Source organism: Streptomyces sp. NPDC001493 (assembly GCF_053597235.1).
Genome location: NZ_JBSFHV010000004.1, coordinates 55,659 through 170,352, shown reverse-complemented (window position 1 = coordinate 170,352; position 114,694 = coordinate 55,659). Strand labels below are relative to the sequence as shown.

The following is a 114,694-nucleotide window of genomic DNA, read 5'->3' as shown; positions in this document are numbered from 1 at the left end:
AACCGCGACTCCGAGGCCGACCTCGTCTCCACGGCGATACGGCCGGCCGTGTTCGTCCCCGACACGAAGAACGCCGGCGACCTGCTGCGCGAGATGCAGCAGGACCGCAACCACGTCGCCGTCGTCATCGACGAGTACGGCGGCACGGCCGGCATCGTCACCATCGAGGACATCCTGGAGGAGATCGTCGGCGAGATCACCGACGAGTACGACCGCGAGCTGCCGCCCGTCCAGGAGCTGGAGAACGGCTGCTACCGGGTGACCGCCCGCCTCGACATCGGCGACCTCGGGCAGCTCTTCGGCTTCGACGAGTACGACGACGAGGACGTCGAGACCGTCGGCGGCCTCCTCGCCAAGGCCCTGGGCCGTGTCCCGATCGCCGGAGCCACGGCGGTCATCAGCCTCCCGGACGGCCGCGGGCTGCGGCTGACGGCCGAGGCCACGGCGGGGCGCCGCAACAAGATCGTCACGGTGCTGGTGGAGCCGGAACCTCTGGATTCGGATGCGGAGCCGGACACGGAGGCGAAGGCGGAGTAGCGGACGCCTGGCCTGAGTGGCCGTAGTCGGAGTGGTCCACGTCGGAGCAGGGGAAACGGAGTCGGAATGAACGGCGCACAACTGCGGGCCTTCTGCCTGGACTTCAACGAGGCCGTGGAGGAGTTCCCCTTCACGCCGGAGACCTCGGTCTTCAAGGTGCTCGGCAAGGTGTTCGCGCTCAGCGCCTTGGACGCCCGCCCGCTCACCGTCAACCTCAAGTGCGACCCGGACGAAGCGGTACGGCTCCGCGAGGAGTACCCGGCCATCGTCCCCGGCTGGCACATGAACAAGCGCCACTGGAACACCGTCACGGTCGGCGACCTGCCCGCCAAGCTGGTCCGCGAGCTGGTCGAGGACTCATACGACCTGGTGGTCGCGGGGCTGCCCCGGGCGGAGAGGCTCCGGCTGGACCGGGCTTGAGCGTGGGTGGTCCTCGGCGCCCCCGGTGAACGTACCGGGGGCGCCGAGCCGTTCTCAGCCCAGTGCCTTCTCGATGGCTTCAAAGATGTCGGCGTCGGTCTCCTGCTGCCAGGACGGAAGGTCGGGCCAGTCGGCCACGTACCCCGGCTTCGGGTCCTCGAAGTGCTTGAACATCTGGGCCGTCCAGCACACCGCGACGAAACGGCCCTTCTGCTCGCGGGACAGCCGCGCCGCCGATCCGCCGCTGACCTCGACGAACTGGCGGACCTGCGCGTACACGGAGCCTGCGGCCTCGCGCTCCCACTGCGGGGTGCCGTCCCACGGCGTGACGTAGCCCGGTTTCGGCTCGCCGGGGAAGTGCCGGTGCACTCCCGCGATCCAGGCATCCCGGAACACACGTGCACCCTCGGTCTGCGACATGCCCGTCTCCCTCGTCCTCGTCACGGCGTACTCAGAGCGGCTATCTCGGCCCCCAGCTCCGCTGCACGGGGGTCGCGGCTCAAGGAGCCGAAGCCGAACTCATCGGCAGACGAGCATGCCACCCAGGCAAGTGACGCGAAACGCGCCCTCTGCCCGAATGACCTCGTTGACCCGCTCCCGCGCGCGCTCGATCGTCTCCCGAAACGGAACGCCCATCTTGTCCGCCCAGGCTTCGTACGAGGCCAAGTGTGCGACGACCGGATCGGCGTCGGTCACCTCGATCACCCCGGGAAGGAGGATCGTGCGGATCTCGCCGAAGACCGTACCGAGGATCGCCGGCGCGTCCTCCAGAGTGAAGCGGGCGGACAACTGCACCCGGGCTGGGCCCTCCTGGATGCCCAGCACATCGCCTGCGGCCTGGCGCCAGAGGTGCTCCAGCTCCCGCTTGTCGGTGTGGCTGTTCGTGGAGACGATCGCGATGCCGCCGGGTGCCAAGGCGCGTCCCAACTCCCTCACGGCCTGGGCCTGATCCTCGACGTGGTACAGCATGTGCAGCGCGAGAACCGCCCCGAGGGATCCATCCGCAATGGGCAACTGCTGGACGTCCGCGACGACCGCTCCGGGGATGGCGTCGAGGATGCCGTGAGAGACGTCCATGGGCAGCACGTTCAGGTCGGGCCGGTCGTCCCGCACCCGGGCGACGAACTTCCCGTTACCGCAACCCACGTCAGCGACCACTCCGCGTACGTCGGCCAGTTCGTCGACGACGATGCCGGGAAGGTCGTGGCTCGGGGTCTGCCATTGGTAGAGGGACTGACGAGCGGCCAAATGCTGACCCGTGCCGTACGCCTTGGTGGAAAGAAGGCTGCGATCGGTCACCAGATGATCATGCGTGGGCCGGGCGGTCATCGGGTCTCCGTAGGATTGCCGGCGAGAGCGGGCCGGACGGTCACCTCGTGGATGTGCGCGCGGAGATCGACTGCTGCTTGTTCGCCGGACACGCTGATCGGCATACCTGGGAAGAGGCGCCGAGCAAACCGCTTACACAGTGAGGACGGCGGCGCCCCGGAGTGTGAATCCAGTTCGGGGCGCGGCCGCGAGCTTGAGCGCCGACTCACGAATGACGGTCCGGGCGGTAAAACGGGATCGTCGGCCGGTACGGTTCCGGCGCCGTAGGGAGCCTCCCGAATGTCGGAAGATCAACCCGTTCTGCCCGGGATGAGATCTCCTCGGCGGTCTCCCGGCCTGTGGCGGAGTAGTGCTCGGCGACACCTTCCGGAACCCACTGATGCCCGTCCCACACTTGAACAGCGCGTGGTGCGTCAGGATCGACGTGCGCCCCGCGCCCTACGTCGTTTCCGAGCGGAACCGTCCGCCGCTCACCGACCTCGGGCCTTCGCCGTTCTCGCCGATCGGCCCACTCCTCCAAGGGTTCGTCGTCCACCGGGAACCTCCTCCTCGTCGGTCCGATCCAGTCTGCCGGACATGGCGCCGGGTCACAGGGTGATGCCCCACCCCCCGCGGGTGAACGTGGTCTCGCCGTCAGGTGTGATGGTGACCTTCGCTCCGTAGACCGGGAGTTCGCCTTGCTCGATCCACCGCCACCGGATGCTGTCCAGCAGGTCGTACAGGCGTCGAGGGCCACCCTGGTGAACGGTGGCGGTGCGCTCTCCCTTCGCCGTACGCGCGCGTGCCCAGGAACCGTCGGGGTGGAGCATCCACGTCATGCGACTGCCGTCCTCCGCCGTTCCGGTGCGGTGCTCGATGCCGGGCGTGGTCAGAGTGAGCATCGACCACACCTCCCACGCCTGCACGACGTCGAGCACGGGGAGCGGGGACACGGCAACATCTCCGTGCTCCGTACTGGCCGTGATGAACAGATCGTCGAGCGCGGGCGGGTAGTCGGTCCCGCTGCGGGCCTTCATGAACGCCGCCCGGTCCCATTCGACGCGCCCCGACGCCGAACCGTCCCGATTCCTGTCAGCGGTGACGATCAGGCCCGTGCCGGCGATCGTCGTCACGCGTCGCCCGCCGGGTGCGAGAGCCGTCAACCACTCTGCGGGGACGCGCGGCACGGACACCATGGACACGATCCGGTCGAACTCTCCCGGTAGCGCCGCAGTGGTGGCGTCCGCCCTCACCACCTGCGGGTGGAGGCCCGCGCGGTGGAGGCGGTCACCAGCGGCAAGGGTGAGGTACGGGTCGACGTCCAGGGTGGTGACGAGCTGATCGCCAAGCCGTTGGCACGCCAGGGCTGCGCTGTACCCGGAACCGGTGGCGAGGTCCAGAAATCGGACCCCGGGGATGAGCCGGCCGTGCCGAAGCATGGTGACGACGAGACTCGGATGGGTGGAAGACGATGTGGGATGCCCGGTGACAGTCAGACCGGTCTGGGTGTGGTCGGCGTGCACGGGCCCGATCTGCGTGACCAGGGTCGTGTCCGAGTACGAGGCCGCCGCCCATGCCTCTTCGTCGTCCGAACCGTCCACGGCGGTCCAACCGCCCGGTCCGGCGGTGAACCACCGCTCCACGAACTGGTGTCGCGGCGTACTTGCTACGGGCAGCCACCAGTCCGAGCCCGGATGGGCCACCTCGGCCGCGAGAGCCGCGGCGTGCGGTTTCCAATGCATCACGATCCTCCCGTCAGGTCGTCAACGATGGCCTCGACGATGGGGAGACCCGTGTGGCCTTGAATCCAGTCCCACTGACCGCACGGGTTGACCTCCAGGAACGTCCATCGGCCGTCCGGACCCACCACGAAGTCTGCGGCGCCGTAGCGAAGTTGCAGGCGAGCCATCAGCCGTCGCATCCCCTGCGCGACGTCCTCGGGCACCGTAGTGGTGGTGTAGGTCAATGACCCGTAGTCGCTGCGCCAGTCCTCGTGCGCGGCGGCGCTGCCGGCGTGGATGGCGGCGGCGAAGGCACGGCCGCCGACCATGGTGAGCCGCACTTCGTGGTCCTTGTCGATCCAGGACTGGAAGAGGTGCGCTGTCGTGTTGATGCCCCGTAGGTCGGCCAGGTCGGCATCTTCTAGACGTCGCGTGTAGACCGACTTGAGCTGGCCGGCCTCGATCAGGACTGGCGAGGCGACGGGCTTGCACACGATGGGCCGGCCAGTCTCCTTGGCGAAGGTCCGCACGTCCTCCGCGCGGTTCGTGATGAGGGTGGCCGGGATACTGAGTCCGCTCGCACGTGCGGCGGCGAGTTGCACCGGCTTGTACTCGGCGCGCGCCATGGCCGCCGGATAGTTCACCCAACGGCACTCCAGCGCCGACAGCACGCCTCCGAGACCGGCGCGGGCCTGTGATGCGGCGAATCTCTCCTCCGGGCCGGACATCCCCGCAGGGAACTGGAACGCCCCGGGGGCGCGGTAGTACACCGCGCCGACCCGGGACATCTCCACCATCCGATGCTCGGTGGCGAGTTCGCCCGTCCAGCCCCGTTCCTGGCCGATCCTTCCGGTCAGGGCGAGGTGCTGCGGGAAATCGGAGGTGTCCATGCGGAACACCTCGACGCCGCGGCGGTCCAGCTCCATGACGACTTTGTCCGTTGGCCAGTCGTCGGAGGCTGCAACGATCAGGACGGGCGCGGCCATCAGTCCTTCGGTCCTTCGTCCAGCGGCGGCGGGTTCTTGATGTCGCCGTCCGGGATCGTCGCCGTGTGCGTGTTCGCCATGGCGGTCAGCACACCCCCGTCGTACGACACGTTGACCTGCCGGTCCGTGTCGTAGACGTGCGCCGGCAGGGCGACTGCGCCGGTGGAGTCCGGGGTGCGGGCGAAGCGTAGGGCCCACGGCCGGGTCTCCGGCGCGGACGGTGCCTCGGCGCTGAAGGGGGTGCGTCCCCCCGGCGAGGTGAGGGGGAACGCCTCACGGAGCAACGTGTTCGTCACTGGTTTCCTCCTGTATCGGGTAGTCGTTCGGATTGGTACAACCCGGGCGCGGGACTGTCGCGGAGAAGACGGGTTGAAGGTGACCCCGCGCCAGGGAGTCTGGGGTCGTCAGTGCGGCTGAGTGATGGGCAGGCTGAACGTCGGCGGCCTGGCCGGGGTCAGGCCCGAAGGCGGCCGACTGCGGGCGGCTCAGGGGCCGGGGGCGTACCAGGCTCCGTGTCGGAGTGGGGGATCAGAGCCTCGCCCCGCTGGGTTCACCGAGTGCGGGACGTCCGCCCTGGAGCACGACGATCGAGCTGCTCCTCCAGGCGCTCCACATCCAGCGAAACCGGCGGTACTGGTTCGGGCTCATGCAGGTGCGGGCCGTCTCGGGGTTGAGCCACGCGTACCCCGACACCTCCAACTCGCCGCCCTCCGGTGCCCGAGGCGGAGCGATGTCGGTGTCGCTGCTGACCGGGGCGCAGAGGTAGACGAAGTCCTGGCCCATGGCCTCAACCCCGAGCTCGACCGGGAGGCGCGGCACCCAGTCGGTTCCGAGGAGCCCGAGCGGCAACGGCTCGATACCCGTCTGGTGCCGGACGTTGTAGGCCATCGAGATGAGGCTCGACTCGTAGTCGTCGACCGGGCCGCCCGGAAGCAGGTGGTACCCGTCCCTCCTCCTGGCGTTCACCAGCACGGTCAGGACGTCGCCGTGCTCGTTCGGTATCCAGGCGAGGCCACGGATACGGCAAGCCGGAGGCAATGTCCGGGATGGGGGCTGGCTCATGGCGTCCTGCCGTCGAGTGGGTCGGTGAAGGCCGCTGCGGAGGTGGTCGGGCTCGGCGAGGTCGTCACGGTGCATCCTCCGTGGAGACGGTGCACCAGACGAGGGCACCGTTCCGGCCGATGCCCCACGCGTCGCTCAGCGCCTTCACGAGGAGGAGTCCGCGCCCGTTCTCGTCCTCATCCGTCGCGCAGGCTCGCGCCGGCCACGTTCCCGGGGTGTGGTCGTCCACCTCGATGCGGGTCTCCTGCGGCGAGGACGAGACGGACACGCCGATCTGGTTCGACTGCCCGTACAGCATCGCGTTGGACAGGAGTTCGCTCACGATCAGGACGGCGTCGGCCGAACTGCCGCTACCGACACCCCACCGCGCCAGACGCTCCGCGACCAAGTGACGCTGCTCGCTCACCAGTCGGGTGTCCCGAGTGACAACGGCCACGTAGCGGTGCGGGAAAGCGAACGGGGAAAAACAGCCATGCCCAGGCTGGTCGCACCGCGAGGATGCGGCGCTCCATCGCGAGAGGCAGTGGCACTACAGGACGTGCTTCGGAACCGGCTCATTCTGTGCCCTTCCCGGTGCGGCCAGATAAGTGGCCAGGAGGTGCTTCCCCTTCATTCAACGACTCCCGTCGGAGGTTCAACACGAATAGTTCTGCGCGGACTTCGCGCAGGGAACCGGAAATCTTTACCTTTCGGATTTGCGACATGACGAATGGCATCGCGGTACGGTCGGCCGCATGACCCCCAACCGGGCGCTCGCGCAGAAGATGATCGAACTCGGCTACACGCAGGAACAGTTGGCCGAGGAGATGAATGTCGCGCTGCGGCAGATCACGGGCAGCACCGGGAACGTGTCTGTTCGTACGATCTGGAACCTGCTCCACGGCCGTACGCGCCGCCCGATCGGTCGCACCCGGGTCGCCCTGGAGCACGTCTTCGACTGCTCGATCAAGGACTTAGGGTTTGACCAGCCCAGCCCTACCCCATCGGAGGAAAGCGTGCTGCGACGCACCTTCGCCGGCGCGGCAGCGGGGATCGCCGCCGCAGCTGCCCTTCCGCCCACTCCGGGCCCCCGCATCGGCATGGCTGATGTGGACCGCCTCGATGCCGCGTTCGCGGGGCTCGTGGCCGCCGACAACTCTCACGGCGGCACGGTCAGCCTTGAGACCAGAGCTGTAGCCTTCGCCCACCACGCCATGGAGTTGCAAGCGGTCGGCTCCGCCAGCCAGCGTGTCCGCCAGCGGCTGTACTACCTCGCTGCGGCGTTCACCGGCACCGCCATGTGGGCAGCCCTCGACGCCTACCAGCCCGACCGGGCGGAGGGCCACTTCGAACGGGCCATGCGTCTGGCCGGTCTCTCAGGTAACGCGGACATCCAGCTGCGTCTCTGGGGACACGCATCGGTGCTCTCGATGCAGACGAACAGCCCACACGATGCTCTGGCCGCAGCGGAAGCCGGCCGGGCGTCCTCCACCTGCCGGAAGGACCCGCTTGCCCGATCGCTCGCGGCCGCACGGCTCGCAGGCGTTCAGGCGGAAGCGGGTGACGAGCGTTCGGCAAGACGCAGCCTGGACAGTGCCGTCGACGCCTTCCTCCGAGCAGACAGGAGTGAGCTGCGGCCCACGTGGATGGCCTTCTACGATCAGTCCGAGTTGAGCGGCCTGACGGGGCTCGCCATGTCCCGGCTGGGCCGCCACGACGAGGCCGAAGCTCATTTCCACCGGACCCTGGGCGAGTTGCGTCCCACCTACGTCAGAAACCGGTGGTTCTACTCGACCCACCTGGCGCTCTCCCAACTTCGTCAAGGCGATGTGGAGCTGGCCTGCTCGACTGCCACCTCTGTACTGCAAGATCCCGTGAGTGATTCACTGACCGGGCGCATCGAGAGACTGCTCGGCACGTTCACCCGCGAGCTGGCCGGCCGTGCCCCCCGCGCTCAGGCAACGGAATCCTGGAAAGAGCAGTACGGCAGCAGAAAGGGCCCCCTGTGACCGTCGAGATCCGCCACTACGCCGCAGACCAGCTCTCCGAGATCCGGCAGGCCCTCCTGGACATCCATGTCGAGGTCCGGCACAACGACTTCGGACTCACCGGGCCTTTCTACGACGTCGCGCGATTCGACGAACGTCTCAGCAGCTACGCGTCACGGCCGGGCTGGGCCGCAACCGTCGGCTACGAGGACGGCAGGCCTGTCGGTTTCGCGTTCGGTGTGCCGCTCGGCCCTGACACCCGCTGGTGGTCCGCGATGACCACACCACTGCCGGACGGATACGCAGAAGAGGACGGCACCCGTACTGTCGCCCTGAACGAGATCGTGGTTCGCAAGCCTTGGCGAGGGCGCGGCGTCGCCTGGCAGATTCACGAGGCATGGCTTGCTCAGCGCAAGGAAGAGCGCGTCACTCTCCTCGTCAACCCTGCGGCTGGGAACGGCGCCGTCCTCGCCAGGTACGAAGCCTGGGGCTACCGGAAGGTCGGCGACCAGCAGCCGTTCTCCGACTCCCCTGTGTTTGCCTCCATGACCAGGCCCGTACGCCAGCGGTAGCCCTCGTACGCGGCAACGCCCGGGCGTGGACCGAAGGCACGGTACCGGCCCGCCGAAGCCGCCCCGGAAGCTAGGACTGGGCCTGCCCGGGGCTCCCGTCCAGCACCAGCATGACGTGCTCGTTCTCGCCGTACCGGACCGTCCCGGTACGCCGGAAGCCCTGCTTCTCCAGCAGCCGCACCGAGCCGGTGTTCCCGGCGTAGGGATCGGCGTACAGGGGACGGGCGGGTTCCCGCTCCAGGAACAGCGCCAGCGCCCGGGTGCCGATGCCCCGGCCCCAGTACGCCCTGCCGAGCCAGTACCCGATGAAGCGCTGTTCCCCGTGCCACCAGGCCACCACGTTGCCCGCCAGCTCTCCGTCGACCGTGATGGCCTGCACGAAGACGGTGGGGTCGCCGAGAACCTTCGTCTTCCAGTGGGTCATGAAGACATCCCGTTCCCGGGGCGGGAACTTCGACCGTCGTGCGGACTCGGGATCGTGCTCCTGCGCGAGGAACTCGTCCAGATCGCCGAGTTCGACATCTCTCAGACTCACCTGATCGCTCATACCGGCGGAGTCTGCCAGCCGGCACTGACACCCGACGGCCCCTGACCGGTGAACTGGTCAGGGGCCGTTCATCCGTGGTGGGTGGGCCGGCCCCGCCTGCCTCAACGCCGCCGCAGTCCCGCCGCCACGACCGCCGCGCCGACCAGCAGCAGCGCCGCGTCGAGGGCCATGACCGTGCGGACCCCCGTGAACAGCTCGTCCTGCGTCGTGGCGAGCACGCCCAGCAGCGGGATGCCGAGGGTCAGGCCGACCTGCTGGGTCGTGGTGACCAGGCCGGTGGCCAGGCCCTGTTCGGCGTCCGGGACGCCGGAGGTCACCGCGAGGCCGTAGCTCACGATCGCGCCCAGGTGGCACATGCTCGCCAGCGAGACGCCGACCGTGGCGACCAGCACGCCGCCATGCTCGCCCAGGGCCAGCAGCAGGGCGACGAAGGCGCCCTGGCCGAGCAGCGAGCCGACCAGCGTGCGGCGGGCACCGAAGCGGCCGATGACCCGGGGGGCGTACGTACCGGCCACCGCCGACAGCAGCCCCTGCACCCCGAAGACCAGCCCGGTGGCGAAGGCCGACAGGCCCAGTACGTCCTGGAGGTAGAGCGTGAGCACGAAGACCACGGTGGACATCAGGGCGAAGGTCAGCAGTCCGCCGAGGTTGCCGAACGCCACGGTCCGGCGGCGCAGCATCGGCAGCGAGACCAGCGGTTCGGCGGCCCGCGACTCCACCACCGCGAACGTCACCAGCAGTGCCACTCCGAGGACCAGCGTGAGCAGGACGTCGGTGTGCCCGAAGCCGTCCTGGGCGGCGGTCGACAGTGCGTAGATCAGGGCCAGCAGCCCGCCCGTGACGGTGACCGCGCCCGGTACGTCCAGCTTGGGCCGGTGCGGGGTGCGGGACTCCGTCAGCGCCTTCGGGGCCAGGGTCAGGACGCCGATCGAGGCGAGCGCCAGCAGGCCCATGGTGGAGCGCCAGCCCAGTGTGTCGGTGAGTACGCCGCCCGCCACCATGCCCACGGTGAAGCCGAGGGAGAGCAGCGTGCCGCTGATGCCCAGCGCCCGGTCGCGCTCAGGGCCCTCCCGGAACGTGGTGGTCAGCAGCGACATCCCGGTGGGCACGATCGCGGCGGCGCCGAGGCCCTGCAGGGCGCGTCCGGCGAGGAACGCCGCCGGGTTCCAGGCGAGCGTGGCCAGCAGCGAGGCCGCGCCGAACACGACCAGACCGGTGAGGAAGAGCCGGCGCCGCCCGTACAGGTCGCCGATCCGGCCGAAGAGCAGCAGGAATCCGCCGGACGGCAGGGCGAACGCGGTGATGGCCCACTGGAGCTGGGAGGTGCTCAGCCCGAGGTCGGTGCCGAGTGCGGGCAGCGCCACGTTCAGTACGGAGAAGTCGAGCGCCACCATGAACTGGGCGGCGCAGAGGACCATGAGGATCAGCCGGGACCGGCCGGAGAGCCGGGCGGGACGGGTCGTGTGCGGGAGCGAGGGGGCAGCGGGACCGGGGGTGCCGGTGGCCTCGGGAGGTGATTCGATCGCCATGTCCCAACCTTCGGTCGCACGGGACAGGGGTGGGGAGACGCTCCTTATCCTGTTGGTACGAACACCAGTTGGTGCGACCAGCTCGCACCGCCGACTGGCGCCGCCCGGTTGGCACCGTGCGCAGACCCAGGGGGAGTGACGTGGCGACACCGGCCCGTTCGACGACGGACAACGCCAAGGCCCACCGGCTCGCCGAGCTGCGGGAGTTCCTGATGAGCCGCCGGGCCCGGGTCACCCCGGCCCTCGCCGGCCTCCCCGACGGCGGTGCGCGCCGCCGCACCCCGGGGCTGCGCCGGGAGGAGGTCGCCGTCCTCGCGGGCGTCGGGGTCTCCTGGTACCAGTGGCTGGAGCAGGGGCGCGACATCACCGTCTCCCCGCAGGTGCTGGACTCGGTGGCGCGCGTCCTGCGGCTCACCAGCGCGGAGCGCCGCCATCTGTACGTCCTGGCCGGGCTCAACCCGCCCGCCCCCGAGGTCGATCCCGCCGACGCCGACATGTGCGAGGGGCTGCGGCGGCTCATCGACGCGTGGATGCCGTTCCCGGCGCACATCATGGACCGGTACTGGAACGTCATCCTCTACAACGACGCCGCTTCCCTGGTCCTCGGGCTGCGCCCCGGCATCGTGCAGAACTGTCTGATCTCCTTCTTCACCGACGACGTCTACCGGTCCCGCGCCACGACCTGGGAGCAGATCGCCCCTATGGTCGTCGCCCAGTTCCGCGCGGGCTGTTCGGAGAACCCGGAGGACGAGGGTTTCCAGGCCGTCGTCGCCGAGGCGAAGGAGGCCAGTTCCGAGTTCGCCGCGCTCTGGGAGCAGCGCGACATCGCGCCCGGCGGGCAGATGCGCAAGGAGCTGGAGCATCCGACGGCCGGAACGCTCCAGGTGGAGTCCACCCAGCTGCGGGTGCCCGCCCGCCCGGACCTGGCGATCGTGCTGCACACCCCGCTGCCCGGCACCGGCACCGAGGAGCGGCTCAAGTGGCTGGCGTCCCCGGAGGGGCGGCGCGACGCGATGTACCCGGTACCGGGATGAGGCGCGCGCCACACGGTTCGTATGCTCGGCACATGACAGACAGCACCGACCTCGGGGCCGAGGACCGCAAGATCGTCACCCTGGCGCGCAGCGCCCGCGCCCGCAACGGAGTGCCGGAGGGCGCGGCCGTACGGGACGAGACGGGACGTACGTACGTGGCGGGCACGGTGGCCCTGGAGTCGCTGCGGCTCACGGCCCTCCAGACCGCCGTGGCGATGGCCGTGGCCAGCGGGGCCACCTCGCTCGAAGCCGCAGCCGTGGTCTCGGACGCCGAGGCCCCCTCCGACGAGGACCGGGCGGCGGTGCGCGACCTCGGCGGGGCGGACACCCCGGTGTTCCTCGCGGGTCCGGACGGGAACGTGCGGGTGCGGGTCACCGCGGGGTGACACCGTGACTTCGCCCACGTCCCGCAGGTCCCCCGACTGAGGCGGGCCGGCCGTGATCGGGTCAGTGCCCCCTGGGCGCGTACATGATCACGGCCATGCCGGCGAGGCAGATCAGCGCGCCCGCGATGTCCCAGCGGTCCGGGCGGTAGCCGTCCGCGACCATGCCCCAGGCGATCGAGCCGGCCACGAAGACCCCGCCGTAAGCGGCGAGGATGCGGCCGAAGTTGTCGTCGTTCTGCAGCGTCGCCACCGCCCCGTACACCCCGAGGGCGATCACCCCCGCGCCGATCCAGGCCCAGCCCCGGTGCTCGCGGATGCCCTGCCAGACCAGCCAGGCACCCCCGATCTCGAAGAGGGCGGCGACGACGAAGAGGGCGGCGGAGCGGGCGACGAGCATGGAGGGCACGCTATCCCGGGCGCAGGCGCGGGTGGCCGTGCGAGGGTCCGGGGGTACGCGTCGCCGGGCCGGGCGGGCGACCGTTGTGCGCCGGGCCGCCGCGATCGGGGACAATGGGCGCCATGAGCGCTCGACCGAACCCCGAAGCCGCTGCGCGGCAGGCCACGGACACCGCCCCCCACCGGGCCGGTTTCGCCTGCTTCGTGGGCCGCCCCAACGCGGGCAAGTCCACCCTCACGAACGCTCTGGTCGGGCAGAAGGTGGCGATCACGTCCAACCGCCCCCAGACCACCCGGCACACCGTGCGCGGCATCGTGCACCGTGACGACGCGCAGCTGATCCTGGTCGACACCCCGGGACTCCACAAGCCGCGCACCCTGCTCGGCGAGCGGCTGAACGACGTCGTGCGGACCACCTGGGCCGAGGTCGACGTCATCGGCTTCTGCCTGCCCGCCGACCAGAAGCTCGGCCCCGGCGACAAGTTCATCATCAAGGAACTCGCCGCCATCAAGAAGACCCCGAAGATCGCGGTCATCACCAAGACGGACCTGGTCGACTCCCGGGCGCTCGCCGAACAGCTGCTGGCCGTCTCCCAGCTGGGCCAGGAGCTCGGTTTTGAATGGGCCGAGATCGTGCCCGTCTCGGCGGTCAAGGACGAGCAGGTCGGGCTGCTCGCCGACCTGATCGCCCCGCTGCTGCCGGTGAGCCCGCCGCTCTACCCGGAGGGCGACCTCACCGACGAGCCCGAGCAGGTCATGGTCGCGGAGCTGATCCGTGAGGCCGCGCTCGAAGGCGTACGCGACGAGCTGCCGCACTCCATCGCGGTCGTCGTCGAGGAGATGCTGCCCCGCGAGAACCGTCCGGCGGACAAGCCGCTGCTGGACATCCACGCCAACGTCTACATCGAGCGCCCCAGCCAGAAGGGCATCATCATCGGCCCCAAGGGGCAGCGGCTGAAGGACGTCGGGACCAAGTCCCGCAAGCAGATCGAGGCGCTGCTCGGCACGCCGGTCTTCCTCGATCTGCACGTCAAGGTCGCCAAGGACTGGCAGCGCGACCCGAAGCAGCTGCGCAAGCTCGGCTTCTGAGCCGCCCCGCCGGCCGTTCTGCCGGCCTTTCTGTCAGCGCCGCCGGCGCGCCGCCGGTCTCACGCCCCCTCGCGGAGGACGCGTGAGACCAGCGTGCGCTGGTCGTCGGTCAGATCAGGGTCCGCGCAGTGCACGGACCGCCCGTCGACGGTGATCGTGTACCGGAAGCCGTCCGGCACCCCCGCCGGCGGGGACCCGGCCCCCTCCGCGAGCGCGGAACGGGCCAGGGACTCCCAGGCGGCGGCGTCCTCACGCCCGGACGTGTCGATCTCACCCCGGCGGGAGAGGCCGGCGAACCCGCCGGTCCTGCTCACTTGAATGCGCATGGGACCCATACTGACCGGCTCACGCGGTCGGTACGCCCACTTCCGACCACCCCTTGATCACGGCCTCGCGCTCGTCCCCGTCGCCGAAGCGGTCGCGGGCCGCCGCCACGGTGAGCCGGGCGAAGTCCGCGAAGTCCGCCGTCGCGGTCAGCTCGCCGCCGGTCAGTACGTCGTACCAGATCTGGCCGGCCCGCTCCCAGGCGTTACCGCCGAGGGCGGAGGCGGCGAGGTAGAAGGCGCGGTTGGGGATGCCGGAGTTGAGGTGGACGCCGCCGTTGTCGTCGTCGGTCTCGATGTAGTCCTCCATCGAGGCGGGCTGCGGGTCCTTGCCGAGCACGTCGTCGTCGTACGCGGTGCCCGGCGCCTTCATCGAGCGCAGCCCCTCCCCGGTGACCCCGGGGGCGAGCAGCCCCGCGCCGATCAGCCAGTCGGCCTGCTCGGCGCTCTGCCCCAGGGAGTACTGCTTGACCAGGGAGCCGAAGACGTCCGAGACGGATTCGTTGAGCGCGCCGGACTGGCCCTCGTAGACGAGGTTGGCGGTGTGCTGGGTGAGACCGTGCGCCAGCTCGTGGCCGATCACGTCGATGGAGAGCGTGAAGTCGAGGAAGACCTCGCCGTCGCCGTCGCCGAAGACCATCTGCTGGCCGTCGAAGAAGGCGTTGTTGTAGTCCCGGTCGTAGTGGACCGAGCCGATGAGCCGCATCCCCTTACCGTCGAGCGAGCTGCGGCCGTAGGCGGAGAGCAACAGGTCGAAGGTGGCGCCGAATCCGGCGTACGCGCGGTTGACGCTGGCGTCGCCGGTGGGGTCGTCGCCCTCGCCGCGGACCTTGCGTCCGGGCAGGAGCGTGTGGTGGCGGCAGTCGTAGATGGTGCGGCGGGGCTTGCTGGGCACGGCGCCCGCGGTGGCCGGGGCCGGGGCGGTGCCCGCCAGCGAAGCCGCGTGGCGCAGGGTGCGGCGGGCGCCGTCCGCGTCGAGGGTCCGCCGGGCGGGATCGGCGACCGCGGGGTTGTCGGACTGCGCCAGCTGGTCGAGGAGGTGCGGCGGCACGATGGTGCAGAAGACGGGGTGGATACCGGAACCGTCGTGGGATCGAGAGATCATGCAAATGACTGTGGCACTCTGTCATCGCTCTGTCACTGGTTGCGACGGCAATTGACGAAATAGAGTGATGCATCACTGTTTACTCGTCATGTGTGCACGGTCCCGCATACTGATACGGACCGGCGTCCCGCGCACCTCTCGGTTACTCTCGTCGCATCATGCGTTTCGGGCTGCTTCTCCTTAGCTGCCGCGGCGAGGGCCTGTAGTCGTAGGCCGACCCCCTCCCCGCGGAGTCTGGTGCTGCAGCGACACAGTCGGCCGTCCCACCAGCTGGACCCCGAGGAGCCCCACGTCATGACCACCGTGAACATTTCCGGTAATTCTGTCGGCCGTCCCACGCCGATCACCAACGCGACGCAGCTCCAGAAGACTTCCGGAATGCCGATCCACAAGTACGGCCAGTACGAAGCGGTCGAGATCCCCGACCGCACCTGGCCGGACAAGCGGATCACGGTGGCACCCCGCTGGCTCTCCACCGACCTGCGCGACGGCAACCAGGCCCTGATCGACCCGATGTCCCCGGCCCGCAAGCGCGAGATGTTCGACCTGCTCGTGAAGATGGGCTACAAGGAGATCGAGGTCGGCTTCCCGGCCTCCGGCGAGACCGACTTCGCGTTCGTACGCTCCATCATCGAAGAGGGCGCGATCCCCGAGGACGTGACGATCTCCGTCCTGACCCAGTCCCGCGAGGAACTGATCGAGCGGACCATCGAGTCGCTGCGCGGCGCGCACCGGGCCACCGTCCACCTGTACAACGCCACCGCCCCCACCTTCCGCCGTGTGGTCTTCCGCGGTTCGAAGGAGCAGGTCAAGCAGATCGCGGTGGACGGCACCCGGCTGGTCATGGAGTACGCCGAGAAGATCCTGGGCGGCGACACGATCTTCGGTTACCAGTACAGCCCCGAGATCTTCACCGACACCGAGCTGGACTTCGCCCTGGAGGTCTGCGAGGCCGTCTGCGACGTGTGGCAGCCGGAGGAGGGACGCGAGATCATCCTCAACCTGCCCGCCACCGTGGAGCGTTCGACGCCGTCCACGCACGCGGACCGGTTCGAGTGGATGGGGCGCAACCTGTCCCGCCGTGAGTTCGTCTGCCTGTCGGTCCATCCGCACAACGACCGCGGCACCGCCGTCGCCGCCGCCGAACTGGCGCTGATGGCCGGCGCCGACCGTGTCGAGGGCTGCCTGTTCGGCCAGGGCGAGCGCACCGGCAACGTCGACCTGGTCACCCTGGGCATGAACCTCTTCTCCCAGGGCGTCGACCCGCAGATCGACTTCTCGCAGATCGACGAGATCCGCCGCACCAGCGAGTACTGCAACCAGATGGAGGTCCACCCGCGCCACCCCTACGCGGGCGACCTCGTCTACACCTCCTTCTCGGGCTCCCACCAGGACGCCATCAAGAAGGGCTTCGACGCCATGGAGGCCGACGCGGCCGCCCGGGGCAAGACGGTCGACGACATCGAGTGGGCCGTCCCGTACCTGCCGATCGACCCGAAGGACGTCGGCCGCTCCTACGAGGCCGTGATCCGCGTCAACTCGCAGTCCGGCAAGGGCGGTATCGCGTACGTCCTGAAGAACGACCACAAGCTGGACCTGCCGCGCCGGATGCAGATCGAGTTCTCCCGGATCATCCAGGCCAAGACCGACGCCGAGGGCGGCGAGGTCACCCCGGCGCAGATCTGGTCGGCCTTCGAGGACGAGTACCTGCCCAACGCCGACGACGCCGCCGCCCGTTGGGGACGCGTCCAGATCCGTTCGGGCCAGACCACCACCGACAAGGACGGCCGGGACACCCTGACCGTCGAGGCCACCGTGGACGGCACCGACACCGTGCTGACCGGTACCGGCAACGGCCCGATCTCCGCCTTCTTCGAGGCGCTGGCGGGCATCGGCATCGACGCGCGCCTGCTGGACTACACCGAGCACACCATGAGCGAGGGCGCCAGCTCGCAGGCCGCCTCCTACATCGAGTGCGCGATCGACGGCAAGGTCCTGTGGGGCATCGGCATCGACGCCAACACCACCCGGGCCTCGCTCAAGGCGGTCGTCTCCGCCGTCAACCGCGCGGGCCGCTGAGTCAGTGCCGCGCGGTGGCCGGTTGACGCCGTCGCCCGGCATCCCCGCCGGTTTCCCACCGGTCCGGTGACGTACGGGAGTACACCCCGTACGCATGTCCGGTTGATCCGGTGAAGCACGGTTCGCCGAACCCCGTCCGCCCGTTCCGGGTGGGCGGGGTTCAGCCATTTCCGGGTGTTGTGACAGTGAGGGTGATGACGCCGCCGCGCGCATGTGGCTAACATCACGTGCAACACACGGCAATGTTGCCGGAGCGTTACGGAGGTGTGCGACGTGCGGTCAGCCAAAGGACAACGCGCCCTGAGAACAGGTCTCTACGGCCTCCGCACCGCATGGGACGTCGTCGGCGACGGCGAGTTCTTCTGCCAGGACTGCGGCGGGGACCGCAACTACCGCCGCCTCACCGGCCGCCGCAGGCTCACCGTGCTCGGAGTGCCGCTGCTGCGGCGCGGCGGGACGGGCCCCGTCGTGGAGTGCGCCGACTGCGGCGCCCACTTCGGCACCGAGGCGCTGGAACACCCCACCACCACCCGGTTCTCCACCATGCTCCGGGAGGCCGTGCATACGGTCGCGCTGGCCGTCCTCGCCTCGGGCGGCACCCCGCGCACCGCCCTGGAGACCGCCGCGCACACCGTCCGCGAGGCCGGGCTCGACGACTGCTCGGAGGACCAGCTCCTCACCGTCGTGGAGGTGCTGACCGCCGACATCGGCCACGACGACGCCGTGGGCGCCGCCGGGGCGTGCGGTGCGGCGCTCGCCATCGAGCTGCACGAGGTCCTCACCCCGCTCGCCCAGCACCTGGTCCCGGCGGGCCGCGAGTCGGTGCTGCTCCAGGGCGCCCGCATCGCGCTGGCCGACGGCCCGTACGGTGCCGCCGAGCGCGAGGTCCTGACGACCGTGGGCCGCGCCCTGCGGATCTGCCCCGAGGACACCGCCCGCCTGCTCACGGAAGCGGCCCGCACGCCCTCCTGAGCGCCGCTGAGGGCCCCTGGGGCCCTGGGGCCCCTGGGTGTCCCGGACGCCCCCCGGGCGCTCCCCGCGTACGCCCGGGCGCTCCCCGCGCGTACGCCGGAGTGAGAGGGAGCACAGGGGCGCTCACGGGGACCCCCGGCCCGATCGCGGGCCGGTGGGCGACAATGGGTCCATGAGCTTGTTCCGGGACGACGGCGTCGTACTGCGTACGCAGAAACTGGGCGAGGCCGACCGGATCATCACCCTGCTGACCCGCGGCCACGGCCGGGTGCGCGCGGTCGCCCGGGGGGTGCGCCGCACCAAGTCCAAGTTCGGCGCCCGCCTCGAACCCTTCTCCCACGTCGACGTGCAGTTCTTCGCGCGCGGCAGCGAGCTGATCGGCCGGGGGCTTCCGCTCTGCACCCAGAGCGAGACCATCGCCCCGTACGGCGGCCGGATCGTCACCGACTACGCCCGCTACACCGCCGGCACCGCGATGCTGGAGACCGCCGAGCGCTTCACCGACCACGAGGGCGAACCGGCCGTCCAGCAGTACCTCCTCCTCGTCGGCGGGCTGCGCACCCTGGCCCGGGGCGAGCACGCGCCCCACCTCATCCTCGACGCGTTCCTGCTGCGCTCCCTCGCCGTCAACGGCTACGCCCCCAGTTTCGAGGACTGCGCGCGGTGCGGAATGCCCGGTCCGAACCGTTTCTTCTCCATCGCCGCAGGCGGAGCGGTCTGCACCGACTGCCGGGTGCCCGGCAGCGTCGTACCCTCGGCGGAGGCCCTGACCCTGCTGAGCGCCCTGCTCAGCGGCGACTGGGCGACGGCGGACGCGTGCGAGGCACGGCATGCCAGGGAGGGGAGCGGACTGGTCTCCGCCTACCTGCACTGGCATCTGGAGCGCGGTCTGCGCTCGCTGCGGTACGTGGAACAGTGACCCTCGCAGCGTTCGTGGAAGAGCGACACAGGGAGACGAGAGAAGCTCATGGCAGTACGCGGGATCCTCGGCGGCCGTAACCGGCGCACGTACAAGACCCCCGAGACGCACCCCTCCGGTGCGACGCCCCCGAAGATCCCCGCCGAGCTGGTGCCCCAGCACGTGGCCGTCGTGATGGACGGGAACGGCCGCTGGGCCAAGGAACGCGGCCTGCCGCGCACCGAGGGCCACAAGGTCGGCGAGAGCGTCGTGATGGACGTCCTCAAGGGCTGCATCGAGATGGGCGTGAAGAACCTCTCCCTCTACGCGTTCTCCACCGAGAACTGGAAGCGGTCCCCGGAGGAGGTGAAGTTCCTGATGAACTTCAACCGGGACGTCATCCGCCGCCGCCGCGACGAGATGGACGAGCTCGGCATCCGCATCCGCTGGGTCGGCCGGATGCCCAAGCTGTGGAAGTCCGTCGTCCAGGAGCTCCAGGTCGCCCAGGAGCAGACCAAGGACAACGACAAGATGACGCTGTACTTCTGCGTCAACTACGGCGGCCGGGCCGAGATCGCCGACGCCGCGCAGCGCATCGCCCAGGACGTGGCCGCCGGAAAGCTCGACCCGTCGAAGGTCAACGAGAAGACGTTCGCGAAGTACATCTACTACCCGGACATGCCGGACGTGGACCTCTTCGTCCGCCCCAGCGGCGAGCAGCGCACCTCCAACTACCTGATCTGGCAGAGCGCGTACGCCGAGATGGTCTTCCAGGACGTGCTCTGGCCCGACTTCGACCGACGCGACCTGTGGCGCGCCTGCCTGGAGTACGCCCAGCGCGACCGCCGCTTCGGCGGTGCGCAGGAGGCCGCCCCGGCGGCCGTGGAGCCCGCGCCCGAGGCGTGAGAACCACGAGAGGGGGGAGAACCGGTGGCCGGTTCTCCCCCCTCTCGCCGTGTGCCGTGCGTGTCAGTGCTTCTCGGCCGCGCAGTCCGCGCACTCCGCGCAGGTCCCGAAGATCTCCACGGTGTGCGCCACGTTGACGTAGCCGTGCTGGGAGGCGATCGTCTCGGCCCACTGCTCCACGGCCGGGCCCTCCACCTCCACGGCCTTGCCGCAGACCCGGCAGACCAGGTGGTGGTGGTGCTCACCGGTCGAGCAGCGGCGGTAGACCGACTCGCCCTCGGTGGTGCGCAGCACGTCCACCTCGCCCGCGTCGGCGAGGGACTGGAGGGTGCGGTAGACGGTGGTCAGCCCCACCGAGTCGCCACGGTGCTTGAGCACGTCGTGCAGCTCCTGGGCGCTGCGGAACTCGTCGACCTCGTCGAGCGCCGCCGCGACCGCCGCCCGCTGGCGGGTGGACCGCCCCCGTACCGGAGCCGCGTTCGTGCCACTGATCGGCGCCGCCACAGCTGCCTCCTCATGTCGCCCGTACAGATGTCGGGCCATTGTGCCAGCCGGACCGGGCGAATTCCTCATACGTGCACGTCGTCCGCGGCGGTGCGACCGGCCGGTACCTCCAGGGTGCACTTCTCGCCCTCGACCCTGCGTGCACGGGCCCTGCGGCGGGCCAGCGGTGCGGCCAGCGCGGTCAGCGCGACGAAGGCGGCGATGGCCAGCAGCACGATCGTCGCCCCGGGCGGGACGTCCTGGTAGTACGAGGTGACGGTGCCGGCCAGGGTGACGGCGGTGCCGATCACCACGGAGAGCACGAAGGTCAGCCGGAAGGACTTCGACACCTGCTGGGCCGCCGCGACCGGCACCACCATCAGGGCGCTGACCAGCAGCAGGCCGACGACCCGCATCGCGACGGTGACCGTCACGGCGGCCGTCACCGCGATCAGCAGGTTCAGCAGCCGCACCGGCAGTCCGGTGACCCGGGCGAACTCCTCGTCCTGGCTGACCGCGAAGAGCTGGCGGCGCAGCCCCACGGTCACCAGCACCACGAACGCGGCGAGCAGCGTGATCGCCCACACGTCCGAAGAGGAGACGGTGGAGAGCGAGCCGAAGAGGTACGAGGTGAGGTTGGCGTTCGAGCCGGTGTCGGAGATGTTGATCAGCAGCACCCCGCCCGCCATGCCGCCGTAGAAGAGCATGGCCAGCGCGATGTCGCCGCGGGTGTGGCCGAACCAGCGGATCAGCTCCATGACGACGGCGCCGGCGACGGCGACGGCGGTGGCCATCCAGACGGGGCTGGTGGAGAGCAGGAAGCCGAGGCCGACCCCGGTCATCGCGATGTGCCCGATGCCGTCGCCCATGAGGGCCTGGCGGCGCTGGACGAGGTAGATGCCGATGGCGGGGGCGGTGATGCCGACCAGGACGGCGGCGATCAGCGCGCGCTGCATGAAGGCGGGTTCGAGGAATTCCATCAGGTCAGCAGTCCCGTTCGGACGGGCTCGGAAGCCGCGTGGGGGTGGACGTGGTCGTGGCCGGGGAGCGCGTGCTGCCCGACCGAGCGCGGCGGCGGGCCGTCGTGCGTCACACAGCCGTCGCGCAGCACGACCGCGCGGTCGATCAGCGGCTCCAGCGGGCCCAGCTCGTGCAGGACCAGCAGCACGGTGGTGCCGGCGGCGACCTGCTCGCGCAGGGTGGCGGCGAGGATCTCCTGGCTGGCCAGGTCGACCCCGGCCATCGGCTCGTCCATGATCAGCAGCTCGGGCTCGGAGGCCAGGGCGCGGGCGATCAGGACCCGCTGGTGCTGTCCGCCGGAGAGGGCGCTCACCGAGTCCCCGGCGCGGTCGGTGAGGCCGACGAGGGCGATGGCCCGGTCGACGGCGGCGCGGTCGGCGCGGCCGGGGATGCGCAGCTTGGTGCGGGACAGCCGCCCGGAGGAGACGACCTCGCGGACGGTCGCGGGGACCCCCGCCGAGGCGGTGGTGCGCTGCGGTACGTACCCGACGCGTGCCCACCGGCGGAAGCGGCGGAGCGGGGTGCCGAAGAGTTCGACGGTGCCGCCGGTGAGGGGGACCTGGCCGATGGCGGAGCGTACGGCGGTGGACTTGCCGGAGCCGTTGGCGCCGAGCAGGGCGACGACCTCGCCGCGGTGCACGGCCAGGTCCACCCCGCGCAGGACGGGGCGGGAGCCGAGGGTCGCGGTGGCGCCGGTGAGCCGGATCACGGCTTCGGCGTCCGGCTTTCCGGCCCCGGTGCCGGTCCCGCCGGCGGCGGCGGGGGCCGGGGCGGGGGTGCTGTCGGCGGCGGGGGCCTGGGCGGGAATGCTGGGCTCGTCCATGCGCGTCTCCGGTCCGGTCGCGGGGGTCGTGGGGTCGGTCACTTCGCGCCCAGGGCCTTCTGGAGGGCGGCGAGGTTGGACTCCATGACCTCGATGTAGTCGTGGCCCTCGGACTTCTTCGTGATGCCCTCCAGCGGGTCCAGGACGTCGGTGCGCAGCCCGGTGTCCTTCGCGAGGGTCTTCGCGGTCTTGTCGCTGGCGAGCGTCTCGAAGAAGACGGTGGTGGCGTTCTCCTTCTCCGCGATGTGCTGGAGGTCCTTGATGCGGGCCGGGCTCGGCTCCGCCTCCGGGTCGACTCCGGCGATGCCCTCCTGGGTGAGGCCGTAGCGCTCGGCGAGGTAGCCGAAGGCGGAGTGCGTGGTGAGGAAGGTCTTGGTGGTGGTGGACTTCAGCCCGGCCGCGTACTCCGTGTTCAGCGCGTCCAGCTTCTTGACCAGCGCGTCGGTGTTCGCGCGGTAGTCGGCGGCGTTGTCCGGGTCGGCCTTCTCCAGGGACTTGCCGACGCCCTGGGCGACCTCGGCGTACTTCACCGGGTCCAGCCAGACGTGCGGGTCGCGGCCGGCCGTCTCCTCGTCGGAGTCTCCGTGCTCGTCGGCGTCGGATCCGTGGTCGTGGCCGTCCACCTCGGCGCCGTGCGTCTCCATCGTGGTCAGTGTCGCGGCGTCCACGGTGTTCTTCGCGCCGGACTGGGCGATGGCGTCGTCCACGGCGGGCTGGATGCCCTTGAGGTACAGGATGTAGTCGGCGTCGGTCAGCGAGCCGATCTGGCGGGGGCTGAGCTCCAGGTCGTGCGGTTCGACGCCCGGCTTGGTCAGCGTGGTGACCGAGACGTGGGCGCCGCCGATCTGCTCGGCCAGGTACTGCATCGGGTAGAAGGACGCGACCACGTCCAGCTTGCCGTCCGACCCGCCGGCCGTGTCCGGGCCCGAACAGGCGGAGAGCGCGGTGATGCCGAGGGCGACCGCGCCGGCGACGGCGATGGCGGGTATGAGGCGGCGTACGTTCATGAATCCCATTTTCAACAAAGCTGGAAACGATTGTCAACAAGGATGATGAACCGACCGGAAGCGCGAGGGGGTGAGGAGCGCACTCCGGCCCCCGATTTGATCCGGGGGGTGCGCCCGCCGGTAATCTTGGGCATTCGCTCGCCCGTCTCCTGAGCACCACCCCCCAGCGAGGCGCTCAGCGCCGCTTCTGTCCCATTTCGCCGTCGTAATGAAGAGAGCACCGTGGCCGCCGACAAGATCGACTCCATCGTCAGCCTGAGCAAGCGCCGTGGCTTCGTCTATCCCTGCAGTGAGATCTACGGTGGCCAGAAGGCCGCCTGGGACTACGGTCCGCTGGGCGTGGAGATGAAGGAGAACCTCAAGCGCCAGTGGTGGCGCTACATGGTCACCTCGCGCGAGGACGTGGTCGGTCTCGACTCGTCGGTGATCCTGGCCCCCGAGGTCTGGGTCGCGTCGGGTCACGTCGCCACCTTCAGCGACCCGCTGACCGAGTGCACCTCCTGCCACAAGCGCTACCGCGCCGACCACCTGGAGGAGGCGTACGAGGCGAAGCACGGCAAGCCGCCGGTCAACGGCCTCGCCGACCTCAACTGCCCCAACTGTGGCAACAAGGGCACCTTCACCGAGCCCAAGCAGTTCTCGGGCCTGCTCTCCACCCACCTCGGCCCGACCCAGGACTCCGGCTCGGTCGCCTACCTGCGCCCCGAGACCGCCCAGGGCATCTTCACCAACTTCGGCCAGGTGGCCCAGACTTCCCGCAAGAAGCCGCCGTTCGGCATCGCGCAGATGGGCAAGTCCTTCCGGAACGAGATCACTCCGGGCAACTTCATCTTCCGCACCCGCGAGTTCGAGCAGATGGAGATGGAGTTCTTCGTCAAGCCGGGCGAGGACGAGGAGTGGCAGCAGTACTGGATGGACCAGCGCTGGAACTGGTACACGGACCTCGGCATGCGCGCGGAGAACATGCGCTGGTTCGAGCACCCGAAGGAGAAGCTCTCCCACTACTCCAAGCGCACCGCCGACATCGAGTACCGCTTCCAGTTCGGCGGCAACGAGTGGGGCGAGCTCGAGGGCGTGGCCAACCGCACCGACTACGACCTGAAGGCGCACTCCAAGGCCTCCGGCACCGACCTGGTCTACTTCGACCAGGAGGCCAACGAGAAGTGGACGCCGTACGTCATCGAGCCGGCCGCCGGTGTCGGCCGCGCGATGCTGGCCTTCCTCCTGGACGCCTACGTCGAGGACGAGGCGCCCAACGCCAAGGGCGTCATGGAGAAGCGCACCGTGCTCCGCCTCGACCCGCGCCTCGCGCCGGTCAAGGTCGCCGTGCTGCCGCTCTCCCGCAACGCGCAGCTGTCGCCGAAGGCCAAGGGCCTCGCGGCCGACCTGCGCAAGAACTGGAACATCGAGTTCGACGACGCCGGCGCCATCGGCCGCCGCTACCGCCGCCAGGACGAGATCGGTACGCCGTTCTGCGTCACCGTCGACTTCGACACCCTGGACGACAACGCGGTGACCGTCCGCGAGCGCGACACCATGAAGCAGGAGCGCGTCTCCCTGGACCAGATCCAGGCGTACCTGGGCGCCCGCCTGCTGGGCTGCTGACGCCCCGCCCCCATCACGGGCATCACGCATCACGGTTTCACTCCGAAGCCCCCGGACCCCGCACGGGTCCGGGGGCTTCGCCGCACACTGGGCGCACCCCTACCCCGGAGGTCGCCGTGGCGTCCACGACCCAGAGCAAGGTCACCCGCTGGGACCGGCACGGCCGTGAACACACCGTCCACGTGCGGAAGTCGGGGGTCCAGCGGCTGCTGACCTGCGCGACCTGCGACTGGCGCAAAGCGGCGCAGTTCCTGCCCTGGCTGAAGGCGCAGGAGCACCTCGCCGAGGCCCACCAGGCGGTGATCGACCCGGGGGCCTGAGCGCCCGCAGGGGGTGTACGGGGCGGGGAGCGGCGGAAACTCCGGTGCGGGCCGCTCCGGGAGCGGGGTACGGTTTCCGGCATGCCGTTCTTCCAGATCTACGAGTGAGCGCGCGGCAGGGCTGAGCGGGTACGACCCCGTACGAGCTCCGAGCCCGCCGCCCCACGGATCGATCCGTGAGTTCCACGGACCCCCCTTCTCACCCCACATGGGAGAACACCATGGCCAAGAGCCGCAACAACCTCCTCGGCGTCGGCGGTCAGCGCAAGAAGCTGTCCCGGGCCGACCAGCAGGGCGCGGGCACCGTCCGCGACGCCGACCGCAAGGTGGCGGAGGACAAGAAGCAGGAGCTGGTCCGCAAGATGCGCGAGCGCGCCACCGGGACCGCCGCCCCGGAGGCGGACACCGCGGCGGCGGACTCCGCCGGGGGCCAGAGCTGACGCATCGACCTGAGCACAGCCGTGGGGTCCGGACCGCCGTGATGGCGAGCCGGGCCCCACGGGCGTTTCGGGGCGCGGCGGCCCGGGGCCTGGGGGCGGCCCGGGGGCGGCCCGGGGGCGGCCCGGGGGCCCGGCTCAGCCGACGGCCGCCGCCAGCACCGCCGCCGTCTTCGCCACCAGCGGGTGGTCCCCGGCGGCCATCCGCTGCGGCTTGGTGGTGAGTACCGTCACCACCACCGGTTCGCCCCCGGCCGTCCAGGCGACGCCCGCGTCGTTGCAGGTGCCGTAGGAGCCGCCGCCGGTCTTGTCGGCGATGGTCCACTCCTTCGGCAGCCCGGTCCGGAAGCGGGTCGCGCTGGTCCGGCAGTTCAGCAGCCAGCCGGTCAGCCGCTCCCGGTCGCCGGGTGCGAGCGCGTCACCGACGACGAGTCGGGCGTACGTACGGGAGAGGGCGTACGGGGTGGTGGTGTCCCGCCACTGCCAGGGCTCGGCCGAGTTCAGCTCCGTCTCCCACCGGTCCAGCCGGGTCGTGCGGTCCCCGAGCGACCGGCAGAAGCGGGTGACCCCCGACGGGCCGCCCAGCTCCCGCAGCAGCAGATTGCCCGCGGTGTTGTCGCTGTCGCAGATCGCCGCGTCGCAGAGCTCCGCCACGGTCATCCCGGTGGCGAGGTGGGCCCGGGTGACGTCGGAGGCGTCGACCAGGTCGGCTTCGGTGTAGCGGACCAGCCGGCCCAGCACCTCGCCGTCCCGGTCCAGGTCGCGCAGGACGGCCGCCGCCGCGAGCGTCTTGAAGGTCGAGCAGAGCGGGAAGCGCTCGTCGGCGCGGTGGGCCACCGTGCGCCCGGTGGCGAGATTGCGGGCGTACGCGCCGACCCTGGCGCCGTGCTCCCGCTCCAGGGCCCGCAGCGCGTCCCGTGCGGGGTCCGCGGTGCCGCCCGAGGGCGCCGCGGCGTGCGCGGTCCCGGCCGCGAGCAGCGTGGCGGCACCGGCCGCCCCGGCCAGCGTGAGCAGGCTCCGGCGGGACGGGCGCGGGGCGGGGGAGCGGTGCGGCACGGTGGGAACCTCTCGTCGTTCGGTACGTAAGGTCATGCCGCCCGACGCTAGCCATCCGTTGCCGGAACCCCGTGTTCCGCCAGGGGCGGGCGTGGCGCGTGGGGCGCACGGGCAGGGTGTGGCGCGGGATACGTACCGGCCCGGCGGAGGAGTCCCGGGCGTGCGGGACAATGGGGGGATGACCACGCTCGCCCCCGCGCCCCAGCAGCTCCGCATCGGCCCGCACACCGTGCAGCCGCCGGTGGTCCTCGCCCCCATGGCCGGTATCACCAACGCGCCGTTCCGCACCCTGTGCCGCGAGTTCTCCGGCGGCCGCGGGCTGTTCGTCAGCGAGATGATCACCACGCGGGCGCTGGTCGAGCGCAACGAGAAGACCATGCAGCTCATCCACTTCGACGCGAGCGAGACCCCCCGGTCGATCCAGCTCTACGGAGTGGACCCGGTCACGGTCGGCAAGGCCGTACGCATGATCGTCGACGAGGACCTCGCCGACCACATCGACCTGAACTTCGGCTGCCCGGTCCCCAAGGTGACCCGCAAGGGCGGCGGCTCGGCGCTCCCGTACAAGCGGCCGCTGCTCCGCGCGATCCTGCGCGAGGCCGTGGGGAACGCCGGTGAGCTGCCGGTCACGATCAAGATGCGCAAGGGCATCGACGACGACCACCTCACCTACCTCGACGCGGGCCGGATCGCCGTCGAGGAGGGCGTGGCCGCCGTCGCGCTGCACGGCAGGACCACGGCCCAGCACTACGGCGGGACCGCCGACTGGGAGGCCATCGCCCGCCTCAAGGAGCACGTCCCGGAGATCCCGGTCCTCGGCAACGGCGACATCTGGTCCGCCGAGGACGCCCGCCGGATGATGGCCGAGACCGGCTGCGACGGCGTGGTCGTCGGCCGCGGCTGCCTCGGCCGCCCCTGGCTCTTCGGCGACCTGGTCGGTGCCTTCGACGGTACGAACACCAAGCACGAGCCCGTCCTGCGCCAGGTCGCCGACGTGATGGTGCGCCACGCGACGCTGCTGGGCGAGTGGATCGGCGACGAGGCGCGCGGCGTGATCGACTTCCGCAAGCACGTGGCCTGGTACCTCAAGGGCTTCGCGGTGGGCTCGGAGATGCGCAAGAAGCTCGCGATCACCTCCTCCCTGGAGGAGCTGGCCGGCCAGCTGAACGAGCTGGACCTCGACCAGCCCTGGCCCGACGGCGCCGACGGCCCCCGCGGACGCACCTCGGGCAACAACCGGGTGGTGCTCCCGGACGGCTGGCTGAAGGACCCCTACGACTGCTCCGGCGTGAGCGCCGACGCCGAGCTGGACACCTCCGGCGGCTGACCCGGGACGGCCCGCGCGGGGGTACGGAGTGCCCTCCGCGCAGCACTGCTCATATGAGCGCCTGGCGAGCGGAATCCGCCGAGGACGACCGGCCCCGGTTCGCGCCGATGTGCGGACCGGGGCCTTTCCGTCACGCCGTTCCTCACGTTCCGTGCGTGCGGAGGTGCTCAAGGTGAGACAAGGGTGTCCGCATGGTGGCATCCGGGTGTCCTGGCGGCGTGATCCTCGCCACGCTTGAGGAGTGTTTGGCTCAGATGAGCGCTCGAATGGGCGCGATCGCGTGACGCCACTTCTCAAATGACGGCACTGCGTGCCAGATGTGCAGACTTTGATCGATCGACGCTTCTGTCGCCGTGCGTCACGATTCTCCGATGGTTCGTCGACGGAACGTCACCTCGTGTTCGAGAGGTGAACGCACCGGCTGGGAAGGCCTCGGCTACCCCTCACTTTCGATCTGCTGGCAGACGGGTGGTTGCGGCCGCACGATGGAGAAGCGGACACCACCAGACGCCTTTGATCTGGGTATGTTCCTGGCCGTCAGGGCAGCCACCGCGTCCTCAAGGAGTCGAGACCCGTGTCGGGAAACAACGGTCCAAGGAAGTTCGTCTACGACTTCACCGAGGGCAACAAGGATCTGAAGGACCTGCTCGGCGGGAAAGGTGCGAACCTCGCCGAGATGACCAACCTCGGTCTGCCGGTCCCTCCCGGCTTCACCATCACCACCGAGGCGTGCAAGGTCTACCTCGACAGTGGCGTCGAACCCGCCGAACTCCGCGACGAGGTGAGTGCCCATCTCGCCGCCCTCGAAGCCCGGATGGGCAAGACCCTCGGCCAGGCCGACGACCCGCTCCTGGTCTCCGTACGCTCCGGCGCCAAGTTCTCGATGCCCGGCATGATGGACACCGTCCTCAACATCGGCCTCTCCGACGCGTCCGTCGTCGGACTCGCGGCGCAGGCAGGCGACGAGCGGTTCGCCTGGGACTCGTACCGCCGGCTCATCCAGATGTTCGGCAAGACCGTGCTCGGCGTCGGCGGCGACCTCTTCGAGGACGCGCTGGAGGACGCCAAGCGGGCCAAGAAGGCCGAGGTCGACACCGACCTCGGCGCCGAGGACCTCAAGAAGCTCGTCAAGAACTTCAAGCGGATCGTGAAGACCGAGGCCAGCCGCGACTTCCCGCAGGACGCCCGGGAGCAGATGGATCTGGCCATACACGCCGTCTTCCAGTCGTGGAACACCGACCGGGCCAAGCTCTACCGCCGTCAGGAGCGCATCCCCGGCGACCTCGGTACCGCCGTCAACATCTGCTCCATGGTCTTCGGCAACCTCGGACCCGACTCGGGCACGGGCGTCGCCTTCACCCGCGACCCGGCCAGCGGCCACCAGGGCGTCTACGGCGACTACTTGCAGAACGCCCAGGGCGAGGACGTCGTCGCGGGCATCCGCAACACCGTCGCGCTCGCCGAACTCGCGACCATCGACCGGGCCTCGTACGACCGGCTGATGCAGATCATGGAGACGCTGGAGACCCACTACCGGGACCTCTGCGACATCGAGTTCACCATCGAGCGCGGCCAGTTGTGGATGCTCCAGACCCGCGTCGGCAAGCGCACCGCCGGTGCCGCGTTCCGGATCGCCACCCAACTCGTCGACCAGGGACTCATCGACGAGGCCGAGGCGCTCCAGCGCGTCACCGGCGCCCAGCTCGCCCAGCTGATGTTCCCGCGCTTCGACGACACCGCGAAGACCAGGCTGCTCGGACGGGGCATCGCCGCGTCCCCGGGCGCCGCCGTCGGCAAGGCCGTCTTCGACTCGTACACCGCGATCAAGTGGTCCCGCTCCGGCGAGAAGGTCATCCTGATCCGCCGCGAGACCAACCCCGACGACCTGGACGGCATGATCGCCGCCGAGGGCATCCTGACCTCGCGCGGCGGCAAGACCTCGCACGCCGCCGTCGTCGCCCGGGGCATGGGCAAGACCTGCGTCTGCGGCGCCGAGGAGATCGAGGTCGACACCAAGCGCCGCCGGCTCACCGTGGGCGACACCGTCGTGGAGGAGGGCGACCTCGTCTCCGTCGACGGCTCCACCGGCAAGGTCTACCTCGGCGAGGTACCCGTCGTACCGTCCCCGGTCGTCGAGTACTTCGAGGGCCGGATGCACGCGGGCGCCGACGACGCCGACGAACTCGTGGGCGCCGTCCACCGGATCATGGCGTACGCCGACCGGATGCGCCGGCTGCGGGTACGGGCCAACGCCGACAACGCCGAAGACGCCCTGCGCGCCCGCCGCTTCGGTGCCCAGGGCATCGGCCTCTGCCGCACCGAGCACATGTTCCTCGGCGAGCGCCGCGTCCTCGTGGAGAAGCTGGTCCTCGCCGACACGGACGCCGAACGCGAGGCCGCCCTCGCCGAACTGCTGCCGCTCCAGAAGGCCGACTTCATCGAGCTGTTCGAGTCGATGGACGGACTGCCCGTCACCGTACGGCTGCTGGACCCGCCGCTCCACGAGTTCCTGCCCGACATCACCGAACTCTCGGTGCGCGTCGCGCTCGCCGAGTCCCGCAAGGACGCCAACGAGAACGACCTCAGGCTCCTCCAGGCCGTGCACAAGCTGCACGAGCAGAACCCGATGCTGGGCCTGCGCGGGGTACGCCTCGGACTGGTCATCCCCGGACTGTTCGCCATGCAGGTCCGCGCCATCGCCGAAGCCGCGGCCCACCGCAGACACGCCAAGGGCGACCCGCGCGCCGAGATCATGATCCCGCTCGTCGGCACGGTCCAGGAGCTGGAGATCGTCCGCGAGGAGGCGGACCGGGTCATCGCCGAGGTCCAAGCCGCCACCGGGACCGACCTCAGGCTCACCATCGGCACCATGATCGAACTGCCCCGCGCCGCACTGACCGCCGGTCAGATCGCCGAGGCCGCCCAGTTCTTCTCCTTCGGCACCAACGACCTCACCCAGACGGTGTGGGGCTTCTCCCGCGACGACGTGGAGGCCTCCTTCTTCACCGCCTACCTGGAGAAGGGCATCTTCGGGGTCTCCCCCTTCGAGACCATCGACCAGGACGGCGTCGGCGCCCTGGTGCGCAGCGCCGTCGCGGCCGGCCGCGCCACCCGCCCCGACCTCAAACTCGGCGTCTGCGGCGAGCACGGCGGCGACCCGGAGTCGGTGCACTTCTTCCACGAGGTGGGCCTCGACTACGTCTCCTGCTCGCCGTTCCGCATCCCGGTCGCCCGGCTGGAGGCGGGGCGGGCCGCCGCCGCGCCGAAGGGCGGGGACGCCACCGGCTGACCCGCTTTCTCGCCCCCGACTTCCGGAACCGCCATCACCGGGCCACACCCGACCCTCGCCCCGGCCCGGGCGGCGCTTCCGGAACCCGAGCGGCGGCACCCTGTGCGGGGGTGCCGCCGCTCTTCCACGTCCGGGGTGCGTCGGGAGTTCTCAGGGACCGGCCCTCACGGCGTGGTGAAGAGCAGCGCCGCGTTCTGGCCGCCGAAGCCGAAGGAGTTGGACGCGGCGGCGGAGAGCGAGACCGGGCGCGGGGCCCCGGTGACCACGTCCAGTTCCAGGCCCTCGTCCTGGCGGGAGAGGTTGGCGGTCGGCGGGACCAGCTGCTTCTCCAGGGTGAGGACCGTCAGGGCCGCCTCGATGGCGCCGGCCGCGCCCAGCGAGTGACCGAGGACACCCTTGGGGGCGGTGACCGGCGGGGGCGTGCCGTCGAAGACCCGGAGCAGGGCCCTCGCCTCGGCGGTGTCCCCGGCCTGGGTGGACGTGCCGTGCGCGTTGACGTGGCCGATGTCCGAGGGGGCGCAGCCGGCGTCGGCGAGGGCGGCCCGCAGGGCGCTTTCGGCACCCCGGCCCTCCGGGTGCGGGGCGACCGGGTGGTGGGCGTCGCTGGTCGAGCCGAAGCCGCGCAGCAGCGCCCGGGTGTGCGCGCCCCGGGCCAGCGCGCGGTCGGGGCGTTCCAGGACGAGGACGGCGGCCCCCTCGGAGAGGACGAACCCGTCGCGGTCCGTGTCGAACGGGCGGGACGCCGCGTCGGGCCCGCCCCGGGAGAGCGCCCGCATCTGGGTGAAGCAGGTGGCGGCCATCCGGGACCGCCCGGATTCGCTGCCCCCGGCCAGCACGATGTCGCAGGCGCCGGAGGCGATCAGGCCGCGGGCGACACCGAGTGCGGTGGCCCCGGAGGCACAGGCGCTGGTGACGGTGAAGTTGGGGCCGCGCACCCCGAGGTCGAGCGCGACCTCGGCGGCGGCCATGCTGGCCACACTGCGGGGCAGCGCCAGGGGCGAGACCAGGTGGGGCCGGTCCTCGCCGAGCAGCGTGAACTCGCGTACGTACGTCTCCATGCTGTTGCAGCTGACGCCGAGGACGACGCCGATCCGGTCGGCGTCCCAGGTGGCCGCGGAGAGTTTGGCGTCCGCCACGGCCTGGCGGGCGGCCACCAGGGCGAGCTGGCAGAAACGGTCCAGCCGACGGGCCAGCCGGCGCCCGAGGGTGGCGTCCGGGTCGAGATCGACAGGGCAGGAGAGGTCGACGGGAAGGCCCGCCAGCACGGGATCGCGCCGGGCGAGACTCCTGCCCGCGCATACGCCGTCCCAGGTCGCGGCGGCGGTCCCGCCGGCCGGGGTGATCATGCCGATGCCGGTGACGGCGGCCTCAGCCGGCATGGCGCGTCCCCTCGGTGGTGGCGCGGTGGCGCAGCGCGGGAACGGGGGCGGGCGGGTACGTGCGGGTGGGGGTGAGGGTCATCGGGAGGCTCTCGCGGTGGTGGTGAGCAGGCGGACGTGGTGGGGGAGGGCGATTCCGGCCATCGGCGCGGGGTCCTGCGACGCGCCGGGGACAAGATCGTCGGGCGCCGGGGCGTCGGCGAGGCGGAGGGACGGGAACCGGCTGAGCAGAGCGGGCAGGAACTCGCCCAGCTGGAGGCGGGCGAGGGCCGCGCCCAGGCAGTAGTGGACGCCGACCCCGAAGGTCAGATGGGCGGTGGCGGCCGCCTGGGGGTCGCGGTTGGCGGCCGGGATCACCACGATCAGCCGCTGCTGGGCGGCGACGGGCACCCCCGCCAGCACGCAGCCGCGGGTCGCGACGCGGCCGACGACCGCCGCGGCCGGCCGGGTGCGCAGCACCTCCTCCACGGCCGTCCCCATGTCCTCGGGCCGCCGGCGCAGCGCGGCCGTCAGCTCGGGGCTGCTCAGCACGGCGTACGCCGCGCTGGTCAGCGAGGACTGGACGGTCATGAAGCCGGTGACGAACAGCTGGGCGGTGTGCACCACGATGTCGTCGATCCCCACCCCGTCCGCCCGGGCGGCGGCCACCCAGGTGGAGAGGAAGTCCCTGCCCGGGCACCGCTCGCGCTCCTGGACGACCCGCAGGAAGTACGCGACCAGCGCGGCGTCCGCCGCGTCCGCGTCGTCCAGATCGGCCTCCGTGGGGAAGAGTTCGGCGGCGGCGGTCCAGCGGGCGGTCAGGCCCGCGAGCATCGGGGCGTCCTCGTCGGGCAGCGTGAGGACCTTGCACATGACCCGGGAGGGCAGCGGCCGGCTGATGTGCTCGGTCAGGTCGGCGGTGCCGTGGGCCGCGAGTGCGGCCCCCAGTTCGTTCAGGCCGCTGTGGACCAGGGCGGTCACCACGGGCCGCAGCTCGGCGAGCGCGGTGCGGTGGAAACCCTGCGCCAGGTGGGCCCGGAGCGCGGTGTGGCGGGGCGGGTTGGCGTTGGGCAGGGAGGCCGCGTAGCTGACCGCGCTGCGGTGGTGGCGCCAGCCGCCGGCGTGCGCGTCGCGCCAGGCGGTGTCCGGGAGGATGAACGCGGGGTCGCGCAGCACGTGGCGGCACTCCTGGAAGCCGGTGACGACGGCCGCGTTCAGCGCGGGTACGGGGATCACCGGGCCGAGCTCCCGCAGCCGGTCGAACACCGGGTACGGGTCGGCCTCGGTACGCAGCCGGCGGAGCAGGCGCATCACCTGGGTCTGGGGGCCGGCGTCTTCGGGCTCGGTGGAGGACGGGGTGGCGGGGTAGGGCGACGGGGCGGTGGGGAGGACGGCGCTCATGGGGTTCGGTGCTTCCAGTGGTTCACGGGGAGCGGCGGGTGCGCCGCGCCGTTCGGTGCTTTCACGGGTGCGGCGGGTCGCCGTTCGTGCGGTCCGGGGATACGCGGGTGGGGGCGGGGTGCGGGGTACGGGCTGTGCGGGGTACGAGCGGTTGCGGAGCTCTTCGGCGGCGGGCGGCGGGCGGTGCGGGCGTCGGGTGACGGACGGTACGGGGCGTGGGCGCGGCACGGGTGGCGGGCCGCGCGCGGGTCAGGAGGCCACCAGGGCCAAGGCGCTGTTCTGGCCTCCCAGGGCGGTGGAGACGCACAGCGCGGTGCGCGCCACGCCGGGGCGGGGGACCTTGGTGACGAGGTCGATCCCCCCGGCGAAGGCCGGGTCCGGTTCGGTGAGGTTCGCGGTCGGCGGGATGGTCCGCCGGGCCAGGGTGAGCACGCTGAGGACGGCCTCGACGCCTCCCGAGCCCGCACCGGCGTGGCCGAGGGTGGCCTTGGTGGCGGTGACGGGCGGGCGGTGCGGCAGCAGCCGGGCCAGCCAGGACGCCTCGGCCGCGTCGTTGGAGGCGGTCGCCGCACCGTGGGCGTTGACGTGCTCCACGTCCTCCGGCCGCCAGCGGGCGTCGGCGAGCGCGGCACGTACCGCCTGCTCGGCGCCCCGGCCCTCGGGGTGGACGGCGGCGATGTGGTGGGCGTCGCCCGCGGCCCCGTAACCGGCCGTCCAGGCCAGTACCGGTGCGCGGCGGGCCCGGGCGTGCGCGGCGCGCTCCAGCACCAGGATTCCGGCGCCCTCGGCGACCACGAAGCCGTCCCGGCCGGCGCCGAAGGGGCGGGCCGCGTCGCGCGGGTCGCAGGGGCGGGTGGAGAGGATGCCCAGTTGGCCGAAGGCCGTCACGGTGAGGGGGTGGCAGAGGCACTCGGAACCGCCGGCCACCACGATGTCCAGGGCGCCGGAGCGCAGCAGGTCGCGGGCTACACCGATCGCGGTCAGCCCGGAGGCACAGCCCGCCGAGGTCGCGAAGTTCGGCCCGGCCGCGCCGAGATCGAGGGCGACCTCGGCCGCACTCGCACTGGGCAGGCTGCGCGGCAGCGCCATCGGGGGCACGGTCTCGGGGCGGCCGGCGGCGAGTCTGCCGCAGATGTCGATGAGGCCGTCGACGCTGGAGCCGCCCGTACCGATGACCACCCCGACACGGACCGGGTCCCAGTCGCGTCCGGTGAGTCCCGCCATGGCCATGGCCTCGCGCGCGGCGACCACGCTGAGCTGGGTGTTCCGGTCCATCCGGCGGGCCAGCCGCCGTCCGAGCAGCGCGTCGGGGTCGAAGTCCGGTACGCGGCAGGAGATGTCCGCCCGCAGTCCGGCCAGCAGCGGGTCACGGGCGGCCGTGGACACCCCCGCCAGGGCGGCGCGCCAGCCGGCCTCCACGCCGATCCCGCCGGACGTGACCAGTCCGAGGCCCGTCACGACGACACCGGCCCTCACGACTGCGCGGGCGCGACGGGCAGAGCCTGGTCGAACGGCGTTGCGGGAACTGTGGCCGTGAGCGTGGCCACGGCCACGGGGTGCTGCCGGTCGGGCGCGGTGGCCACGGCCGTGGGGTGGCGCCGGTCGGGCGCGGGTGCGGCGGCCGCGGCGCGGTCCGGCGCGGAAGTGGGTGTGGAGGCGGGGCCCGGGGGGAGGGCCCGGGCGAAGACCTCCGCCATCTCCCCCAGGGTGCTGTCGGGGTTCATCTCCACGTCCTCCAGGCGTACCCCGGTGTTCTCGGTGATGATCACCGCCAGCTCCGCCAGGGAGAGGGAGTCCAGCTCCAGTTGACGGGCCGTCGCGCCGGGCCGCACCTGTTCTTCGTCCAGCCCGAACTCCTCGACCAGCAGTCTGGTGAGCGTCTCGTACATCGTGCCGTCCTCCATGAAGTTGTTTCTTGCGCAAACACAGTCGCCAACGACGCCAAGCCCTCCTGGTCACCCCGAAACACCGATTCGTCAGGGTTGACTCGCGAGAGTCCCCGCGTACGGCCGCGTGGCGGGGGGTGGCGCGAACGGGGGTGGGGTGGCGCGAGGCCACGGACGCCGTGTTCGACCGGGGCCCCGGGCCGCTGTCGGGGGCGTTGTCAGTGGGCGCACGTATGTTCAGTCGTGTTCCGCTTCCGCCCTCGCGGAGCGGACCCCCTTTCACGTGCGCATACCCCTTCCTTCAGCCAATCCCCTTCGAACGCAGAGGACATGACGTGTCGTCAGATCTGGAGAGGTCGAGCATCGTGCGGGTGATCCCGCCCGCCCGGCCGCGCAAGCTCGCCAAGGTCCCGTTCGTCGAACTGGCCGACGGGCGGCTGCAGGGCGTGGTGTCCAGCGGGTCGGACATCGAGCGCGTCTACGTCTCGTCCGTCGAGACGCGGACCTTCGCCTACGCCTGCAGTACCAACAACAATCGCCCCTGCGGCGGGGCGCGCGGCGGCTTCTGCAATCACATACGTGCCCTGGTCAACGAATCCGTCCTCCAGTACGGCCCCGAGCGCGTGGCCCGGTACCTGAAGGCCGAGCCCGCCGACGGCGAGCCGAGCGCGCAGGGCATCACCGCCACCATGACGGCCGCCCGCCCCGGACCGGCGGGAAGCACCGCCGCCGCGCCCGTCTTCAGCCGCTTCCTCCACCACCTGGCGTACCTCGAACTCGCGCCGACCACCATGCCGTTGCCCGAGATGCAGTGGTTCCCGCCGACCCGCTCGCTCACCGGGGAGGCGGCATGATGCGGGCCGGCCTGCTCGCCGAGGAGATCGACGGACTGGACGAGGCGCTGACCGCCGCCGACTCCTTCGACCGGGTCCTGGTGACCGGCCTGCTCCGGCCGCGCCCCGCGCAGGCCACCGCACTGGCGGAGTTCGCCGACGCCCTCGCCGGGAGCCCGCTCGCCGCGAGGGTCGCCGAGGCGGCCGCGAAGGCCGCCTCCGGGGCCGCGGGCGAGGAGCACTTCACCGCCCTCGCCGCCGCGCGCGCCGCGCTGCTCGGCTCCGCGCACGACGCGCTGACGGCCCGGGCGGCGGAAGCCACCGGCCGTACCAGCACCCCGGCGGCGGCCCCCGGCATCGAGCCGGGGGTCCCGGCGAACCTGCTGGTCGCAGCCCGCTCCTGGCTCTGCGACCTGGCGCGCTGCGGCTGGCGGGGCATCGACCACGAGGTGGTCTCCGGGGCCGCGCGGATCGTCTCCGCGATGCTCGCCGACCCGGAACTCCGCCGCCTGGCCGCCCTCCTGGACGGCTTCGCCGCCGAACTCGCCGCGTCCTGCCCCGGCGCCTCCCTGGAACGCGTCCCGGTCCGGCGCTGGGCCGACCTCTGGACACGGGCGATGCTGCTCACCCTGCCCGGCGCGGCCGACGCCCCTTCGACCGTCCCGGTCACCGGCCGGCTGCTGCCGCTCGGGGTGGACGTGCAGGAGCACGCGACCGCCGTACAGGCCCAGGTGCACGCGGTGTTCGAGCCGGCGGACGGTTCCACCCCGTACCTGGTCCGCGCGTCGGTGTCGGCGCCCAAGCCCGACTCGGTCGTCGGCGCCGGACTCTGGCAGCTGCTCCGCCCCCACCTCTCCCTCCTCGCGGCGGTGGGCGAGGGGCGCGCGGCGGAGCTGACCGGCATGCCGGTCACCCCGGCGGGCGACCTGATCTGGAGCGACGCGCACGCCCGCCCCGGCGAGCCCGCCGACTCCTTCGCCACCGCCCGGGTCGCCCTGCCCACCGCGACCGCCCGGGCGACCGCCCCGCTGGACCGCCACCCCACGGCCGTCGCCGTACCCGTCTTCCTCGACGGCTACGCGGCAGCGGCCGGGGAGGACGGCTCGGTGACGTTCACCCTCGCCGGGGGAGCCCTGGACGTGGACGTGGACCGGATACCGGCCGCCGGACCGCTCACCCCCGAGGCCGTCCTCGCGTCGGGGGCCTGCATCGGCCTGCTCCGCTGGGACGCGGGGGCGTACCGCCTCCAGCCGCTCGCCGTGGAGACCCTCGTACGGAAGAAGCCGGTGGCGGTGCACGCCGGAGCCTGGGCCGGAGGCACCACCGACAAGGCCGGAACCAGGGCCGAGAAGGCCGCCACCGACGCGGCGGCCGTACTGCGCGAACGCGCCGGAAGGCTGCTGCGGACATGACCGGACGGACGGACGACATCGGACAGCGAGAGGCCGCGGGAGCGACGCGAGCCCACGGCGCCCCGGACGGCATGTCCGGCGCGGACTCCCAGGACAACCGCCGCCAGGTCCTCTACTGGCGCCTCCTCGCCCAGCTCTTCGACCCCGAGGAGCAGCCGGCGCTGGAGTCGGCGAGCCTCGCCGTGGTCGAGGACATCGGCCTGCCGCCCGCACTGCTGGACCCGAAGGTCGCGGTCGACTCGGTCGTGCAGCGCCACCCGGGCCTGGCCGCCGAGTTCGACGGGCTGCTGGCGGGGGACGCCGTCGCGGACTCCGGCGCGGACGACGAGGCCGACACCGACGCGGACGCTTCCGGCCGGGACCGGGCGGCCGAGGTGCGGCGCGCCGCGCTGGTGTCGAAGGTGCTGCTGAACGTGTTCGCGACGGGCCGGGGCGCGGTCACCGCCGGGCAGTTGTCGCGCTGGCAGTCCGACGCGGGCTGGCTGGAGCGGGCGCTCGGCTGCGAGCCCGGCGCCCTGCGCGGCGGACGCACCACCGGACGCTCCGCCACGGGCCCCGGCGCGGGCCCCACCGGGTCGGGCGGCGGTACGACCCCCGACCTCAGCCGGCTGATCCCGGCGATCGGCCCCGAACTCGGCGCCATCGAAGCCGACCTCGTCCGGCGGATGCGGCTGCGCGAGGTGCTCGCCGACCCGAAGCTCGCCGCGCGGCTCACCCCGAGCATGTCGCTGATCGAACAGCTGCTGCGCGACAAGAACAACCTGGACGGCGTCGCCCTGGCCAACGCCAAGGCGCTGATCCGGCGGTTCGTGGACGAGGTCGCCGAGGTGCTGCGTACCCAGGTGGAGAAGGCCACCGTCGGGCCGCTGGACCGCTCGGTCCCGCCGAAGCGGGTCTACCGCAACCTCGACATCGACCGCACGATCTGGAAGAACCTCACCAACTGGAGCCCCGAGGAGGAGCGGCTCTACGTCGACCGCCTCTACTACCGCCACACCACGCGGAAGACGACGCCCCAGCGGCTGATCGTGGTGGTCGACCAGTCGGGTTCCATGGTCGACTCGATGGTCAACTGCACCATCCTGGCCTCGATCTTCGCCGGGCTCCCCAAGGTCGACGTCCACCTCGTCGCGTACGACACCAAGGCCCTCGACCTCACCCCGTGGGTGCACGACCCCTTCGAGACGCTGCTCCGCACCCAGCTCGGCGGCGGCACGGACGGCACGGTCGCCATGGCACTGGCCCAGCCGAAGATCGCGGAGCCCCGCAACACCGTCGTGGTGTGGATCTCCGACTTCTACGAATGGCAGTGCGAACCGCTCTTCGAGAGCATGGCCGCCCTCCACCGCTCGGGCGTCAAGTTCATCCCCGTGGGCTCGGTGACCAGTTCGGGGCGCGGCAGCGTCAACCCCTGGTTCCGCGAACGCTTCAAGGACCTCGGCACGCCGGTCCTCTCCGGCCACATCCGCAAGCTCGTCCACGAGCTGAAGAACTTCCTCACCTGAGCCCGGCCCGGTAACCCGTCTCTTCCGCCCCCGTACCCCAGACCCGAGAAAGGCCCGACATGTCCGACCTGCTGCGCGCCCCCGCCGAGATCAAGTACGCCGAGGAGCTGGACTGGCTGGAATCGGTGGACGACGGCCCCAAGCCGTTCTCCTGGCGCCTGTCGCCGAAGATGGTCCGCCTGTTCATCCTGGGCTCCGAGCGCGCCGACGGCCTCGACCGGGAGATCGGCCAGAAGTGGTTCGGCGACCGCAGCTTCGTCGAACGCTCCATCGTCACCCTCGCCTCCGACCGCGGCCTGCTGCTGATCGGCGACCCGGGCACCGGCAAGTCCTGGCTGGCCGAGCTGCTCTCCGCCGCCATCAGCCGCAACTCCACGCTGGTGGTGCAGGGCACGGCCGGCACCACCGAGGACCACATCAAGTACTCCTGGAACGTCTCCATGGTGATAGCCAAGGGCCAGTCCCGGGAGTCGATGATCCCCTCGCCGATCATGACCGCGATGGAGACCGGCACCATCGGCCGCTTCGAGGAGCTCACCCGCTCCACCAGCGACGTCCAGGACGCGCTGATCTCCATCCTCTCGGAGAAGTACGTCTCCGTCCCCGAACTGGAGAGCGGCGGCGACGGCGACAACATCGTCTTCGCCAAGCCCGGATTCTCGGTCATCGCCACCGCCAACAGCCGCGACCGGGGCGTCAACGACCTCTCGTCCGCACTCAAGCGCCGCTTCAACTTCGTCCGCATCCCCGTGGTGACGAACAAGAAGAGCGAGGCGGAGATCGTCCGCTTCCGCACCGAGGAGCTGCTCCGCCGCCACCGGATCGAGCTGGACGTGCCGCCCACCCTGCTCGACGTGCTCCTGCAGAGCTTCGCCGACCTGCGCGCCTCCGCCGCCGCGGCGGGCAGCGACGACGAGAAGCTGGAGTCCGCCCTCTCCAGCGCCGAGCAGATCGGGGTGCTGGAGGACGCGATCCTGCACAGCAACTTCTTCGGGGAGCGCGAGCTCACCGCCCGTACCCTCGCCTCCTCGCTCGTCGGATCGCTGGTCCGGCGGGAGCCGGAGGACCTGGCCATCCTCAACAAGTACCTGCACGGAGTCGTGGAGCCGCGCGGCAAGGAGGAGGGCGGCGCCTGGCCCGAGTTCCTGGAGGGCGGCCGGGACGCGATCGCCACCCTGTCGTGACGGGCGCGAGCGACATGACCGAGGTGACCGGAGCGAGGGAGGGGAACACCATGCCGGAGACGGTCGCGGGGCGGGCGGGTACGGGGCGGGCGGCTGCAGGCCGGGCGGCCGCAGGGCAGAAAGCCGCAGGGCGGGCGGCTGCCGGGCAGACGGTCGCCGGTCAGCGGCCGGACACCGGATTCGAGGCGCTGCGCGGTCAGTTGCGGGAGGCGGCGGCGTCCTTCGCGGACGGGCCGGACGCCCTGGAGGGCATCCTCCTCGGGCTGGTGGACGACGTGGACCGCGCGGTGCGCGAGCCGCTGGAGATCTTCCCGGTCTGCCACCACTCGCCCGCCTCGGCGACCGCGATGGCGCGGCGGCTGCGGGAGAAGCAGCCCAAGGTCGTCTACCTGGAGCTGTGCGAGGACATGGCGCCGCTCCTCACCGAGCTCCGCAACTGCCGGCTCCCGGTGGCGGTGCAGGCGTTCGCGAGCGACGCCGAGGGCTTTCCCGCCGCCTGGGCCCCGCTCTCGGTGGTCGCGCCGATCACCGAGGCGTCCGCCGAGTACCAGGCCATCGCCTACGCCCTGGACACCCCGGGCGTCGAACTGGTCCTCGTCGACCGGTCGTCGGACCACGTCTTCCAGTGGCAGACGCGCGACGAGCCCACCGACGGCGAAGGACCCGCCCCGACCCCCGCGCCAGCCCCCGCCCCCGCCGCCGAGGAGGAGGCCGGGCTGCACGGCGACGCGGTCGGCGTGGAGATCGGCGACCTGCGCCCCCGCTTCGCCGAACTGGAGGAGCACCTGCTGCGCCACGGCCGGGTGCGGCACTGGTCGGAGTGGTGGCACCAGTACGTCGAACTCCCGCTCGGCGACAGCGACCACGCCACGTACCGGCAGGTCATGCTGCTGATCGGCAGCCTGTTCCGGCGGCTGGCGCCCGAGGACGCGGGACGTACGCGGGTGGACGAGGACCGCGAGCGGTACATGTGGACCCGGATGCGGGAGCACCTGGCCGCGACCGGCACCGACCCGGCCGACTGCCTCTACGTCTGCGGCGCGTTCCACGCGGTCAGCCGGGTCGCCGAGTTCGGGGTGGCGGGCGCCGAAGGCTTCGAGATCTCTCCGCCGAGCGACAGCGTCTGGAGTTACGGCCTCATCCCGTCCAGCCACACCGCCATCGAGGCGCAGTTCGGCCTCGCTCCCGGCTCGGTGTCGATCGCCGCGACCCAGTGGACGAAGAACCTCAAGCGCACCCGGGTGAAGCCCTTCCGGCTCGTCGGCCAGGACGGTTCGAAGAAGTCCGCGCGGACGGCGGCGAAGGCACCGGCACCCGTCGAGGCACCGGAGACCGTACCCGACCGGCTCTCCGGATTCCTGCGGCTGCCGCCCGTACTCGACGGCCTGGACGAGGCCGAACTCCTCGGCTGGTCCGTGGAGATCGTGCGCGCCGCCCGCCGCAACGGCTACCTCGCCTCCACCGCCGACGCCATCGCCGTCTTCGAGACCTCGATCCTGCTGGCCGGGATGCGCGACCGCGCCCGCCCCACCCCGTACGACTTCCAGGACGCGGCCGTCACCTGCATCGAGAAGGACGCCGTCCCCGGGCGCCGGGACGTGCGCCGGCTCGTGGAGATCATGATGGGCGGCGACCGGATCGGCCGAGTCGGCTACGACTCGCTGCCGCCGCTCGCCCGCGACGTCCACGACCGGCTCGCCCCGCTGGGGCTCGACCTCCAGCAGCGCGGGGTGCGCCGGGCCCTGCTCGACATCAGCTCCCGCCCGGAGCTGGAGCGCTGCTCGGACGTGCTGTGGATGCTGCGCCGGCTGATGCCCGAGGGCACCGCCCGGCCGATCATGGGGGAGCGGCGGCTCGGCGAGCGCTCCCTCCAGGAGTCCTGGGACCTCGCCCTCGGCACCAACCAGCGCGCCCTGATCGAGCTGGGGTACGAGGGCGTCAGCATCGAGCAGGTCCTGGAGCAGCGGCTGAGGCGGGACGCGTACGCCCCGCAGGCGACCACCGCGACGGTGCTCCGGGCGGTCGAGGACGCCACGCTCCACCTGCGCGGCGGACGTCTCGCCGCCGAACTCGGCGCCCGCGCCCTGGAGGTTCTGACCACCGAGCGCGGCGTGGACGGCGCCCCCGAGGTGCTGCGCCGGGTGCGCCGGCTGCTGGCGTACTACCGCACCTCCGAACCGGTGCTGCCGCCGTGGATCGAGTCCTTCGTCAAGGCCGGGTACGCGCACTACTGCACCCTGCTGCCGACCGCCTTCCACGACGAGGACGCCACCGGCCGCCAGGTCGCCGCCACACTCGGCTTCCTCTTCTCCATGGAGGGTCTCGCGCTCTCGCTCGGCTGCGACCGGACCCAGCTGGAACTGGCCCTCGCCCAGTCGCACCCCGAGGAGCCCTCCCGGACGGCGCTGCTCTGGGCGGCCCAGACGCACCTCGGCCGGCTCTCCCGGGAGGAGCTGCGCGCACGGTGGGACGGACTGCTGGCCAACCCCCTGGTGGTGCCCGCCTGTCCGCGCTACCTCAGCGGGTTCCTGCACGCCCTGGAGCCGGTGCCGCACCTCGCCGACTTCGTGGTGGAAGCCGTGTCGAACGCCTTCGCGCGCCTGCCGGACCGGGTGCTGCTGCCCTGGCTGCCGACGCTCATCACCACCCTGCGCGCCGAGGGCGCCGAGCTCGCCCCGCTGCTGATCCGGGAGGCCGGGCGGATCTTCCCCGGCCGGCTCGACGCGCTGGACACCTTCGTACCGCCCTGGCGCGAGCCCGCCCCGGAGGCGGCGGCGCCCCGGGACGCCGGAGCCGGTACCGGAGCGCGTACGGGCGTCGCCCTGCTCGCCGCGTACCCGGCGACCTGCGACGCGGTGGCCGCGCTGCTGGGCTGCGACGGTACGTGGACGGCGGCGGACTCCGCTCCGGCGGGCGCCGCGCTCCTCGCCCGGCACCCGGAGCCGGCCGGGGCCCTGGAGGCGCTGCTGGCCGCCGGGGTGTGACACGACCGGACCGGCCCACGATCCCTCCGGGGGTGCGGGCCGGTCCTCCGGTGCCGTCCGGCCCGGCCGCCGGGGGACGGTTCAGTCCTCCTGGGAACGGTTCAGTCCTCCTGGACCTGGACGACCGGCTCATGGGTGACGGGGAAGTCCACCGAGCGGGCGATGAAGCAGAGCGCCGGGACCTCGCCGTGCAGCGCGCGGGCCTTCTCCACCATCGACGCGTCGGTGACCGTCACCTCGGGGCGCAGCACGACCCGGGTGATCCGGCCGCTCCCACCGGTCTCGTCCATGGTCATCACCCCGTGGGCCCGGTCCTCGTAGTCGGTGACGACGACCCCGCCGACCGCGCAGAGGTGCAGATACCAGAGCATGTGGCACTGGGCGACGGAGGAGACCAGCAGCTCCTCGGGGTTCCAGCGGGCCGGGTCGCCGCGGAACGCCGGATCGGACGAGGCCGCGATCCCCTCCTTGCCGTCCGCGAGCACCTCGTGGTCGCGGCTGAAGGACGCGTAACCACTCGTGCCCGAGCCGAGGTTGCCCGTCCACTCGACCTGGACGTCATAGGTGTGCGTAGTCGTCATGGCCCGAGCGTAGGGTCTTCCGTCCGGACCGGGCCAGGCGCCACGACGCGGTACGGCCCGCTCGGTGCGCACCTCATTGCGGCAACATGAATATTTTTCCGGGAGGTTGACGAAAAAATTCCGGCCTCCCCATGCTGGAGCCCATGCACTCCCACAGAGGCCCCCTCGCACAGCTGAGGCGGGGCCATGAAGAGCGCGTGCTCGGACTGCTGCGCCGGCACGGCCAGTTGAGCCGCGCCGAGCTCGGACGGCTCTCGGGGCTCTCGCGCACCACGCTGTACGACATCGTGGCGACCCTGGTCGCGGGCGGGGCCGTGGTCCCCGGCGCGGCCGACCCCGGGCCGCGCAAACGCGGCCGTCCCGTCGAGCACCTGACCCTCGACCCGGCGGCCGGGCAGGCGCTCGGCATCGACTTCGCGCGCCGCTCGGTCCACGTGGCCGCCGCCAACGTCGCGCACGAGATGATCGGTTCGGCCAGCCTCCCGCACCCGCCGGACCTCCCCTGGGAGGGCCGCGTCGACCTCGCCGAGAAGCTGGTCGCCTCGCTGGCCGACGGCGCCCTGCGGCTCTCCGCCCTCGGCGCCACCGGGGCGGTCGGGGTGGGCGTCGTCGGGCCGGTGCGCCGTACGGAGACCGAGGACGCGCGGGCGGCGGAAGGCCACCGGGTCACCCGCCCGGGCGGGGGCCACGGGGGCCCGCTCACCGACCTCGTGGAGCTGCTGACCAGCCGCTTCGGCGCCCCCGTCCTCATCGACAACAACACCCGCCTCGCCGCCCTCGCCGAAGCCACCTGGGGCGCCGCCGCCGGCAGTCGCGACGTGCTCTACCTGCGGCTCTCGCACGGCGTCGGCGGCGGCCTGGTCGTCAACGGCGCCCTGCACCGGGGCGTCGACGGGCTGGCCGGCGAACTCGGCCACATCACCGCCGACCCGGCGGGCGGCCCCTGCGAATGCGGCGGCACCGGCTGCCTGGAGACCGTCGCCTCCGTCGGGGCCGTACTCGCGGCGTACCGCGAACGGGGCGGCAAGGCGCGGGACTTCGCCGGATTCCTGGCCGCACTGGAGGACGGGGACACCGTCGCCGAGGACGTGCTGCGCAGGGCCGGGACCTTCGTCGGAGCCGTACTCGCCTCGGTCGTGGGCGCCCTCGGCCCCAGCACGATCGTCCTCGGCGGCGAACTCGCCGAGGCCGGCGACGCCCTGCTCGGCCCCGTCGCCGACGCGCTCGACGCCCACGTCCTGCCGCTCGCCCGGGACCGCGTGACGCTGCGCCCCGCCGCGCTCGGCGAAGCGGGCGGCGCGCACGGCGGCGTCGCCCTGGCCCTGCACGAATCGCCGCTGCTCGCCCGCTACCCGGGCCCGGCACTCCCCGAGGACGACGACGCATGACAACCCCCTCCCAGCCCCTCGTCAAGGACACCCGCACCCCCGCGGACCTCGTGGCCGAAGAACCCGGCGCCCCCGCACCCGCCCCGCCCGGCGGCCGTACGGCCCGCACCGGAAGGCGCGGCGGGCGGTCCCTCCTCTCCTCGCTCGGGCTCAACCTGGTCGCGCTCGCCGTGGGACTCGGCGTCTGGGCGCTGCTGAACCCGCTCGGTTACGACGTGCTGCCCGGCCCCGGCGCGGTCGTCTCCCGGGCGGGCGACATGATCGCCGACGGCACCCTCGCCGACGACGCCCTCGCCAGCGTGCGCCGGGTGCTGACCGGCTTCGCGCTGGGCACCCTGGTCGCCGTACCGGTCGGGTTCCTGATGGGCTGGTACCCGGTGGCCCGGGGGCTGCTGGAGCCGTACGTCCAGTTCTTCCGCACCGTCCCGCCGCTGGCCCTGATCCCGCTCACCATCGTGCTGATGGGCATCGGCGAGACCCCCAAGATCTTCGTCATCTTCCTCGCCGCCTTCCTCTCCAGCGTGCTGGCCGCCTTCCAGGGCGTCGTCGGGGTCGACCGCACCCTGATCGACGCGGCCCGGGTGCTCGGTGCGAAGGACGGGACGATCTTCCTCAAGGTCGTCGTCCCCGCGTCCGCGCCGTTCATCCTGGTCGGCATGCGGATCGGCCTCGGCTCCGCCTGGGGAACCCTGGTCGCCGCCGAACTCATCGCCGCCCCCGAGGGCCTGGGCTTCCGCATGCAGCAGGCCCAGCTCTACTACGACCTCCCCACCATCTTCGTCGGGCTGATCTCCATCGGCGTGCTCGGACTCCTGATGGACCGCCTGCTCCTCGTCGCCGAACGACGCCTCACCCACTGGCAGGAAACCCGATGAACGCCAAGATCTCCTTCCGCGGGGTCTCCCGGACCTACCCCGTCAAGAACACGGTCTTCACCGCACTCGACGACGTCTCCCTGGACATCGGCGACGAGGAGTTCGTCACCGTCGTCGGCCCCTCCGGCTGCGGCAAGAGCACCCTGCTGAATCTGGCCGCCGGACTTGCCGAACCCACCTCCGGCACCGTGCTGGTCGACGGGAAGCCGGTCACCGGACCCGGCCCCGAACGCGGCGTGATCTTCCAGCAGTACGCCCTGTTCCCCTGGCTCACCGTGCGCGGCAACGTCGAGTTCGGGCTCAAGCTCGCCTCCGTACCGGCGGCCGAACGCAGGCTCCGCGCCCAGCGGGCCATCGAACTCGTCGGCCTCGGCGACTTCGCGGACGCCCTGCCCAAGACGCTCTCCGGCGGCATGAAGCAGCGCTGCGCCATCGCCCGCGCCTACGCCGTCGACCCCCAAGTGCTCCTGATGGACGAGCCGTTCGGTGCCCTGGACGCGCTGACCCGGGTGCAGCTGCAGGACCAGCTGCTGGACACCTGGAGCCGCGACCGGCGGACCGTCCTCTTCATCACGCACGACGTCGACGAGGCCGTCTACCTCGCCGGACGCGTCATCGTGATGGCCGCCCGGCCGGGCCGCGTCCACCAGGTCATCGACGTCGACCTCCCCTACCCGCGCACCGAAGCGGTCCGGCTCTCCCCGGAGTTCGCCGCCATCCGCAACGCCGTCTGGCAGGCCGTCTACCACCAGCCCGCCGCCGTCTGACCCGCCTCCGCGGGCCCCTTTCCCCTCCGTACCACCCACACCCACCGAAGGATCACTCCGCCATGCGTCTCTCCCAGCGCGCCCTCACGGCCGCAGCCACCGTGTCCGTCCTGGCACTCTCCGTCACCGGCTGCTCCGGGGACGACGGCGACTCCGCCGGTGGCGGCGGCAGCGCCAAGGTGCGGTTCGGCTACATCAGCGACTACAACGGCGCCAGCCTGCTCGCCATCGCCGACCAGCAGGGCCTGTGGAAGAAGGAGGGGCTCTCGCCCCAGTACAGCGTCTTCACCAACGGCCCGCTCCAGATCCAGGCGCTCGGCGGCGGCTCCCTCGACTTCGGCTACATAGGCCCCGGCGCGATGTGGCTGCCCGCCACCGGCAAGGCCAAGGTCGTCGCCGTGAACACCCTCGCCTACGCGGACCGGGTCATCGCCCAGCCCGGCATCAAGACCATCCAGGACCTCAAGGGCAAGAAGGTCGGCGTCCCCGCCGGCACCTCCGGCGAGATGGTCCTCAACCTGGCGCTCCAGAAGGCCGGGATGAAGCCCGAGGACATCACGAAGGTCCCGATGGACCCGGCCACCGTGGTCTCCGCCTTCGTCTCCGGGCAGATCGACGGCGCCGGCCTCTGGTACCCGCTCATCGACTCCATCAAGGCGAAGAAGCCCGGCCTCAACGAGGTCGGCTCCACCAAGGACTTCTCCGACAAGGCGTTCCCCACCGCGTTCGTCTCGGGCACCAAGACCGACAAGGGCCTCACCACCAAGGTCGTCAAGGTCCTCCAGCAGGCCAACGACTACCGGGCCGCCCACCCCGAGGAGGCGATCGACGCCGCCGCGAAGCTGCTGAAGGTCGACCGCGCCAAGGTCGCCGCCGACGCCGCCAACGTGAAGACGATGACCACCGCCGACCTGGTGGCGAAGACCGGTGACGGCACCGTCACCTCCTGGCTCGACGGCCTCGGCGAGTTCTTCGTGTCCACCGGCCAGCTCAAGACCGTGCCGAAGGCGGACACGTACTACGACGGCGACCTCTACACGAAGGCGTACGCCAAGTGAACCTGCTGTTCCTCATGACCGACCAGCACCGGGTGGACACCCTCGGCGCCTACGGCAACCCGCACGTCAGGACCCCGAACCTGGACCGGCTCGCCGCCACCGGCACCCGCTTCGACCGGTTCTACACCCCGACCGCCATCTGCACCCCCGCCCGCGCCAGCCTGCTCACCGGCCAGGCCCCCTTCCGCCACCGGCTGCTCGCCAACCACGAGCGGAACGTGGGCTACCTGGAGGACCTCCGGGAGGACGTCTTCACCTTCCCGGCCGCCCTGAAGGAGCGCGACTACCAGCTCGGCCTGATCGGCAAATGGCACGGCGGCACCCACCGCAACGCCGCCTCCTACGGCTTCGACGGCCCCGACCTGCCCGGCTGGCACAACCCCGTCGACCACCCCGACTACCTCGCCTACCTGGAGGAGCGGGGCCTGCCCCCGTACCGCATCACCGACCACATCCGGGGCACGGCACCGGCCGGCAACCCCGGGAACCTGCTGGCCGCGCGGCTGCACCAGCCGGTGGAGGCCACGTTCGAGTACTACCTCGCCACCCGGGCCATCGAGCAGCTGGAGAAGTACGCGGCCGACGGGCGGCCCTTCTTCCTCGCCACCCACTTCTTCGGCCCGCACCTGCCCTATCTGCTGCCCGACTCCTACTTCGACCTCTACGACCCCGAACTCGTCGAGCTGCCCGCGTCGATCGCGGAAACCTTCGAGAACAAGCCGCCGGTGCAGGCCAATTACAGCGCGCACTGGGCCTTCGACACCATGCCGCTGGAGGTCAGCCGCAAACTCATCGCCGTCTACTGGGGTTACGTCACCCTCATCGACGAGCAGATCGGGCGCATCCTGACCCGCCTGGACGAACTCGGCCTCCAGGACGCCACCTCGGTGTTCTTCACCGCCGACCACGGCGAGTTCACCGGCGCCCACCGGCTGCACGACAAGGGCCCTGCGATGTACGAGGACATCTACCGCATCCCCGGCATCGTGCGCGTCCCCGGCGAGGCCCCGCAGGTCCGCGACGAACTCGTCAGCCTCACCGACTGCACCGCGACCCTGCTCGACCTGGCGGGCGCCGACCCGTCCCCGGCCGTGGACAGCCGCTCCCTCCTCCCGCTGGTACGCGGCGAACACCCCGACTGGGCACCGGAATTGGTGGCGGAGTTCCACGGCCACCACTTCCCGTACCCGCAGCGGATGATCCGCGACGACCGCTACAAGCTGGTCGTCAACCCGGAGTCCGTGAACGAGCTGTACGACCTTCTCGACGATCCCGACGAGCTCGACAACCGATACGGGAAGCCCGAACTGGCGTCCGTACGCGACCGGTTGATGCAGCGGCTCTACACGCTGCTGCGCGACCGCGGCGACAACTTCTACCACTGGATGACGTCGATGTACGACATCGGTGGCTCGGACGCCGACGTGACCCTCAGCTCCTTCGAACCGGACGGCACGGCCCCGACGACCACGGAGACCCGATGAGACGCACGCGCAACCCCGCACGCGCACGGCGGCTGCCCCGCTGGGCGGCCCCGGCCGCCGCGCTGATCTGCCTGCTCGGCACGGCCACGACCCCCTCGTACGGGGCGGAAGCCCAGGGGCACCACCCGGAGGCCGCCGCCCCCGCCACGTACACCAACCCGGTCACCGCCGGGACCGTCGACACCTTCCCCGACCCCACGATGATCCGGGGCAAGGACGGCTACTGGTACGCCTACGGCACCCAGAACCCGGTCTTCCAGTCCAAGGGCGAGGACGGCGAGCGCATCCTGCCGATCCTGCGCTCCCCGGACATGGTGACCTGGAGTTACGCCGGTGAGGTCTTCACCCCGGAGACCCGGCCCGCCTGGCTCCAGGGCTCCCGGCTCTGGGCGCCGGACATCCACTACGCCTTCGGGCAGTACTACCTCTACTACTCCGTCCCCGGACGCGGCACCGTCGGCCTGGTCACCGGCCCCACGCCCACCGGCCCGTGGACCGACAAGGGTGCGGTGCTGCCCACGCCCAGCGGCTGCCCGACCGGCAGCATCGACCAGGCACAGTTCACCGACACCGACGGAACCCCCTATCTCTACTGGGGGAGTTACGACACCATCTGCGTCGCGAAGATGAACGGTGACCGCACCCGTATCGAGGGCGCGGTCACCCAGGTCGCGCGCGGCCGACGGGTCGAGGGCGGGTTCGTCGTCCACCGCGACGGTTACTACTACCTCTTCTACTCGGACGCGGGCTGCTGCGACGGCGCGTACAGCGGCTACCAGGTGAAGGCGGGCCGCTCGACCAGCCCCACCGGCCCCTTCACCGACGACGAGGGCACCGACCTGATGACCCTCGGCAGCAAGGGCGGCGTCGTCGTCGGCGCCAACGGCAACCGGTGGATCGGTCCCGGCCACAACGCCATCCAGACCGACCTCTCCGGCCAGGACTGGCTCGTCTACCACGGCATCCCCGCCGAGTCGCCCGACCTCGCCCCGGCCTCCGGGGGCACCCTCAAGCTCTCCCGGCGCCCGATGCTGATCGACCGCCTGGACTGGATCGACGGCTGGCCCGTCGTCCGCGCCGGTACCGGCCCCTCGGACACCCCGACCGCCGCACCCGTCACCACCTGGACCGCCGGCGGCACCTTCGAGACCGGCCTCACCGGCTGGCGCACCCAGGGCGCGACCCCGGCCGGCTGGACCACCGCCAACGCCACCGACGGCCACGGCTACATCCGTTACACCCCCGCCGCGGGCTCCACCGCCCCCGGCTACCTGGTCTCCACCGGCACCGCCCCCGCCGCCGTACGCGCCGAGGCCGACCTCCGGGTCACCGCGGCGGGAGGAGCCGCAGGCCTGACCCTCGCCCACACCGACGCCGACAACCGGATCGCCGTCTGGCTGGACCGGGCGAAGAACGCCCTGGTCACCGAGGTACGGATCAAGGGCGTCGACCAGGGCGAGCAGCTCGGCGCCCTGCCCACCGGGTTCTCCTGGGACACCTGGCACACCGTCTCCGCCGAGATCCGGGGCACCCGCCTCACCGTGGAGGTCACCGGCGACGGGCTCCGCGACCCGGTGGGGGAGCAGACCCGCGCCCTGCCCGCCGCCGCCGTCCACGCCGGATCGGTCTCCGCCGCCGCCAAGGGCGCCGGAGCCGAGGCCGACAACGTCGGCGCCACCGCGCTGTACACCCCCGTCACGAAGCGGGCCCCCGTCTCCCAGCCCGGAGCCCTGCTCCCCGCCTACAGCGACGAGTTCGACACCGCGACCCTCCCCGGCACCACGGCCGACTCCGCCTGGAGCTGGGTACGCGGCCCCGCCACCGGCACCACCATGGCGAACGGCGCGCTCTCCTGGCCCACCTCCAACACCGAGCTGTACCTCGGCGACAACACCGCCCCGGTCCTGCTGCGCCCCGCACCCACGGGCGACTACACGGTGGAGACCAAGCTCCACTTCACCCCCACCACCAACGCCCAGCAGGCGGGGCTGGTGCTCTACGAGAACGACGACCGCTGGTTCAAGCTCACCCACTCGGTGCTGCCGCTCAACAACGGCAACGGAGCCATGCTCCACGTCACCGAGTTCGGCAAGGAGGGCGAGCGGCCCACCACCACCCCGCCGACCGCCGTCGCCAACGCGCCGATGTTCGGCGGCCCGACCGCCGACACCCTCTGGCTGCGGCTCACCCACCACCTCGACACCGCCAACCAGGAGCACGAGGTCCGCGCCTCCTCCAGCCGCGACGGCGTGCACTGGACGCTCAGCGGGGTGTGGACCCTGCCGGTCAAGGGCGACCTGAAGATCGGCCTGATCTCCGACAACCACGTGGGTGCGGTGGCCGACTTCGACTACGTACGGACGTACGGGCCCGCCGCGACGACCCTGGCACCGGACAAGCCGGGGGCGTCGAAGCCGGGGGCGCCCAAGCCCGCGCACGGCAGGCCGTCGCACGGGAAGCCGGAGCACGGGAAGGCCGCGCACGGGAAGGCCGGGGCGAAGAAGTAGGCACCGGGAAGCAGGAACGACGAAGCGCCCGCACACATCCGGTGTGCGGGCGCTTCGCCGTGCCGTGCGGGGCCGTCAGGCCAGGGCGACGAACTGGGTCTCGACGACCGCGGGCGGTACGGCGAGGTCCTCGGGGGCCGGGGCCCCGTCGGAGGCCGTGGTGGTGAAGAGGACGACGGCCGAACCCCGGCGCATCACGGCGACCTTCTCCGGGGTGTCCGTCCCGTTCGCGTCGCCGACGCGCTGGGTGATGCCGAAGCCCATCGCCTGGTCGGCGCCCTGGGGTGCCAGCTCACGGGTCGCGGCCATCACGCGGTGCTCCGTGCCGGAGACCTTGAGCGTGAAGCCGCCGGAGCAGGCGTCGGCCGCGTCGGAGAGGGCGGTCAGGGCGGCGGTGGCCTTCTCCTCGTCCTGGTAGACGGTGAGGGTGACGGTGGTGGTCAGGCCGTCGCCGGTGACCCGGCGGAGGACGGTGTCCTCGGGTGAACCGAGGGCCGCTCCGGCGACCGCGCGGGCCAGCGGCCCGCACGGCTTGTCCGCCTCGACGTCCTCGGGCCGCGGGGCCTGGGCGCCGGTCGGGGTGGTGATCGTCGCCCCCGGGACGCTGCCGGCCTTCAGGGCCTTCGCCTTGAGACCGCCGGTTCCGGTGGGGGCGGGGCTGGCGGCGCCCTGTCGCTGCAGGCCGCCCCCACCACCGCTGCTGCCGCTGACGGAACAGCCCGCCGCGAGGACCAGGGCGGCGGCCGACACCGCGCAGACGGTGATCCGGCGTGCCGCCGTGCCGTGTGCGTACCGCTTCATCGTGTCGTCCTCCGTACGTTCCTGGTCCTCGGGCGGGGTGATCATCAGCCCATCGCCATCTTGTTCTCCCAGCCACCGCTGATGACGGTGGTGGGGGTGCCGCCCCAGGTGGCCGTGGCCTTGTAGAAGCGGACCGTACCGTCCGCCATGAGCGCCCAGATGTCCGGGATGCCGTCCCCGGAGACGTCCGGGGTGCCCGTCATCAGCGGGATGTTCGCCAGACTCCAGCCGGTGCCGAACTCGGCGTCCACACCGGTCGCGGAGTTCACCGCGCTGGAGAGCGAGGTCAGGCTGGTGCCGCCCGCCGCGTCCGCCTTGCCGATGCGCAGCAGCAGCCGGTCGCTGACGAAGGTCCGGTAGACCAGGTCGGCGACACCGTCGCCGTTGTAGTCGCCGACGTTGACCAGGTCGCGGTCGGCCCAGGTCGTCGCGGCCAGCCGGGTCGCGGTCTGGAAGGTGCCGCCGGTGTAGCCGGAGAAGACCCACAGGGCGTCGCCGGAGGTCGCGAAGAGCTCCGGGCGCTTGTCGCCGGTGATGTCACCGGTCGCCAGGATCTGGGTGAACGTCGACGGGTCGGGGGCGTTCGACGGCAGCCACACCTCGGTGCGCTGCTCGACGTCCACGCTGCCGTAGCCGTCGCCCCGGTAGATCCAGAGCTTCCCGTCCCCGGTCCTGGCGACCACGTCCTGGATGCCGTCGCCGGGCAGGAAGTCGCCGTTGTGGGTGATCAGCGACGGCTTGCCGGCCGAGTCCAGCCAGTAGGTGCCGTCGTCCGAGACGCCGTCCTCGTCGAGGTCGGCCTCCAGGCTGATGCCGTCACGGTGGGCGGCCTGCAGCGAGACGTGGATGTCACCGGTGGTGGTGGCCGGGTAGAGGCGCAGGTCACCGGTGGCGTCGAGCAGGTAGAGGTCGGCCACGCCGTCCCCGGTCACGTCGCCCGCCTTGTCCGCGGCATCGCGCGGGGTGACGTAGAAGAGGTACTTCGTGGCGGTGGAGGAGGTGTTGCCGGAGGCGTCGGCAGCCTTGGCGTAGAGGATGTTCGGCCCGGCCGACAGCGGCGGGATGGCCACCGTGACGGAACCGCCGGCGGCGACGGTCGCGGTGGTCTTGCTCAGGCTGGAGGAGTTCACCGAGTACAGGTACTTCACCGTGTCCGTCGAACCGGCCGCGCTGAAGGTGAACTTGCCGGTGGTGCCGAACTTGACCTTGCTCCAGTTGGTGCCGTTGCCGTCGTCCTCCGGGTAGTCGGTGGAGGTGATCTCCGGCGAGTTGGGCGCCGAGGAGTCGTAGACGAAACCGCAGTTGGCGGTGGTCGGCGGCCCGTAGGTGGACGCGGCTCCCGAGGAGTCGAGCGCCCTCACCCGCCAGTAGTACGTCTTGCCGTTGGTGAACTCGCTGGCCGTGCCGTCCGCGCCGTCGATGACGACGCTCGCCGCACCGCTCGAGTCGACCGTCCGGTTCCCGTCGTAGATCTTGGTGGTGCTGCCGGACTGCCAGAGCTCGAAGTCCAGGTACTTCAGGTCGCCGTCCGGGTCGGAGGACTTGGCGGCCAGCGTCACGTCGCTCAGACCCACCGAGGGGTACGGGCTGACCGAGTCGCAGCCGGTGCCGGGGGAGATGTCGAGACTGGTGGGCTCGGCCGGCTTGCGGTTGTAGGTGATCACGATCTTCGGGGCGGACTCGCCCTCGGCCTTGAACTTCTTCCAGGAGTACGAGGAGTCCTCGGTGGTCGCCTGGAGGCCGATGGTGAAGTTGGTCCAGCCGCCGTCCGCCGCGTCCTGCGCCACGGACTTGCCGTCGTAGACCACGTACGCGTCCGGGCAGGAGGAACTCCAGCCGTTGGCGAAGGACTTGGTGCCGATCTCCTCGGTCTTCGACGGCGGGTTGTTCCACGTCGTGGAGGACGAGATGCCGCCGGTGCGCCAGACCTGCATCTCGCGGGCCGAGCAGGACCAGCTGTACGTCTCGTAGAACCGGAGGTCAGCCTTGGTGACCGTGGCGCCCTTGATGCTGGACGTCCAGGCGAGCCGGAAGTAGGAGCGGGACAGGCCGCCGGTGGTCGACTCGTAGCCGACGCGCGCCTCGGTGGTGCCGGTGTTGTAGTTGGCGCCGTCGTAGAAGCTGGACGTCGGGTACTTCTTGTACGTCGTCGTCCAGTTCTTCGTCTTGCCGGTGAGCGACGGGTCGATGAAGACCGGGAACACCGTCTTCGCGCTGGTCAGCAGCGCCTTGTCCGGCGTGATCGCCAGCGTGGCCTCGGCCGTCCCCCCACCCGTGAGGGCGGCTGTGCCCACCGCGCTGTGCGCTCCGATCTGCGGACCGGCGAGGCCGGGCAGGCCGAGCACGTCCGTCGTGTCGGCGGCGCGGAAGGAAGCGCGCGAGACGGTTGCGCCCGAGACGGTTGCGCCCGAGACGGTCGCGCCCGAGCGGGCGGAGCCGTAGGACGACTGCTCGGCGGTACCGGCGGACGGGTCGTCCTGGGGCGCCGGAGCCGTGGACGGCGAGGGCGCCGTGGCGGCGGAACCGTCCTCCGGCGCGGCGGTGTCGTCGCTCTCCGGGGCGTCCGGATCGGCCGGGGCTTCCGTGGACTCCGTACCGGGGTCCTCCGAGTACGACGGCGACGGGTCGACCCCGGGCTCGGGGGCCTCGGGGGCGTCGGGGTCCTCGCCCTCCGTCAGGGCCGGGCGGCCCGCGGAGTCCCACAGGAACGGGGTCGGCGAGACCGCGATCTCCTCACCGGACGCGTCCTCGGCGGTGACCGCGTGGGTCACCGCGTCCAGGTGGAAGGAGAGGTCCGGGGAGCTGAGCCGGTACGAGAGGTCGGTGTCGGCCAGCGCCGCCGCGGCCGCGGCGTCGTGCACGACCAGGACGTGGGTGAAGCCGCTGTCCCGGGCCGTCAGCAGCAGGTCGACGCCGTCGAGCACCTCGGGGTAGAGGGCGGTGTCACCGTCGATCCGGGGCGCGGGCAGCTCGCCCGGCCAGCTCATCGTGATCTCGTGGCCGCCGGAGCTGAGGGTGACGAGGTCCTGGTAGGCGGGGGCGTCGTCGGTCGCGGCGGGCACCACGTCGGTGCCACCGGCCGCTCCGGTCGCGGCGTGGGTGAAGGAGGCATGCGACACGGTGAACGACGCCTGCCGCGCACCGGACTTGCCCTTGCCCTTCCCCGCCGTGCTCGCGCCGCCACCGGCGGAGAAGACCACCGGGTCGGAGGCCGCCTTGGGCTCCCAGCCCCGGTCCGTACGGGCCAGGGTGGCGTCCAGTGCCTTCCAGACGCCGTCGACCTTCGCGCGTACGGGAGCGCCGTGCGCGGTGAGTTCGAAGCTGCCGTCCGGCAGCGCGAACGTCGTGGAGGTGGCGTCGCGCAGGGACGTCACCTCCACGCGCTTGCCGGTGCGGACGGCCTGCTTCTGCGCGCCGTTCTCGTCGAGCGGGGCGGTGGCGGGTGTGACCGGTGCGGCGGACTGCCGCACCGGGTCATCGGGGGCGGGCCCGAGCGTGGCGAAACCGAGACCGGCGGCGACGAGCGCCGCCACTCCCGCCGCGGTGCGCCGGACGGTTGCCCGGCTGGGACGACGACGTTCCACGGTGCTGGATTCCCTCCCCCAAAAACGGCGTGCGTCAACTCCGGAGGGCAGGCCGGGACGGCTTTCCAGCCGTATTCACCCGGACCGTTCCGGAAAGCGCACACCGCTCACGTTTTCAGTAAACCCCGCTCCAAAACGGCTCTGTCCGGTGACCGGAGACCTTTCGGGAGGTGGGGCGAGTGAGAAGCATGCCGGAAGGAGCACGAGGCATCCATAGACGTGGTCGTTCCGTGGGCGTCACCGTGCGTTCACGCCTGGATCCGTGGTGGAGCCATCGAGTTGCGCCCCGGTCCCTCCCCGAGACGCTCAAGCCAGGGCATGAAGTGCGTGTACCTGTAGGAAACGCCCCGAAACCATCTTCAGGATGCCCTGTGCGTGATGAGAGCTCTGCTTTGTTCGCATAGCGGACGATCTCTGATGCCCTGTGGTCCATTCTTGGTATTCAGGGCATAGAAACGGTAAAGAGAGAATGAGGGGAATTAGCGTGTGAGTGAAATCACTGGACCCTCGGATCATTTGACGAGTTGTGAATCCGTGCCTGAACATTCGGCGAATCAATTAGCCTTCGGCGCCGTGTGTTTCCGCATGGATCGGCCGGTGGTCGGGATCGACTGTGGGGGGCCGCGGCCGTCGTGTGGGGATCGCTTTCATGGAGTGGCCGGGGGTATCTCCCCGGCACCGAGGAGCAGCGCCGTCGTCGGCGTCGGGCACGCATCGGCGTGGTCGTCGTCGCGGCGACCGCCGTGACGATCGGCATGCTGCCGAGCTCGTACGCCGTGCCTCCGCCCAGCAGCCGCTCGGGCGTCGACCTCGTCGACCTGCCCAAGCCGGAACTGGCGGAGGGTCAGGACGGCGGCGGTCTCGCCGACATGACGACGGCCGACGTGCCGCCGGGCGAGGACTACGAGCCGAAGAAGATCACCGCTCCGGAGGGCACCGGCATCACGACGCCGGCGACCGGGACGGTGGACGCGCTGGCGCCGGGTGAGACGCAGCAGATCAGTACGCTGCCGATCGAGATCGGTGCTCCGGCGACGGCGACGTCCGAGGAGACGACGGCCCTGGAGGGCGACTGGCAGGTCGCGTTGGCCAGCCAGGCGGAGTCCTCGGCCGCCGACGTGGAGGGTCTGGTCTTCACCGTGACCCCGCCCGCGGCTGCCACGGGTGACGCCGTTGTGGCCCTGGACTACACCGAGTTCGCGGAGCTGTACGGCGCGAACTGGGCGGACCGGCTCCAGCTGGTCAAGTTCCCCGAGTGCTTCCTGACCACGCCGGATGTCGAGGGGTGTGCGGAGCCGACCGAGGTGGACACCACCAACGTCGTCGCGCCGCAGGACACCGACGTCGAGGGCGACGGCGTCCTCGACGGTGAGCGCCGCATCGAGGCTACGCTCGACGTCGCCGACCTGGCCGACACCGGCCCGGTGACGACGGACGCCGTGGCGACCTCGACCGGGACGGTCTCCCAGGCCCTGTACGTCAAGCCGACCTCCGGTTCGGCCCCGCTGACCCGGATCGCGGCGCTCAGCGCGGCCGCCAACTCGGGCTCCTCGGTGTTCATGGCGACCTCGGCGGGCGGCGGCGCGAAGGGCGACTTCTCCGCGACCCCGCTGGCCAGCGCCGGTTCCTGGACGGCGGGCAGCAGCTCGGGCGGGTTCTCGTACACGTACAACCTCCAGGCGCCGAGCGTCCCCGGCGGTCCGGCTCCGAGCCTCGCCTTCGGGTACAACTCGCAGGGTGTGGACGGCCGTACCTCGGCCACCAACAACCAGGCCTCCTGGATCGGTGACGGCTGGGACTACAACCCGGGTTCGATCACGCGGACGTACAAGACGTGCCGGGACGACACCGAGGGCGGCAACAACACCAAGCGCAAGACGAGCGACCTCTGCGAAGGCTCGGAGAACGCGACCCTGACCCTGGGCGGAACCACCACCGAGCTGGTCAAGGACGACGACGAGACCGGCAATGAGTGGGTCACCGCCAACGGCGACGGCTCGCGGGTGCGGCTGCTGAAGGACACCTCGCTGGGCAACGGCGACTCCCTGGGCGAGTACTGGGAGGTCACCACCCGCGACGGCACGATCTACTACTTCGGCAAGCACAAGCTCCCCGGCTGGAGCGACAACGGCACCGCCGCCGACGACCCGGTCACCAACTCCGTGCTGACCGTCCCCGTTTCGGGCAACCAGCCCGGCGAGGACTGCTACGACGCCGACTTCGCCAAGTCCTTCTGCACCCGCGGCTGGCGCTGGAACCTCGACTACGTCGTCGACACCTCCGGCAGCGCCATGTCCCTGTGGTGGGAGAAGGAGAAGTCCCTCTACGCCAAGAACATGAAGTTCAAGACCCCGGTCTCCTACGACCGGGGCGGCTACCTCAAGCGCATCGACTACGGCCAGCGCGCCGGCACCCTCTACAGTGCGGCCCCGCTCGCCCGGGTCGACTTCTCGGTGGACGAGCGCTGTTTCGTCGAAGACGGCATCGCGTGTTCCGAGGCGAACTTCACCTCGGGCGACTTCGCGAAGAACCACATCTGGTACGACACCCCCGCCGACCTCCTCTGCCAGTCCGGCAAGGACTGCTACGTCCCGGTCCCGACCTTCTGGACCCGCAAGCGCCTGGCGCAGGTCACCACCTCCACCCAGCGCACCGAGGGCTCCACCGCCCTCTCCAAGGTCGACTCCTGGACGCTGGAGCAGTCGCTTCCCGCCGAGCGCACCGACGAGGGCACGGCCCTCTGGCTGGACTCGATCACCCGCTCCGGCTACGGCACCGACGGTGAGTCCCAGGCGCTGCGTCCGGTCACCTTCGTGGCCAACACGCAGCCGATGCCGAACCGTGTGCGCCGGGGGGAGAAGGACCCGAACCCGACGTTCGACCGGCTGCGGATCGAGCGGATCATCAGCGAGTACGGCGGCGAGACCTTCGTCGACTACCGCGAGCCCACCGGCGCCTGCAAGAGCGGCTCCGGCTTCCCGGCGGTCGAGTCCAACACCGGTCTCTGCTACCCGGCTTACTGGCACCCGGACCCGGACAAGGTCGACGAGTCGATCGAGTGGTTCAACAAGTACGTCGTCGACAACGTCCAGGAACTCCCGGGCGTCAAGGGCGTCGAGCCCGTCACCACCTCGTACGTCTACGGCGACGACGGTGACACCAAGGGCGCCTGGGCCCTGAACCAGGCCGAGTTCTCGAAGAAGAAGACCCGCACCTACGACCAGTGGCGCGGCTTCAGCCGGGTCCGTACGGTCAGCGGCGCGGACTCCTCGGACACGTACGAGGGCAGCGCGAAGTCCATGTCGGACGTGCGCTACTTCCGCGGCATGAACGGGGACCCGCTCCCCGGCGGCGGCAAGCGCTCGGTGGTCGTCAACGACAGCGACGGCACCAAGATCGCCGACGACGACCTCGCTCTCCAGGGCCGTACGGCGGAAGAGCTCGACTACACCGCCAACAACGGCACCCTGGTCTCCCGCTCGGTCGACTACCCGAAGATCGTGGAGCTGGCCAGCCGTACCCGCGACGGTGGCATCCCGGCGCTGAAGGCGTACCGGGTCCTGGACGACCACACCATCACCACCACGCGTTCCTCGGGTACGTACGACGTCAACGAGACGCGCCAGTGGCGGTCGCTGCGCACCAACACCACCTACGACGACACCTACGGCCTGCCGCTCACCGTGGAGAACCTCGGTGACACCGGCAAGACCGGCGACGAGTCGTGCGCGGTGCTCAGCTACGTCCACAACACGGCGAAGAACCTGATCGGCCTGGACAAGGAGACGCTGACGACGGCCGGCACCTGTGCCGCTGCCGCGACCGCTCCGGTCTCCGCCCGCATCGGCGGCTCCCGCATCGCCTACGACGACCTGGCCTTCGGCGCCACCCCGACCACGGGTGCGGCGACGGCCACCTGGTCGCTGAACGGGACGGGTGACGCGTGGCAGCAGACCGCCACGCTCACCTACGACTCCCTCGGCCGTGTCCTGACGACCACCAACGCCAAGAACGAGACCGAGAAGACCACCTACACGCCGTCCACCGGCCAGGTCTACTCGATCACCGAGGAGAACGCGAAGCACTACACCTCCACGACCTATCTGGAGCCGGGGCGGGGTACGACGCTGAAGGAGGTCGACGAAAACGGGCGCACGACCCTCTACCAGTACGACTCCCTCGGCCGTACCACCGCCGGATGGGGGACCTCCCAGGCTGCCACCGAGCAGCCCTCGGTGAAGTTCACCTACAACACCGCTCCCGGTGAGCCGGTCAACGTCATCAGCTCCACGCTGAAGGACAACGGCACCGACTACGACGACTCCGTCGTCTTCTACGACGGCCTCGGCCGTGAACGCCAGCGCCAGGAGCCGGCCGTCGGCGACGGGCGTCTGATCACCGACACCATCTACAGCGCCAACGGCACCATCGCCCGCACCAACAACGGCTACTACGCCGAGGGCCTCCCGCAGTCGGTGATGTACGAGGTCGACTCCGACTTCAAGATCCCGAACGCGACCCTCTACAAGTACGACGGCCAGGGCCGTGTGCTGTCGGAGACGCCGTACATGGCGGGCACCACCGTGCCCGCCAAGGCCACCCGCTACGAGTACGGTTACGACTGGTCCACGGTCATCCCGCCCACCGGCGGTGCCGCACAGCGCAGCTGGAGCGACGCCCAGGGCCGGACGGTCCGGGTCGACACCTTCACGGACGCGGCCCGCAGCGCGTACCGGTCCACCACGTACTCCTTCGACGCGCGCGGCGACCAGGTCAAGGCCGAGGACTCCTCGCACAACGTCTGGTCCTACACCTACAACGCACTCGGCCAGCAGGTCACGGCCAGCGACCCGGACACCGGGACCACCGTCACCACCTACGACGTCCTCGGGCGCCCGGAGACGGCCACCGACAGCAAGCAGTCGAAGACCTGGACCAAGTACGACGAGCTCGGCCGGGTCACCGAGCAGCGGAAGGACTCGTCCACCGGAGAGCTCCTCGCGGCGGCGACCTACGACGAGGTCATCGGCGGCCTCGGGCATCCGTCCACGACCACCCGCTACACGGACGGGCTGCCCTACACCCAGACTGTCACCGGCTACACCGCCGAGTACCAGCCGACGGGAACGAAGCTGACCCTTCCGGCGACGATCGCCGCCCAGTACGGCCTCCAGGAGACGTACGCCTACACGTACGAGTTCAGCAAGTCCGGTCAGCTCAAATCGGCTTCGCTGCCCGCGGCGGGCGGTCTCTCCCCGGAGAGGGTCGTCACCCGGTACAACGAGGACGGCCTCCCGGTCTCCACGTCGGGCATCGACTGGTACAACGCGGACACCGACTACAGCGTCTACGGGCAGGTCCTGCGCGCGGTCACGGGTGAGAACCCGAACCGGGTGTGGACGACCAACCTGTACGACGAGCGCACCGGTGAGCTGACCAAGGCGTACACCGACCGCGAGTCCGTCAGCGACACTTCCACGGTCCTGGGCAACCGGGTCAACGTCCGCTCCTACGGGTACGACCAGGCCGGAAACGTCACCAAGATCGAGGACGCGGTCGACTCCAAGACCGACCGCCAGTGCTTCAGCTACGACGCGATCGGCCAGCTCACCCAGGCGTGGACGGCCTCCGACACCGCCTGCGCGGTGACCTCCACCGGCACGCCGAGCGCGCCGACCATCGGCCCGAACGGTGACGGGTACAGCAAGGCGTACACCTACGACGCGATGGGCAACCGCAAGACCGAGGTCGACCACTACCTCGGTGTCCCCGGCACCACCACCACGGCGCCGGACGCGACGAAGGACGCCTCCACCTCCTACACCTACGGCAAGGCGGACGGCACCCAGCCGCACACCCTGACCGGGATTTCGTCCACCCACCTTTCGGACGCCGGTGCGAAGGTCACCGAGGCCTCGACCCGTACGTACGACAAGGCGGGCAACACCGAGACCCGGACCGACGGCGGCGACGAACAGGGCCTGACCTGGACCTGGGACGGTCAGCTGGAGTCGGTCACCGGCTTCGGCGCCGAAGGATCCGGGCCCTGGGTCGGGCTGGCCAACAAGTGTCTCGACCTGGCCTCCTCCTCCACGGTCGCGGGCACCGCCATCCAGATCTACGGATGCAACGGCACTCGCGCCCAGCAGTTCAGGATCGACGGCGCCACGCCCACCGACTCTTCCAAGGGCGCGCTCAAGGTCATGGACCAGTGCGTCGTCCCGAAGGGCGGCGCGACCGCCGACGGCACGGCCGTCGTGATCGCCGCCTGCACCGGTGACGCGTCCCAGCAGTGGACCGCGGTGGAGTCCGGTCACAAGCTCAAGCACGTCAGCTCCGGCAAGTGCCTGATCGTTCCCGGCGCCAACAGCGCCGCGGGCACGGACCTGACCCTCGGTACCTGTGACGCGAGCGGGACCGCCCAGTCGTGGGCGCCGGCCGACGAGACGAAGTACGTCTACGGCCCCTCCGGCGAGCGGCTGATGGCGATCACCGCCAGCACGAGGACCCTGTACCTCGGGGACACCACCATCTCGGTGAACGCGGACGGCACGCCCAACTACTCGGAGCGCTACTACCAGCAGGCCGGCGGCCCGGTGGTGATGCGGTTCAAGCAGGGCGGCGGCGCGGACCAGTTGTCGATGCAGGTGACCGACCAGAACGGCACCGCCTACATCAACGTCAAGCTCGCCGCGGGCAACGCGGTGAAGTTCGACAAGTCCGACCCCTTCGGTGTCGCCCGCACCAGGAACGCCAGCTGGCTCTCCCACAAGGGCTATGTCGGCGGCGAGAACGACAGCTCCACGGGTCTGGTCCAACTCGGAGCGCGGGAGTACGACCCGGAGACGGGACGCTTCATCTCCCCGGACCCGGTGCTCGACATCGCGGACCCGGTACAGATGAACGGGTACGTCTACTGCGAGAACAACCCCGTCACCTTCGCGGACCCGACCGGTCTGATGATGGACGGCGGCGGTGGCGGCGGCGGGGGCGGCACGGCCGAGACCGCTGAGGAAGCATGGGCCAACCAGCAGCTCAACACCTCGATGTCCGAGATCATCCTCAACGTCGGCTGGGCCGTCTTCAAGGAGTTCATCGGCTGGAACGACGTCGTCAGCTGCTTCTCCCGCGGTGACATGTGGGCCTGCGGGTCACTGATCATCGACGCCATCCCGTGGACCTCGGTCTTCAGCAAGGGCAAGAAGATCTGGCGCGCGGTCGAGAAGACCTTCAGTGCCATCAGCGCCTGGCGCAAGGCCCAGGAGAAGGCCCGCAAGATCATCGCAGCGGCCAAGGCAGCGCGCGAAGCGGCCAAGGCAGCCGCGCGGGCTGCGAAAGCAGCCGCCAAGAAGGCCGCACAGATAGCGAAGAAGAAGGCACAGGAGGCTGCCACCAGAGCCGCGAAGAAGGCGGCCGAAAAGACCGGTAACGCGGTACAGAAAGCCAAGAAGGCGGTAGCCAAGTCCACCGAGAAGCGCGGTTCGGGTGCGTCTTCCAAGCGCGCCGGGCGCAAGGACGCCAACAACCAGCCGACGGTGGTGAAGGGCCGCGAACAGAAGAATGTGGGCGAGAAGGGCAAGGGTCCCGAAAGCGTGTCCACCGGACGGCGTCCGGACGGGGAGACCGTCTTCTCCGGACACGGAACGTTCGGAAACCAGACAGGAGCCTTCATGGTTCCCCAGGGCACCACACTCCACTTCTACGTTCCGCACCGCAGGACCCTCGGCGACAGTGCGGGTCTCGCGGTCGAGCGTGGGGCGCCGGACGCTCCGGACATCGTGGAGTCCTTCGGGCCGGGGGATGTGCTTCCCGACTACGTCCTGGGCCCGCCGACCGACCTCAACATCATGAGCGGCAGTCTGACCGTCACGCGGGAGGTCGGAATCAGTAAGCTCATCCGCCAGGGAATGGGGAACGTCCACATGGCCATGTGCCGGGAGTTCAACCCCTTCATGTGAGGTGACGAACGCTTGGCAGGTAGCGTGGCCGGTACCCCTTGGGTGCCGGCCACGCCGCTTCCGGCCCGAACGAAACAGGAAACCCTTGACGTACTACCCCGAACTCTCGCTCTACGACTTCGACTACCACGCGAAACCCGAAGGGCTTACCGTGGGCTGGCTGGAAGGCGATCAGAAGTACGCCCTGGGGGACGTATCGGTCGAGGACTGGGAGATCCTCTCCGACCTGGGATCGCTCCTCCAGAACAAGAGCCGCGGATATCACTACTGCACGATATGCACGGAAATGCTGGAACAGTTCGGCGAATCGGCGCGTTTCGACTCCCGCTATCGGTTGGGAAGCGCCGAGATTCGTGTGGTGTCCGATGAGGGCGAGCTGTACGTGGCACCGAATCTGGTGCTCCACTACATCGTCGACCACGGCTACCGCCCGCCCGAGGTGTTTCTCGAGGCCGCGAGGGAAGAGGCGCGGCGCCGCTGGGGTGCGTCGGCGGTGGATGACGCCCAGTGAGGTCCGTGCCGGGCGTGGAGTCGGCGCCCGGCACGGGATCTCGCGCGCGTCCCGCGAAAGGCCGGAGGGCCGGTCCGCCGAACGATCTCGGCGGACCGGCCCTCCGGCCGTCGCGCGACCAGGTCGCAGTGCTCCGGGTCAGTGCACCGGCACGGCCGGCGGCTGCTGCTCGCCCTCCTCGGCGAGGCGCTCCAGCCCGCTCTTGGTCTTCAGCGGCTTCTCCTTGATGAAGAGGACCGCGACCAGCGCGAGGAGCGCGAAGGGCGCACCGGCGAGGAAGACGGAGCCCGTCGCCACGCCGTACGCGTTCTCCACGATCACGCGGGCCTGCTCCGGCAGGGTCGCGAGGTCCGGGATGGCCCCGTCGCCGCCGCCGGAGGCGGAGCTGCCGAAGCCCTTCTCCAGCTCCGAGGCGACCCGGTGGCTGAGCACCGCGCCGAGCGCGCTGGTGCCCACCGCGCCGCCGAGGCTGCGGAAGAAGGAGAGGGTGGAGGTCGCCGCACCGAGCTCGGCGGCGGGCACGTCGTTCTGGGCGGCGAGGACCAGGTTCTGCATCAGCATGCCGACACCGATGCCGAGGACGGCCATGCAGGGCGCGATGACCGCGAAGGACGTACCGGCGCCGATCGTGGAGAGCAGGCACATGCCGGCCGTCATGATGACGCCGCCCGCGACCAGGAACGCCTTCCACTTGCCGCGCCGGCTGATGAGCTGCCCGGCGACCGTGGTCGAGACCATCAGGCCGAGGATCATCGGCAGGCTCATCAGACCGGCGATCGTCGGGGACTTGCCCAGCGAGATCTGGAAGTACTGCGAGAGGAAGACGGTACCGCCGAACATGGCCACACCGACGAGGAAGCTCGCCACGGTGGTCAGGGAGACGGTCCGGTTGCGGAAGATGCTCAGCGGGATCATCGGCTCCTGGACCTTCGACTCGACCAGGACGGCGAGCGCGATCAGGGCGACACCGCCGAGGACGAGCGCGGCCGACGGGCCCGAGACCCAGTCGAACTTCGAGCCGCCGAGGGTCACCCAGAGCAGGAGGGCGCTGACCCCGGCCATGATGAGGAAGGCGCCGAGGTAGTCGATCTTCGCCTCGCGGCGGACGACGGGCAGCTTCAGCGTCTTCTGCAGCAGGAAGATGGCGAGCAGCGCGAACGGTACGCCGATGAAGAAGCACCAGCGCCAGCCGAGCCACGAGGTGTCGACGAGCACGCCGCCGATCAGCGGTCCCGCGACGGTGCCGACCGCGAAGACGGCGCCGAAGATGCCGGAGAACTTGCCGAGTTCACGCGGCGGGATGATCGAGGCCATCACGACCTGGGCGAGCGCGGTGAGACCACCGGCGCCGATGCCCTGGAGCACCCGGCTGATGATGAGCACGGTGACGCTGTGGGAGAAGCCGGCCACCAGCGAGCCGACGACGAACATCGACAGGGAGAGCTGGAGCAGCACCTTCTTGTCGTACAGGTCGGAGAGCTTGCCCCAGACCGGCACGGTCGCGGTCATCGCCAGCAGCTCGGCGGTGACCACCCAGGTGTACGAGGACTGGCTGCCGTGCAGGTCGGTGATGATGCGCGGGAGCGCGTTGGCGACGACCGTCGAGGCGAGGATGGCCACGAACATACCGGCCATGAGGCCGGACATGGCCTGGATTATCTGGCGATGATTCATGGATGAGGACTCCCGGGGTTCGGGCGTCACGGCAGCGGACATCGGCTGGCGTACCTCTTGTTTCTGATGGTGCGGCCGTCTCCGGGGGAGCGGCGGATGCGGAAGAACGGGTCGGCCCGGGGCGGGCCGCCGGGGGGTGCGTGACGGCTCGGCGGGAACCGTCGGACACGGCCTAATCCTGGTCGCCGAGTCCGGACGCGAGTTCGTCGAACGCCTCGTCGTAGAGGGTCAGGAAGGAGCGGGACCGGCCGGTGGCGGTCCAGATCTCCACGGCGGCCCGGACGGTGGCGATGGTGGCGTGCACCAGCAGCCGGGGGCGTAGGTCGGTCTTGGGGTCCTGGCCGAGGCGTTCGGCCACCGCCGCGATGAGCGCCTCCTCGTCGGCGCCGCGTGCCGCCAGGAAGCGGGGGAAGAGCGCCGGGGTGCGGTCCAGCACGGTGCACTGGAGCTCCCACCGCTCCGGCGCGTCCTCGATGTGGGCCAGTTCCTCCCCGAGGACCCGGCGGAGCACGGCGAGCGGGCCGAGGCCGGCCGGTGCCGAGAGCACCGCGGCGCGGGTCCGTACGGCGCTGTCCGGGTCCGGGACGAGGATCGCGTCGTCGAGGTGGGCGAAGTAGTTGAAGAAGGTCCGCACCGAGACCCCGACCGCCGCGGTGACCGCTTCCACCGTCACCTGGTCCAGGCCGTGCTCGGCCGCCATGCGCAGGGCCGTGTCGGCCAGCGCTTCGCGGGTCGCGCGCTTCTTGCGCTCGCGCAGGCCGGGCGGCGGCGGGGGAGAGGAGGTCACGAAGGTGCATGCTATGCAAAAATGCACAGTCTGCAAAGTTCATTCTTTCCGGGGCAATCCTCTGCTCCGGCCGATGAGTTCCCGGCGCGTGGACCGTCTACCTCTTCGAAAGCGCATGGAAGCGGAGCCAGGATGGCCGGGGCATCGGACAGGCTCCGAGGCGCCGCACGGACCGCCGCCGAATCCCGGCGGCGTCGCGACGGAGGAGTGGGACCACCATGGAAAAGATGATCTTCGTGAACCTTCCGGTGAAGGACCTGGACGTCAGCAAGGCCTTCTTCGAGAAGCTCGGCTACCACTGCAACCCCGGCTTCACCGACGAGCACGCCGCCTGCGTCGTCATCAGCGACGCGATCTACGCCATGCTGCTCACCGAGCCGCGCTTCAAGGACTTCACCACCAAGGAGATCGTGGACGCGGAGAAGTCGACCGAGGTCATCCTCTGTCTCAGCGCGGAGAGCCGCGCCGAGGTGGACGAGACCGTCGACACGGCGCTGGCCGCCGGAGGCTTCCCGGCGGGCGAGACCCAGGACTACGGCACGATGTACGGCCGCTCCTTCCAGGACCCCGACCACCACGTCTGGGAGGTCATGTGGATGGACCCGGCCGCCGTCGCCGAACGCTCCTGACGCCCCCGGGGGCTGTCAGAGCCCCGGGTAGGTCACCCCGGTGAGCTGCTGGGAGGCCGACCAGAGCCGCTCGCCCGCCACGTCGTCGCGGGTGCGCCGCGCCCGCCAGGACGGGGCCGGCGCACCGCGCCACCCCAGCCGCCCCGGTCCGGTGAACGAGTCGGGGCGGACCCCGGGCGCCGTCGCCGCGTACAGCACGGGCAGCGCCCCGGCCGTGGCGGTCTGGGCCAACAGCAGGTTGCCGAGCCCCATCACCCGCTCCCTGAGCGGGCGTTGCTCCAGCCGGGGCCCCGCCTTCGTCAGGTTGGTGGAGGCGTACCCGGGGTGGGCGGCAGCCGCCACGATCGGCGAACCGGACCGCGCCAGCAGCCGCGCGAACTCGTGGACGAAGAGCAGGTTGGCGGACTTGGACGCACCGTAGGCGATCCAACGCCGGTAGTTCCGCTCGCTGTTCAGGTCGCCCATGTCGATGTCGGCCAGCCGGTGCAGCCCGCTCGACACCGTGACCACCCGCGCCTTCCCCGCGGCGCGCAGGGCCGGCAGCAGCAGCCCGGTCAGGGCGTAGTGCCCGAGGTGGTTGACCCCGAACTGCGTCTCGAAGCCGTCGGCGGTCCGCCCGTACGGCAACGCCATCACACCCGCGTTGTTGACGAGCAGGTCGATCCGGTCCGGGGCATGCGAGGCCGCGAACTTCCGTACAGAGGCGAGATCCGCCAGGTCCAGCGGGACGAACGCCACGTCTGCCCCGGACACCGCCCGCCGGATGCGGTCCGCCGCACCCTCCCCGCGCTCCTGGTCACGGCAGGCGAGCAGCACCCGGGCGCCGCTCCGGGCCAACTCCCGTGCCGTGACGAGGCCGAGGCCGCTGTTGGCCCCGGTGACCACCGCCGTACGGCCGCTCTGGTCGGGGATGTCGTGCGTGTTCCAGCCCTGGATCATGGGCCCCAGGGTACGACCGGCGGACCGGACCGGCACACACGAGGCACCGGGCCGGCCGACCGGGCCGACGCACACGAGGCGCCCCCGGCCGGTGTGCGGCCGCGATCCGCCGCACACCGCCCGGGGGCGATGCCCGGCTACGCCTCCCGGAGCTCGAACGCCTCCACCGTCACCTCGTCGTCGTCCAGGCAGGCCCCCGTCGCGAGGTCGAAGCGCTGCTTCAGCAGCGGCGAGGCGACGAACGGCCGCCCCCCGGCCGAGCCGACCAGCCCGCGCGAGAGGACGTACGCCCCCGTGAACGGGTCCCGGTTGTCGATCGCGTACGCGCGCCCCGCCCGGTCCAGGAACACCGCCACCTGACGCCCGTCCGGCAGCAGCGCCGCCACCCCGCGCCCGGGGTCCAGCAGGGAACGCTCGCAGAGAGTGAACCAGTCTCCCTCGAAGGCGAGTTGCACCACCGTCGTGAGGTCCGGGGCGGGCGCGTGGGCCGTCGTCGTCGCAGTCATCAGGATGCGGTCCCTTCCAGCGTACGGATGGCGAGCACCGGGCCCGCGAGGATGTCCAGGTCGGGCTTGACCTGGTCGCGCTCCGGCACGAACCGCACCGAGGGGTCCGGGGCGTCGGGCGCGTTCACGAAGGTCACGAACCGGCGCAGCCGCTCCGGGTCGTTGATGGTCTCGGCCCACTCGTCGCGGTACCCCGCGACATGGTCGGCCATCATCCGCTCCAGCTCGTCGCAGAGCCCGAGCGAGTCGTGCACCACCACGTCCCGCACGTGGTCGAGGCCGCCCTCGATCCGGTCCAGCCAGGTCGAGGTGCGCTCCAGCCGGTCCGCGGTGCGGATGTAGAACATCAGGAACCGGTCGATGAGGCGCACGAGTTCGGCGTCGGAGAGGTCCTGGGCGAGCAGGTCCGCGTGGCGCGGGGTGGCGCCGCCGTTGCCGCCGACGTAGAGGTTCCAGCCGCCGGCGGTGGCGATGATCCCGAAGTCCTTGCCCCGGGCCTCCGCGCACTCGCGGGCGCACCCGGAGACCGCCGACTTGAGCTTGTGCGGGGAGCGCAGCCCCCGGTAGCGCAGCTCCAGATCGATCGCCATCTTCACCGAGTCCTGCACGCCGTACCGGCACCAGGTCTGCCCCACGCAGGACTTGACCGTCCGCAGTGACTTCCCGTACGCGTGCCCCGACTCGAACTCGGCGTCCACCAGCCGCGTCCAGATCAGCGGGAGCTGGTCGACGCGGGCGCCGAAGAGGTCGATCCGCTGGCCGCCGGTGATCTTCGTGTAGAGCCCGAAGTCGCGGGCCACCTCGCCGATCACGATCAGCTTCTCCGGGGTGATCTCGCCGCCCGGGATGCGCGGCACGATCGAATAGGAGCCGTTCTTCTGCAGGTTGGCGAGGAAGTGGTCGTTGGTGTCCTGGAGCGCCGCCTGCTCGCCGTCGAGGACGTAACCGCTGGCGCCCACCGTGGGGGCGAGCGAGGCGATGATCGAACCGACGGTCGGCTTGCAGACCTCGCAGCCGTCACCGCCGCGCGCCTCCTGGCGGCCGTGCGAGTCGAGGAGCTCCGCGAAGGTGGTGATGCCCAGGGTGCGCACGATCTCGTACAGCTCGCTGCGGGTGTTCGCGAAGCAGCCGCACAGGCCCGCGTCCGCGCTCTGCGGCAGCAGCTGCCCGATGACCTTGACGCAACTCCCGCAACCCGTACCTGCCTTGGTGCACTTCTTCACCTCGGGCAGGGTGGTGTGCTCGCAGATCGCGCCCTTGGTCACGTTGTGGCAGGAGCAGATCACGGCCTCGTCCGGCAACGAGGACGGGCCCAGCACGACCGGACCGCCCGCACCGGCCGGGAGCACCAGCTGCTCCGGCGGTACCGGCAGGACCGTGCCCGTCATCGGCCGCAGCATGCCGTACTGCTCGGCGTCCCCGACCAGCACCCCGCCGAGCAGGGTGCCGTCCGCGCCGATCACCAGCTTCTTGTAGACCCCCGAGCGGGAGTCCGCGTACACCACGTCGAGGCAGCCCTCGGCGGTGCCGTGCGCGTCGCCGAAGGAGGCCACGTCCACGCCGAGCAGCTTCAGCTTGGTCGACAGGTCCGCACCGGTGAACGACGCCTCCAGACCCGCGATCACCCCGGCGGCGGTCACCGCCATCTCGTAACCCGGCGCCACCAGCCCGTACACCCGGCCGTCCGAGGCGAGCGCGCACTCGCCGATCGCGAAGACCGCCGGGTCGGAGGTGCGGCACTCCTCGTCGACGACGATCCCGCCGCGCGGGCCGACCTCCAGACCGCAGTCGCGGGCCAGCTGGTCGCGGGGCCGGACACCCGCCGAGAACACCACCAGGTCGGTGGCGAGCGTCGAACCGTCGGACAGCGCCATGCCGTTGACGGCGCCGTCCTCCCCGGTGGTGACCTCCTGGGTGCCGACGCCCGTGTGGACGCTCAGCCCCATGGACTCGATGGTGCGCAGCAGCGCCGCGCCGCCGCCCTCGTCCACCTGGACCGGCATCAGCCGGGGCGCGAACTCCACCACGTGGGTCTCCAGGCCGAGCCCCTTGAGCGCCCCCGCCGCCTCCAGACCGAGCAGCCCGCCACCGACCACCGCACCGGTCCTCGCGTTCTTCGCGTACGCCTCGATGGCGAGCAGGTCCTCGATGGTGCGGTAGACGAAGCAGCCCTCCGCGTCCTTGCCGGGCACCGGCGGGACGAACGGGAAGGAGCCGGTGGCCAGCACCAGCGTGTCGTACCCGAAGGTGAGCCCGGACCGCGAGGTGACCGTGCGGCCCTCGCGGTCGACGGTCTCCGCCGGGTCGCCGACGTACAGCTCGATGCCGTGGGTCTCCATGAACCCGGCCTCGGCCATGGCGAGCTCCTCGGGCGAGGTGCCCGAGAAGTACGAGGTCAGGTGGACCCGGTCGTAGGCGGGGCGGGGCTCCTCGCAGAGCACGACCACCCGGGGGCCGCCGGCCGCCGGGGTCAGCCCCCGGTCCGCGAGCGCCTCCAGGAAACGCTGGCCGACCATGCCGTGGCCGACGACGACGACGGTGTGCGCGGAGGTGACCGGGGTGATCGCGGAAGCCGTGGAGAACGCGGAAGCCGTGGAAGCGGCGGTGCTGGGTGAAGTCGGGAAAGGGGACACCGGCATCTCAGAGGCCTCCGTCGTCGGTGAGCGGGTGGAGCGGGGACGTACCGGCGGGAACTGTCTGGTGCCCCGCGCCGGACGCGGCCGGACCGCACCGGCCGCTCGTCGTCATGGCCCCGACGATGGGCGGCCGGTGTTACCCGACCGCATCCCGGCTGTTTCCCGGGAGGAACCTTGCGCTCAGCACGGGCCGGGGGCCGGTGTGAGGGCGCGCACGGCGGCCGGGGCGGAGCCGCAGGACGGAGAACCGTGCAGGTCGGGGCAGGTGCGGGCCCTCCGGAGCCATCGCTTAATGTCCTGTGCATGCCTGACATCACGCTGACCACCGTCGTCCTGCTCTGCATAGCCGCGTGCGCGGCCGGATGGATCGACGCGGTGGTGGGCGGGGGCGGGCTGCTGCTCCTGCCCGCCCTGCTGCTGGGACTGCCGCACCTCCCGGCGGCCCAGGTGCTCGGCACCAACAAGGCCGTCGCGATCGTCGGGACGAGCGGCGCGGCCGTGACCTACGCGCGCCGGGCGCCGGTGAAGGTCGGCACGGCGGTACGGATCGGGCTGATGGCGCTCGCCGGGTCGATGACCGGGGCGTTCTTCGCGGCCGGGATCAGCAGCGACGTGCTCCGGCCGGTGATCATGGTGGTGCTGCTCGCCGTCGCCGGCTTTGTCCTGCTGCGGCCCTCGTTCGGTACGGCGGCGGCCGGTGACGGAACGGACCGGCGGGTGGTGACCCGGGCCCGTACGGTCACCGCGATCGTGCTGGTCGGCGGCGGCATCGGCCTCTACGACGGGCTCTTCGGACCCGGCACCGGCACGTTCCTGGTGCTGGCGCTGACGGCCGTGCTCCACCTCGACCTGGTGACCGCCTCGGCCACCGCCAAGATCGTGAACGTCTGTACCAACGCCGGGGCGCTGGTGATGTTCGCCGTACAGGGCACCGTGCTCTGGCAGCTCGCCGCGCTGATGGCGGTGTTCAACCTCGCGGGCGGGCTGGCCGGGGCGCGGATGGCGCTCAGCCGGGGCAGCGGGTTCGTGCGGGGCGTACTGCTGGTCGTGGTGTTCTCGCTCGTCGCCAAGCTGGGCTTCGACCAGTTCTCCGGCTGATTTTTCCCGGCTGGTTTCCCGGCCGGGGGTCCGGCTGGGGGTCCGGCCGGGCGGGCCGCTCAGGCCGCTTCCCGTACGTCCGTCAGGTGGGCGTAGACCACCACGTTGCCCTGGTAGCCGGTGTCCTTCGAGAAGCCGCCGCCGCAGGTGATCAGCCGAAGCGCGGCGTAGGGCGCCTTCCCGTAGACACGAGTGCTGGGGAAGTCGTCGTTCTCGTACACCTCGATCGCGTCGATCGAGAAGACGGCGGTGCGCGCGTCCTCACGTATGACCTCCACCCGGTCGCCCCGCTTGAGCGATCCCAGGCCGTAGAAGACCGCCGGGCCCTTCGCGTTGTCCACGTGCCCGGCGATGAGCGCCGTGCCCAGGGCGCCCGGCCGGGTGCCGCCGCCGTACCAGCCCGCGAGGTCGCGGTCCTCCTCCGGCGGCACGTCCAGGCTGCCGTCCGGGCGGAGGCCGAGCCGGGTCAGCGGCGCGTCCACGTCGATCTCGGGGATGCGCACCCGGACCGGGGTGGACGGGGCCAGCGGCTCGGCGACGGGCGACCCCGGCTGGAGCTGCGGCCCGGCGGCGAACGCCTCCGCCGCGGACGGCTGCGGCGGCACCACCTGGGTGTCCGCACCGTTCTGGATGAGCCAGACCCCGGCCAGCACGGCGACGCCGATCAGCCAGGCCTTGCCCTTGTGTGCCGTCTGGGACACGGTGCCGTCCTCGGAGTTCTCGCGGGAGCCGGATCGGCCGGGCTCCCGTAGCGGTGCGCGGGCCCGTAGCGGTGTACGGGCGTACGGACGCGGGGGAGGGGCCCCGTCAGGGCCCTCCCGCCGGTTCTACGGTCGGCGGGAGGGCCTGCGGGAGGGGCCTGCGGGAGGGGCTTGCGGGAGAGGGGCCTGCCGGAGTTCGGCGGGAGGCCGCGGAAGGCCGCTGGAGACCCCGGAAGGTCAGCGGGAGTCCGCCGCCCGGCGGCGGCGGACCATCCAGACCGTGCCGGCTCCCGCCGCGCCGAGCACGCCGAAGCCCGCCGCGATCCGGGTGTTGTCCGGTCCGACACTGCCGCCCACACCGGTCTGGACGTGACCCCACGGCTGACGGCCGTCCTCGCCCTGGCCCTGGCCCTGGTCCCCGGAGCCACCACCGGTCACCAGCAGCTCGCCCTTGGCGTCCTTGCCGTTGTCGCAGGCCACGGAGATCCCGTAGGTGCCGGGGCGGGTGTCGCGCGGCACGGTGAAGTGCCCGACCGCGGTGTCCTTGCCGTCGCCGGGGTAGAGGTCGAAGTCCCCCGCGTCCAGGGAGTTCGCGTCACCGACGCCCGAGCCGTTCTTGCCGCAGGCGGTGGTCTTCACGGTGACCTTGGCGCCCGGGACGGCGGTGGCCGGGGTGAGTTCCAGCCGGCCCCGGTCCCGGTCGGCGTCGCCCGCGTTGGCGGCCGGGGCGAGCAGGGCGAGGCCGAACGTCGCGGTCGCGGCGAGCGCGACGGCGGTACCGGTCGTGGAACGGAGTGGACGGAGCATGGGAGGTCCTCCGGATACGGGCGCGAGCAGAGCGGGACGCGCCCGGACCGGACGGGCCGGAACAGGACGGGTCCTGCCTCCGAGGTAACGGGCGCACCGGCCCCCATGCCTGCTGACGCGCCTTCAGAACTCACCCGTACGGACCGGCGCGGCACCCTTGCCATGCGTGATCGACGCAGGTCACGGAGGTGGCTTCCCGTCGCGCGGCCCGCACGGAGCGCCTTGGTGCCGAACGGGTGACAGCCGGAAGTCGAGTGTGACGCAGGTCACATGCATGGTCTCCCGGGGGCCGGGCACACGCTGGATATCCCCCCACGGGGTGGCACCCCCCCCGCCACCCCCTGGCAACCGCCCTCACCGGCCCCACCCCCCCCGGGCCCGGTGAGGGCGTTGTCGCGTCCGGGGCCGGGCGGGCGCTCGTCCGCCGGTGCGCTCCGGGTTCTCGTGCTCCGGCTTCTCGTACTGCTCCGGATTCTCGTACTCCGGGTTCTCGTGCTCCGGGTTCCGCCCGCCCGTCAGACCGGATCGGCCGGGGCGTCCCCGTACACCCGCTCCAGCAGATCCATCAGCTCCGCGTCCACGGGGTAGGACCGGTCGTCGATGCGGTGGACGGGCACGATGCCCTGGGAGTTGGTGACGAACGCGGCCCGGAAGTCGCCGAGGCCGTCCAGGGTCACCGGCCGCCGGGCCGAGGGGGACCCGGCGAGGGCGAGCCCTTCCTCCAGCAGCGCCATGGTGATACCGATCAGCGCGGGGGCGTCCGGCCAGACCACGCGATCGCCGTCCCAGAAACCGATGTTGGTGATCGACCCCTCGGTGACCACTCCGCCGGGCGCGGTCAGCAGCGCCTGGTCGTACCCCGAACGCACCGCCAGCCTGCCGTAGTAGGTCTGGCTGAAGTCGCCGGGCCGCTTGAGGTGCGGCAGTTCGCGGGCGTACGCCACCGAGAGGAGGCTCAGCGGCTTCCCGGGCGGTACGGCGGGCGGTGCCACCGTCACCATCAGCACGGTCTTCGCGGCCCCCGGCGGGAGGAAGCCGTGCACCCGCACCGAGGCGTCCCGTACGCCCGCTCCCGACAGGGCCTTGCGCACCAGCTCCCGCAGCGGCTCCGCCTCCAGGTCCAGGCCGAACAGCTCCTGGTTCGCGGCGCGCAGCCGGTTCAGATGGAGGTCCCAGCCCCGCACACGGCCGTCCCTGACCTGGAAGGCCGTGAAGTGGCCGTAGCCGGAGAAGGCGGGAATCCGCAGGTCGTCGAGGGTGGCGGGATGACCGTCGAACTCGACGTACGGGGCGGGCGAGGCAGGGATCATGAAGTCCACGGTAGTTCGTGCCGCGCTGCCGGCGGTCGGCCCGGTCCGTCCGGTTCCGTTCTTGTCCGCTCCGGGCCGTGTCCACGCCGCGGCCCTGCCCCGCCCCGGCACGCCCGCTCGGCCCCGGACGTCACGGAACCATCACCGCCAGGCGAACGGCTGCCGACATCCGCCCCGCGCCGCCCCCGCCGGCGCCATCCTGCCCGCACGCCCGCGCGTGCGCCCGCCTGCGCGCCCGTACGCGGGCAGGCGGGCGGACAGCAGGGCAGGCAGGCGGGCCGGCAGGCGAATGGGGGGATGTATGTCGACCATGTCCGTCACCGTCACCGTCACCGTCACCGCGCCGGTCACGGTCCTCGCCGACGTGGCGCCCGAGGAGACACCGGACTGGGAACGCTCGGTGATCTCCTTCGGCCAGCACGTCGTGGACGCGTTCGGCGTCCCGCTGCACCTCACCACGATGGAGCCGGACACCGCGTTCGGCGTGGTCGTTCTCCCGCTGATCCTGCTGGCGCTCGTCGTGGGCACCCAGGCGCGCGCCATCGTGCGCACCCTCGGGTCCGGCGACTTCTGGCGGGACGGCACCCGGCTGCTCGCGGTCCTCCAGTTCGCCCTGCTGCTCCTCGCCTACGCCTTCTCGGCAGGTCCCCGGCCAGGGCACTCCACCGAGGCCGCCGAAGCCACCGAGGCCGCCGGTCACGTCCTCTCCGGCCAGCTGCCGGACGTACTGCCGCTCGCCGTCGCCACCCAGTGGGCGCTGCTCACCGCCCTGTGGGTGCTGTTCGGGCTGCTCACCGGCCTCGGCGGGTCCGCCCTGGCGGTGCCGTTCGAGACGGTCCGGGGCATGGTCCTGCTCGCGGTGCTGCTGCTCTGCTTCACCGCCGCCTGGATGGCCCCGCCCGCCGGTGACGGTGTCCTCCGCCGGGCCCCCTCGGCGGTCGCGGTGCTCGCCGTGATCCTGCTCTACGGGTACCTCGCCGCCGTCAACCGCGAACGCGTCCTGACCAGCCCCACCGCGCTCCGGCGGCGGGCGGAGGCGTTCGAGGACGCCGAGCGCCGCAGCCCGGACGACCCCGTGATCGCCGCCTTCCGCGTCCACGCCCAGCAGGCCCGGCCGCGCCCCCCGAGGCCCGGCGGCCCCTGGGCGCCCGCGCCCTCCGTGGTGTTCCGCCTCTCCCTGGTGTGGGCGGTGCTGCTCGGGGTGCCGGCGGCGGTGATCACCTGGGTGTACGGCACCGGCCGGTTCGACCCGCCTGGCCTCGGCGCCGTCGTCCGGTTCGAGCTCCTCGTCCTCGGCGTACTCCAGCTGATCATGCTGTTCTCGTTCCGCCGGAGCCTCGACGACCGGGCCCGGGTCTCCCCGGCCGTGCCCCGCCTCATCGACCTGAGCCTGATCCTGTCGGCCGGGCTGCTCGCCGCGACGGAGGCCGCCCGCACCCCGGTGGCGCTCGGCCCCGTACCCGGCTGGCTGCTGATGGCGGGGCCCGCGCTGGTGGTGGCCGGGCTCGTCTTCGTCCTCGGGGTGCTGCCGCACCGGCACCGCACCCCCCGCTGGGGTGCGGCCGTGGCGGCCGCCCCGGTCGCGGCGGTCCTCGTGCTGCCGCTGAAGGCCGGGCTGGTGGTGCTCCTCGACCCGGTGATCCGGCTGCTGGCGCCCTGAGCGCGCTGAGCGTTCTAGGTGGTGCCCGGCGGCCGTACCGGCCGACAATCGGTACCGGACCCCCGGGGCAGCAGCGCCCCGGACCCAGCGCCCCGAGGAGAGCGACCATGGCGACGCCGCCCGCCGCATGGCTGACCGTGCAGACCACGACCGACAGCGAGGAGAAGGCCCACGCCCTGGCCAGGGGCGCGGTGGAGGCCCGGCTCGCCGCCTGCGCGCAGGTCTCCGCACCCGTCACCTCCGTCTACCACTGGCAGAACGCCGTGGAGACCGCCGAGGAGTGGCAGGTGCTCTTCAAGACGAGGACCGAGCGCTACGACGAACTGGAGGAACACCTGCGCGCCGCCCACGACTACGACACCCCCGAGATCATCGCCACCCCCATCGTCCGGGGCAGCGCCCGCTACCTCGCCTGGGTGACCGACCAGACCTCCTCGGCGGTGGCGCTGTGACGACCACCGACCCGTCGCCCGTACCCATATCGCCCGGACCCATATCGCCCGGACCCATATCGCCCGGACCCGTATCGCCCGTGCCCGCATCGCCCGCACCCGTACCCGTGCCCGCGTCCGGCTCCGGGGCGGCCGGCGGAGAGGGGCCGCTGCCCTTCTTCGTCTACGGCACCCTGCGGCCCGGCGAGCACAACCACGACCGGTACGTCCGGGGCCTCGACGTCCGGGAGCAGCCGGCGCTGCTGCACGGCGGGGCGCTCTACGACGGCCCCGGGTACCCGTTCGCCACCGACGGGGACGGTACGGTCCTGGGCACTCTGATCACCGCGGCGCCCCAGGAGTACGGCCAACTGCTCGTCGCGCTGGACCGGTTGGAGACGTACCTGGGGCCGGCCGACCCCCGTAACCTGTACGAACGGGTCGCCCGGAACGTCGAGGTGCCCGGCTCCGGCACCGTCCGCGCCTGGATCTATCTCGCGGCCGCCGCCGTCTCCCGCACCCTGCACGCGAGCGGCCCGCGCATCCCGGGCGGCGACTGGCTCGGCCACCGCCCTCCCCGGAACGGCACGGCGACGCCGTAGGTGGTGTCCGGGCCGGGTGCGGCCACGCAGGACCCGGTGCGGTCCCGGGGCTGCCATGGGGGAGTGTTGAGGCGAGGCGGCACCACCGCAAGCAGTACCGCCGCACCACCCATGACCCCGCCGGTGAAAGGTTCCCCATGCATCGACTCGTCGCCCAGCTCTGGCGGCTCATACGCGGCCCCCTCCAGTGGCGGGTCCTCTGGCTGGCCCACGCCAAGTTCAACGTGGGAGTCACCGGGGTCGTCCGGAACGACGCCGGTCAAGTCCTGCTGCTGAAGCACCGGTTGTGGGCCGCCCAGCACCCCTGGGGGCTTCCGACCGGGTTCGCCGCCAAGGGCGAGGAGTTCCCGCTCACCGTCGTCCGCGAGGTGAAGGAGGAGACCGGACTCGACGTGGAGCCGGGCCGTCTGGTGCGGCTGAAGAGCGGCTACCGGCTCCGCCTCGAAGTCGCCTACGAGGCGCGGCTGGTCGGCGGAACCCTGAAGATCGACGACTTCGAGATCCTGGAGGCGAGGTGGTTCGACGTGGACGCGCTCCCCGACGCGATGCAGGAATCCCACCGGGAGCTCGTCCGGGGCGGCGGAACGCCCTGACCGGACGGTCCGGCGGGGGCGGGGCGGGCGGGGCGGGCGGGGCAGGGTGGCAACTCCCGCCCGCCGTGGCAACTCCCGCCCACCGCACACCCGTCGACTGATAGCCGACACAAATGTTCGCCAGATCGCTGGGAATATTGTTAACAATCCCGTAGCGTGCGTCGCGCCCCGGCCACGAGGCCCAGGTTCCGACGAAGCGCCCCGTGCGGCAAGGGCACGTGGTGCTCCACGAGGGGAGACCCCATGCAGCGGCTCTCGACGCCCTTCGGGCACGACGCGCCCGAACGCCCCACCGTCGTAAGGGAGATGCGGAGCTCCGTGCCCCGCAAGAGCCTGCTGAGAGGCGTGGCGGTCGCGGGCTCGCTCGCCCTCACGGCCCTCGCGGTGCCCTCCTCCTTCGCGGCGACCGGCGGTTCATCGCAGGCCCAGGCGCAGCCCCAGCCCCAGGCCAGGGCCCAGGCGTCGGCCCCGCACGGTGCGCACGCCGTCGACGCGGAGGACGCCGCCCTGGCCTTCGACTCCGCCGCCTACACGACGATCACCGTCACGGTGGACGGGCAGCCGATGAACGTCCGCTGGTACAAGGAGATCTGCTACGTCGCGCACCCCGTCGAGGCGGCGGCCCAGCAGTCCGGCGGGTTCGGCAACAGCACGATCTCCAACACCGCCTGCGGCTACCAGGCCATGAACGTGTTCGTCCCCGAGAGTGCCTTCGGCGACCAGCGGGCGCCGATCTACTTCGCCGTGAACAACAGCGGCTGGATGGCCAGTTACATCAAGGCGAGCGTCACCGGCGGCGCGTCCTACAACAGCGCGACGAGCAACGTCGGCGCCGCGCTGAAGGCCGGTTACGTCTTCGTCGACGTCGCCAACCGCAGCCGCGGACTGCTCGGCGCCGACGGTACGAACCCCGGCAAGGCGCCCGCCGCGGTGGTCGACGCCAAGGCCGCCGTACGCTACCTGCGCCTCAACGACGCCGCCATGCCCGGCAGTGCCGAACGCATCGTCATCAACGGCACCAGTGGAGGCGGCGCGTTGGTGTCGATCCTGGGCGCCTCCGGCAACAGCGCCGAGTACGACCCGTACCTCGCCGGGATCGGCGCCGCGGGCATCGACGCGAAGGGCCGCAGCACCCTGCGCGACGACGTCTTCGCCGTCAACGCGTACTGCCCGATCACCGACCTGGGCAACGCCGACAAGGCGTACGAGTGGCTGTACAACATCCTCGACACCCGCGCCGACACCGGCCAGAACCCGTCACCCGAGGACGCCGCCGCGATCGCCGCCCAGTTCCCCGCGTACGAGAAGAGCCTCGGCCTCCGCAACCCCGACGGCTCGAAGCTCACCGCCGCGAACATGATCGACACCATCAGGAAGGAGGTCGTCCGCTCCGCCGAGACCTATCTGAAGGCCGACCCGGCGAACACGATCCCGGCCCTGGGCGCCACCTTCGACCTCCAGTCCGGCGGCGGATTCCCCGGCGGGACGCCGACCACCAAGTCGTACGTCAACGACTGGATCGACGTCGACACCGCGACCCGCACGGTGCGCTCGGTCGACATGAAGAAGTACCTCGCGTTCGTCGTCGCCCAGGCCACCCTGAAGACGACCCCCGCCTTCGACGCCGTGGGCGTCAACGGGAACACCACCAGCGGCACCGAGACCAACCTCTTCGGCCCGGCGGACCAGAAGTACATGAACTACACCGAGTACAGCTGGGACCACAACGACGTCCCCGGCGACGGCAGCGGCATCGACGACACCGGCCTGACCTGGGACCAGTACACCGACAAGCGCACCACCACCGTGGACGACCAGATCCACCTCATCGACCCGATGGACTTCATCGGCACCGGCGCCGACACCGCCGCCAACTGGTACGTCCGCGCCGGAACCCGCGACCGGGACACCTCGTTCATCGTCTCCGTCAACCTCGACCGGGCGCTCGAAGCGGACCAGCAGGTCAAGGACGTCGACTACCGGCTCGCCTGGAACCAGCCGCACGCCGGAAACTACGACGTGCCCGAGGCCATGGCCTGGATCGCCAAGGTCGTCCGCAAGGCCGGAAACCCGCTGGGCGCAGACCACCGCTGAGGCGGTCCGGCCGTCGCGGTGCTGCCTGTCGCGTTCCGGTCCGTCGCGTTCCGGCCCGTCGTGGACGAGTGCTCACGCCTCGTCCGCGACGCCGGCCGTGGCGGGCCCGGCGGAGGCCCCGGGCCGCAGAGGCAAGGGCTTGGCGTAGCAGCGGCTGAGCGTCTTGTGCTGATAGGGCGGGTAGTTGGGGATCGGTGCGTAGCCGGCGCGCGTGTACAGCGCGATGGCTTCGGGCTGGTGCACCGCCGTCTCCAGCCGCATCTCGCCGTGCCCGAGCGCGGCGGCGACGCGCTCCGCCTCGGCCAGCAGACGGGCGGCGATGCCCCGGCCGCGCGCCTGGGGGACGACGTACATCCGCTTGAGTTCGGCCGCCGTGTCCGGGGCGGGGAAGGGCTGCACGGCGCAGCAGCCGACCGGCCGGCGGTCCGCCTCGGCGAGGAGGAAACGTATGCCGGGGTGGATGTGGGCGCCGCCGGTGCAGGGCTCGTCGGGGTAGCGGGCGGCGAGATCGGCGTCGAGGTCGCGGACGAGGTCCCGGATCCTCGGGTCGTCGGCCGCGACGGTGGTGACGGTGGTGACGGCGGTGACGATCGGGCCGTCGGTGGTCAGGTCCTCGGTGGTCACGGGCGGCAGTCCTTTACGAGCCTTCGGTCGGGGTCGGGGTCGGGGCGGGCCGAGGGCCGGCCGAGCACCAGGTCGAGCTGGGTCTCCAGCACCCGGCGCTGGAGCTCCGGCGGATAGGCGTCGGGATCGGTCACGGCGTTCAGGGCGAGACCGTCCACGCAGGCGACCAGGGCGCGTACCCGGACTTCGAGTACGGCTGTCTCCAGGTCCTCCGGGCAGGCGGCGCGCGTCAGAGCGGTCAGCCGGTCGGTCCAGGAGGCGTGGCTGCGCGTGTGCTCGCCGAACAGCGCCGGATCGTTGCGCGTGGTGAGCAGGAACTGGGACCAGACCACGGCCTCCCTGCGCCGCACCTCGTCCAGCGGCAGGGCCTGCTCGGCCACGGCGTACAGCGCGGCGCGCGGCTCGGGCTGAGCGGGGAGCGCGTCGATACGGGCGGCCATGAGGCGGTGCATCATGGCCCTGGCGTGGGCCAGCAGCGCCCTCTTGTCGCGGAAGTAGTGCGTGACCATGCCGGTCGTGCACCCCGCGGCGGACGCGACCGCGCGCAGGGTCAGTCCCTCCAGGCCGCTCTCCGAGACGACCTGCCACACCGCCTGCGAGATCGCCTCACGCCGCTCCTCGTGGTCGACCTGCTTGGGCATCCTGCACACCTTCTTTGCGTAACGCATGTTTTATTACGAGCGTTACGTTAACACCCTCCAGGTCGGCGGACCTCTGGCCGGTGATGTGACCGGGCGCGCTCTGTGGGCGAGAAGGGGTGAATCCTCCTGCTGCCAGGCCCTGTTGGGCGGCGCGCTCGGATTCGGGCTCCGCCGCCACGGAGCGAACGCCGAGCGGGCGCCCTCGTAGGCTGTCCGTACGTACGGTCGAATTCTGCGAAGTGGGGCACGAGGCGCGTGGCAGGGGCGGGAGCACCGAGGAGGAGATCGGGCCGATCCGGTGGCGCGCTCATGGTGGCGTGTTCGGTCGTCCTGCTTGCGACGGGCTGCGGCGACGACCGCGGTGACCCGCCCCCGAAGCCGGACGCGGGACCCGCGATCCGTACCTGCGTGACCTCGTCCGGCGGCCTGCGGGCCGACCTGGACGGCGACGGCACGGCCGACCGGGTCTCGCCCGCCACCGCCACCGGCACGGAGCTCCGCATCACCTTCGGCGCGACACGCGGAGCCGGGACCTCGGTGAACCCCCGGCAGCTCGTCGGAGACCGGGCCGACGGCACGGTGACCCTGATGGGAGCGGTGGCCGACTTCGACCGGGACGGGTGGCTGGACCTGTTCGTCGCGGCCACCGGGCCCATGGAGGGCGACGACCCGATCGAGCAGGCGGTCTCCGAACTGCGCCTCGGCCCGTTCTCGGCCCGTGGACGAGGGCAGAGCGACCACCACGTCGAACTCGGCGAAACGCGCGCCGTGGGCGTCACCGACTACAACCACGACCGGTACCCGGACCTCGCGGCGTACGTCTACCGGGGCGACGGGACGTACGTCACGGAGGCCCGCCTCGGCGGTGCCGGGGGCCTCGACCGGGAACCCGACGACGCCAACCGGCAGTACACCGCCGACGCGGAGAACACCGACCAATCGATCCCGGACGCCATGCCGGACCCGGCACCGCGCGTGTTCTACCCGGCGTGTGAGGGGGCGGACACCACCTGAGGGGCGTCGGCCCGGGGAGGACGGGGGACAGGAGGCCGGTCTGCTGTCGCCGAGGGGCGGAGAGACCCGTAACGAAGGCCGCCCTGCTCCGTAGGTGACCACTGCGGCAGGATGAGCACGTGACCGAGGGCGAAGCGGATCTGCTGGTGCTGCTGCGTGAGCTCGATGATCCGGAGTGGCTGGAGTGGCCGCAGCACTACGACCGTGGCGAGGCCGCAGTGCGCTTCAGTGCCCTGGTGGCCCGACTCGAGAAAGACTTCGCGGCTCGCTGCACGGCTGAGGGGGGCACCCAGGACTCCAGCGAGTACGGCCGCGTCGTCGTGCCCGGGGACGCAACCGTGTGCGGCACCCGGATCGTCGTCTGCGTGAGCAAGTTCGGTTCGCTGGCCCTGGTCTGCGCCGACAACCCGGGGGCCTTCCTCGGAACGGACGACGCCCGGGCCGAGGGCGAGCTGGACAGCGCGGACCTCGCCAGGGTCAACCGGGCGCTGGCTGAGCTCGGCCATGTCGTCGTTCCCGAGGAATTGTTGGAGAGCGACTACGACGGGCCGAGCCGACTGCCCTCGCACGTTCAGCGGCCCACGTGGTGGCATCGCTTCTTCGGCACCTTCTGACGGTCACCCCAGGAGTTCTCGCGAGTCCGGGACGTGTCCGTCTGCGCGCGATGGTGCTCCCGCGAGGTGAGGCAACCAGGCTTGTCAGAGGGCGGTGAAATCCCCGGACTTGAGGCCTGCCACGAACGAGGTGAACGAGGTGGTGGATAAGCCCAGGACGGGGCCGCCGACGTCCTTGGAGTCACGGATGGGGGCCGCGCCGTGGGTGGCGACGAGGTTGGTGGCGACCTCGACGCACTGGCCGCCGTCGGTGCTGTAGGAGGACGTGAACCAGTGGAGGGGTTCGGTTGTCACGGGCTTTCCTCTCCCAGCTGCCGGTGGCAGGGCCACGGGCGCGGCCCCGGGCAGTGCTTTAGCCTTCCCGTGTCGTATCGCGTGAACCCACTGCACTAAGGGCTGTCCCATAAGCCGTGCTTCGGCTGGCGGCGACAGGGCACAGGTGGACAAGTCGGTGGCAGGCTGACCGTCGGTAAGAGACGATCACGACGTGCACGGCCCTGCTCTTGTCGGATGCGCCCCAACTCGTTGAGCAGTGTGGTGCCGTGCTGACGTCGGATCGATGCTTGGCCTGGCGCTTCCACGCCGGGTCGGAGAGGACGCGTGTGTCACTCGCTCTGGAAGATCACTTGGCCATCACCGAACTGATCTCGCTGCATGGTCATCTTGTTGACGACGGAAGCCTTGACCGGTTGGAGGAGTTGTTCACCGCCGATGTGGTCTACGACCTCACTGACTTCGGCCAGGAGCCGCTGCGCGGGGTGGCGGCCATCCGAGAAGCGGCTTGGGCGCTGGGAGCGGCCAACCCTGTCGCGCATCACGTCACCAACGTCGTCCTCGCCGCGTCGGCGGACGGCCACCCTGCGGTTCCGTCTCCTACGACGACACCGTCGTGCGCACCGCTGACGGCTGGCGGATCAGCCACCGCAAACTGTCGCCACGCCGAACTCCCTTGGGCGGGATGATAAAGCCCGGCTGACCAGGCACATCCCGCCTGGTCCTAGCCGGTGAGGATCGCATGATGCAGGCGGGCGATGCCGAGCATGGCATGGTGAACACCATCGCCCTTCAGGCGGCAGTCGCGAAGGATCTTCCAGGTCTTCATGCGGGCGAAGACGTGCTCGACACGGGCCCGGACTCTACGGTGGGAAGCGTTGTGCTCCTCCTTCCAGGCGGGAAGTTCGTCCTGACCGCGCTCCCGGCGGTGCGGGATGGCCAGACCCGTGCCTCGGTATCCACCGTCGGCGATGACAACGGTCCTTCCGACAGCGGCTTTGGCTCCGGACAGTTCCCATTCCTTGCAGTCGTTCCGGTTACCGGGCAGGGGCCGGCCGCGACGACGAGCCGGGTATCGGCGTCGATCACGACCTGGTGGTTGGTCGAGTACCGATAGTTCTTCGACTGCTCGGCGACAGTGTGATCACGGGTAGGGACCAGAGTGCCGTCCACGATCAGCTCGGCCTCCCTGCGGAAGCGCTTGCGCTGCCGCATGGCGAGTAACGGTCCGAGATGCCCAATGATCCGCGCGGCAGCCGACTTGGACACACCGAACAGCGGGACGAGCTGTCGCAGCGTCAGGTTCGTCCGCCAGTACGCGGTGATCAGCAGGACCCGATCGTGCAGCGGCAGGCTCCACGGCCGGCCGAGTCCGCGCCTTCGCGCCGCAGGGTGGTGACCAGCTTGCCGAACTGCCTCGGGCTCAGCCCGGCGAAGGGGACTATCCAGACACCTCAGGGTCTTAGCTCGTCAAGTCGCACGCTCCCAGCCGCTGTGTAGCCTGTCGATCTGTTCGAACGGGATGAGGAGGCCGCCGGTGGACGCCGAAGGAGCGCATACTGCGATCCAGCTCCCCGAAGGGTCCTGGTGGGACTGGGACGTCGTCGCCTGGGACAGCGGACAGCTCAGGCTCGCCGCCGACCACGACCTGACGTACCACCACGGCCTGGAACTGATCTTCAGCGATCCGATCTTCGTGAGTTGTCCGTCCGGCTTTCGTGATCCGGCCTTCCGGTCTCCGTCGCCCGACGAGCTCCTGAAAGTCACTCGTCAGCTCGGCGAGATACCGCCCATCGTGGTCGCCTTCGAGGCCGACGCCGGCGGGCAGGAGCCGGTCTCGTGCCTCATCGCCGCAGAGCGCCTCGACATCGTCCAGGAAACGGTCCTGCGCTACTGGCGCCAGGATGCAGGCCCCGATCAGCGCTTCGCTCCCTGGGTGACGTCTCCAGGCCAGTAGGCGCACTGGGCTATGCGGCCGCTGTACCGACCTGGGCGGTCGATGCTGGGAAGGCCAGTGCCTCGTCATATGGATGGCACTGCTGGAGGCAGTGGTAGAGCTGGCCGATCATGCGGTTGAAGAGGTTGCGCTGGGCGGCGGCGTGCCAGTCTGCGTGGTTGTCGCGTCGTCGCCGGTAGTGGGCTTTGGCGCCGGGTGAGGCGGTGATCGCGGAGAAGGACCAGAGGTAGCCAGCGTGGTTGAGGCGATTGTTCTTCACCCAGCGTCGGGTGATGCTGGACTTCTTGCCGGAGGCTCGTGTGATGGGTGAGGCGCCGGCGTATGCCTTCAAGCCGCGCGCGTCGGCGAATCGTTGTCGGTCGTCGCCGATCTCGGCGAGCACGCGGGCGCCGAGCTGGGTGCCGAGGCCAGGGAAGCTGAGGATGATTTCAGCGTCCGGGTGCTGAGGAAATGTCTCTTCAACCGCCTCGGCGAGGTTGCCGGCGGCGGTGCAGGCGGCCTCCAGCTGAATCAGGAGAGCAAGCATCTGCTTGCCAAGCGCGTCCTCGACCAGCTCCGGCTGTTGGGCCCAGTCGGCTCGGAAGACCTCGCGAAGCCGCTCGGCGTCGGCTGCGATGCCGCGCTGGCGACCGGCCCTCTTGAGTGCGGCCTGCAATTGTGTGCGGGTAAGCCGAGCCGCCTTGGCCGGTGTCGGGGCTGCCTTCAACAGTTCGTGTGCCTCGGGCCGGCAGAGCCCGTTCTTCCAGGATTCGACGGCTGTGAGAGCGGCCGGGTAGTACTCGCGCAACAGGGATCGCAGCTGGTTGGCGATCTGCTGGCGGTTCCACGTTGCGTCCTGCTGAGCACGGGCGAGGACGGCGACGGCGCGGGCCAGGTCGCTGTCCTGGGGAAGAGGCCTGTGGGCGTGCATGTCGGTCCGCAGCACGTTGGCCAGGACCAGGGCATCGCCCGGGTCGGACTTCTTGCGCGAGACCGAATGACGGTCGCGGTATCGGGCAGCGGCCATCGGATTGGTCGCGAAGACCTGCCGCTTGCCGGTCCGCAGCACCGCGACCAGCAAGCCTCGGGAAGTCTCGAGCGCAACCGGGATCGGGGATTCCTCCGTGTCGCCGTGATCAGCAAGTAGATCCAGCAGGACCCTGTAGCCAGTGGCGTCATCGGTGATGTGCCGCTTGGCCAGTAACTGGCCGCTGTCGTCAACCAGGGCGACGTCGTGCGTACGTTCCGCCCAGTCGATGCCGCAATAGATCAAGATCTTTCCCTTCCCCGCGTTTCGGGTGTCTGTACTGGTCACGAGCTCATGCGGAACCACGCAGCGACCTAATCCAAGGACTCGACACGGGGCCGGTCCGCCACCTCAGCAGCTGTTCGTGGCACCAGCTCACCGCACGGGCCCCGGTCTGCGTTGGAGCTGAAGCGGCTCGGGCATCACGAGGGGTCACCATGCTGCGGGCTCGCACCACAGACACCAACGAGTGATCAAGAGAACGGTGTTGACGATGATGGTGGTCACGAGAGCGTCGGGCACCACCGCTCTGGATATAGGGATCAAGTCCCCGGACGACTCAAGACGTCAGCCCGACACTCACGTGACCGCCATCGCGACCAACTTCTACTGCTCGAACAGCCCTGGCGTACGTCCCTGAGGGCTGTCGTTACAACCGGATTAGGACGGCTCCGACGCCGTGATCACACCAGACACCACAAGATCGTTTCATGGTGCCCAGCACAACGTCGAGAATGCTCCCATGACCGAAGAACTAGTGAGGTTCATCGAGGCACGGCTGGATGAGGAGGCCGACTTGGCCCGGCGCTGCGACGGTGACGACGGATGCGGGACGTGGACTGCCCACGGACACATGGTCGACTTCTGTCAGGCTGACCTCCCCGGCTTCCACCCCACAATTGCTCTACACGTGGCTCTGCACGACCCGGCACGCGTCCTGCGCGAGATCAAGGCCAAGCGGCGCATCCTGGCCCGTCACGCCCGCGACCCCTGGCCGTGCCACGACCTGCGTGACCTTGCTTCGCCCTACACCGACCATCCTGACTTCCCCGCACGGGCCTGAAGCGGCACAGCACACGAGCCGAGGCCCCAACGGGACCGACCGCTCGACCGGGCGCCGTCCTATGTAGATCATTTACGGGACGGGTCTAGTTCAAGTGGCCTTGAAATGAAGGCGGTTACATTGGCCTCACGTGCGGGTCACCGCCGTTGCGGACAGCAGAAGCCCCCACCGCGCTCCGCGCGGCGGGGGCCCGTCCGATGCCGGTTGGCCGACTGGTCAGATGGCGCTGAACTCTCCGGCCTTGACGCCTGCCACGAACGAGGTGAACGAGGTGGTGGAGAAGCCCAGGACCGGGCCGCTCGTGTCCTTGGAGTCACGGATGGGGACCGCGCCGTGGGTGGCGACGAGGTTGGTGGCGACCTCGACGCACTGGCCACCGTCGGTGCTGTAGGAAGACTTGAACCAGTGGAGGGATTCGGTTGTCACGAGGTGCCCTTTCGTACCTGACTGATCATGGCCACGGACTCCGCCTGTGACAGCGCTTCGGCCGCGAGTTGATGGTAGGCCGTGAGGAGTGGACCGACGAAGCGCATGTCGCGCTCCAACTGCCCCGAGTGCGCGGACTCCGCGTAGGACACGTGCGATCGATCCGCCAGGGTGATCAGGGAGAGCGGCTTGTTCAACGAACGGCGTTCCCCCAGCTCGAAGGGGGCTACCTGGACGACGGTGTTCGGCAGGTTGGCGACCTCTACGAGGTGGTCCAGCTGCTCGGCCATCACTTCCGGCCCGCCCACGTGCTGTCGGATGCAGCTCTCGTCAAGAATGACGTAGATCCGCGGAGCGGGAGTGCGGTTGAGTGATTCCTGACGCCGGGCAAGGAGCGCGAGTCGCTCTTCGGCCTGGAGCTCGGTGATCGCGCCGCGGCGTACCGCGCCCCGTGTGATGGCAGCGGCGTACGCCGGGGTTTGGAACAGTCCCGGCACGGCGCCGATTTCGAAGAGGCGCATCTCCGTAGCCCGACTCTCCTGCGTGACGAACTCCGGGAAGCCGTCGAGGATCGCGCTGTTCCGGGTTGCCGCCCCTTGTCGCGTCAGCGCATCGCCCGTACCGAAGGCCCGATCGACACTTGCTGTGAACTTGGCAGTTGGAGTTCGTGCACCAGTTTCGACCCCGGAAATATGCGAAGCGGAATATCCCGTACGAGCGGACAACTCGTCCTGTGTCCACCCGCGTTCCTCCCGCAGCCTGCGCAGACGCTCACCGAAGGCCGCGCGCGGGCTTGCCTCAGGGTCCAACTCCTTGCGATTCGCCACTCTTCATCGATCTTTCGTTCAGTCTCGCGGAGGTTGAAGGCCCTTTGAGAGTAGGCCACTCTGAAGCCTCCCCGTAGCGAAACGGCTACAGAGAGGAGTTGCCCATGTCCGTGCCCGACGCCGGTGCTTCGGCGGAACAGGGCCCCAGCGGACCGCTTCCGACCCCCGGCGCACTCATGGTGGACACCAGTCGTGAGGACCGTGTGGGGGAGTTCCGAGGAGTCGCGGGCCCGTACTGGGCCATACGGCCTGTCGGCGGCGGAATCGAGTGGGAGGCCGCCCCCGAGTGTGTCCGGCCGGCGAACCCGACGGAGCGGCTGCGGGCGGACAACGCGCGCTGCAATGCCCGGAGTCGGGGTGAGGTGCTGTGAGCGCGTCACCTGACATCACCGGACCCGCCGAGCCGGGGCACGCACCCGGACCTGACGCGGCGGGGCACGCACCCGGACCCGACGCGGCCGACTGCTCCGTCTGCCTTGAGTTCGACTGGGCCGAGGAGGACGCCGAGCGGGTGGGCGACCTGAGCCTCGCGACCGACTGCCGGATTCTGCGCAGGCGTCACCAGGCGGCCGAGCATCCGGCGGAGGCAGCGCGCACCGCCTCGGACGAACACCCGGTGGAGGCAGCGCGCACCGCCTCGGACGAACACCCCGCGGAGGCAGCGCGTACCACCTCCACCGACGCATGTACCGCATCCATCAACTGAGGACCGACGAAACGAAGGGGAAGCGCTCCAGGGCGCTTCCCCCGGAGGAAGTGCCCCATGTCGCAGTGCACCGCCGTCGCCCTGCTGCCTGCCTCACAGCGCGCGGCCCGCAGTGACGGAACCCCGCCTGAACCACGGCCCATTCGGTGCGTACTCGGGGAACAGCACCCCGACCAGCACGCGTACCTCCTGTGGGACGACGACCGGCTCGGCGGCGGCGTGTGGGTGCGCTGGACCGCCGGCGGCCGCATGTACCGGGTCGTGCTGCTCCGCTGCACCCACTACGACGAACAGGACGGCCCGTGCGGCCTGTTCACCGACCATCCCTCCGGGCACTCCTGGGAGATCTGAGGGGGCGTGCGGCGGATCGTGGGCGGTCACGCTCTCCCTGCCGGTCTCCCTGCCGGCCGCCCGCCGGTCTCTCGGACGAATGCAGAGGATTGCCTCCCCTACCGACTCAACGTCACCAGTCCGAAGATCACCAACGCCACTCCCACACATCCGAACTGCAATCTCATGAGTTCAAGGCTCTTCCAAGGCGTTCCCCACCGCGACCTGTGCGATGAGAAGATCACGTCTGCCCAGTCCCACACCCAGAGGTCCACGCCGCGCCAGCCACAGGCCACCACGATGAAGGCGCCGCCCGCGAGCAGTGCGAGCACTCCTTGGAGAAGCACGCTGTCCTCCCTGGTTCATGGCTGAAGGCTGTTCGGCGCACTGTGTGGTGGTTCGCCGACTGAATCGTGGCTGGAGGCCTGGCCGGCGAGATCCGTCTCGCGCCGCAGCAGTGATCGGGCTCTGGCTCGCCCCGAGCCGCCGCTCAGGGCTTCCGCGGGGATGCCGAGGAGGCGAGCGCCAGCGCGACGAACAGAGCGACGGGATAGGCGCACGCGGACCACGGCTGGGGAACCACCTTCTGGGCGCCAACCACCGAACCGGCGAGCAACAGCCAGCCGACCAGGAGCCATGGACGCCGCAGCAGAGTGCTGATCACAGTGGCCCGAGCGTTCCGTGAACCTTCCCCCCTTGACCTCATGGGCGGACCATAACCTCCTTCCGCACCGCACGCCTACGGCGAGCAACTCGTGATCCGCCGGACAGCCCGTGTGCTCCTGCGGGCTGCGAGACACAGGCCCGGCCACCCCGGCCGTCACCCCATCCGCCGGGCGCTCACCGTCCAGAAGACCGCGAACCCCGTCCACACGCTCGCGAACGCCCAGGTCAGCCAATGGCCGCCGAACAGGGCAAGGGAGCCGAGCCATGCGGTCCCGAAGGCCACGAAGAGCAGGCCGAAGCTGTGGAAGGCGAGGAGCTCCGAGAGGCGTCCGCTCAGCACCGCCCACGCGCCCACCGCCAGGGCCAGGCAGCCCACCGCCAGCTGCCACAGGACCCCGCTCTGTGAGGACGGTTCGTAGGCGTAGGTGCGACCGAGTACCTTCAACCCCACGATCTCGCCCTGCCACAGCCGGACTTCGGCGGGGTCGCCCGCCTCGGCCTTGTCGTACGTCCCCGAGTCCACCGCCAGCCAGTCGGTGCGGGTGGGCCGTTCGACCTTGACGTCGTAGTACGTCGTGCAGGTCGTCGTACCGCCTCCGGAGCCCCCGCCGGTGCCGTCGTAGCTGCACTGCTCGCCCGTACGGCTGTCGCGCACCGTGCCCGCCTCGCGCCGCACGCACGCCTTCCCGCCACCCCCGGCCGTACTCCCGCTCCCGCCGCCGTTCCCGCCACCGGCCGCGCAGAGCGGCGCGTCGCGGTAGTCCATGGTCGCCGCGTACCCGTCGGCGATCTGCTGACCGCAGAGGAAGACCCCCCACCCGGCCGCGAGGACGACCAGTCCCCGTAACCAGACGGGCAGCCGCCCGCGGTTCCCGCCCCGTCCGTACCCCGTTGACTTCACGCAGCCGTGATTCCCGCACGGGGAAGCCCTCATGCGCCGCCGTCGGCGGTGACACCGCCCGGCGCGGTCACTCGTGCTGCTCGGGAGCCTGGCCGCTGAAGCGCTGCCCCGCTTCTTCCAGCCTCTCGTCCACCAGATCGGCGAACCGGGCGACCGCCGCCCGCTCGGTGGGCGAGAGCTGGTCGACCGTCGTCTCGATGCCTCTCCGGATCCCCTCACTCGCCGACAGCGCGTGATGGAACTCGATCTCGTCGGCTCCGGCCCTGTCGAGGTAGCCGAGGGCGATCAGCCGCGCGACGGACTCGCGGGTCTCGGCCTCCGGCATGTCGCATTCCCGGATCAGCCAGTCCACGTCGCCGAACCTGCCGCAGATGAACAGCAACCATTGGCAGCGCAGGTAAACGCCGAGGTCGGCAGTGGAGAGACGGCCGTCGGTGACGAGGCGGTACGAGGCGACGAACGCGTCCGGCTCGCCCCGGTCACTGATCTTTACCCCACGCATGCCGTCTCCCCTTCGCTGCCCGTCATCCACCACGCGATCAGGGGAAGTTGCTCCGGAGTCGGCTCCGGCCCGTACTCCGTCCCGCGCTGCCCCGGCACCCGGCCGCGTCGGCGATGCTTCGTCCATGTCTCGTCAACGAGAGTGACAGGTCTTCGGGCACGGCACGTCCGCGGTGGCGCACTCGACCACGCACGCATTCTCGCCCTCAGCCGCCCGCCGCCAGAGCGTCCGCGACGCCGGTCTCCTTGTGGCCCAGGAAGTGCGGGTCGGGCCGGAGCACGGCGTCCAGGACCGCCTTGCCCGCCGCGAAGACCTCCCGCGTACCGCCGTAGTACCAGGTGGCGTCGTGCGGTTCGTCGACGCCGACCCCGTACGCGTCGATCCCGGCGGCCCGGCAGAGCGCGACCGCGCGCCGGATGTGGAACCCCTGGCTCACCAGGACCGCGCGGTCCACCCCGAAGATCTTCTTCGCCCGCACGCAGGAGTCCCACGAGTCGAAGCCCGCGTAGTCGCGGACGATCCGGGCGGCGGGCACTCCGTGCGCGGTGAGGTAGGACCGCATCGCGTCCGGCTCGTCGTACTCCGTACGGCTGTTGTCACCGGTCACCAGGAGGACCTTCACCTTGCCGGCCCGGTACAACTCGGCCGCCGCGTCCAGCCGGTGGGCGAGGTACGGGGTCGGCTTACCGTCCCACAGACCGGCCCCGAACACCACGGCCACGCCCTCGGCCGGCGCGTCGGCCGTGGTCCGTACGTGCGCATCGGCCGACGTGTACATCCAGGTCATCGGCGCCAGCGCCACCGCACAGGCCACCATCAGCCCCTGCACCGCACGCCGTTGACCGCGCCGGGTACGGGGGAGCCGCGCGGCCCACACCCTCGGCCGCAGGGCCCGCCGCAGCCTCGGCGGCGTCAGGGCTCTCGGCAGTCTCGGCCGTCGCATGGAACTCCCCTCGATGAGCGGCGCACGGCGTTCGTGCGGCCCTCCCCCTCAGCAGGGACGAACGAGCGGGCTCGGGGGTTCTGCGCCCGGAGCCCCGGACCGTCGGGTTGGGAAATCCGGGGCCGTCCTCCGACGAGCAACATCGCCCGATTACCCGGGAAGTGATCCTGCCGACCGAATCGGCTGTCCGTACTTCGTGGCTGCCGCCAGGCCGTCGAGGACTGTCACGGCGAACTCGCCCGTGGGCGGCGCGAGAAGCCGCACGCCGTGTGACCTGGTGTGATGACACGGAGCCGTGCCTTCAGGCGCTGCGTCCCCTTCTCTCGTGTTTCTCCGTGAGCAACACCGAGTGCCAGTCAACTACAGGCGGTGTCCTCCGCCACTGGGTTCACCTGGTGGCAGGGCAAGGTGAGTACGCGTACTCAGCCGAGAGCTGGGCGAGTTGAGGAAGAGTGATCCCGTGGCGCAATGCGATCCCGGGGGTGGGAATGACCAGCACAAGGATAGGTGAATCAACATCAGGGCCCCTGCGGCCGAGCAGGCGTGCGCTACGCGCGGCCGGAGTGGGGATCGGCCTCGTGGTCGCGCTTTTCCTCGCGGAGTGGCTACTGCTCTCCTCCTCGGCCTGTCGGAATGCCTCCGGCTGGGGATGCGTCGGGGTAATCCTGCTGTGGCGCAACGCCATTCCGCTCGTTCTGTTCCTCGGCGGGTGGGCGTTGCTACGGGTGGCCGGGGTGCGCCCGGCATGGCTCACTGCTCTGCTCGGCACCGGACTGAGCTGGTACTTGCTGCGTTACCTGACAGTGCTGGACAGCGTTTCCTGGCTCCCGGGCGGTATCGGCTGGGGCCGGTTCGTATGGCCGATCGCTGCCTTCGCCATCGCTGCGTGGTTCACCGCCTCGCTGCGCCCGCGGCTGCCGCGAGTGGCGGTGGCGGCCGCGCTGGCGCTGGTGGTGCCTGTGAACACCTTCGCCGACTCGCAGATCACCGAAGCCCGACAGGACCGGCTCCTGTCGGCGAGTCCGGTCCCACTGCTCGGACCGTGGGTGCCCAGCGGGTACCACATCGAAGGCGTCGGGACCAAAGACACCACCGAACCCGCCTTCTACTACCGTCTCGCCCCCAACGGCCGCCACGCGACCACCATGGCGGAGCTGGAGCGCGAGATCCAGGTCACCGTCGCGCACGTGCAGCCGCAGTTCACCCCGCCGTCCCACTGCGCCGCGATCAACTCCGCCTACCCGGTCCCGGCCCCGGCCTGCACCGCCGCCGCGCCGGGGGTCTGGCGTTCGGGGAACGCCCAGTACGTCTCCTATTACGTCCGGGTCGGCGACACGGTGGCGGACATCCAGGCCACCTCGCCGCCGGTGAGTACGGCCGTGCTCACCGCGATCGCGCGGAGTATGAGCGTCCGCCAGCCGTCCTACTTCACCGGAGGGTGACCGGACACCACCTAAGGTGTCCGCAGAAGAGATCGGCGGTGCGCCGCACCCGCGACATGGCACCCAGGGACACGGGCGACTCCTTGCCGTTCAACGCCGTCTGCCGTCTGCCGTCTGCCGTCTGCCGTCTGCCGTCTGCCCGTCCGGCACGGACTCACCCCTGGGGCGTCCACGGGGCCGGCAGCGGCTCGGGGCCGTCCAGGGCGTGGCGGACCTTCTCCTTCAGGGACTTCGGCGGGGCCTGCACCTCCTCCCGCGTGTGCACGAGGCGGGCGGTGGTCACGCGGAAGTGGCACGCGCGGTGGTTCTGGCGGACGTGCACCAGCCAGGAGCCGTCCCCGGCGAGGAAGGCGCTGCGGCCCGGGGTGTCCCCGGGCCGGGCGTGGCGGGCCAGGATGCCCGGTACGTAGTGCAGCGCCGCGTCCTCGGCGACGGCGCGCGCCTCCGACTCCGTACCGCTCACGGGGTGGCTCGCGACCAACGTCCAGTGGTGCAGCCTCAGTTCGACGCCGTCCGCCCGCCGTGTCTCACGCGTGTCCTCCTCGATGAGGACGTACCACCGATCGGCCATGGCCGAAGCCTACGGGCTGCTCCGAGCGGTCCGCGATGCCCCAACCAGCGCCGTCCGGTGCGGGGTTCGCGTCAGCGCGGGGCCGGTGTCTCAGATGCGCCGGCACGCCGTGGCCTCGAACTCCGACAGGGCGGCGAAGCGGACGGCCTCTTCGCCGTCCTCCGTGTACTCCTGGTAGAGGACCTTTCCGGGCATGAGCCGATGCCGGTCGGCCGTGGTGAAGTCGATGTCCTCGGACCCCAGGCTGTGGCTCTCGGTCCATCCGAAGAGGGTGTAGACGGTGCCGTCCTTGAGCGGTCCAGGATCTCTGACCGTGGTCCAGCCGGAGGTGGGGGAGTCGAGCGACCAGGTGGTCAGCCCGGCCTCCAGGCGCCGATCGGGGGTCCACTCGCCGACGCGGTCTCCTCCCTGCGGATCGGAAGTCTCCGCCAGGAGGCCCACGTTGTCGATGTGGTCCTCGCAGACCATGATGACGCCGAGCAGTCGGCCGTCGGTCGTCACGGAGAGGCCTGTGACGGCCACCTCGTCGGCACCGCACCCGGAGGTCGTGGCCAGGGCCAGGCCGACCGCCAACACACATGCCCAACGCCGTGAGACCGGCCGTGCAAAGATCGCTGGCACCGAACTCCCCCTTGTCCGGGACCATGTGCGGTGATCCCCGTACGTCGGATGGTAGGACCGGGCCGTGCGGGGGCACGGCGTGGCGGTTCTTCCGTTGTGGCCTCGTTGCGGATTCGTAGTGGTGGGCTCCTCGGCCCGCCGCAACGGGAGTTCACCGTGTCACGACCCTTGACGAGTACACGAGGACAGGCCAAGAATGATCACGCACTGCGGTATGACAACGTTGTCTACGTCGGAAGAGGCGTTCTTTCCATGAGATGGACCCACGTGATTCGCGGCGCGGGGACGGTGGCCGCGACGGCCGCGCTCCTCGGCGGAGCCGTCGCCGCACCGGCGGTGGCCGATGGCGCCAAGCACGGTCAGGACAGGCTCACCGATCTCGTCAACCCGTTCATCGGGTCCGAGAACGAGGGCAACACCTACCCCGGTGCGGCCGTGCCGTTCGGCATGGTGCAGTTCTCGCCCGACACCGGCCACAACACCGGTTACGACTACACCCAGAACCACATCCGTGGCTTCTCCACCGTGCACATCTCCGGTGTGGGCTGTGGCCTCGGCGGTGACCTCCCGGTGCTCCCGACGACCGGCGACATCACCTCGACGGACAACGCCGTCTACGCAGCCGAGTTCAGCCACGACGACGAGAAGGCCGCTCCCGGTACGTACGAAGTCGGCCTGAAGTCCGGCATCAAGGCGGAGCTGAGCGCCACCGCCCGTACCGGTGTGCAGCGTTACACCTTCCCGGCCACCGACAAGGCCAACGTCCTCATCAACGCGGGCCAGTCGCTGCACAAGACGGTGAGCACCAAGGTCGAGATCCTCGACAACCGCACCGTGCGCACCGCCATCACCGGCAGCGGCTTCTGCCAGGACACCAAGCCGTACACGGTGTACACGATCACCCGCTTCGACCGGCCGTTCAAGGTCTCCGGTACGTGGAAGGGCGACGTCGTCACCGAGGGCTCCACGTCCTCCACCGCCGCAGGCGAGCGCAACGGCGCCTTCCTGCGGTTCGACACCACCAAGGACCGCACCGTCGAGGCGACGACCGCGATCTCCTACGTGGACGCCAAGGGCGCTGCCCTCAACCTCCGTTCCGAGGGCGGCCGTAGTTACGACCACGTCGCGAAGGCCGCGCAGGCCGCGTGGGAGGACCGCCTCGAAGACGTCAAGGCGCAGGGCGGCAGCGAGACCGTCCGCCGGACCTTCTACTCCTCGCTGTACCGCTCGTTCCTCGCGCCCAACGTGGGCAGCGACGTGGACGGCCGCTACACCGGCTGGGACCAGAAGATCCACCAGGCCAAGGGCTTCACGTACTACCAGAACTGGTCGCTCTGGGACACCTACCGCACCCAGGCCCAGCTGCTGTCGCTGCTCGCCCCCAGCGAGTCCCGCGACATGGCGATCTCCGTCATCAAGATCGACGAAGAGAGCGGCTGGCTCCCCAAGTGGGGTTACGGCACGGTCGAGACGAACATCATGACCGGTGACCCGGTCACCCCGTTCCTCACCAACGCCTACCAGCAGGGCCTCCTCAAGGGGTACGAGGAGAAGGCGTACAAGGCGCTGAAGAAGAACGCGGACGGCGTGCCGGCCGCCGACTCCGCTCCGGTGGGCCGCGAGGCCAACAAGGAGTACATCGCCAACGGCTTCGCCCCGTACATCGAGAACCGCGCGCACGTGAAGCCCGGCGACTCGGACTACGACCACGGCGCCTCGGCGACCCTGGAGTACGCGCTCTCCGACGCGATGCTCGGCCAGATGGCCAAGGACCTCGGCCACAAGGCCGACGCCGCGCGCTACACCGAGCGGGCCCAGAACTACCGCAAGATCTTCGACAGTTCGACCGGATTCTTCCGCGCCCGTGACGCCTCCGGTGCCTTCACCGGCCCGGTCGACCCGGCGCAGAGTGTGGGCTTCCACGAGGGCACCTCGTGGCAGTACCAGTGGCTGGTCCCCCAGGACCTGCCCGGCATGGTCGACCTGATCGGCGGCACCCAGTCCGCCAACGCCCGCCTCGACTCCTTCTTCGCCTACGACCAGCTGGTCCAGGACCCGGCGAAGACCGCCCGTGAGACGTGGGTCAACGGCCCGTACGCGTACTACAACGCGGACAAGTACAACCCGCAGAACGAGCCCGACCTGATCGCCCCGTACACCTACCTCTCGACCGGCCAGCCCTGGAAGACGACCGACGTGGTGCACGCCGCGCTCACCCTCTTCACGGACGCCCCGACCGGTATGACGGGCAACGACGACCTCGGCACGATGTCCGCCTGGAACGTCCTCTCCTCCATCGGGATCTTCCCGGTCCAGCCGGGCACCGACACCTGGGGCCTCTCCACCCCCGTCTTCGAGCGGGTGGACCTGACCCTGGACAAGCGCTACTACCCGAACGGCAAGCTCACCGTGAAGGCTCCGGGCACCTCGGACTCGGTGCGCTACATCCAGTCCGCGAAGGCCGACGGCCGCTCGTACGCCAAGACCTACCTGACCACGGACGACATCCGTGACACCCGCGAGCTGACCTACAAGGTCGGTACGGAGCCCTCCACGTGGGGCACCTCGGTGAACGCGGCTCCGCCCGCCCTGAAGTGACGCGCTGACCGGCACGCACTCGGTACACACCGACGCGAGGACCCGCCCCCCACCGGGGGCGGGTCCTCCGCTTTCCGCGACGAGGACGCTCGCCCGGGATGCCGATGCCGGTACGTGCCCGGGATGCCGGTGCCGGTACGTGCCCGGGGATGATGCGCGCATGACCGATCAGGCTCCCACCGCGGTTCTGGCTCAGACGCTCGACGAGCCGCGCTCCGAAGCCGACCCGGATCGAGGGTTCCCCCAGCGGGTGCGCCCGCCGCTTCGCCCTCCGAACCCGCCGGGTCTGGAGTGGCTCACCCAGGTGAACGGCGACCGGGCGGTGGCCCTGGAGCGGTTCGTCACGGGCTGGTACCCCGCAGTGGACGCTGTCCGGTCCCGGCCGCCGGCCGGCGAGTCCGACCCACGTCCACCCAGCGCGCTGAGAGTGCTGTACCGCCTCGCGGAGCAGCGGCCGGCCGTCCTCGGAACCCAGAACAGAATCCTGTCGGAGTCGGAGTCGTACACCGACCACCTCGGGGAGATGCGGGTCTTCGGCGTCGAGAACCAGGGAGGCTTCACCTGGTCGCTCCTGTGGACGCTCGACGAACCCGAAGCGGATCCGACCGTCTGGTTTCGCGAGACCGACGAAGCGCCGATCGCCGAACAGGAGCCGCTGAGCGGCTTCCTGATCCAGTTCTCCCTCTTCGAGGCCTCCATGGGTGCCGACTGGCTTGCCGTGTCCCGCACCCTCACGGCGGCACAGGTCGAGCACGTCACCCGACCGCTGCACCAGGTGCCCCTGCGTCCCTTCTGGCCCTGGGTGCCCACCCGCTTCCACGTGGCTCCCGGCCTCGTCGTGCAGGTCGGCAGCGAGGACGGCGAAGCGTTCGACGTCTGGGCCGGTGCCACTCACCGGAGCGCCTTGGCCCCCCTGGCCGGCCTCCCCGCCTACTGGCGCCGCTTCGACGGCTGACCGCCGGGCAGGGGGACCGGCCACCTTCGCGCGTACGGGGCCGCCCACCTGGCGACACGGCGAAGGGCGTCGGCCGCGACACGTTTTAGCATCGTGCGATGACGCTTCCACGACTGGTCGCCACCGACCTCGACGGCACCCTCCTGCGACGCGACGGCAGCCTCTCCGACCGGAACCTGCGCGCGCTGCGGACCGCGCAGGACGCCGGCGCCGAGGTCGTCGTGGTCACCGCCCGGCCGCCCCGTTACCTGGACCGGCTCGCCGACGCGACCGGGCTGACCGGCACGGCGGTGTGCAGCAACGGCGCGGTCGTCTACGACATCGCCACGCGCACCGTCACCGCCTCCCGGCCGCTGGACCTGCCCACCGCCATGTCCGTGGCCGACCTCCTCGCGGCCGAACTGCCGGAGATCGCCTTCGGGATCGAGGCCGCGGGCCACATCCACTTCGAACCTACCTTCCTGTTGCGCTTCTCCGGCGACCCCGACTTCGAGTCCGTCCTGCCGTCCAGGGAAGCGCTCTGGCAGACCGGGATCCCGCTCGCCAAGCTGCTCGCCTGGTCGGACCGGACCGACGCCGACACCCTGCTCACGACGGTCGAGCGGGCGGCACCCGGGCTCGCCCAGTACACGCACTCCGGCGGGCGCGGACTGCTGGAGATCAGCGCCACGGGAGTCACCAAGGCGGGCACCCTGTCGCTCCTCTGCGCGGAGCGCGGGTTCACCGCCGCCGACGTCGTCGCCTTCGGCGACATGCCCAACGACCTGGACATCCTCCGCTGGGCCGGAGCCGGGTACGCCATGGCCAACGCCCACCCCACCGTCCTCGCCGCAGCCCGGTACCGCACGCTCTCGCACGAGGAGGACGGGGTCGGCGTCGTCCTGGAGCGGCTGTACGGGCCCCTCGGCGCCGGGGACCTCGGCGCGGGGGAGGAGTTCACGGTCACCCCGGCCGCCCCCGTCCTCACCGCCGCCCGTGTCACTCCCGTACCGAGGAGCTGACAACGGCCCACGGGCGCCCGTGAGGCCGGCGAAAACACCCGGGACCCCTCGCGGCAACGGAGGGGCAACCTCGGTCCGGCAGGCTGGTGCCAGGACGGTACGGGCTCCTCGGCACCAAGCAGGGCCGACGCCCCCCGCACCCCGGCGCCCCGCCGTCCCCCGCCGTCGCCTCCCGGAACGGAACCCGCAGGCCCATGCAGCGCACCCGGCACTCCACCCGCCCCACGGGCCACACCCCCGAAGCGGCCCACGGCGCCCCGGCCCTGGTCGCCGTGGCGCACGGCAGCCGGGACCCGCAGGCGCTCCGGACGGTGACGCAACTCCTCGACCGGGTACGGGAGATGCGCCCCGGCCTCGACGTACGCCTCGGCCACATCGAGCTGAACGAACCGCTGCTGCCGCAGACGCTCGCCGGGCTCGCGGGCGGCTCCGCGGTCCTCGTACCGCTGCTGCTCGGCCGGGGCTACCACGTCAAGCAGGACCTGCCCGCGCTCGCCGCCGCCGCACCCGCCGTCCGTACCCGCGTCGCCGCCCCGCTCGGCCCCCATCCGCTGCTGGTGGAGGCGCTGCACGGGCGGCTCGTCGAAGCGGGCTGGACCGACGGTCAGGGGCACGCCGGGCGCGGGGGCGCCGTGGTGCTGGCCGCCGCCGGTTCCCGCGACCCTGAGTCCGCCGCCGACACCCGGCGCACCGCCCGGCTGCTCGGCGAGCGGCTGGGCGGGGTGCCGGTGGTGCCCGCGTACGCCTCCGCCGCCACGCCCACCGTGCCCGTCGCGGTCCGCGCGCTGGCCGCCCGGGGATACCACCGCACCGCCGTGGCCTCGTACTTCACCGCACCCGGCCGCTTCGCGACGGCGGCGGCGGACGCCGCCCCCGGCATCGCGGCGGCCCCGCTCGGCGACCACCCCGCGATGGTCCGGCTGCTGCTGCACCGCTACGACCAGGCGTGCGCGGACGCGGTTCCGGTGGGCGAACCGCTCCTCGCGTCGGCCTGACACCTTCCGCGCTCGGCCGCCCTCCGGCGGAGGCACGGACCGGCCCGCGTGTCGATCACCACGGAGTGCGACAGCACTTCCGGCCGAAGCGCCGAGGGCCGGAAACGTTCCGGCTCCGGCCCCCCGGCGCGGCCGGAGCCCAAACCCCCCTGTTTCTGGCTCGTTCGGCACCCGGACACACATTCACCACCCCCACGAGCTCATCCGGATCCCGGAGCATGACGCCCGCCACTGGTTCGAGGAAAGGTGTGACGACATGGCGGACTGGGTGAAGGTCGCAGGCAGCCTCTCGGCAATCTCCGCGGGGTCCAGGACGACGGTGTGGGGTGTGAACGCGGGGAGCGCGATCTACCGGTACACCAACTACGACGGCAGCCCCTGGATCAACATCCCCGGAGCACTGAGCGACATCGGCGCCGCGTCGGACGGCACGGTGTGGGGTGTCAACGCGGGCAACCAGATCTACCGGTACACCGGGGACCAGTCCACGGTGAACTGGGTCGGCATCAACGGCAGTCTCGTCCGCATCGACGCGGGCTCCCGGACGAACGTGTGGGGGGTCGACTCCGCAGGCGGCATCTACCGGTACACCAACCACGACGCCAACCCGTGGATCAACATCCCGGGGTCGCTGAGCGACATTGGCGCGGCGGCGGACGGCACCGTGTGGGGCGTCAACAGTGCCAACCGGATCTACCGGTACACCGGCGACCTGGACCCCTCGGACCCGTGGGCGGACGTCCCGGGCAGCCTCAAGCGGATCGCGGTGGGCTCCCGGACGAACGTGTGGGGCGTCGACCCGGCCGGCAGCATCTACCGGTACACCAACAACGACGCGAGCGGCACCAACCCCTGGGTGAAGATCCCCGGTACCGCCACCGACATCGCCGCCGGGGCCGACGGCAACGCGTGGCACGTCAACAGCGCCGGCGACATCTTCCGCTACACCGGCGACCAGCCGAGCTGACCCCGCCACCCGCCGTGCGGACCCCGGCCGCGGCCGACCACGGTCCGGGGCCCGCGCGCAGGCAGCACCACCACGATCCACCGACGAGGAACCCCCGGACGAGGTCCCGGGAGGAAGCCCCGGACGGAGAACCGCCGGGCGAAGAACCGCCGGACGGAGAACCGCCGGACGGAGAACCGCCGGACGAAGAACCGCCGGACGAAGAACCGCCGGACGAAGAACCGCCGGACGAAGAACCGCCGGACGAAGAACCGCCGGACGGAGAAACCCCGGACGAAGAATCCCGGCATTCGCCCCGGCCCGATGTCCGAGACGGTCGTTATGGTCGTAACCATGGACGGGACACACGGGATCGGTACGCACGGGACACACCACCACGGGACACCGCACACCGACAGCACGGAGCGGGACGTACGCGACGAGGGCCCGGGCGCACACGGCACGGACCGGCCCGCCGCGCCGGCGCCCTCGACGCCGTGCCCCACGGCACCCGCCGCCAACTCGCCCTCGGGCTACACCTCCTCCGACACCGCGCGGTGGGACACCGAGGCCGACAAGCGTCCCGGCCGCACCGCCTTCCAGCGCGACCGCGCCCGGGTGCTGCACTCCGCCGCGCTGCGCAGACTGGCCGGGAAGACGCAGGTCGTCACGCCCGGCACCCGGGGCGTCACCTGGGACGCCAGCCCGCGCACCCGGCTCACCCACTCCCTGGAGTGCGCGCAGGTCGGCCGGGAGCTGGGGGCGACCCTCGGCTGCGACCCGGATCTGGTGGAGACGGCCTGCCTGGCGCACGACATGGGCCACCCGCCGTTCGGCCACAACGGCGAGCAGGCGCTCAACGAGTTCGCCGCCGACTGCGGCGGTTTCGAGGGCAACGCCCAGTCGTTGCGGCTGCTGACCAGGCTGGAACCGAAGCGGTTCGTCCGTGACCCGCGCACCGGCGAACCGGCCAGCGTCGGCCTCAACCTCTCGCGGGCCGCGCTCGACGCCGCCACCAAGTACCCCTGGCCGCGCGGCGGGCACCCCACCGACCCGAAATCGGCCAAGTTCGGGGTGTACGAGGACGACCTGCCGGTCTTCTCCTGGGCCCGCGAGGGCGCCCCGCCCGGCCGGACCTGCTTCGAGGCCCAGGTGATGGACTGGTCCGACGACGTCGCGTACTCCGTCCACGACTTCGAGGACGGCCTGCACGCGGGCCACTTCGTCCCCGCCCGCCTGCACGACCCCGCCGAGCGGGAGGCGATCTGGGCGGCGGCCATCGGCCGGTACGTCCCGCCCGACACCGACCCCGAGGAGCTCGCGGCGGCGCTGGACCGGCTCACCGGCCAGGAGTGGTGGCCGCACGCCTACGACGGCTCCGCCGTGGCCCAGGCCCGGCTGAAGGACGCCACCAGCCAGCTCATCGGCCGGTTCTGCCAGGCCGCCGAGACCGCGACCCGCGAGGTCCACGGCCCCGGCCGCCTCACCCGTTACGCGGCCGAACTCGTCGTCCCCCGCGAGGTACGCGCCGAGTGCGCGGTGCTCAAGGCCGTCGCCGTCCGGTACGTCATGCAGCGCACCGAACAGGAGGCGATCCGCGCCGACCAGCGCGTCGTCATCGCCGAACTCGCCGCCGCGCTCACCGCCCGGGCGCCGGAGGGCCTGGAACCGCAGTTCCGCGCCCTGTTCGAGGCCGCGCCCGACGACCGTGCCCGCAAGCGCGTCCTGGTGGACCAGATCGCCGCCCTCACCGACGCCTCGGCCCGCTCCCTGCACATGTACCTGACCCAGGGGTCCCCGCACGCCTCATGACGCGCCGTGACCTGCGGGGCGCGGCGGTCGCCGCCCGGTGGCGGGGCGGATGATGTGCTGGCACACAGCCGGGCGCGCAACCATGGGACATGCGCCAGGAGGGGCACACCCTCTTTCGCCCTCACCCTCCGTGCGGGAGGCTCGCAGGGTGAGGGCGCCGCGCAGTACGCACTGAGGAGGCAGCAAGTGGTGGACGCACACAGGACGTTCGTCATCGTCGGCGGAGGACTGGCCGGCGCGAAGGCGGCCGAGGAGCTCCGCTCGCAGGGGTTCGACGGCCGGGTGATCCTGATCGGCGACGAGCGCGACCATCCCTACGAGCGGCCACCGCTCTCCAAGGGGTACCTCGCCGGAAAGGCGGACCGCGACAGCGTGTTCGTCCAGGAGAAGGCGTGGTACGCGGGCGCCGACGTGGAACTCCACCTCGGCCAGCCGGTCACCTCCGTCGACCGGTACGCCCGTTCCGTCCAGCTCGGCGACAACACCGTGATCCACTACGACAAGTTGCTCCTCGCCACCGGCTCCGAACCGCGCCGGCTGCCCATCCCGGGCACCGACCTGGTCGGCGTCCACCACCTGCGCCGCCTCGCCCACGCCGACCGGCTGCGCGGAGTCCTCTCCGCCCTCGGCCGGGACAACGGCCACCTGGTGATCGCCGGGGCCGGCTGGATCGGCCTGGAGGTCGCGGCGGCGGCCCGCGGCTACGGCGCCGAGGTCACCGTCGTCGAGCCCGAACCGACCCCGCTGCACGGCGTCGTCGGCCCCGAACTGGGCCAGATCTTCGCCGACCTGCACAGCGACCACGGCGTCCGCTTCCACTTCGGCGCCCGCCTCACCGAGATCGTCGGCCAGGACGGCGTGGTGCTCGCCGCGCGCACCGACGACGGCGAGGAGCACCCGGCCCACCACGTGCTCGCCGCGATCGGCGCCGCCCCGCGTACCGGCATCGCCGAGGCCGCCGGGCTGGAGCTCGCCGACCGGGCGCACGGCGGCGGCATCGCCGTGGACGCCTCGCTCCGCACCTCCGACCCGCACATCTACGCCGCCGGGGACGTCGCCTCCGTCGAGCACCCGCTCTTCGGCACCCGGCTGCGCGTCGAGCACTGGGCCAACGCCCTGAACGGCGGCCCGGCCGCCGCCCGCGCGATGCTCGGGCAGGAGGTGAGCTACGACCGGGTGCCGTACTTCTTCTCCGACCAGTACGACCTGGGCCTCGAATACTCGGGGTGGGCGCCGCCCGGCAGCTACGACCAGGTCGTCATCCGGGGCGACGCCCGCAAGCGCGAGTTCATCGCCTTCTGGCTGCGGGACCGCCGCGTGCTGGCCGGGATGAACGTCAATGTGTGGGACGTCACGGAGACCGTCCAGGCGCTGATCACCGCCCGCGCCCAGCACGACCCGGACGCCCTGGCCGACCCCTCGGTCCCGCTCGAATCCCTGCTCTGACCGTTCCGCGGCCCTGTTCCGCAGCCCCGCTCCGTGGGCGTTCCCCAGCCCCGCTCCGTACGCCCGGGCCCCGTCCCGTACACGAGGATGCGCCGCACCTCTGTGTACGGGACATGCCACCGGCAACCGCCCGGCGCACATGCGCGCTCCCGGGCGCCCCGGGGTGCGCCGTCAGGAGACGGCGGGCAGCCAGTCCTCGTCGTCCGGGGCGTCGGGGGCCCGGACGCAGCCGGAGGAGACCGTGACCCGGAGGTACGTGCTCTCCGGCACGTCGAAGGTCACCGTGAGACGGACGGCGGCACCCTCGGTGGGCGCGGTGACGCGCGTGGCGGTGGCGGTGGCCGGAACGCCGTCGTCCAGCACCCCCTCGACCTTCCACCCGGCCGCCGTCAGCGCCTGGGCGGCCGCGCTGACGGCGCCCGTCGCCCCGTGCGGCGGCAGGTCGTGCGCCGACCAGCGTTCCGTGAGGCGGTAGGCCCCGGGCACGACGTCCGTGCCCGTGAGGAACCGGTCCGCGGAGCAGTGGGAGGCAAAGAGGCCGTCGTCGGTCCGTCCGGCTTCCGCCAGCCCGCCCGCGGTGACGACCATGGCCGAGGCGGCCCGTACCACCGCGGCCGTCCCGCCGGGCGGTGCCTCGGGATAGTCCGGCCCGCCGCACCGGTTCAGCCCCACCAGGGCGGCCCCCACCGCCACGACCGCGACCGCCCACCGTCCGTACCGCATGTATGCCCCCACCACCGAATGACGTGATCGCGTCACTCTACGTCCGGGTGTCCGCGCGACGTCCGGGCGTCCCACGCGCCCCCACCTCCCGGCCAGGACAGCAACCCCTCGCGCCCCCGTAGACTTCACCCGTGGCTGGCAGGATCAATGACGACGACGTGAAGGCGGTACGGGACGCGGTCCCGATCGACTCCGTCGTGTCCGAATACCTCCAGCTCAAGAACGCGGGCGGCGGAAACCTCAAGGGACTCTGCCCCTTCCACGACGAGAAGTCCCCCTCCTTCCAGGTCAGTCCCTCCAAGGGCCTGTTCCACTGCTTCGGCTGCCAGGAGGGCGGCGACACCCTCGCGTTCGTGATGAAGATCGACCACCTCACCTTCTCCGAGACGGTCGAGCGCCTCGCCGCGAAGGCGGGCATCACCCTGCGCTACGAGGAGGGCGGCTACAACCCCTCCCACCAGCGCGGCGAACGCATCCGGCTGATCGAGGCCCACCAGGCCGCCGCGAAGTTCTACGTCGAACAGCTCGACGGCCCCGAGGCCGAGATCGGCCGGAAGTTCCTCGCGGAGCGCGGCTTCGACCAGGCCGCCGCCGCCCACTTCGGCGTCGGCTACAGCCCCGCAGGCTGGGACCACCTCACCCGCTACCTGCGCGGCAAGGGCTTCAGCGACAAGGAACTCATCACCTCCGGCCTCTCCCAGGACGGCCGGCGCGGCCCGATCGACCGCTTCCGGGGCCGGCTGATGTGGCCCATCAGCGACACCGCCGGGGAGATCGTCGGCTTCGGCGCGCGCAAGCTCCGCGACGACGACAACGGCCCGAAGTACCTGAACACCCCCGAGACCCCGGTCTACAAGAAGTCGCAGGTCCTCTACGGCATCGACCTCGCCAAGAAGGACATCGCCAAGGCCAGCCGGGCCGTCGTCGTCGAGGGCTACACCGACGTCATGGCCTGCCACCTGGCCGGCGTCACCACCGCCATCGCCACCTGCGGCACCGCCTTCGGCAACGACCACATCAAGATCCTGCGCCGCCTCCTGATGGACAACGGCAGCGCCCGCGTGATCTTCACCTTCGACGGCGACGCGGCCGGCCAGAAGGCCGCCCTGCGCGCCTTCGAGGACGACCAGAAGTTCGCCGCCGAGACCTACATCGCCATCGCGCCCGACAACATGGACCCCTGCGACCTGCGCCTGGTCAAGGGCGACGACGCCGTCCGCGACCTGGTCGAACCCCGCACCCCGCTCTTCGAGTTCGCGCTCCGCCAGATCGTCGCACGCTACGACCTGGAGACCCCGGCCGGCCGCGCCGCCGCCCTGGACGAGGCCGCGCCCGTCGTCGCGAAGATCAAGACGAGCAGCGTCCAGCGCGAGGTGGCCGTCCAGCTCGCCGGGCTCGTCGGCATCCTCGACCAGGAGTACGTCGTCCACCGAGTCCACCAGCTCGCCCAGTGGGCGCGCGGCCGGGGCGGCGACGGCGGACGCCAGGGCAACGGCGGCAAGCAGTCCCGCCCCGGTGGCCGGCACCAGGACGTGACGCCCGTCTCCATCGCGCCCTCCGGCCCCGCGCTCAACCTCCGCAGCCCCGCCCACCGCACCGAACGCGAGCTCCTCAAGCTGGCCCTCCAGAAGCCCGCCCTGGTCTCGCCCGCCTTCGACGCGTACGGCTCCGACGAGTTCACCGCCCCGCCCTACGCGGCGGTCCGCGAGTGCATCGCCGAGGCGGGCGGCGCCGAACAGGGCGTCGCCGAACCCCGCGACTACCTGGCCGCCGTCCTGGAGGCCACCCCGCACGATTCGGTGCGCAAACTCGTCACCGAGCTCGCCGTCGAGGTCTTCCACGGCAAGTCCATCGACGAGACCTACGCGGGCATGCAGCTCGTCCAGGTCCGGCTGCGCGCCGTGGACCGCCGGATCGCCGACGTGAACAGCAGCCTCGCCCGCCTCGGCTCCCAGGTCGCCCCCGACCACCTCGCCGCCGCGCAGAACGAGGTCTGGGTCCTCCAGCAGTACGCCCAGGCGCTCCGCAGCCACGGCGCCGACGCGCTCTGAGCAACCACGGCGCCGACGCGCTCTGCGCAACTCACGGCACCCGCCCCGCTCCGACACCCGACGCGCCCCGGCGCGCACGCGGTGCGGCGGCACCGAAAAAGTCGCCGCACGCCCCTCGTGGCGGCGTTGTGCCGTACGCCACACTGGACGGCGGTGCCTGAGTCATCGGAGCGCGTCGGCCCACCGAGGGCGGACCCCCGACCCCGCGTTCCGGCAGCGATCACCTGGAGGTCGCCCCCGTGCAGACCCGGACCGTGACGAGTACGACGGACCACGCCCCCGCGTACGCCCCCGCGATTCCCCCGCAGAGCAGGGCCGCGCACCATCCGGAGAGCGGAGCCCGGCCGCCCGCGCCCCCCGACGCCGTGCTGGAGGAGCAGGACGACGAGGAGACCGCACCCGCCGCGCCCCCGGGCCGGGCCACCGACCACACCGGGGCCGGATCGGACCTGCTGCGCCAGTACCTCCGCGAGATCGGCCGCGTCCCGCTGCTGACCGCCGCCGAGGAGGTGGAACTGGCCCGCCGCGTCGAAGCCGGGCTCTTCGCCGAGGAACGCCTCGCCACCGGCCCGCGCCCCGACCCCCGGCTCGCCCACGACCTCGACCTGATCACCGTCCTCGGCCGCAACGCCAAACGCCGCCTCATCGAGGCCAACCTCCGGCTCGTCGTCTCCGTCGCCAAACGCTACGTCGGACGCGGCCTCACCATGCTCGACCTGGTGCAGGAGGGGAACGTCGGGCTCATCCGGGCCGTCGAGAAGTTCGACTACACCCGGGGCTACAAGTTCTCCACCTACGCGACCTGGTGGATCCGCCAGGCCATGTCCCGCGCCCTCGCCGACCAGGCCCGTACCATCCGCGTCCCGGTCCACGTCGTGGAGCAGATCAACCGCGTCGTCCGGGTACGCCGCCGGCTGCTCCAGGAACGCGGCTACGAGCCCGCCGCCGAGGAGGTCGGCGCCGAACTCGAACTCAGCGGTGAACGCGTCCGCGAGGTCCTGCGGCTCGCCCAGGAACCCGTCTCCCTGCACACCCCGGTCGGCGAGGAGGACGACGCCTGCCTCGGCGACCTCATCGAGGACGGCGACGCCGCCTCACCCGCCGAGTCGGCGTCCTTCCTGCTGCTGCGCGAACACCTGGAAGCCGTGCTCTCCACCCTCGGCGAACGCGAACGCCGGGTCGTCCGGCTCCGCTACGGCCTCGACGACGGGCGCTCCCGCACCCTGGAGGAGATCGGCACGCTCTTCGGCGTGACCCGCGAACGCATCCGCCAGATCGAGGCCAAGACCCTCGCGCGGCTCCGCGGCCACGCCTACGCCGAACAGCTCCGCGGCTACCTCGACTGACCGCGCCGGGCCCCGCTGGTCCCACGAACGCCGAAGGCGCCCCCGGACGGCCGTGCAGACCGTCCAGGGGCGCCCTCAGCCGCCGTACGACCCTCAGTCGACCTCGGCCAGCGCCTCGGCGAACTGAGCCGCGTACAGCCGCGCGTACGCGCCCTTCGCCGTCAGCAGCTCGTCGTGCGAACCCTGCTCCACGATCGAACCGTTCTCCATCACCAGGATCACGTCGGCGTCCCGGATCGTGGAGAGCCGGTGCGCGATCACGAAACTGGTCCGCCCGTGCGCGAGACGCGCCATCGCCTTCTGGATCAGCACCTCGGTACGGGTGTCCACCGAGCTGGTCGCCTCGTCGAGGACGAGGATCACCGGGTCGGACAGGAACGCCCGCGCGATGGTGATCAGCTGCTTCTCACCCGCGCTGACCCCGGTGCCCTCGTCGTCGATGACCGTGTCGTACCCCTCGGGGAGCGTACGGACGAACCGGTCCGCGTGGGCCGCGCGGGCCGCCTCCTCGATCTCCTCCCGGGTGACCTCGCGCGCCGCGCCGTACGCGATGTTCTCCGCGATCGACCCGCCGAACAGCCAGGTGTCCTGGAGGACCATCCCGATCCCGGACCGCAGCTCGTCGCGCGACATCCGCGCCACGTCCACACCGTCCAGCACGATCCGCCCGCCGGTCACCTCGTAGAACCGCATCAGCAGGTTGACCAGCGTGGTCTTGCCCGCGCCCGTCGGCCCCACGATGGCGACCGTCTGCCCCGGCTCCACGCTCAGCGACAGATCCTCGATGAGCGGCTTCTCCGGGTCGTAGCGGAACGACACGTTCTCCAGCCGCACACTGCCCAGCAGCTCGGCGGGACGCTCCGCGTCCACCGGGTCCGTCTCCTGCTCGTCGGCGTCCAGCAGCTCGAAGACCCGCTCGGCCGACGCGACACCGGACTGCAGCAGGTTCGCCATCGACGCGACCTGCGTCAGCGGCATCGAGAACTGCCGCGAGTACTGGATGAACGCCTGCACGTCACCGATCGACAGCGAACCCGACGCCACCCGCAGCCCGCCGACGACCGCGACCAGCACGTAGTTCAGGTTCGACACGAACATCATCAGCGGCTGCATGATCCCGCTGTTGAACTGCGCCTTGAACCCGGCCTCGTAGAGCGCCTCGTTCTCCTCCGCGAACCGCTCCGCCGACTCGTCCTGGCGCCCGAAGACCTTCACCAGGCTGTGCCCGGTGTACATCTCCTCGATGTGGGCGTTGAGCTTGCCCGTCACCTTCCACTGCTGCACGAAGTGCGGCTGTGAACGCTTGCCCACCCGCGACGCCACGACCACCGACAGCGGCACCGTGACCAGCGCCACCAGCGCCAGCAGCGGCGAGATCCAGAACATCATGACCAGCACGCCGACGATCGTCAGCAGCGAGTTGATCAGCTGCCCCATCGTCTGCTGGAGCGTCTGCGAGATGTTGTCGATGTCGTTCGTCGCCCGGCTCAGCACCTCACCGCGCTGCTTCTGGTCGAAGTACGACAGCGGCAGCCGCGACAGCTTCGTCTGGAGATCCTCGCGGAGCCGGAACACCACCCGGTTGATCATCCGGATCGACAGCCGCGTCGACACCAGCATCAGCAGCCCGGCACCGACGTAGACCGCCAGCACCGCCAGCAGCACATGGCCCACCGCGGTGAAGTCGATGCCCTGCCCCGGAGTGAAGTCCACCCCGGAGAGCAGATCGGCGAGACCGCCGTCGCCCTTGTCCCGCAGCGCCTGGATCGCCTGTGCCTTCGTGGTGCCCTCGGGCATGCTCCGCCCGATGACCCCGCCGAAGATCAGGTCCGTCGCCGCGCCCAGGATCTTCGGCCCGACCACCGACAGACCCACGCTCAGCACACCGGCGCAGAGCATCAGGTACAGCGAGGACTTCTCCGTGCTGAACCGCCCCAGCAACCGCTTGGCCGACCCCTTGAAGTCCGCGGACTTGCTCGCGGGCGCCCCGGCCATCATCCGTCCGCCCGGCCCGGCCATTACGCCGCCTCCGCTTCCGTCAGCTGGGAGAGAACGATCTCCCGGTACGTCTCATTGCCGTCCATCAGCTCGCGATGGGTACCCGTGCCCACGACCAGGCCCTCGTCCAGGACGAGAATCCGGTCGGCCTCACGGATGGTCGACACCCGCTGCGCCACGATCACCACCGTCGCCCCCGCCGTCTCCCGCCCGAGCGCCGCACGCAGCGCCGCGTCGGTCGCGTAGTCGAGCGCCGAGAACGAGTCGTCGAAGAGATAGATCTCCGGCTTGCGCACCAGCGTCCGCGCGATGGCCAGACGCTGCCGCTGACCGCCGGAGACATTGGTGCCGCCCTGTGCGATCGCCGAGTTCAGGCCGTTGTCCAGCCGCTCCACGAACTCCTTGGCCTGCGCCACCTCCAGCGCGTGCCACAGCTCCTCGTCGGTCGCGTCCGGGTTCCCGTACCGCAGGTTCGACGCCACCGTCCCCGAGAAGAGGTACGGCTTCTGCGGGACCAGGCTCACCGTCTTCGCCAGCAGCGCCGGATCCAGGGTCCGCACGTCCGTACCGTCGACGAGGACCTCGCCCTCCGTCACGTCGAACAGCCGCGCCACGAGCCCGAGCAGCGTCGACTTCCCGCTGCCCGTCGACCCGATGATCGCCGTCGTCTCGCCGGGCCGCGCCACCAGGTCCACCGTGCGCAGCACCGGCTCCTCGGCGCCCGGGTAGCGGAACTCCGCACCCCGCAGCTCCAGATGGCCGTGGCGGCGCAGCTCCGTCACCGGGGCGACGGGCGGCACCACGCTGGACTCGGTCTCCAGGACCTCGTCGATACGCTCGGCGCACACCTCGGCGCGCGGCACCATCATGAACATGAAGGTGGCCATCATGACGGACATGACGATCTGCATCAGATAGGACAGGAACGCCGTCAGCGCGCCGATCTGCATCCCGCCGCTGTCGATCCGGTGCGCACCGAACCACACCACCGCGATCGACGACACGTTCACCACCGTCATCACGGTCGGGAACATCAGCGCCATCAGCCGGCCCGTGGAGACCGCCACGTCGGTCAGCTCCGTGTTCGCACCCCGGAACCGCTTCACCTCGTACCCGTCGCGCACGAAGGCGCGGATCACGCGGTTGCCGGTGATCTGCTCGCGCAGCACCCGGTTCACCGTGTCGAGCCGCTTCTGCATCGTGCGGAACAGCGGCCGCATCTTCCGGACGATCAGGCTCACCGCGATCCCCAGCAGCGGCACCACGGCCAGCAGCACGGCGGAGAGCGGCACGTCCTGGCCGAGCGCCATGATGATCCCGCCGACGCACATGATCGGCGCGGACACCATCAGCGTGAAGCTCATCAGGACCAGCATCTGGATCTGCTGGACGTCGTTGGTCGTACGGGTGATCAGCGAGGGCGCCCCGAACCGGGCGACCTCACGGGCCGAGAACGACTGCACCCGGTCGAAGACCGAGGCCCGCAGGTCACGGCCGAGCGAGGAGGCGGTCCGCGCCCCGAAGTAGACGGCGCCGATGTTGCAGACGACCTGGACGACGCTGACGGCGATCATCAGGCCGCCGTACTCCAGGATGTAGCCCGTGTCGCCCTTCACGACACCGTTGTCGATGATGTCGGCGTTCAGGCTGGGCAGGAAGAGCGAGCCGCAGGTCTGCAGGAGCTGGAGGAACACCAGCAGCAGGATCGGCCTTCGGTAGGGGCCCAGGAAGGACCTGAGCAGTTTTATGAGCACGCGTGTCTCTCGGGTCGGCGACGGCAGAGGCCGAACCATCTTGCCGTGCCGCCCTCCGAAGGGACGAACGGATTTCCCCAAGCAGAGGTCAAGAAGCGAACGCGGGGCTCACGGCCGCCGTCAGTCCGTACCGTCCTCCGCGCCCGGCCCGTCGGACGCGAACGCCCCGGGGTGGATCTGGTCGCGCGTCGCCT

At 71.1% G+C, this 114,694-nt stretch carries 103 protein-coding genes and 1 pseudogene (2 of these 104 only partly in view); 54 read left to right on the top strand and 50 right to left on the bottom strand.

The genetic code is table 11. The features are described from left to right. Positions 1 to 537, top strand: partial view of a hemolysin family protein gene (locus tag ACWCWD_RS08500; protein ID WP_450771232.1) — the final stretch only. 777 nt of this gene lie to the left of the window's left edge; 537 of the gene's 1,314 nt are visible here — the last part of the coding sequence; the start codon falls outside the window, past its left edge; its stop codon occupies positions 535 to 537. A 66-nt stretch (positions 538 to 603) separates the two neighbouring features. Then, positions 604 to 957 carry an MmcQ/YjbR family DNA-binding protein gene (locus tag ACWCWD_RS08495; protein WP_450771230.1) on the top strand — a complete coding sequence of 118 codons (354 nt, stop codon included), beginning with the start codon at positions 604 to 606 and terminating at the stop codon, positions 955 to 957. Positions 958 to 1,011: 54 nt separating this feature from the next. On the opposite strand, the gene ACWCWD_RS08490 is transcribed toward ACWCWD_RS08495, so the two are convergent. The 8 genes from ACWCWD_RS08490 to ACWCWD_RS08455 all read right to left on the bottom strand — a co-directional run bounded on the left by ACWCWD_RS08490 (position 1,012) and on the right by ACWCWD_RS08455 (position 6,440). Next, positions 1,012 to 1,377 (bottom strand): hypothetical protein, encoded by a 366-nt coding sequence (locus tag ACWCWD_RS08490; RefSeq protein ID WP_450771229.1) that lies wholly within the window; start codon positions 1,375 to 1,377, stop codon positions 1,012 to 1,014. A 99-nt stretch (positions 1,378 to 1,476) separates the two neighbouring features. Beyond that, on the bottom strand, positions 1,477 to 2,286 hold the full coding sequence (locus ACWCWD_RS08485) for a class I SAM-dependent methyltransferase (protein ID WP_450771227.1): 810 nt from the start codon (positions 2,284 to 2,286) through the stop codon (positions 1,477 to 1,479). 205 nt (positions 2,287 to 2,491) lie between these two features. Further along, positions 2,492 to 2,821 (bottom strand): DUF6087 family protein, encoded by a 330-nt coding sequence (locus ACWCWD_RS08480; RefSeq protein ID WP_450771226.1) that lies wholly within the window; start codon positions 2,819 to 2,821, stop codon positions 2,492 to 2,494. Between the two features lie 52 nt (positions 2,822 to 2,873). Continuing rightward, entirely contained in the window at positions 2,874 to 4,007 is a 1,134-nt protein-coding gene (locus ACWCWD_RS08475; RefSeq protein ID WP_450771224.1) for a methyltransferase domain-containing protein, read from the bottom strand. Continuing rightward, positions 4,007 to 4,972, bottom strand: coding sequence for an ATP-grasp ribosomal peptide maturase (gene tgmB / locus ACWCWD_RS08470; RefSeq protein WP_450771222.1), 966 nt, complete (start codon positions 4,970 to 4,972; stop codon positions 4,007 to 4,009). The genes ACWCWD_RS08475 and tgmB overlap by 1 nt, the downstream gene beginning before the upstream one ends. Beyond that, positions 4,972 to 5,268, bottom strand: coding sequence for a putative ATP-grasp-modified RiPP (gene tgmA / locus ACWCWD_RS08465; RefSeq protein WP_450771220.1), 297 nt, complete (start codon positions 5,266 to 5,268; stop codon positions 4,972 to 4,974). The genes tgmB and tgmA overlap by 1 nt, the downstream gene beginning before the upstream one ends. A gap of 232 nt (positions 5,269 to 5,500) precedes the next feature. After that, complete coding sequence (locus ACWCWD_RS08460) at positions 5,501 to 6,034, bottom strand: hypothetical protein (protein WP_450771219.1); 534 nt, start codon at positions 6,032 to 6,034, stop codon at positions 5,501 to 5,503. Between the two features lie 64 nt (positions 6,035 to 6,098). Continuing rightward, positions 6,099 to 6,440, bottom strand: a complete 342-nt coding sequence (locus ACWCWD_RS08455; protein ID WP_450771218.1) for an ATP-binding protein — start codon at positions 6,438 to 6,440, stop codon at positions 6,099 to 6,101. 328 nt (positions 6,441 to 6,768) lie between these two features. Between ACWCWD_RS08455 and ACWCWD_RS08450 the strand changes: the two genes are divergently transcribed. Beyond that, the gene (locus tag ACWCWD_RS08450; protein WP_450771216.1) at positions 6,769 to 8,022 is read left to right on the top strand and encodes a helix-turn-helix domain-containing protein; all 1,254 of its coding nucleotides are present in this window, start codon (positions 6,769 to 6,771) and stop codon (positions 8,020 to 8,022) included. Next, on the top strand, positions 8,019 to 8,573 hold the full coding sequence (locus tag ACWCWD_RS08445) for an N-acetyltransferase family protein (protein WP_450771214.1): 555 nt from the start codon (positions 8,019 to 8,021) through the stop codon (positions 8,571 to 8,573). Before ACWCWD_RS08450 ends, ACWCWD_RS08445 begins: the two co-directional genes overlap by 4 nt. 70 nt (positions 8,574 to 8,643) lie before the next feature. On the opposite strand, the gene ACWCWD_RS08440 is transcribed toward ACWCWD_RS08445, so the two are convergent. Both ACWCWD_RS08440 and ACWCWD_RS08435 read right to left on the bottom strand, forming a co-directional pair. Beyond that, a complete protein-coding gene (locus ACWCWD_RS08440; protein ID WP_450771212.1) occupies positions 8,644 to 9,120 on the bottom strand; it encodes a GNAT family N-acetyltransferase in 477 nt (158 codons plus the stop codon). A gap of 101 nt (positions 9,121 to 9,221) precedes the next feature. Then, positions 9,222 to 10,649, bottom strand: coding sequence for an MFS transporter (locus ACWCWD_RS08435; protein ID WP_450771211.1), 1,428 nt, complete (start codon positions 10,647 to 10,649; stop codon positions 9,222 to 9,224). A gap of 140 nt (positions 10,650 to 10,789) precedes the next feature. On the opposite strand from ACWCWD_RS08435, the gene ACWCWD_RS08430 reads away from it, so the two are divergent. Both ACWCWD_RS08430 and ACWCWD_RS08425 read left to right on the top strand, forming a co-directional pair. Beyond that, complete coding sequence (locus ACWCWD_RS08430; protein WP_450771209.1) at positions 10,790 to 11,683, top strand: helix-turn-helix transcriptional regulator; 894 nt, start codon at positions 10,790 to 10,792, stop codon at positions 11,681 to 11,683. Between the two features lie 32 nt (positions 11,684 to 11,715). Beyond that, complete coding sequence (locus tag ACWCWD_RS08425; protein WP_450771208.1) at positions 11,716 to 12,069, top strand: cytidine deaminase; 354 nt, start codon at positions 11,716 to 11,718, stop codon at positions 12,067 to 12,069. A 61-nt stretch (positions 12,070 to 12,130) separates the two neighbouring features. On the opposite strand, the gene ACWCWD_RS08420 is transcribed toward ACWCWD_RS08425, so the two are convergent. Beyond that, positions 12,131 to 12,466: a YnfA family protein gene (locus ACWCWD_RS08420; RefSeq protein WP_450771207.1), complete on the bottom strand. Its 336-nt coding sequence runs from the start codon at positions 12,464 to 12,466 to the stop codon at positions 12,131 to 12,133. 113 nt (positions 12,467 to 12,579) lie between these two features. On the opposite strand from ACWCWD_RS08420, the gene era reads away from it, so the two are divergent. After that, a complete protein-coding gene (era, locus tag ACWCWD_RS08415; protein WP_450771206.1) occupies positions 12,580 to 13,554 on the top strand; it encodes a GTPase Era in 975 nt (324 codons plus the stop codon). A 59-nt stretch (positions 13,555 to 13,613) separates the two neighbouring features. Here the strand turns inward: era and ACWCWD_RS08410 are convergent, their stop codons facing one another. Together ACWCWD_RS08410 and ACWCWD_RS08405 are read right to left on the bottom strand one after the other, a co-directional pair. After that, positions 13,614 to 13,880 carry a protealysin inhibitor emfourin gene (locus tag ACWCWD_RS08410; protein WP_450771205.1) on the bottom strand — a complete coding sequence of 89 codons (267 nt, stop codon included), beginning with the start codon at positions 13,878 to 13,880 and terminating at the stop codon, positions 13,614 to 13,616. A 19-nt stretch (positions 13,881 to 13,899) separates the two neighbouring features. Further along, positions 13,900 to 14,982, bottom strand: a complete 1,083-nt coding sequence (locus tag ACWCWD_RS08405) for a M4 family metallopeptidase (protein WP_450771204.1) — start codon at positions 14,980 to 14,982, stop codon at positions 13,900 to 13,902. A 294-nt stretch (positions 14,983 to 15,276) separates the two neighbouring features. Here ACWCWD_RS08405 and leuA point away from each other — a divergent pair, with 294 nt between their 5' ends. The 4 genes from leuA (at position 15,277) to ACWCWD_RS08385 (ending at position 19,837) form a co-directional block, all read left to right on the top strand. Next, positions 15,277 to 17,061, top strand: coding sequence for a 2-isopropylmalate synthase (gene leuA / locus ACWCWD_RS08400; RefSeq protein WP_450771203.1), 1,785 nt, complete (start codon positions 15,277 to 15,279; stop codon positions 17,059 to 17,061). 273 nt (positions 17,062 to 17,334) lie between these two features. Continuing rightward, on the top strand, positions 17,335 to 18,033 hold the full coding sequence (locus ACWCWD_RS08395) for a TerB family tellurite resistance protein (RefSeq protein WP_450771202.1): 699 nt from the start codon (positions 17,335 to 17,337) through the stop codon (positions 18,031 to 18,033). 172 nt (positions 18,034 to 18,205) lie between these two features. After that, positions 18,206 to 18,952: a DNA repair protein RecO gene (recO, locus tag ACWCWD_RS08390; protein WP_327175732.1), complete on the top strand. Its 747-nt coding sequence runs from the start codon at positions 18,206 to 18,208 to the stop codon at positions 18,950 to 18,952. Between the two features lie 48 nt (positions 18,953 to 19,000). Further along, entirely contained in the window at positions 19,001 to 19,837 is an 837-nt protein-coding gene (locus tag ACWCWD_RS08385) for an isoprenyl transferase (protein WP_450771201.1), read from the top strand. A gap of 63 nt (positions 19,838 to 19,900) precedes the next feature. On the opposite strand, the gene ACWCWD_RS08380 is transcribed toward ACWCWD_RS08385, so the two are convergent. The 4 genes from ACWCWD_RS08380 to ACWCWD_RS08365 are packed head-to-tail and all read right to left on the bottom strand — an operon-like array spanning position 19,901 to position 23,170. Further along, positions 19,901 to 20,380: a Fur family transcriptional regulator gene (locus tag ACWCWD_RS08380; RefSeq protein WP_450771199.1), complete on the bottom strand. Its 480-nt coding sequence runs from the start codon at positions 20,378 to 20,380 to the stop codon at positions 19,901 to 19,903. 26 nt (positions 20,381 to 20,406) lie between these two features. Further along, the gene (locus ACWCWD_RS08375; RefSeq protein WP_450771197.1) at positions 20,407 to 21,300 is read right to left on the bottom strand and encodes a metal ABC transporter permease; all 894 of its coding nucleotides are present in this window, start codon (positions 21,298 to 21,300) and stop codon (positions 20,407 to 20,409) included. Beyond that, on the bottom strand, positions 21,300 to 22,163 hold the full coding sequence (locus ACWCWD_RS08370) for a metal ABC transporter ATP-binding protein (RefSeq protein ID WP_450771196.1): 864 nt from the start codon (positions 22,161 to 22,163) through the stop codon (positions 21,300 to 21,302). Before ACWCWD_RS08370 ends, ACWCWD_RS08375 begins: the two co-directional genes overlap by 1 nt. A 38-nt stretch (positions 22,164 to 22,201) precedes the next feature. Then, complete coding sequence (locus ACWCWD_RS08365) at positions 22,202 to 23,170, bottom strand: metal ABC transporter substrate-binding protein (RefSeq protein WP_450771194.1); 969 nt, start codon at positions 23,168 to 23,170, stop codon at positions 22,202 to 22,204. 222 nt (positions 23,171 to 23,392) lie between these two features. Between ACWCWD_RS08365 and ACWCWD_RS08360 the strand changes: the two genes are divergently transcribed. From ACWCWD_RS08360 to ACWCWD_RS08350, 3 genes are all read left to right on the top strand, one after another. Further along, positions 23,393 to 24,775 (top strand): glycine--tRNA ligase, encoded by a 1,383-nt coding sequence (locus ACWCWD_RS08360; RefSeq protein WP_450771193.1) that lies wholly within the window; start codon positions 23,393 to 23,395, stop codon positions 24,773 to 24,775. 116 nt (positions 24,776 to 24,891) lie between these two features. After that, entirely contained in the window at positions 24,892 to 25,095 is a 204-nt protein-coding gene (locus ACWCWD_RS08355) for a hypothetical protein (RefSeq protein WP_450771192.1), read from the top strand. 221 nt (positions 25,096 to 25,316) lie between these two features. Then, entirely contained in the window at positions 25,317 to 25,535 is a 219-nt protein-coding gene (locus ACWCWD_RS08350; protein ID WP_450771191.1) for a DUF6243 family protein, read from the top strand. Between the two features lie 135 nt (positions 25,536 to 25,670). Here the strand turns inward: ACWCWD_RS08350 and bla are convergent, their stop codons facing one another. Next, entirely contained in the window at positions 25,671 to 26,624 is a 954-nt protein-coding gene (bla, locus tag ACWCWD_RS08345) for a class A beta-lactamase (protein ID WP_450771190.1), read from the bottom strand. A gap of 142 nt (positions 26,625 to 26,766) precedes the next feature. Between bla and dusB the strand changes: the two genes are divergently transcribed. Next, complete coding sequence (dusB, locus tag ACWCWD_RS08340) at positions 26,767 to 27,915, top strand: tRNA dihydrouridine synthase DusB (RefSeq protein ID WP_450771188.1); 1,149 nt, start codon at positions 26,767 to 26,769, stop codon at positions 27,913 to 27,915. Positions 27,916 to 28,489: 574 nt separating this feature from the next. Then, positions 28,490 to 31,204, top strand: coding sequence for a pyruvate, phosphate dikinase (gene ppdK / locus ACWCWD_RS08335; protein ID WP_450771186.1), 2,715 nt, complete (start codon positions 28,490 to 28,492; stop codon positions 31,202 to 31,204). A gap of 164 nt (positions 31,205 to 31,368) precedes the next feature. Here the strand turns inward: ppdK and ACWCWD_RS08330 are convergent, their stop codons facing one another. The 4 genes from ACWCWD_RS08330 to ACWCWD_RS08315 all read right to left on the bottom strand — a co-directional run bounded on the left by ACWCWD_RS08330 (position 31,369) and on the right by ACWCWD_RS08315 (position 35,867). Then, positions 31,369 to 32,583: a beta-ketoacyl-[acyl-carrier-protein] synthase family protein gene (locus ACWCWD_RS08330; RefSeq protein ID WP_450771185.1), complete on the bottom strand. Its 1,215-nt coding sequence runs from the start codon at positions 32,581 to 32,583 to the stop codon at positions 31,369 to 31,371. A 78-nt stretch (positions 32,584 to 32,661) separates the two neighbouring features. After that, positions 32,662 to 33,963: a cytochrome P450 gene (locus ACWCWD_RS08325; protein ID WP_450771184.1), complete on the bottom strand. Its 1,302-nt coding sequence runs from the start codon at positions 33,961 to 33,963 to the stop codon at positions 32,662 to 32,664. A 249-nt stretch (positions 33,964 to 34,212) separates the two neighbouring features. Continuing rightward, positions 34,213 to 35,421, bottom strand: a complete 1,209-nt coding sequence (locus ACWCWD_RS08320; RefSeq protein ID WP_450771183.1) for a beta-ketoacyl-[acyl-carrier-protein] synthase family protein — start codon at positions 35,419 to 35,421, stop codon at positions 34,213 to 34,215. Between the two features lie 14 nt (positions 35,422 to 35,435). Then, positions 35,436 to 35,867: an acyl carrier protein gene (locus ACWCWD_RS08315; RefSeq protein WP_450771181.1), complete on the bottom strand. Its 432-nt coding sequence runs from the start codon at positions 35,865 to 35,867 to the stop codon at positions 35,436 to 35,438. Between the two features lie 317 nt (positions 35,868 to 36,184). Here ACWCWD_RS08315 and ACWCWD_RS08310 point away from each other — a divergent pair, with 317 nt between their 5' ends. The 5 genes from ACWCWD_RS08310 (at position 36,185) to ACWCWD_RS08290 (ending at position 43,767) form a co-directional block, all read left to right on the top strand. Then, positions 36,185 to 36,703, top strand: a complete 519-nt coding sequence (locus tag ACWCWD_RS08310; protein ID WP_450771180.1) for a hypothetical protein — start codon at positions 36,185 to 36,187, stop codon at positions 36,701 to 36,703. Further along, positions 36,703 to 38,094, top strand: coding sequence for a hypothetical protein (locus ACWCWD_RS08305; RefSeq protein WP_450771471.1), 1,392 nt, complete (start codon positions 36,703 to 36,705; stop codon positions 38,092 to 38,094). Before ACWCWD_RS08310 ends, ACWCWD_RS08305 begins: the two co-directional genes overlap by 1 nt. Positions 38,095 to 38,165: 71 nt before the next feature. After that, positions 38,166 to 39,599, top strand: a complete 1,434-nt coding sequence (locus tag ACWCWD_RS08300) for a vWA domain-containing protein (RefSeq protein WP_450771470.1) — start codon at positions 38,166 to 38,168, stop codon at positions 39,597 to 39,599. A 59-nt stretch (positions 39,600 to 39,658) separates the two neighbouring features. Next, positions 39,659 to 40,783, top strand: coding sequence for an ATP-binding protein (locus tag ACWCWD_RS08295; protein WP_327175716.1), 1,125 nt, complete (start codon positions 39,659 to 39,661; stop codon positions 40,781 to 40,783). 50 nt (positions 40,784 to 40,833) lie between these two features. Then, positions 40,834 to 43,767: a hypothetical protein gene (locus tag ACWCWD_RS08290; RefSeq protein ID WP_450771178.1), complete on the top strand. Its 2,934-nt coding sequence runs from the start codon at positions 40,834 to 40,836 to the stop codon at positions 43,765 to 43,767. Positions 43,768 to 43,868: 101 nt separating this feature from the next. Here the strand turns inward: ACWCWD_RS08290 and ACWCWD_RS08285 are convergent, their stop codons facing one another. Beyond that, a complete protein-coding gene (locus ACWCWD_RS08285; protein WP_450771177.1) occupies positions 43,869 to 44,348 on the bottom strand; it encodes an OsmC family protein in 480 nt (159 codons plus the stop codon). Between the two features lie 131 nt (positions 44,349 to 44,479). Here ACWCWD_RS08285 and ACWCWD_RS08280 point away from each other — a divergent pair, with 131 nt between their 5' ends. The 6 genes from ACWCWD_RS08280 to ACWCWD_RS08255 all read left to right on the top strand — a co-directional run bounded on the left by ACWCWD_RS08280 (position 44,480) and on the right by ACWCWD_RS08255 (position 52,427). Beyond that, on the top strand, positions 44,480 to 45,736 hold the full coding sequence (locus ACWCWD_RS08280; protein ID WP_450771175.1) for an ROK family protein: 1,257 nt from the start codon (positions 44,480 to 44,482) through the stop codon (positions 45,734 to 45,736). Beyond that, positions 45,733 to 46,611 carry an ABC transporter permease gene (locus ACWCWD_RS08275; protein ID WP_450771174.1) on the top strand — a complete coding sequence of 293 codons (879 nt, stop codon included), beginning with the start codon at positions 45,733 to 45,735 and terminating at the stop codon, positions 46,609 to 46,611. The genes ACWCWD_RS08280 and ACWCWD_RS08275 overlap by 4 nt, the downstream gene beginning before the upstream one ends. Then, on the top strand, positions 46,608 to 47,378 hold the full coding sequence (locus ACWCWD_RS08270) for an ABC transporter ATP-binding protein (protein ID WP_450771173.1): 771 nt from the start codon (positions 46,608 to 46,610) through the stop codon (positions 47,376 to 47,378). Before ACWCWD_RS08275 ends, ACWCWD_RS08270 begins: the two co-directional genes overlap by 4 nt. A 62-nt stretch (positions 47,379 to 47,440) precedes the next feature. Next, positions 47,441 to 48,436, top strand: a complete 996-nt coding sequence (locus ACWCWD_RS08265) for an aliphatic sulfonate ABC transporter substrate-binding protein (RefSeq protein WP_450771171.1) — start codon at positions 47,441 to 47,443, stop codon at positions 48,434 to 48,436. Further along, a complete protein-coding gene (locus ACWCWD_RS08260) occupies positions 48,433 to 49,920 on the top strand; it encodes a sulfatase-like hydrolase/transferase (RefSeq protein WP_450771170.1) in 1,488 nt (495 codons plus the stop codon). The genes ACWCWD_RS08265 and ACWCWD_RS08260 overlap by 4 nt, the downstream gene beginning before the upstream one ends. Next, entirely contained in the window at positions 49,917 to 52,427 is a 2,511-nt protein-coding gene (locus ACWCWD_RS08255; protein ID WP_450771168.1) for a family 43 glycosylhydrolase, read from the top strand. Before ACWCWD_RS08260 ends, ACWCWD_RS08255 begins: the two co-directional genes overlap by 4 nt. A 75-nt stretch (positions 52,428 to 52,502) precedes the next feature. Here the strand turns inward: ACWCWD_RS08255 and ACWCWD_RS08250 are convergent, their stop codons facing one another. Next, positions 52,503 to 53,273 (bottom strand): hypothetical protein, encoded by a 771-nt coding sequence (locus ACWCWD_RS08250; protein ID WP_450771167.1) that lies wholly within the window; start codon positions 53,271 to 53,273, stop codon positions 52,503 to 52,505. Beyond that, entirely contained in the window at positions 53,273 to 56,812 is a 3,540-nt protein-coding gene (locus ACWCWD_RS08245) for an FG-GAP-like repeat-containing protein (RefSeq protein WP_450771165.1), read from the bottom strand. The genes ACWCWD_RS08250 and ACWCWD_RS08245 overlap by 1 nt, the downstream gene beginning before the upstream one ends. A 719-nt stretch (positions 56,813 to 57,531) precedes the next feature. Between ACWCWD_RS08245 and ACWCWD_RS08240 the strand changes: the two genes are divergently transcribed. Both ACWCWD_RS08240 and ACWCWD_RS08235 read left to right on the top strand, forming a co-directional pair. Continuing rightward, positions 57,532 to 64,770, top strand: a complete 7,239-nt coding sequence (locus tag ACWCWD_RS08240) for a putative adhesin (RefSeq protein ID WP_450771164.1) — start codon at positions 57,532 to 57,534, stop codon at positions 64,768 to 64,770. A gap of 85 nt (positions 64,771 to 64,855) precedes the next feature. Further along, entirely contained in the window at positions 64,856 to 65,281 is a 426-nt protein-coding gene (locus ACWCWD_RS08235; protein ID WP_450771163.1) for a DUF7919 family protein, read from the top strand. A 138-nt stretch (positions 65,282 to 65,419) separates the two neighbouring features. On the opposite strand, the gene ACWCWD_RS08230 is transcribed toward ACWCWD_RS08235, so the two are convergent. Continuing rightward, positions 65,420 to 66,997 carry an MDR family MFS transporter gene (locus tag ACWCWD_RS08230; protein WP_450771161.1) on the bottom strand — a complete coding sequence of 526 codons (1,578 nt, stop codon included), beginning with the start codon at positions 66,995 to 66,997 and terminating at the stop codon, positions 65,420 to 65,422. Between the two features lie 130 nt (positions 66,998 to 67,127). Further along, entirely contained in the window at positions 67,128 to 67,742 is a 615-nt protein-coding gene (locus ACWCWD_RS08225) for a TetR/AcrR family transcriptional regulator (RefSeq protein WP_450771160.1), read from the bottom strand. A 218-nt stretch (positions 67,743 to 67,960) separates the two neighbouring features. On the opposite strand from ACWCWD_RS08225, the gene ACWCWD_RS08220 reads away from it, so the two are divergent. After that, entirely contained in the window at positions 67,961 to 68,371 is a 411-nt protein-coding gene (locus tag ACWCWD_RS08220) for a VOC family protein (protein WP_450771158.1), read from the top strand. A 15-nt stretch (positions 68,372 to 68,386) separates the two neighbouring features. Here the strand turns inward: ACWCWD_RS08220 and ACWCWD_RS08215 are convergent, their stop codons facing one another. The 3 genes from ACWCWD_RS08215 to nirB form a co-directional block, all read right to left on the bottom strand. Then, positions 68,387 to 69,310 carry an oxidoreductase gene (locus tag ACWCWD_RS08215; RefSeq protein WP_450771157.1) on the bottom strand — a complete coding sequence of 308 codons (924 nt, stop codon included), beginning with the start codon at positions 69,308 to 69,310 and terminating at the stop codon, positions 68,387 to 68,389. 137 nt (positions 69,311 to 69,447) lie between these two features. Further along, the gene (gene nirD, locus ACWCWD_RS08210; RefSeq protein ID WP_450771155.1) at positions 69,448 to 69,816 is read right to left on the bottom strand and encodes a nitrite reductase small subunit NirD; all 369 of its coding nucleotides are present in this window, start codon (positions 69,814 to 69,816) and stop codon (positions 69,448 to 69,450) included. Beyond that, positions 69,816 to 72,332 carry a nitrite reductase large subunit NirB gene (gene nirB, locus ACWCWD_RS08205; RefSeq protein ID WP_450771469.1) on the bottom strand — a complete coding sequence of 839 codons (2,517 nt, stop codon included), beginning with the start codon at positions 72,330 to 72,332 and terminating at the stop codon, positions 69,816 to 69,818. Before nirB ends, nirD begins: the two co-directional genes overlap by 1 nt. A gap of 423 nt (positions 72,333 to 72,755) precedes the next feature. Here nirB and ACWCWD_RS08200 point away from each other — a divergent pair, with 423 nt between their 5' ends. Continuing rightward, complete coding sequence (locus ACWCWD_RS08200; RefSeq protein ID WP_450771153.1) at positions 72,756 to 73,550, top strand: TSUP family transporter; 795 nt, start codon at positions 72,756 to 72,758, stop codon at positions 73,548 to 73,550. A gap of 59 nt (positions 73,551 to 73,609) precedes the next feature. Here the strand turns inward: ACWCWD_RS08200 and ACWCWD_RS08195 are convergent, their stop codons facing one another. The 3 genes from ACWCWD_RS08195 to ACWCWD_RS08185 form a co-directional block, all read right to left on the bottom strand. After that, positions 73,610 to 74,251 (bottom strand): class F sortase, encoded by a 642-nt coding sequence (locus tag ACWCWD_RS08195; RefSeq protein WP_450771151.1) that lies wholly within the window; start codon positions 74,249 to 74,251, stop codon positions 73,610 to 73,612. Between the two features lie 237 nt (positions 74,252 to 74,488). Then, positions 74,489 to 75,058, bottom strand: coding sequence for a hypothetical protein (locus ACWCWD_RS08190; RefSeq protein ID WP_450771149.1), 570 nt, complete (start codon positions 75,056 to 75,058; stop codon positions 74,489 to 74,491). A 515-nt stretch (positions 75,059 to 75,573) separates the two neighbouring features. Beyond that, on the bottom strand, positions 75,574 to 76,368 hold the full coding sequence (locus ACWCWD_RS08185) for an aminotransferase class IV family protein (RefSeq protein WP_450771148.1): 795 nt from the start codon (positions 76,366 to 76,368) through the stop codon (positions 75,574 to 75,576). Positions 76,369 to 76,669: 301 nt separating this feature from the next. Between ACWCWD_RS08185 and ACWCWD_RS08180 the strand changes: the two genes are divergently transcribed. From ACWCWD_RS08180 to ACWCWD_RS08160, 5 genes are all read left to right on the top strand, one after another. Further along, entirely contained in the window at positions 76,670 to 78,028 is a 1,359-nt protein-coding gene (locus tag ACWCWD_RS08180; protein ID WP_450771146.1) for a hypothetical protein, read from the top strand. A 107-nt stretch (positions 78,029 to 78,135) separates the two neighbouring features. After that, on the top strand, positions 78,136 to 78,480 hold the full coding sequence (gene cutA / locus ACWCWD_RS08175; RefSeq protein WP_450771145.1) for a divalent-cation tolerance protein CutA: 345 nt from the start codon (positions 78,136 to 78,138) through the stop codon (positions 78,478 to 78,480). 80 nt (positions 78,481 to 78,560) lie between these two features. Further along, positions 78,561 to 79,061: a gamma-glutamylcyclotransferase family protein gene (locus tag ACWCWD_RS08170; RefSeq protein WP_450771143.1), complete on the top strand. Its 501-nt coding sequence runs from the start codon at positions 78,561 to 78,563 to the stop codon at positions 79,059 to 79,061. A gap of 137 nt (positions 79,062 to 79,198) precedes the next feature. Then, positions 79,199 to 79,654, top strand: a complete 456-nt coding sequence (locus ACWCWD_RS08165) for an NUDIX domain-containing protein (RefSeq protein WP_450771142.1) — start codon at positions 79,199 to 79,201, stop codon at positions 79,652 to 79,654. Positions 79,655 to 79,897: 243 nt separating this feature from the next. Beyond that, the gene (locus ACWCWD_RS08160) at positions 79,898 to 81,748 is read left to right on the top strand and encodes a subtype B tannase (RefSeq protein ID WP_450771140.1); all 1,851 of its coding nucleotides are present in this window, start codon (positions 79,898 to 79,900) and stop codon (positions 81,746 to 81,748) included. A 72-nt stretch (positions 81,749 to 81,820) separates the two neighbouring features. Here the strand turns inward: ACWCWD_RS08160 and ACWCWD_RS08155 are convergent, their stop codons facing one another. Together ACWCWD_RS08155 and ACWCWD_RS08150 are read right to left on the bottom strand one after the other, a co-directional pair. Then, positions 81,821 to 82,372: a GNAT family N-acetyltransferase gene (locus ACWCWD_RS08155; protein WP_450771139.1), complete on the bottom strand. Its 552-nt coding sequence runs from the start codon at positions 82,370 to 82,372 to the stop codon at positions 81,821 to 81,823. Then, positions 82,369 to 83,013, bottom strand: a complete 645-nt coding sequence (locus tag ACWCWD_RS08150; protein ID WP_450771137.1) for a TetR/AcrR family transcriptional regulator — start codon at positions 83,011 to 83,013, stop codon at positions 82,369 to 82,371. The genes ACWCWD_RS08155 and ACWCWD_RS08150 overlap by 4 nt, the downstream gene beginning before the upstream one ends. A 309-nt stretch (positions 83,014 to 83,322) precedes the next feature. Between ACWCWD_RS08150 and ACWCWD_RS08145 the strand changes: the two genes are divergently transcribed. Then, positions 83,323 to 84,027, top strand: a complete 705-nt coding sequence (locus ACWCWD_RS08145) for an FG-GAP repeat domain-containing protein (protein WP_450771135.1) — start codon at positions 83,323 to 83,325, stop codon at positions 84,025 to 84,027. A 119-nt stretch (positions 84,028 to 84,146) separates the two neighbouring features. Further along, the gene (locus tag ACWCWD_RS08140; RefSeq protein ID WP_450771133.1) at positions 84,147 to 84,641 is read left to right on the top strand and encodes a hypothetical protein; all 495 of its coding nucleotides are present in this window, start codon (positions 84,147 to 84,149) and stop codon (positions 84,639 to 84,641) included. Between the two features lie 84 nt (positions 84,642 to 84,725). On the opposite strand, the gene ACWCWD_RS08135 is transcribed toward ACWCWD_RS08140, so the two are convergent. Further along, complete coding sequence (locus ACWCWD_RS08135) at positions 84,726 to 84,935, bottom strand: DUF397 domain-containing protein (protein ID WP_450771131.1); 210 nt, start codon at positions 84,933 to 84,935, stop codon at positions 84,726 to 84,728. Between the two features lie 332 nt (positions 84,936 to 85,267). Between ACWCWD_RS08135 and ACWCWD_RS08130 the strand changes: the two genes are divergently transcribed. Beyond that, positions 85,268 to 85,603 (top strand): nuclear transport factor 2 family protein, encoded by a 336-nt coding sequence (locus ACWCWD_RS08130; protein WP_450771130.1) that lies wholly within the window; start codon positions 85,268 to 85,270, stop codon positions 85,601 to 85,603. 35 nt (positions 85,604 to 85,638) lie between these two features. Here ACWCWD_RS08130 and ACWCWD_RS08125 read toward each other — a convergent pair. After that, positions 85,639 to 86,359: pseudogene (locus ACWCWD_RS08125) on the bottom strand (transposase). 92 nt (positions 86,360 to 86,451) lie between these two features. Here ACWCWD_RS08125 and ACWCWD_RS08120 point away from each other — a divergent pair. Then, positions 86,452 to 86,871, top strand: coding sequence for a hypothetical protein (locus ACWCWD_RS08120; protein WP_450771129.1), 420 nt, complete (start codon positions 86,452 to 86,454; stop codon positions 86,869 to 86,871). A 10-nt stretch (positions 86,872 to 86,881) separates the two neighbouring features. Here the strand turns inward: ACWCWD_RS08120 and ACWCWD_RS08115 are convergent, their stop codons facing one another. Then, positions 86,882 to 88,123 (bottom strand): IS110 family transposase, encoded by a 1,242-nt coding sequence (locus ACWCWD_RS08115; protein ID WP_450771467.1) that lies wholly within the window; start codon positions 88,121 to 88,123, stop codon positions 86,882 to 86,884. A 496-nt stretch (positions 88,124 to 88,619) separates the two neighbouring features. On the opposite strand from ACWCWD_RS08115, the gene ACWCWD_RS08110 reads away from it, so the two are divergent. Further along, complete coding sequence (locus ACWCWD_RS08110; RefSeq protein ID WP_450771127.1) at positions 88,620 to 88,940, top strand: DUF6221 family protein; 321 nt, start codon at positions 88,620 to 88,622, stop codon at positions 88,938 to 88,940. Between the two features lie 216 nt (positions 88,941 to 89,156). Here ACWCWD_RS08110 and ACWCWD_RS08105 read toward each other — a convergent pair whose 3' ends face one another. Both ACWCWD_RS08105 and ACWCWD_RS08100 read right to left on the bottom strand, forming a co-directional pair. Continuing rightward, complete coding sequence (locus ACWCWD_RS08105) at positions 89,157 to 89,366, bottom strand: DUF397 domain-containing protein (protein WP_450771125.1); 210 nt, start codon at positions 89,364 to 89,366, stop codon at positions 89,157 to 89,159. Next, on the bottom strand, positions 89,363 to 90,193 hold the full coding sequence (locus tag ACWCWD_RS08100; RefSeq protein ID WP_450771124.1) for a helix-turn-helix domain-containing protein: 831 nt from the start codon (positions 90,191 to 90,193) through the stop codon (positions 89,363 to 89,365). The genes ACWCWD_RS08105 and ACWCWD_RS08100 overlap by 4 nt, the downstream gene beginning before the upstream one ends. 104 nt (positions 90,194 to 90,297) lie before the next feature. Between ACWCWD_RS08100 and ACWCWD_RS08095 the strand changes: the two genes are divergently transcribed. Genes ACWCWD_RS08095 through ACWCWD_RS08085 form a run of 3 tightly spaced genes read left to right on the top strand, consistent with a single transcriptional unit; the run spans position 90,298 to position 91,250 of the window. Then, positions 90,298 to 90,564 (top strand): hypothetical protein, encoded by a 267-nt coding sequence (locus ACWCWD_RS08095; RefSeq protein ID WP_450771122.1) that lies wholly within the window; start codon positions 90,298 to 90,300, stop codon positions 90,562 to 90,564. Continuing rightward, positions 90,561 to 90,899, top strand: a complete 339-nt coding sequence (locus tag ACWCWD_RS08090; RefSeq protein WP_450771121.1) for a hypothetical protein — start codon at positions 90,561 to 90,563, stop codon at positions 90,897 to 90,899. Before ACWCWD_RS08095 ends, ACWCWD_RS08090 begins: the two co-directional genes overlap by 4 nt. A 57-nt stretch (positions 90,900 to 90,956) precedes the next feature. Then, positions 90,957 to 91,250: a hypothetical protein gene (locus ACWCWD_RS08085; RefSeq protein WP_450771119.1), complete on the top strand. Its 294-nt coding sequence runs from the start codon at positions 90,957 to 90,959 to the stop codon at positions 91,248 to 91,250. 469 nt (positions 91,251 to 91,719) lie between these two features. Here the strand turns inward: ACWCWD_RS08085 and ACWCWD_RS08080 are convergent, their stop codons facing one another. The 4 genes from ACWCWD_RS08080 to ACWCWD_RS08065 form a co-directional block, all read right to left on the bottom strand. Then, positions 91,720 to 91,893 carry a hypothetical protein gene (locus ACWCWD_RS08080; protein ID WP_450771118.1) on the bottom strand — a complete coding sequence of 58 codons (174 nt, stop codon included), beginning with the start codon at positions 91,891 to 91,893 and terminating at the stop codon, positions 91,720 to 91,722. A 156-nt stretch (positions 91,894 to 92,049) separates the two neighbouring features. Further along, complete coding sequence (locus ACWCWD_RS08075; RefSeq protein WP_450771116.1) at positions 92,050 to 92,796, bottom strand: hypothetical protein; 747 nt, start codon at positions 92,794 to 92,796, stop codon at positions 92,050 to 92,052. A gap of 67 nt (positions 92,797 to 92,863) precedes the next feature. Then, positions 92,864 to 93,298 (bottom strand): hypothetical protein, encoded by a 435-nt coding sequence (locus ACWCWD_RS08070; protein WP_450771114.1) that lies wholly within the window; start codon positions 93,296 to 93,298, stop codon positions 92,864 to 92,866. Between the two features lie 205 nt (positions 93,299 to 93,503). After that, on the bottom strand, positions 93,504 to 94,241 hold the full coding sequence (locus ACWCWD_RS08065) for a SanA/YdcF family protein (protein ID WP_450771112.1): 738 nt from the start codon (positions 94,239 to 94,241) through the stop codon (positions 93,504 to 93,506). A 578-nt stretch (positions 94,242 to 94,819) separates the two neighbouring features. Between ACWCWD_RS08065 and ACWCWD_RS08060 the strand changes: the two genes are divergently transcribed. Next, positions 94,820 to 95,683: a hypothetical protein gene (locus tag ACWCWD_RS08060; RefSeq protein WP_450771111.1), complete on the top strand. Its 864-nt coding sequence runs from the start codon at positions 94,820 to 94,822 to the stop codon at positions 95,681 to 95,683. Between the two features lie 154 nt (positions 95,684 to 95,837). Here the strand turns inward: ACWCWD_RS08060 and ACWCWD_RS08055 are convergent, their stop codons facing one another. After that, the gene (locus tag ACWCWD_RS08055) at positions 95,838 to 96,254 is read right to left on the bottom strand and encodes a hypothetical protein (RefSeq protein ID WP_450771110.1); all 417 of its coding nucleotides are present in this window, start codon (positions 96,252 to 96,254) and stop codon (positions 95,838 to 95,840) included. A gap of 90 nt (positions 96,255 to 96,344) precedes the next feature. Further along, positions 96,345 to 96,776 (bottom strand): hypothetical protein, encoded by a 432-nt coding sequence (locus ACWCWD_RS08050; RefSeq protein WP_450771109.1) that lies wholly within the window; start codon positions 96,774 to 96,776, stop codon positions 96,345 to 96,347. 351 nt (positions 96,777 to 97,127) lie between these two features. Here ACWCWD_RS08050 and ACWCWD_RS08045 point away from each other — a divergent pair, with 351 nt between their 5' ends. The 7 genes from ACWCWD_RS08045 to ACWCWD_RS08015 all read left to right on the top strand — a co-directional run bounded on the left by ACWCWD_RS08045 (position 97,128) and on the right by ACWCWD_RS08015 (position 106,628). Then, positions 97,128 to 99,473: a GH92 family glycosyl hydrolase gene (locus ACWCWD_RS08045; RefSeq protein WP_450771107.1), complete on the top strand. Its 2,346-nt coding sequence runs from the start codon at positions 97,128 to 97,130 to the stop codon at positions 99,471 to 99,473. A 160-nt stretch (positions 99,474 to 99,633) separates the two neighbouring features. Then, a complete protein-coding gene (locus ACWCWD_RS08040; protein ID WP_450771106.1) occupies positions 99,634 to 100,428 on the top strand; it encodes a hypothetical protein in 795 nt (264 codons plus the stop codon). A 98-nt stretch (positions 100,429 to 100,526) separates the two neighbouring features. After that, entirely contained in the window at positions 100,527 to 101,429 is a 903-nt protein-coding gene (locus ACWCWD_RS08035; protein ID WP_450771105.1) for an HAD family hydrolase, read from the top strand. A gap of 86 nt (positions 101,430 to 101,515) precedes the next feature. After that, positions 101,516 to 102,424: a sirohydrochlorin chelatase gene (locus tag ACWCWD_RS08030; RefSeq protein WP_450771104.1), complete on the top strand. Its 909-nt coding sequence runs from the start codon at positions 101,516 to 101,518 to the stop codon at positions 102,422 to 102,424. 256 nt (positions 102,425 to 102,680) lie between these two features. After that, the gene (locus ACWCWD_RS08025; protein ID WP_450771103.1) at positions 102,681 to 103,391 is read left to right on the top strand and encodes a tectonin domain-containing protein; all 711 of its coding nucleotides are present in this window, start codon (positions 102,681 to 102,683) and stop codon (positions 103,389 to 103,391) included. A gap of 333 nt (positions 103,392 to 103,724) precedes the next feature. Beyond that, positions 103,725 to 105,182, top strand: a complete 1,458-nt coding sequence (locus tag ACWCWD_RS08020; RefSeq protein ID WP_450771102.1) for a deoxyguanosinetriphosphate triphosphohydrolase — start codon at positions 103,725 to 103,727, stop codon at positions 105,180 to 105,182. Between the two features lie 186 nt (positions 105,183 to 105,368). Then, positions 105,369 to 106,628, top strand: a complete 1,260-nt coding sequence (locus ACWCWD_RS08015; RefSeq protein ID WP_450771101.1) for an NAD(P)/FAD-dependent oxidoreductase — start codon at positions 105,369 to 105,371, stop codon at positions 106,626 to 106,628. A gap of 171 nt (positions 106,629 to 106,799) precedes the next feature. Here ACWCWD_RS08015 and ACWCWD_RS08010 read toward each other — a convergent pair whose 3' ends face one another. After that, complete coding sequence (locus ACWCWD_RS08010) at positions 106,800 to 107,351, bottom strand: hypothetical protein (protein WP_450771100.1); 552 nt, start codon at positions 107,349 to 107,351, stop codon at positions 106,800 to 106,802. Positions 107,352 to 107,482: 131 nt separating this feature from the next. Between ACWCWD_RS08010 and dnaG the strand changes: the two genes are divergently transcribed. Next, a complete protein-coding gene (dnaG, locus tag ACWCWD_RS08005; RefSeq protein ID WP_450771098.1) occupies positions 107,483 to 109,402 on the top strand; it encodes a DNA primase in 1,920 nt (639 codons plus the stop codon). Positions 109,403 to 109,641: 239 nt separating this feature from the next. Further along, complete coding sequence (locus tag ACWCWD_RS08000) at positions 109,642 to 110,748, top strand: RNA polymerase sigma factor (protein ID WP_450771096.1); 1,107 nt, start codon at positions 109,642 to 109,644, stop codon at positions 110,746 to 110,748. A gap of 93 nt (positions 110,749 to 110,841) precedes the next feature. Here the strand turns inward: ACWCWD_RS08000 and ACWCWD_RS07995 are convergent, their stop codons facing one another. The 3 genes from ACWCWD_RS07995 to ACWCWD_RS07985 form a co-directional block, all read right to left on the bottom strand. Beyond that, positions 110,842 to 112,767 (bottom strand): ABC transporter ATP-binding protein, encoded by a 1,926-nt coding sequence (locus ACWCWD_RS07995; protein WP_450771095.1) that lies wholly within the window; start codon positions 112,765 to 112,767, stop codon positions 110,842 to 110,844. After that, entirely contained in the window at positions 112,767 to 114,500 is a 1,734-nt protein-coding gene (locus ACWCWD_RS07990) for an ABC transporter ATP-binding protein (protein WP_450771093.1), read from the bottom strand. The genes ACWCWD_RS07995 and ACWCWD_RS07990 overlap by 1 nt, the downstream gene beginning before the upstream one ends. A 120-nt stretch (positions 114,501 to 114,620) precedes the next feature. Next, positions 114,621 to 114,694, bottom strand: partial view of an FGGY family carbohydrate kinase gene (locus tag ACWCWD_RS07985; protein WP_450771091.1) — the end only. Its footprint extends 1,399 nt past the window's final position; the window shows 74 of its 1,473 coding nt (coding positions 1,400-1,473); the start codon falls outside the window, past its right edge; its stop codon occupies positions 114,621 to 114,623.

Coding starts and splice junctions, on each gene's coding strand:
- ACWCWD_RS08495 (WP_450771230.1), top strand. CDS start 604: ATGAACGGCGCACAACTGCGGGCCTTCTGCCTGGACTTCAACGAGGCC.
- ACWCWD_RS08490 (WP_450771229.1), bottom strand. CDS start 1,377: ATGTCGCAGACCGAGGGTGCACGTGTGTTCCGGGATGCCTGGATCGCG.
- ACWCWD_RS08485 (WP_450771227.1), bottom strand. CDS start 2,286: ATGACCGCCCGGCCCACGCATGATCATCTGGTGACCGATCGCAGCCTT.
- ACWCWD_RS08475 (WP_450771224.1), bottom strand. CDS start 4,007: ATGCATTGGAAACCGCACGCCGCGGCTCTCGCGGCCGAGGTGGCCCAT.
- tgmB (WP_450771222.1), bottom strand. CDS start 4,972: ATGGCCGCGCCCGTCCTGATCGTTGCAGCCTCCGACGACTGGCCAACG.
- ACWCWD_RS08460 (WP_450771219.1), bottom strand. CDS start 6,034: ATGAGCCAGCCCCCATCCCGGACATTGCCTCCGGCTTGCCGTATCCGT.
- ACWCWD_RS08450 (WP_450771216.1), top strand. CDS start 6,769: ATGACCCCCAACCGGGCGCTCGCGCAGAAGATGATCGAACTCGGCTAC.
- ACWCWD_RS08440 (WP_450771212.1), bottom strand. CDS start 9,120: ATGAGCGATCAGGTGAGTCTGAGAGATGTCGAACTCGGCGATCTGGAC.
- ACWCWD_RS08435 (WP_450771211.1), bottom strand. CDS start 10,649: ATGGCGATCGAATCACCTCCCGAGGCCACCGGCACCCCCGGTCCCGCT.
- ACWCWD_RS08425 (WP_450771208.1), top strand. CDS start 11,716: ATGACAGACAGCACCGACCTCGGGGCCGAGGACCGCAAGATCGTCACC.
- ACWCWD_RS08420 (WP_450771207.1), bottom strand. CDS start 12,466: ATGCTCGTCGCCCGCTCCGCCGCCCTCTTCGTCGTCGCCGCCCTCTTC.
- era (WP_450771206.1), top strand. CDS start 12,580: ATGGGCGCCATGAGCGCTCGACCGAACCCCGAAGCCGCTGCGCGGCAG.
- ACWCWD_RS08410 (WP_450771205.1), bottom strand. CDS start 13,880: ATGCGCATTCAAGTGAGCAGGACCGGCGGGTTCGCCGGCCTCTCCCGC.
- ACWCWD_RS08405 (WP_450771204.1), bottom strand. CDS start 14,982: ATGATCTCTCGATCCCACGACGGTTCCGGTATCCACCCCGTCTTCTGC.
- leuA (WP_450771203.1), top strand. CDS start 15,277: ATGACCACCGTGAACATTTCCGGTAATTCTGTCGGCCGTCCCACGCCG.
- recO (WP_327175732.1), top strand. CDS start 18,206: ATGAGCTTGTTCCGGGACGACGGCGTCGTACTGCGTACGCAGAAACTG.
- ACWCWD_RS08385 (WP_450771201.1), top strand. CDS start 19,001: ATGGCAGTACGCGGGATCCTCGGCGGCCGTAACCGGCGCACGTACAAG.
- ACWCWD_RS08380 (WP_450771199.1), bottom strand. CDS start 20,380: ATGGCCCGACATCTGTACGGGCGACATGAGGAGGCAGCTGTGGCGGCG.
- ACWCWD_RS08375 (WP_450771197.1), bottom strand. CDS start 21,300: ATGGAATTCCTCGAACCCGCCTTCATGCAGCGCGCGCTGATCGCCGCC.
- ACWCWD_RS08370 (WP_450771196.1), bottom strand. CDS start 22,163: ATGGACGAGCCCAGCATTCCCGCCCAGGCCCCCGCCGCCGACAGCACC.
- ACWCWD_RS08365 (WP_450771194.1), bottom strand. CDS start 23,170: ATGAACGTACGCCGCCTCATACCCGCCATCGCCGTCGCCGGCGCGGTC.
- ACWCWD_RS08350 (WP_450771191.1), top strand. CDS start 25,317: ATGGCCAAGAGCCGCAACAACCTCCTCGGCGTCGGCGGTCAGCGCAAG.
- bla (WP_450771190.1), bottom strand. CDS start 26,624: ATGACCTTACGTACCGAACGACGAGAGGTTCCCACCGTGCCGCACCGC.
- dusB (WP_450771188.1), top strand. CDS start 26,767: ATGACCACGCTCGCCCCCGCGCCCCAGCAGCTCCGCATCGGCCCGCAC.
- ACWCWD_RS08330 (WP_450771185.1), bottom strand. CDS start 32,583: ATGCCGGCTGAGGCCGCCGTCACCGGCATCGGCATGATCACCCCGGCC.
- ACWCWD_RS08325 (WP_450771184.1), bottom strand. CDS start 33,963: ATGAGCGCCGTCCTCCCCACCGCCCCGTCGCCCTACCCCGCCACCCCG.
- ACWCWD_RS08315 (WP_450771181.1), bottom strand. CDS start 35,867: ATGGAGGACGGCACGATGTACGAGACGCTCACCAGACTGCTGGTCGAG.
- ACWCWD_RS08305 (WP_450771471.1), top strand. CDS start 36,703: ATGCGGGCCGGCCTGCTCGCCGAGGAGATCGACGGACTGGACGAGGCG.
- ACWCWD_RS08300 (WP_450771470.1), top strand. CDS start 38,166: ATGTCCGGCGCGGACTCCCAGGACAACCGCCGCCAGGTCCTCTACTGG.
- ACWCWD_RS08295 (WP_327175716.1), top strand. CDS start 39,659: ATGTCCGACCTGCTGCGCGCCCCCGCCGAGATCAAGTACGCCGAGGAG.
- ACWCWD_RS08290 (WP_450771178.1), top strand. CDS start 40,834: ATGCCGGAGACGGTCGCGGGGCGGGCGGGTACGGGGCGGGCGGCTGCA.
- ACWCWD_RS08285 (WP_450771177.1), bottom strand. CDS start 44,348: ATGACGACTACGCACACCTATGACGTCCAGGTCGAGTGGACGGGCAAC.
- ACWCWD_RS08280 (WP_450771175.1), top strand. CDS start 44,480: ATGCTGGAGCCCATGCACTCCCACAGAGGCCCCCTCGCACAGCTGAGG.
- ACWCWD_RS08275 (WP_450771174.1), top strand. CDS start 45,733: ATGACAACCCCCTCCCAGCCCCTCGTCAAGGACACCCGCACCCCCGCG.
- ACWCWD_RS08270 (WP_450771173.1), top strand. CDS start 46,608: ATGAACGCCAAGATCTCCTTCCGCGGGGTCTCCCGGACCTACCCCGTC.
- ACWCWD_RS08265 (WP_450771171.1), top strand. CDS start 47,441: ATGCGTCTCTCCCAGCGCGCCCTCACGGCCGCAGCCACCGTGTCCGTC.
- ACWCWD_RS08255 (WP_450771168.1), top strand. CDS start 49,917: ATGAGACGCACGCGCAACCCCGCACGCGCACGGCGGCTGCCCCGCTGG.
- ACWCWD_RS08250 (WP_450771167.1), bottom strand. CDS start 53,273: ATGATCACCCCGCCCGAGGACCAGGAACGTACGGAGGACGACACGATG.
- ACWCWD_RS08230 (WP_450771161.1), bottom strand. CDS start 66,997: ATGTCCGCTGCCGTGACGCCCGAACCCCGGGAGTCCTCATCCATGAAT.
- ACWCWD_RS08220 (WP_450771158.1), top strand. CDS start 67,961: ATGGAAAAGATGATCTTCGTGAACCTTCCGGTGAAGGACCTGGACGTC.
- ACWCWD_RS08215 (WP_450771157.1), bottom strand. CDS start 69,310: ATGATCCAGGGCTGGAACACGCACGACATCCCCGACCAGAGCGGCCGT.
- nirD (WP_450771155.1), bottom strand. CDS start 69,816: ATGACTGCGACGACGACGGCCCACGCGCCCGCCCCGGACCTCACGACG.
- nirB (WP_450771469.1), bottom strand. CDS start 72,332: ATGGTCGGCCAGCGTTTCCTGGAGGCGCTCGCGGACCGGGGGCTGACC.
- ACWCWD_RS08200 (WP_450771153.1), top strand. CDS start 72,756: ATGCCTGACATCACGCTGACCACCGTCGTCCTGCTCTGCATAGCCGCG.
- ACWCWD_RS08190 (WP_450771149.1), bottom strand. CDS start 75,058: ATGCTCCGTCCACTCCGTTCCACGACCGGTACCGCCGTCGCGCTCGCC.
- ACWCWD_RS08185 (WP_450771148.1), bottom strand. CDS start 76,368: ATGATCCCTGCCTCGCCCGCCCCGTACGTCGAGTTCGACGGTCATCCC.
- ACWCWD_RS08180 (WP_450771146.1), top strand. CDS start 76,670: ATGTCGACCATGTCCGTCACCGTCACCGTCACCGTCACCGCGCCGGTC.
- cutA (WP_450771145.1), top strand. CDS start 78,136: ATGGCGACGCCGCCCGCCGCATGGCTGACCGTGCAGACCACGACCGAC.
- ACWCWD_RS08165 (WP_450771142.1), top strand. CDS start 79,199: ATGCATCGACTCGTCGCCCAGCTCTGGCGGCTCATACGCGGCCCCCTC.
- ACWCWD_RS08160 (WP_450771140.1), top strand. CDS start 79,898: ATGCAGCGGCTCTCGACGCCCTTCGGGCACGACGCGCCCGAACGCCCC.
- ACWCWD_RS08150 (WP_450771137.1), bottom strand. CDS start 83,013: ATGCCCAAGCAGGTCGACCACGAGGAGCGGCGTGAGGCGATCTCGCAG.
- ACWCWD_RS08145 (WP_450771135.1), top strand. CDS start 83,323: ATGGTGGCGTGTTCGGTCGTCCTGCTTGCGACGGGCTGCGGCGACGAC.
- ACWCWD_RS08110 (WP_450771127.1), top strand. CDS start 88,620: ATGACCGAAGAACTAGTGAGGTTCATCGAGGCACGGCTGGATGAGGAG.
- ACWCWD_RS08095 (WP_450771122.1), top strand. CDS start 90,298: ATGTCCGTGCCCGACGCCGGTGCTTCGGCGGAACAGGGCCCCAGCGGA.
- ACWCWD_RS08085 (WP_450771119.1), top strand. CDS start 90,957: ATGTCGCAGTGCACCGCCGTCGCCCTGCTGCCTGCCTCACAGCGCGCG.
- ACWCWD_RS08070 (WP_450771114.1), bottom strand. CDS start 93,298: ATGCGTGGGGTAAAGATCAGTGACCGGGGCGAGCCGGACGCGTTCGTC.
- ACWCWD_RS08065 (WP_450771112.1), bottom strand. CDS start 94,241: ATGCGACGGCCGAGACTGCCGAGAGCCCTGACGCCGCCGAGGCTGCGG.
- ACWCWD_RS08055 (WP_450771110.1), bottom strand. CDS start 96,254: ATGGCCGATCGGTGGTACGTCCTCATCGAGGAGGACACGCGTGAGACA.
- ACWCWD_RS08045 (WP_450771107.1), top strand. CDS start 97,128: ATGAGATGGACCCACGTGATTCGCGGCGCGGGGACGGTGGCCGCGACG.
- ACWCWD_RS08040 (WP_450771106.1), top strand. CDS start 99,634: ATGACCGATCAGGCTCCCACCGCGGTTCTGGCTCAGACGCTCGACGAG.
- ACWCWD_RS08035 (WP_450771105.1), top strand. CDS start 100,527: ATGACGCTTCCACGACTGGTCGCCACCGACCTCGACGGCACCCTCCTG.
- ACWCWD_RS08025 (WP_450771103.1), top strand. CDS start 102,681: ATGGCGGACTGGGTGAAGGTCGCAGGCAGCCTCTCGGCAATCTCCGCG.
- ACWCWD_RS08020 (WP_450771102.1), top strand. CDS start 103,725: ATGGACGGGACACACGGGATCGGTACGCACGGGACACACCACCACGGG.
- ACWCWD_RS08010 (WP_450771100.1), bottom strand. CDS start 107,351: ATGCGGTACGGACGGTGGGCGGTCGCGGTCGTGGCGGTGGGGGCCGCC.
- ACWCWD_RS07995 (WP_450771095.1), bottom strand. CDS start 112,767: ATGGCCGGGCCGGGCGGACGGATGATGGCCGGGGCGCCCGCGAGCAAG.